The 113898-nt window shown below is 59.1% G+C and carries 111 protein-coding genes (2 of these 111 running past the window's edge); 52 read left to right on the top strand and 59 right to left on the bottom strand.

Annotated features, from left to right (window positions below; genetic code table 11):
* The 4 genes from HBR94_RS18165 to HBR94_RS18150 form a co-directional block, all read left to right on the top strand.
* Window positions 1-863, top strand: partial view of an OprD family porin gene (locus HBR94_RS18165; RefSeq protein ID WP_170045319.1) — the 3' portion only. Its footprint begins 388 nt before the window's first position; the window shows 863 of its 1251 coding nt (coding positions 389-1251); its start codon lies beyond the left edge, outside the window; its stop codon occupies window positions 861-863.
* Between the two features lie 331 nt (window positions 864-1194).
* Window positions 1195-2094, top strand: coding sequence for a polysaccharide deacetylase family protein (locus tag HBR94_RS18160; RefSeq protein ID WP_057958745.1), 900 nt, complete (start codon window positions 1195-1197; stop codon window positions 2092-2094).
* 183 nt (window positions 2095-2277) lie between these two features.
* Window positions 2278-3819, top strand: coding sequence for a M91 family zinc metallopeptidase (locus HBR94_RS18155; RefSeq protein WP_170045318.1), 1542 nt, complete (start codon window positions 2278-2280; stop codon window positions 3817-3819).
* Between the two features lie 37 nt (window positions 3820-3856).
* Entirely contained in the window at window positions 3857-5539 is a 1683-nt protein-coding gene (locus HBR94_RS18150) for a M91 family zinc metallopeptidase (protein WP_170045317.1), read from the top strand.
* A 27-nt stretch (window positions 5540-5566) separates the two neighbouring features.
* On the opposite strand, the gene pcaC is transcribed toward HBR94_RS18150, so the two are convergent.
* From pcaC to pcaR, 11 genes are all read right to left on the bottom strand, one after another.
* A complete protein-coding gene (pcaC, locus tag HBR94_RS18145) occupies window positions 5567-5959 on the bottom strand; it encodes a 4-carboxymuconolactone decarboxylase (protein WP_170045316.1) in 393 nt (130 codons plus the stop codon).
* Between the two features lie 61 nt (window positions 5960-6020).
* On the bottom strand, window positions 6021-6812 hold the full coding sequence (gene pcaD / locus HBR94_RS18140) for a 3-oxoadipate enol-lactonase (protein ID WP_057958741.1): 792 nt from the start codon (window positions 6810-6812) through the stop codon (window positions 6021-6023).
* A gap of 10 nt (window positions 6813-6822) precedes the next feature.
* Window positions 6823-8187: a 3-carboxy-cis,cis-muconate cycloisomerase gene (locus HBR94_RS18135; RefSeq protein ID WP_170045315.1), complete on the bottom strand. Its 1365-nt coding sequence runs from the start codon at window positions 8185-8187 to the stop codon at window positions 6823-6825.
* Between the two features lie 10 nt (window positions 8188-8197).
* On the bottom strand, window positions 8198-9493 hold the full coding sequence (locus tag HBR94_RS18130) for an MFS family transporter (RefSeq protein ID WP_057444387.1): 1296 nt from the start codon (window positions 9491-9493) through the stop codon (window positions 8198-8200).
* 159 nt (window positions 9494-9652) lie between these two features.
* On the bottom strand, window positions 9653-10219 hold the full coding sequence (pcaG, locus tag HBR94_RS18125; RefSeq protein ID WP_057439808.1) for a protocatechuate 3,4-dioxygenase subunit alpha: 567 nt from the start codon (window positions 10217-10219) through the stop codon (window positions 9653-9655).
* Between the two features lies 1 nt (window position 10220).
* Window positions 10221-10925, bottom strand: coding sequence for a protocatechuate 3,4-dioxygenase subunit beta (gene pcaH, locus HBR94_RS18120; RefSeq protein WP_057439810.1), 705 nt, complete (start codon window positions 10923-10925; stop codon window positions 10221-10223).
* 27 nt (window positions 10926-10952) lie between these two features.
* Entirely contained in the window at window positions 10953-12158 is a 1206-nt protein-coding gene (gene pcaF, locus HBR94_RS18115; protein ID WP_170045323.1) for a 3-oxoadipyl-CoA thiolase, read from the bottom strand.
* A complete protein-coding gene (locus tag HBR94_RS18110) occupies window positions 12155-12934 on the bottom strand; it encodes a CoA-transferase subunit beta (RefSeq protein WP_057439814.1) in 780 nt (259 codons plus the stop codon). The genes pcaF and HBR94_RS18110 overlap by 4 nt, the downstream gene beginning before the upstream one ends.
* Window positions 12934-13791, bottom strand: a complete 858-nt coding sequence (locus HBR94_RS18105; protein ID WP_057439815.1) for a CoA transferase subunit A — start codon at window positions 13789-13791, stop codon at window positions 12934-12936. Before HBR94_RS18105 ends, HBR94_RS18110 begins: the two co-directional genes overlap by 1 nt.
* A 297-nt stretch (window positions 13792-14088) precedes the next feature.
* Entirely contained in the window at window positions 14089-15435 is a 1347-nt protein-coding gene (locus tag HBR94_RS18100) for an MFS transporter (protein WP_170045314.1), read from the bottom strand.
* 177 nt (window positions 15436-15612) lie between these two features.
* Window positions 15613-16455 carry a pca regulon transcriptional regulator PcaR gene (gene pcaR, locus HBR94_RS18095; RefSeq protein WP_057439816.1) on the bottom strand — a complete coding sequence of 281 codons (843 nt, stop codon included), beginning with the start codon at window positions 16453-16455 and terminating at the stop codon, window positions 15613-15615.
* 619 nt (window positions 16456-17074) lie between these two features.
* On the opposite strand from pcaR, the gene HBR94_RS18090 reads away from it, so the two are divergent.
* A complete protein-coding gene (locus HBR94_RS18090) occupies window positions 17075-17275 on the top strand; it encodes a hypothetical protein (RefSeq protein WP_029297082.1) in 201 nt (66 codons plus the stop codon).
* Window positions 17276-17605: 330 nt separating this feature from the next.
* Window positions 17606-19081, top strand: a complete 1476-nt coding sequence (locus tag HBR94_RS18085; RefSeq protein ID WP_170045313.1) for an inorganic phosphate transporter — start codon at window positions 17606-17608, stop codon at window positions 19079-19081.
* 145 nt (window positions 19082-19226) lie between these two features.
* On the opposite strand, the gene ccoM is transcribed toward HBR94_RS18085, so the two are convergent.
* The 3 genes from ccoM to HBR94_RS18075 all read right to left on the bottom strand — a co-directional run bounded on the left by ccoM (window position 19227) and on the right by HBR94_RS18075 (window position 20045).
* A complete protein-coding gene (ccoM, locus tag HBR94_RS28910; protein ID WP_029297086.1) occupies window positions 19227-19343 on the bottom strand; it encodes a cytochrome c oxidase subunit CcoM in 117 nt (38 codons plus the stop codon).
* A 143-nt stretch (window positions 19344-19486) separates the two neighbouring features.
* A complete protein-coding gene (locus HBR94_RS18080; RefSeq protein ID WP_128593654.1) occupies window positions 19487-19678 on the bottom strand; it encodes a hypothetical protein in 192 nt (63 codons plus the stop codon).
* A 25-nt stretch (window positions 19679-19703) separates the two neighbouring features.
* Entirely contained in the window at window positions 19704-20045 is a 342-nt protein-coding gene (locus HBR94_RS18075) for a hypothetical protein (RefSeq protein WP_057439820.1), read from the bottom strand.
* Between the two features lie 218 nt (window positions 20046-20263).
* Here HBR94_RS18075 and rapA point away from each other — a divergent pair, with 218 nt between their 5' ends.
* Window positions 20264-23110: an RNA polymerase-associated protein RapA gene (gene rapA, locus HBR94_RS18070; RefSeq protein WP_057439822.1), complete on the top strand. Its 2847-nt coding sequence runs from the start codon at window positions 20264-20266 to the stop codon at window positions 23108-23110.
* A 660-nt stretch (window positions 23111-23770) separates the two neighbouring features.
* Here the strand turns inward: rapA and HBR94_RS18065 are convergent.
* The gene (locus HBR94_RS18065; protein ID WP_170045312.1) at window positions 23771-25117 is read right to left on the bottom strand and encodes an MFS transporter; all 1347 of its coding nucleotides are present in this window, start codon (window positions 25115-25117) and stop codon (window positions 23771-23773) included.
* A gap of 245 nt (window positions 25118-25362) precedes the next feature.
* On the opposite strand from HBR94_RS18065, the gene HBR94_RS18060 reads away from it, so the two are divergent.
* The 3 genes from HBR94_RS18060 (at window position 25363) to HBR94_RS18050 (ending at window position 30488) form a co-directional block, all read left to right on the top strand.
* Window positions 25363-25731, top strand: a complete 369-nt coding sequence (locus HBR94_RS18060; RefSeq protein ID WP_057439824.1) for a YkgJ family cysteine cluster protein — start codon at window positions 25363-25365, stop codon at window positions 25729-25731.
* Between the two features lie 143 nt (window positions 25732-25874).
* On the top strand, window positions 25875-28118 hold the full coding sequence (locus HBR94_RS18055) for a bifunctional diguanylate cyclase/phosphodiesterase (protein ID WP_170045311.1): 2244 nt from the start codon (window positions 25875-25877) through the stop codon (window positions 28116-28118).
* A gap of 189 nt (window positions 28119-28307) precedes the next feature.
* The gene (locus tag HBR94_RS18050) at window positions 28308-30488 is read left to right on the top strand and encodes a hypothetical protein (protein ID WP_057958732.1); all 2181 of its coding nucleotides are present in this window, start codon (window positions 28308-28310) and stop codon (window positions 30486-30488) included.
* Between the two features lie 305 nt (window positions 30489-30793).
* Here HBR94_RS18050 and HBR94_RS18045 read toward each other — a convergent pair whose 3' ends face one another.
* Window positions 30794-31099 carry a DUF2288 domain-containing protein gene (locus HBR94_RS18045; RefSeq protein WP_057958731.1) on the bottom strand — a complete coding sequence of 102 codons (306 nt, stop codon included), beginning with the start codon at window positions 31097-31099 and terminating at the stop codon, window positions 30794-30796.
* Window positions 31100-31439: 340 nt separating this feature from the next.
* Here HBR94_RS18045 and HBR94_RS18040 point away from each other — a divergent pair, with 340 nt between their 5' ends.
* From HBR94_RS18040 to HBR94_RS18000, 9 genes are all read left to right on the top strand, one after another.
* Window positions 31440-32567, top strand: coding sequence for a branched-chain amino acid ABC transporter substrate-binding protein (locus tag HBR94_RS18040; RefSeq protein ID WP_057958730.1), 1128 nt, complete (start codon window positions 31440-31442; stop codon window positions 32565-32567).
* Window positions 32568-32795: 228 nt separating this feature from the next.
* The gene (livH, locus tag HBR94_RS18035) at window positions 32796-33719 is read left to right on the top strand and encodes a high-affinity branched-chain amino acid ABC transporter permease LivH (RefSeq protein WP_057439832.1); all 924 of its coding nucleotides are present in this window, start codon (window positions 32796-32798) and stop codon (window positions 33717-33719) included.
* Window positions 33716-34969: a high-affinity branched-chain amino acid ABC transporter permease LivM gene (locus HBR94_RS18030; RefSeq protein ID WP_029297111.1), complete on the top strand. Its 1254-nt coding sequence runs from the start codon at window positions 33716-33718 to the stop codon at window positions 34967-34969. The genes livH and HBR94_RS18030 overlap by 4 nt, the downstream gene beginning before the upstream one ends.
* Window positions 34966-35733 (top strand): high-affinity branched-chain amino acid ABC transporter ATP-binding protein LivG, encoded by a 768-nt coding sequence (gene livG, locus HBR94_RS18025; RefSeq protein ID WP_038446527.1) that lies wholly within the window; start codon window positions 34966-34968, stop codon window positions 35731-35733. The genes HBR94_RS18030 and livG overlap by 4 nt, the downstream gene beginning before the upstream one ends.
* On the top strand, window positions 35734-36435 hold the full coding sequence (locus tag HBR94_RS18020) for an ABC transporter ATP-binding protein (RefSeq protein ID WP_057439834.1): 702 nt from the start codon (window positions 35734-35736) through the stop codon (window positions 36433-36435).
* 235 nt (window positions 36436-36670) lie between these two features.
* Window positions 36671-36973, top strand: coding sequence for a DUF2282 domain-containing protein (locus tag HBR94_RS18015; protein ID WP_057439836.1), 303 nt, complete (start codon window positions 36671-36673; stop codon window positions 36971-36973).
* 24 nt (window positions 36974-36997) lie between these two features.
* A complete protein-coding gene (locus HBR94_RS18010; RefSeq protein ID WP_057444375.1) occupies window positions 36998-37879 on the top strand; it encodes a DUF692 domain-containing protein in 882 nt (293 codons plus the stop codon).
* Complete coding sequence (locus tag HBR94_RS18005; RefSeq protein ID WP_057439838.1) at window positions 37876-38640, top strand: DUF2063 domain-containing protein; 765 nt, start codon at window positions 37876-37878, stop codon at window positions 38638-38640. Before HBR94_RS18010 ends, HBR94_RS18005 begins: the two co-directional genes overlap by 4 nt.
* Window positions 38637-39122 (top strand): DoxX family protein, encoded by a 486-nt coding sequence (locus HBR94_RS18000; RefSeq protein ID WP_057439839.1) that lies wholly within the window; start codon window positions 38637-38639, stop codon window positions 39120-39122. The genes HBR94_RS18005 and HBR94_RS18000 overlap by 4 nt, the downstream gene beginning before the upstream one ends.
* Here the strand turns inward: HBR94_RS18000 and HBR94_RS17995 are convergent.
* Window positions 39119-40027 (bottom strand): LysR family transcriptional regulator, encoded by a 909-nt coding sequence (locus HBR94_RS17995; protein ID WP_115127550.1) that lies wholly within the window; start codon window positions 40025-40027, stop codon window positions 39119-39121. The genes HBR94_RS18000 and HBR94_RS17995 overlap by 4 nt on opposite strands.
* 104 nt (window positions 40028-40131) lie before the next feature.
* Here HBR94_RS17995 and HBR94_RS17990 point away from each other — a divergent pair, with 104 nt between their 5' ends.
* Entirely contained in the window at window positions 40132-40731 is a 600-nt protein-coding gene (locus HBR94_RS17990; protein ID WP_128593658.1) for a short chain dehydrogenase, read from the top strand.
* On the opposite strand, the gene HBR94_RS17985 is transcribed toward HBR94_RS17990, so the two are convergent.
* Window positions 40732-41088 carry a hypothetical protein gene (locus tag HBR94_RS17985; RefSeq protein ID WP_057439844.1) on the bottom strand — a complete coding sequence of 119 codons (357 nt, stop codon included), beginning with the start codon at window positions 41086-41088 and terminating at the stop codon, window positions 40732-40734. It lies immediately after the preceding gene.
* Window positions 41089-41258: 170 nt separating this feature from the next.
* Between HBR94_RS17985 and HBR94_RS17980 the strand changes: the two genes are divergently transcribed.
* Entirely contained in the window at window positions 41259-41930 is a 672-nt protein-coding gene (locus tag HBR94_RS17980) for a hypothetical protein (protein ID WP_115127548.1), read from the top strand.
* 106 nt (window positions 41931-42036) lie between these two features.
* On the top strand, window positions 42037-43650 hold the full coding sequence (locus tag HBR94_RS17975; RefSeq protein ID WP_057958721.1) for an NAD(P)/FAD-dependent oxidoreductase: 1614 nt from the start codon (window positions 42037-42039) through the stop codon (window positions 43648-43650).
* 67 nt (window positions 43651-43717) lie between these two features.
* On the opposite strand, the gene HBR94_RS17970 is transcribed toward HBR94_RS17975, so the two are convergent.
* Window positions 43718-44812, bottom strand: a complete 1095-nt coding sequence (locus HBR94_RS17970) for a PLP-dependent cysteine synthase family protein (RefSeq protein WP_057439850.1) — start codon at window positions 44810-44812, stop codon at window positions 43718-43720.
* Between the two features lie 216 nt (window positions 44813-45028).
* On the opposite strand from HBR94_RS17970, the gene nhaA reads away from it, so the two are divergent.
* Entirely contained in the window at window positions 45029-46216 is a 1188-nt protein-coding gene (gene nhaA, locus HBR94_RS17965) for a Na+/H+ antiporter NhaA (protein WP_057439852.1), read from the top strand.
* Window positions 46217-46741: 525 nt separating this feature from the next.
* On the opposite strand, the gene HBR94_RS17960 is transcribed toward nhaA, so the two are convergent.
* Complete coding sequence (locus HBR94_RS17960) at window positions 46742-47206, bottom strand: glycine zipper 2TM domain-containing protein (protein WP_029297142.1); 465 nt, start codon at window positions 47204-47206, stop codon at window positions 46742-46744.
* Between the two features lie 157 nt (window positions 47207-47363).
* Here HBR94_RS17960 and HBR94_RS17955 point away from each other — a divergent pair, with 157 nt between their 5' ends.
* A complete protein-coding gene (locus HBR94_RS17955; RefSeq protein WP_057439854.1) occupies window positions 47364-47609 on the top strand; it encodes a hypothetical protein in 246 nt (81 codons plus the stop codon).
* A gap of 69 nt (window positions 47610-47678) precedes the next feature.
* On the opposite strand, the gene pdxH is transcribed toward HBR94_RS17955, so the two are convergent.
* The 5 genes from pdxH to dinG all read right to left on the bottom strand — a co-directional run bounded on the left by pdxH (window position 47679) and on the right by dinG (window position 55200).
* Window positions 47679-48326, bottom strand: a complete 648-nt coding sequence (gene pdxH / locus HBR94_RS17950) for a pyridoxamine 5'-phosphate oxidase (protein ID WP_170045310.1) — start codon at window positions 48324-48326, stop codon at window positions 47679-47681.
* Window positions 48327-48353: 27 nt separating this feature from the next.
* The gene (locus tag HBR94_RS17945; RefSeq protein WP_057958717.1) at window positions 48354-49364 is read right to left on the bottom strand and encodes an OmpA family protein; all 1011 of its coding nucleotides are present in this window, start codon (window positions 49362-49364) and stop codon (window positions 48354-48356) included.
* A 139-nt stretch (window positions 49365-49503) separates the two neighbouring features.
* On the bottom strand, window positions 49504-50649 hold the full coding sequence (locus HBR94_RS17940) for a serine hydrolase domain-containing protein (RefSeq protein ID WP_120734402.1): 1146 nt from the start codon (window positions 50647-50649) through the stop codon (window positions 49504-49506).
* Window positions 50650-50702: 53 nt separating this feature from the next.
* Complete coding sequence (locus HBR94_RS17935; protein ID WP_170045309.1) at window positions 50703-52967, bottom strand: beta-galactosidase; 2265 nt, start codon at window positions 52965-52967, stop codon at window positions 50703-50705.
* 88 nt (window positions 52968-53055) lie between these two features.
* Complete coding sequence (gene dinG, locus HBR94_RS17930) at window positions 53056-55200, bottom strand: ATP-dependent DNA helicase DinG (protein WP_032858113.1); 2145 nt, start codon at window positions 55198-55200, stop codon at window positions 53056-53058.
* Between the two features lie 99 nt (window positions 55201-55299).
* Between dinG and HBR94_RS17925 the strand changes: the two genes are divergently transcribed.
* On the top strand, window positions 55300-55764 hold the full coding sequence (locus HBR94_RS17925) for a CopD family protein (protein WP_057439857.1): 465 nt from the start codon (window positions 55300-55302) through the stop codon (window positions 55762-55764).
* 108 nt (window positions 55765-55872) lie between these two features.
* Here HBR94_RS17925 and HBR94_RS17920 read toward each other — a convergent pair whose 3' ends face one another.
* The 3 genes from HBR94_RS17920 to HBR94_RS17910 all read right to left on the bottom strand — a co-directional run bounded on the left by HBR94_RS17920 (window position 55873) and on the right by HBR94_RS17910 (window position 57790).
* Window positions 55873-56631, bottom strand: coding sequence for a collagen-like protein (locus HBR94_RS17920; RefSeq protein ID WP_170045308.1), 759 nt, complete (start codon window positions 56629-56631; stop codon window positions 55873-55875).
* Complete coding sequence (locus tag HBR94_RS17915) at window positions 56624-56914, bottom strand: DUF1145 domain-containing protein (RefSeq protein ID WP_057439859.1); 291 nt, start codon at window positions 56912-56914, stop codon at window positions 56624-56626. The genes HBR94_RS17920 and HBR94_RS17915 overlap by 8 nt, the downstream gene beginning before the upstream one ends.
* A 180-nt stretch (window positions 56915-57094) precedes the next feature.
* On the bottom strand, window positions 57095-57790 hold the full coding sequence (locus tag HBR94_RS17910) for an OmpA family protein (protein ID WP_057439861.1): 696 nt from the start codon (window positions 57788-57790) through the stop codon (window positions 57095-57097).
* A gap of 191 nt (window positions 57791-57981) precedes the next feature.
* Between HBR94_RS17910 and HBR94_RS17905 the strand changes: the two genes are divergently transcribed.
* The 25 genes from HBR94_RS17905 to HBR94_RS17785 all read left to right on the top strand — a co-directional run bounded on the left by HBR94_RS17905 (window position 57982) and on the right by HBR94_RS17785 (window position 79909).
* Complete coding sequence (locus HBR94_RS17905) at window positions 57982-58479, top strand: DUF6231 family protein (protein WP_057439863.1); 498 nt, start codon at window positions 57982-57984, stop codon at window positions 58477-58479.
* 2 nt (window positions 58480-58481) lie between these two features.
* A complete protein-coding gene (locus HBR94_RS17900; RefSeq protein ID WP_170045307.1) occupies window positions 58482-58955 on the top strand; it encodes a YchJ family protein in 474 nt (157 codons plus the stop codon).
* A gap of 20 nt (window positions 58956-58975) precedes the next feature.
* Window positions 58976-60727, top strand: a complete 1752-nt coding sequence (locus HBR94_RS17895) for a recombinase family protein (protein WP_170045306.1) — start codon at window positions 58976-58978, stop codon at window positions 60725-60727.
* Window positions 60728-61554: 827 nt separating this feature from the next.
* Window positions 61555-61797, top strand: coding sequence for a hypothetical protein (locus tag HBR94_RS17890; protein WP_170045305.1), 243 nt, complete (start codon window positions 61555-61557; stop codon window positions 61795-61797).
* Between the two features lie 120 nt (window positions 61798-61917).
* On the top strand, window positions 61918-62424 hold the full coding sequence (locus HBR94_RS17885) for a hypothetical protein (RefSeq protein WP_170045304.1): 507 nt from the start codon (window positions 61918-61920) through the stop codon (window positions 62422-62424).
* 81 nt (window positions 62425-62505) lie between these two features.
* On the top strand, window positions 62506-62715 hold the full coding sequence (locus HBR94_RS17880) for a hypothetical protein (protein WP_170045303.1): 210 nt from the start codon (window positions 62506-62508) through the stop codon (window positions 62713-62715).
* The gene (locus HBR94_RS17875) at window positions 62715-63158 is read left to right on the top strand and encodes a hypothetical protein (protein ID WP_170045302.1); all 444 of its coding nucleotides are present in this window, start codon (window positions 62715-62717) and stop codon (window positions 63156-63158) included. The genes HBR94_RS17880 and HBR94_RS17875 overlap by 1 nt, the downstream gene beginning before the upstream one ends.
* A gap of 6 nt (window positions 63159-63164) precedes the next feature.
* Window positions 63165-65444 (top strand): hypothetical protein, encoded by a 2280-nt coding sequence (locus tag HBR94_RS17870; protein WP_170045301.1) that lies wholly within the window; start codon window positions 63165-63167, stop codon window positions 65442-65444.
* 56 nt (window positions 65445-65500) lie between these two features.
* On the top strand, window positions 65501-65866 hold the full coding sequence (locus tag HBR94_RS17865) for a hypothetical protein (RefSeq protein WP_170045300.1): 366 nt from the start codon (window positions 65501-65503) through the stop codon (window positions 65864-65866).
* Between the two features lie 9 nt (window positions 65867-65875).
* A complete protein-coding gene (locus tag HBR94_RS17860; RefSeq protein WP_170045299.1) occupies window positions 65876-66088 on the top strand; it encodes a hypothetical protein in 213 nt (70 codons plus the stop codon).
* The gene (locus tag HBR94_RS17855; RefSeq protein ID WP_170045298.1) at window positions 66085-66366 is read left to right on the top strand and encodes a hypothetical protein; all 282 of its coding nucleotides are present in this window, start codon (window positions 66085-66087) and stop codon (window positions 66364-66366) included. Before HBR94_RS17860 ends, HBR94_RS17855 begins: the two co-directional genes overlap by 4 nt.
* Window positions 66367-66470: 104 nt before the next feature.
* Entirely contained in the window at window positions 66471-67112 is a 642-nt protein-coding gene (locus HBR94_RS17850) for an NUMOD4 domain-containing protein (RefSeq protein ID WP_170045297.1), read from the top strand.
* 16 nt (window positions 67113-67128) lie between these two features.
* Window positions 67129-67815, top strand: coding sequence for a hypothetical protein (locus HBR94_RS17845; RefSeq protein WP_170045296.1), 687 nt, complete (start codon window positions 67129-67131; stop codon window positions 67813-67815).
* A 1184-nt stretch (window positions 67816-68999) separates the two neighbouring features.
* Window positions 69000-69704, top strand: a complete 705-nt coding sequence (locus HBR94_RS17840) for a recombinase family protein (RefSeq protein ID WP_170045295.1) — start codon at window positions 69000-69002, stop codon at window positions 69702-69704.
* A 486-nt stretch (window positions 69705-70190) separates the two neighbouring features.
* Window positions 70191-70658: a hypothetical protein gene (locus HBR94_RS17835; protein WP_170045294.1), complete on the top strand. Its 468-nt coding sequence runs from the start codon at window positions 70191-70193 to the stop codon at window positions 70656-70658.
* Between the two features lie 97 nt (window positions 70659-70755).
* Entirely contained in the window at window positions 70756-70980 is a 225-nt protein-coding gene (locus HBR94_RS17830) for a hypothetical protein (RefSeq protein ID WP_060540037.1), read from the top strand.
* Window positions 70981-71350: 370 nt separating this feature from the next.
* On the top strand, window positions 71351-71842 hold the full coding sequence (locus tag HBR94_RS17825) for an LEA type 2 family protein (RefSeq protein ID WP_057439868.1): 492 nt from the start codon (window positions 71351-71353) through the stop codon (window positions 71840-71842).
* Entirely contained in the window at window positions 71839-72039 is a 201-nt protein-coding gene (locus HBR94_RS17820) for an SEC-C metal-binding domain-containing protein (RefSeq protein ID WP_003189235.1), read from the top strand. Before HBR94_RS17825 ends, HBR94_RS17820 begins: the two co-directional genes overlap by 4 nt.
* Window positions 72040-72194: 155 nt before the next feature.
* A complete protein-coding gene (locus HBR94_RS17815; RefSeq protein WP_115127542.1) occupies window positions 72195-72839 on the top strand; it encodes a glutathione S-transferase N-terminal domain-containing protein in 645 nt (214 codons plus the stop codon).
* Window positions 72840-73066: 227 nt separating this feature from the next.
* Window positions 73067-75508: a penicillin acylase family protein gene (locus HBR94_RS17810; RefSeq protein WP_170045293.1), complete on the top strand. Its 2442-nt coding sequence runs from the start codon at window positions 73067-73069 to the stop codon at window positions 75506-75508.
* A 216-nt stretch (window positions 75509-75724) separates the two neighbouring features.
* Window positions 75725-76507 carry a transporter substrate-binding domain-containing protein gene (locus HBR94_RS17805; RefSeq protein WP_057439875.1) on the top strand — a complete coding sequence of 261 codons (783 nt, stop codon included), beginning with the start codon at window positions 75725-75727 and terminating at the stop codon, window positions 76505-76507.
* Between the two features lie 60 nt (window positions 76508-76567).
* On the top strand, window positions 76568-77296 hold the full coding sequence (locus tag HBR94_RS17800) for an ABC transporter permease (RefSeq protein ID WP_170045292.1): 729 nt from the start codon (window positions 76568-76570) through the stop codon (window positions 77294-77296).
* Complete coding sequence (locus tag HBR94_RS17795) at window positions 77293-78003, top strand: ABC transporter permease (protein WP_057958712.1); 711 nt, start codon at window positions 77293-77295, stop codon at window positions 78001-78003. The genes HBR94_RS17800 and HBR94_RS17795 overlap by 4 nt, the downstream gene beginning before the upstream one ends.
* Window positions 78004-78012: 9 nt before the next feature.
* Complete coding sequence (locus HBR94_RS17790) at window positions 78013-79131, top strand: succinylglutamate desuccinylase/aspartoacylase family protein (RefSeq protein WP_170045291.1); 1119 nt, start codon at window positions 78013-78015, stop codon at window positions 79129-79131.
* Window positions 79132-79144: 13 nt separating this feature from the next.
* On the top strand, window positions 79145-79909 hold the full coding sequence (locus tag HBR94_RS17785; RefSeq protein WP_115127539.1) for an ATP-binding cassette domain-containing protein: 765 nt from the start codon (window positions 79145-79147) through the stop codon (window positions 79907-79909).
* Window positions 79910-80095: 186 nt separating this feature from the next.
* Here HBR94_RS17785 and HBR94_RS17780 read toward each other — a convergent pair whose 3' ends face one another.
* Together HBR94_RS17780 and dcd are read right to left on the bottom strand one after the other, a co-directional pair.
* Window positions 80096-80293 (bottom strand): hypothetical protein, encoded by a 198-nt coding sequence (locus tag HBR94_RS17780; RefSeq protein ID WP_029297182.1) that lies wholly within the window; start codon window positions 80291-80293, stop codon window positions 80096-80098.
* A 107-nt stretch (window positions 80294-80400) separates the two neighbouring features.
* Window positions 80401-80967 carry a dCTP deaminase gene (gene dcd / locus HBR94_RS17775; RefSeq protein WP_003219273.1) on the bottom strand — a complete coding sequence of 189 codons (567 nt, stop codon included), beginning with the start codon at window positions 80965-80967 and terminating at the stop codon, window positions 80401-80403.
* Between the two features lie 392 nt (window positions 80968-81359).
* Between dcd and HBR94_RS17770 the strand changes: the two genes are divergently transcribed.
* Window positions 81360-81569 carry a cold-shock protein gene (locus HBR94_RS17770; RefSeq protein ID WP_002554837.1) on the top strand — a complete coding sequence of 70 codons (210 nt, stop codon included), beginning with the start codon at window positions 81360-81362 and terminating at the stop codon, window positions 81567-81569.
* 176 nt (window positions 81570-81745) lie between these two features.
* Here the strand turns inward: HBR94_RS17770 and rpoS are convergent, their stop codons facing one another.
* The 8 genes from rpoS to HBR94_RS17730 all read right to left on the bottom strand — a co-directional run bounded on the left by rpoS (window position 81746) and on the right by HBR94_RS17730 (window position 88864).
* Entirely contained in the window at window positions 81746-82750 is a 1005-nt protein-coding gene (gene rpoS, locus HBR94_RS17765) for an RNA polymerase sigma factor RpoS (RefSeq protein WP_057958709.1), read from the bottom strand.
* Window positions 82751-82855: 105 nt separating this feature from the next.
* Window positions 82856-83689, bottom strand: a complete 834-nt coding sequence (locus tag HBR94_RS17760; RefSeq protein WP_115127538.1) for a peptidoglycan DD-metalloendopeptidase family protein — start codon at window positions 83687-83689, stop codon at window positions 82856-82858.
* 211 nt (window positions 83690-83900) lie between these two features.
* Entirely contained in the window at window positions 83901-84536 is a 636-nt protein-coding gene (locus HBR94_RS17755; RefSeq protein WP_169865481.1) for a protein-L-isoaspartate(D-aspartate) O-methyltransferase, read from the bottom strand.
* 41 nt (window positions 84537-84577) lie between these two features.
* The gene (surE, locus tag HBR94_RS17750; RefSeq protein ID WP_169960716.1) at window positions 84578-85327 is read right to left on the bottom strand and encodes a 5'/3'-nucleotidase SurE; all 750 of its coding nucleotides are present in this window, start codon (window positions 85325-85327) and stop codon (window positions 84578-84580) included.
* A complete protein-coding gene (gene truD / locus HBR94_RS17745; protein WP_115127536.1) occupies window positions 85315-86373 on the bottom strand; it encodes a tRNA pseudouridine(13) synthase TruD in 1059 nt (352 codons plus the stop codon). Before truD ends, surE begins: the two co-directional genes overlap by 13 nt.
* Entirely contained in the window at window positions 86370-86843 is a 474-nt protein-coding gene (ispF, locus tag HBR94_RS17740; protein ID WP_029297241.1) for a 2-C-methyl-D-erythritol 2,4-cyclodiphosphate synthase, read from the bottom strand. The genes truD and ispF overlap by 4 nt, the downstream gene beginning before the upstream one ends.
* A 54-nt stretch (window positions 86844-86897) precedes the next feature.
* On the bottom strand, window positions 86898-87743 hold the full coding sequence (gene fghA / locus HBR94_RS17735) for an S-formylglutathione hydrolase (RefSeq protein ID WP_115127535.1): 846 nt from the start codon (window positions 87741-87743) through the stop codon (window positions 86898-86900).
* Between the two features lie 8 nt (window positions 87744-87751).
* Entirely contained in the window at window positions 87752-88864 is a 1113-nt protein-coding gene (locus tag HBR94_RS17730; protein WP_057439887.1) for an S-(hydroxymethyl)glutathione dehydrogenase/class III alcohol dehydrogenase, read from the bottom strand.
* Window positions 88865-88973: 109 nt separating this feature from the next.
* On the opposite strand from HBR94_RS17730, the gene HBR94_RS17725 reads away from it, so the two are divergent.
* Entirely contained in the window at window positions 88974-89870 is an 897-nt protein-coding gene (locus tag HBR94_RS17725) for a LysR substrate-binding domain-containing protein (protein WP_038446476.1), read from the top strand.
* A gap of 127 nt (window positions 89871-89997) precedes the next feature.
* Here HBR94_RS17725 and ispD read toward each other — a convergent pair whose 3' ends face one another.
* The 21 genes from ispD to pyrH all read right to left on the bottom strand — a co-directional run.
* Complete coding sequence (ispD, locus tag HBR94_RS17720) at window positions 89998-90705, bottom strand: 2-C-methyl-D-erythritol 4-phosphate cytidylyltransferase (RefSeq protein ID WP_057958703.1); 708 nt, start codon at window positions 90703-90705, stop codon at window positions 89998-90000.
* Entirely contained in the window at window positions 90702-90980 is a 279-nt protein-coding gene (gene ftsB / locus HBR94_RS17715; RefSeq protein WP_029297251.1) for a cell division protein FtsB, read from the bottom strand. Before ftsB ends, ispD begins: the two co-directional genes overlap by 4 nt.
* Window positions 90981-91151: 171 nt before the next feature.
* Entirely contained in the window at window positions 91152-92441 is a 1290-nt protein-coding gene (gene eno / locus HBR94_RS17710) for a phosphopyruvate hydratase (RefSeq protein WP_029297253.1), read from the bottom strand.
* Between the two features lie 156 nt (window positions 92442-92597).
* Window positions 92598-93443: a 3-deoxy-8-phosphooctulonate synthase gene (gene kdsA / locus HBR94_RS17705; RefSeq protein WP_057439889.1), complete on the bottom strand. Its 846-nt coding sequence runs from the start codon at window positions 93441-93443 to the stop codon at window positions 92598-92600.
* Between the two features lie 5 nt (window positions 93444-93448).
* On the bottom strand, window positions 93449-95080 hold the full coding sequence (locus tag HBR94_RS17700; protein ID WP_057439891.1) for a CTP synthase: 1632 nt from the start codon (window positions 95078-95080) through the stop codon (window positions 93449-93451).
* Between the two features lie 273 nt (window positions 95081-95353).
* On the bottom strand, window positions 95354-96673 hold the full coding sequence (gene tilS / locus HBR94_RS17695; protein ID WP_170045290.1) for a tRNA lysidine(34) synthetase TilS: 1320 nt from the start codon (window positions 96671-96673) through the stop codon (window positions 95354-95356).
* Window positions 96674-96832: 159 nt separating this feature from the next.
* Window positions 96833-97780, bottom strand: coding sequence for an acetyl-CoA carboxylase carboxyltransferase subunit alpha (locus HBR94_RS17690; RefSeq protein ID WP_029297260.1), 948 nt, complete (start codon window positions 97778-97780; stop codon window positions 96833-96835).
* Between the two features lie 139 nt (window positions 97781-97919).
* Complete coding sequence (gene dnaE, locus HBR94_RS17685) at window positions 97920-101441, bottom strand: DNA polymerase III subunit alpha (RefSeq protein WP_170045289.1); 3522 nt, start codon at window positions 101439-101441, stop codon at window positions 97920-97922.
* Window positions 101442-101518: 77 nt separating this feature from the next.
* Complete coding sequence (gene rnhB / locus HBR94_RS17680) at window positions 101519-102151, bottom strand: ribonuclease HII (RefSeq protein WP_057439893.1); 633 nt, start codon at window positions 102149-102151, stop codon at window positions 101519-101521.
* Window positions 102148-103287 (bottom strand): lipid-A-disaccharide synthase, encoded by a 1140-nt coding sequence (gene lpxB, locus HBR94_RS17675; protein ID WP_170045288.1) that lies wholly within the window; start codon window positions 103285-103287, stop codon window positions 102148-102150. The genes rnhB and lpxB overlap by 4 nt, the downstream gene beginning before the upstream one ends.
* A 2-nt stretch (window positions 103288-103289) precedes the next feature.
* Window positions 103290-104066 carry an acyl-ACP--UDP-N-acetylglucosamine O-acyltransferase gene (lpxA, locus tag HBR94_RS17670; protein WP_032858160.1) on the bottom strand — a complete coding sequence of 259 codons (777 nt, stop codon included), beginning with the start codon at window positions 104064-104066 and terminating at the stop codon, window positions 103290-103292.
* Window positions 104063-104503, bottom strand: coding sequence for a 3-hydroxyacyl-ACP dehydratase FabZ (fabZ, locus tag HBR94_RS17665; RefSeq protein WP_029297270.1), 441 nt, complete (start codon window positions 104501-104503; stop codon window positions 104063-104065). Before fabZ ends, lpxA begins: the two co-directional genes overlap by 4 nt.
* Window positions 104504-104613: 110 nt before the next feature.
* Complete coding sequence (gene lpxD / locus HBR94_RS17660; protein WP_115127530.1) at window positions 104614-105669, bottom strand: UDP-3-O-(3-hydroxymyristoyl)glucosamine N-acyltransferase; 1056 nt, start codon at window positions 105667-105669, stop codon at window positions 104614-104616.
* Between the two features lie 3 nt (window positions 105670-105672).
* A complete protein-coding gene (locus HBR94_RS17655; RefSeq protein WP_003219314.1) occupies window positions 105673-106176 on the bottom strand; it encodes an OmpH family outer membrane protein in 504 nt (167 codons plus the stop codon).
* A gap of 45 nt (window positions 106177-106221) precedes the next feature.
* Window positions 106222-108609 carry an outer membrane protein assembly factor BamA gene (gene bamA / locus HBR94_RS17650; protein WP_057958697.1) on the bottom strand — a complete coding sequence of 796 codons (2388 nt, stop codon included), beginning with the start codon at window positions 108607-108609 and terminating at the stop codon, window positions 106222-106224.
* A 74-nt stretch (window positions 108610-108683) separates the two neighbouring features.
* Window positions 108684-110036, bottom strand: coding sequence for a sigma E protease regulator RseP (rseP, locus tag HBR94_RS17645; protein ID WP_170045287.1), 1353 nt, complete (start codon window positions 110034-110036; stop codon window positions 108684-108686).
* A gap of 35 nt (window positions 110037-110071) precedes the next feature.
* Complete coding sequence (gene ispC, locus HBR94_RS17640) at window positions 110072-111262, bottom strand: 1-deoxy-D-xylulose-5-phosphate reductoisomerase (protein WP_057958695.1); 1191 nt, start codon at window positions 111260-111262, stop codon at window positions 110072-110074.
* Window positions 111259-112065 carry a phosphatidate cytidylyltransferase gene (locus HBR94_RS17635; RefSeq protein WP_057439903.1) on the bottom strand — a complete coding sequence of 269 codons (807 nt, stop codon included), beginning with the start codon at window positions 112063-112065 and terminating at the stop codon, window positions 111259-111261. Before HBR94_RS17635 ends, ispC begins: the two co-directional genes overlap by 4 nt.
* Window positions 112065-112820: a polyprenyl diphosphate synthase gene (uppS, locus tag HBR94_RS17630; RefSeq protein ID WP_057439905.1), complete on the bottom strand. Its 756-nt coding sequence runs from the start codon at window positions 112818-112820 to the stop codon at window positions 112065-112067. Before uppS ends, HBR94_RS17635 begins: the two co-directional genes overlap by 1 nt.
* 17 nt (window positions 112821-112837) lie before the next feature.
* Complete coding sequence (frr, locus tag HBR94_RS17625; RefSeq protein WP_057439907.1) at window positions 112838-113395, bottom strand: ribosome recycling factor; 558 nt, start codon at window positions 113393-113395, stop codon at window positions 112838-112840.
* On the bottom strand, window positions 113392-113898 hold the 3' portion of the coding sequence (pyrH, locus tag HBR94_RS17620) for a UMP kinase (RefSeq protein WP_003172271.1). It continues 237 nt past the right edge of the window; only the last 507 of its 744 coding nucleotides appear in the window; its start codon lies beyond the right edge, outside the window — the gene reads right to left on this strand; the stop codon is at window positions 113392-113394. The genes frr and pyrH overlap by 4 nt, the downstream gene beginning before the upstream one ends.

Raw genomic sequence — 113898 nt, 5'->3', positions numbered from 1 at the left:
CCGAATTGAAAGTCGGCGAGTGGATGCCGGTGCTGCCGATCCTGCGTGCGGACGATGGCCGCTCCCTGCCGCAAACCCTGCGCGGCGGGCAGATCACGTCCAAAGAGATCGCCGGCCTGACCCTGTATGGCGGCCAGTTCCGCGCCAACAGCCCGCGAGACGACAGCAGCATGACGGACATGTCGATGTTCGGTAAAACTGCGTTCACCTCCGATCGCTTCAACTTCCAGGGCGCCGAATATGCGTTCAACGACAAGCGCACCCAGGTCGGCGTGTGGAATGCCCAGCTCAAGGACATCTACCGCCAGCAATACCTCAACCTGACCCACAGCCAGCCCGTGGGCGACTGGACCCTGGGCGCCAACCTCGGCTTCTTCTATGGCCAGGACGACGGCAGCGCCCGTGCCGGCAACCTGGACAACCGGACCTGGTCCGGCCTGTTCTCGGCCAGGTACGGCGGCCACACCTTCTATGTCGGCCTGCAAAAACTCAATGGCAACAGCGCCTGGATGCGGGTCAATGGCACCAGCGGCGGCACCCTGGCCAACGACAGCTTCAATGCCAGCTATGACAACGCCGAAGAACGCTCCTGGCAGCTGCGCCACGACTACAACTTCGCCGCACTCGGCGTACCGGGCCTGACCCTGATGAACCGCTACATCAGCGGCAGCAACGTGCACACCGCCACCGTCAGCGATGGCAAGGAATGGGGGCGGGAAAGCGAAGTGGGCTACACCGTGCAAAGCGGCAGCCTGAAAAGCCTGACCCTGCGCTGGCGCAATTCCAGCATCCGTCGCGACTTCAGCAACAATGAGTTTGATGAGAATCGGTTGATTGTCAGTTATCCCCTTAGCCTGCTGTAGGCTGCCTCGCACTGACTAGGGGTACCAGCACTGGATATCTGCGGTGGCCCCCCCTGGAGCAGGCCGGCGACAAACCTGCGCGAGATACGCCCAACGGCGAACTTCAGGCCGCCGGTCTGCCGACCGCTGCCGCCCCCCCTTCAGTGTCAGTGCTGAAGGGGCCGCTTGCCGCGAGTAGCGCACCGGCCCACCAGCGTTTAGCCTCAATGAAGAGATGGTCGCCCGTTGTAGTTCGTCAGCCAGTTGATCACCCCGGTTATTCTTGCTGTATGGTGCCCGCCTGTTGCGGCCTCTCCTTAGGCGCAATCTGTGTCAGAGCCCGGCCCATACCATGAAATCCTTCGCCATCACCGCCGCCGTGTTCGCTTTGGCACTGAGCCTCAGCGCCTGCATCGGCGCGCCCGTGGCATTGACACCCCAGACCGAACAGCGCCTGCACGCCCAGGCCCCGATCCGTTTCCTGCTGACGTTCGATGACGGCCCCAGCGCCTCGGGCTACGCCAACCCTAGCCGTTTGGTCATCGAGAGCCTGGCCAACAACCCGGTGCAACCGGGAATCAAGGCGATCTTCTTTTTGCAGACCGAGGCCTGGCGCTCTGGCGGCAGCCCGCGCGGGCGCAAGACCATGGAGCGCGAGCACGCCGCCGGCCATATCCTGGCGTTTCACACCGCCACGCGCTGGCATAGCAATCATCGCCTGTTGAACGACGAAGAGCTGACGCAGACCTTGAGCCTGGGCGCCGCGACTATCGCCTCGATCACCGGCGCTGCGCCGAACCTGATACGCCCGCCCTTCTGGAACTACGACAAACGCACCTTCGCCGCCTACCAGCGCCACGGCATGCAGATTTTGCTGACCGACCTGAGCGCCAATGACGGCAAGATCTGGGGCTTCAATGCCAGCCCACGGCGTCGGGCCAACCTGCTGCGGCAGCTGTCGCTGGTGCGCGAACGCATTGCCCTGGGCGAACTGCCGACTGTAGAAGGGGTGATCCCGGTGGTGGTGACCTTTCACGACATCAATCGCTACACCGCACGGCATCTGCAGGAGTACCTGCAGATCCTGATGGACAGCGCCCAGGCCAATGGCCTGAAGACCGCCGCCGAACCGTTCTACACCGACCGCTCGGCACTGGAGCGCGGGGCCCTGGCGCGCACGGTGAAGGATGCCAGCCAAGCCGTGCACTTACCGGGGATGTGGGACTGGGTGTGGGACGCCGCCCCCCAATGATCCAACCCGACCACAGAGCCGTGTTTCGTTAACCGACACCCCAGACGATTTAGCGACGTGTGCAGCGGGCGCGAGCAAATTTCATTACGCCAGGACACAAAGCATCGGCCAGTATGGCGGAACCCTTTTATTCCAATCATCAACCTACAGAGAGCCCCCTATCTCGAATAGAAAGGTTCTCTGATGAACACTATCGCGCCACTGAACCACAGTCTGCCCCTCCCTTCCCTTGAGCCTTCCACACACTCGGCACCCGCCCCCGCCAAGAGGGAGCGCCGTCAAGCGCCCTCCTTGGCGCAGGACACTGGAGAAAGCCCTGCTCCGCCTGCGAGACGCGTTCGCCCATCGCAAGAACAGGAAGCGATACTGGTCGATGACGGTAATCTGATTGCCCGGCATTCAATCCGCACCCGGCAATATGACCTGGATAAACCCACCCTGCTGGACGATAAGCTGACGCTTGAAACAGGTAATACCTCAGACACTATTCATGTCAGTAACCGTACCGACGGACGACTCAATGTAGAGGTCAATGGCAAGTCATACATCTTTGACGCAAGAGACGCGAAGGATGAAGTCCCCACAAAACTCGTGATTAAAAGTAACGGTGGTGACGACAAGATAAAGGTCGATGCCGATGTCATGCTTTACGTAACGATTGAAGCGGGGGATGGCAATGATCACGTAAGGGCGGGAGGTGGTCCAAGCCGCCTGCTGGGAGGCAATGGCAACGACTTTCTCCAGTTGGGCAGCGGTGCAGGCTATGCCGAAGGCAATGAGGGTAGCGACATGATGATAGGCGGCTCCGGTAACGCCATTCTGTACGGCAATAACGGCAACGACTGGATGTATGCGGGGCCTGGGGCAGCCAGCAAAAAAAGCCACATGGACGGCGGCAGCGGCTCAGACACAATGTATGCCGGCAACGGCCACACGATTATGAATGGCGGCCGGGGTGACGATGTGATGCTGGGTCGCGATCGAACCACCTTTTACAGCGGCAAAGGTAACGACACGATCCGCTCCAACAATCGGGACGACCTTATCTACGCAAAACCCAGCGACAGGTTCCTGAACTCTGCGCACGCGAAGTTAAGAGCGGTCATACCCAGTGAAGCCGGTAAAAGAGGGTTTAACGTCCAAGGCACAGCAGAGTTCAAACAACGCGTCGAAGATGACCTGGAGCTTTTACGCAGCTCGCCGGCAGGCCAGAAAATGCTTGCCGAGATGGACGCCGCCGCTGACAGAAATGGAGTACCGGTAACCCTTCAGGATGGCGGAAAAAGAGACAGGACAGATTACGCGTTCAACCAGCAAGAGCCGGATCAGTTGGATCCTGAGGCCCCCGTGAAAGGTTATGTTCACAACGGGGTACAGGGCGCGCCAATCACCGATGGCGTCGTCCGCTACTCCCCTTCCAGTACGTTTGACGCCCCTGTATCAGGCGGTTTTCCGATAACAAATCTCTACCATGAAATGGTGCATGCCTATAACGGCGCCACGGGTTCCTTCCTCCCCGGAACGACCGAGGAGCCGGTCGCGGGTGAACCTCCCGAAGACACACCCAATATTGAACGACAGGCTGTCGGTCTGCCGACCGGTGCCGAGCCGTTCGACTTTGACCATGATCCGCTCACCCCGCCGACCGCCACCAATCCCGCCCCCTTCACGGAAAACTCTTTACGCAAAGAAATGGGACTTAATCTGCGCAATCGCTATACCTGACACTCCTTGTTTTAAAGCAGGCCAATGATACATAACCGTGCGCGACCGCGAAGTTCTACGCGTTCATGTGTGGTCCGAAAAAAACGGTATTGAAGTTCGGCGGAATCCTGTTCAGGCGGCCAACCACTCATCTCCAAACCCCCTATCGCGAGACGATGCAATGTCCATCTCAGCCCCTGCACAGTATCCAAACGTATTCTCCTCATCCGCACTCAGTCCAACACCGGCTGCTAACGCCCTGCAAAACCCCATTTCCATTGAAGTTCCCCTGCTACAAAACTCAAATGCGACTTTCACACCGAAATCAAAACTAACACCAGACCAACACTACGTAGAAAAATATCCAACCTATACAAACTCTGCTCCTTTATATAAGGACGACCTTATCAAAATCACCCATAAAACCACTTGGGAGACGGTCAGCGACAATGAACGCACAAACAGAAGCAACGTCATCAAAATCGAAACAGGTGAAAAGCCCGACGTTATAAAAGTCAATCAACCTTCGAACAATGAAGTCCAGCTGCAAGTCAACGACAGGCATTACACATTAAAAATCAACAATCACGAAAGTTACCCTGAAGAACTGCACATCAAGTCAAAAGGCGGCGATGATCACATTCGGGTTGATCCGCGCGTGACGATCCCCATTACGATCGAGGGCGGTAAAGGTCGAGACCGGATTGAAGCCCTTGGCAGTGGTGATACCCGTGTCTACGGAGGAGCGGGGAACGACAACATCACGCTGGGTAGCGGCAACGGCTACGCCGAAGGGAATGACGGCAATGACACAATGAAGGGCGGATCAGGAATAGCCGTCATGTATGGGAATAACGGCAACGACACTATGTCCTCCGGGACTGGCAGCGAAGGCACATTCAGCTATATGGATGGCGGCAACGGCAACGACACGATGGTCAGCGAAAGCCCGATGAATGTCATGCATGGCGGCCCCGGTGATGATTTGATGACAGGAAAGGCACAGACCGTGTTCTATACAGGGCGTGGTCGGGATCGTGTCAACTCATACAATGCAAACGATACTATCTATGCCAAGAAATATGACCTCGTCACCAGTATCCCCGGCACCCGATATAAAAAAGTCAACATCAGCAATGCGGGTCATAAAGCGTTGAAGATCGAAGGTTCAAGCAAATTCAAACAACAAACCCAGGATGATCTTGAATTCTTCAGAAACTCACCAACGGCACAAAAAATGCTGAGTGAACTGGACCGGGCCGCCGAGCGCAACGGTTCCCCCATAACAATCCGAGAGACTACCGTCCGCCCCAATTATACATTCACCAACAACTTCACCAGAGAACACGACAAACAATTAAAAGAATATGACGACCTCGCAGAATCGCCCCAATTGGGCTTCATACACGGCAACACCAAAGGCTCGGTCGCCACGGGGGCAAAGATACACAACAATCCCGGCCTCATCTTCCGTGAGCCTCCGGTCATCAGCCTCTACCATGAAATGGCCCACGCCTATAACGGCGCCAATGGCACCTTTTTACCCGGCAAAACCGCAGATGAACCGAATCCGGAGCGCCAAGCCGTCGGGGTAGAGACCAATGCCCCCGCCTTTGATTTTGACAACGACCCGTCGACACCCCCGACGACTACCAACCCCAACCCCTTTAATGAAAACGCATTGCGTGAAGAAACGGGTACTGCGCGGCGGGATGCTTACTTTCCGCCTGACGAGGGGTGAGCGGCTCCAGGCGGGGGTAAATCGCCGTCAATCCCGCGACTCGACCCCCAACTCATCCCACACCGACTCGGCCAGGTGAAACGTCGCATTGGCCGCCGGGATCCCACAGTAGATCGCGCTCTGCATCAGTACTTCCTTGATCTCGGCACGGGTCACGCCATTGCTGGCGGCGGCGCGCAGGTGCAGTTTGAGCTCTTCGTTGCGGTTCATACCGATCAGCATGGCAATGGTGATCAGGCTGCGGGTGTGCCGGGGCAAGCCCGGGCGGGTCCAGATATCGCCCCAGGCATGGCGGGTGATCATTTCCTGGAACTCGCTGTTGAACTCGGTCAAGGCATTGAGGCAGCGATCGACATGGGCATCGCCCAGCACTTCACGCCGCACCTTGAGCCCATCGGCGTAACGTTGTTTCTCGTCCACAAAACCTCCTAAAACCAAACAGTAATGACTGTGCCACAACAAGCGCTACTCGCCTGGACCATCAGCCCGCCAACAAGAACGCCAGTACCCGCTCGCTGAACGCAGCCCCGGCCTGTACGTTGGACAAGTGCGCCGCATAAAACTCGGCATACTCGGCGCCCGCGACACGCTCTTGAATAAAGTGCCCGCCGGCCGGCGGTGTGACGGCATCCTCAGTACCGGCAATCACCAGCGTCGGCACCTTGATAGACGCCAGTTGCTCACGCAGATCCGCATCGCGCACCGCGCCACAGTTGGCGGCATAGCCTTGGGGCGATGTGGCCGCGAGCATGTCGGTAATGCGCTTGGCCTGAGCGGGATGAGCCTGGGCAAAATCGGCAGTAAACCAACGCGCAACCGACGCATCACGCAAGCCGACCATTGCCGCCTGGCCCTCGCGCAGGACCATTTCGATCCGCGGGTTCCAGATGTCCGCAGTGCCGATCTTGGCTGCCGTGTTGCACAGCACCAGCTTGAGCAAGCGCTCACCGGCGTTGATGCCCAGCCACTGGCCAATCAACCCGCCCATGGACAAACCGCAGAAATGCGCACGCTGGATATCCAGCGCATCCAGCAACGCCAGCACGTCACGCCCCAGTTGCTCAATGCTGTAGGGGCCCTCGGTGACCAGGGATTTGCCGTGGCCACGGGTGTCCAGGCGCAGCACCCGAAAATGCTCGGTGAAGGCCGGCATCTGGGTATCCCACATATGCAGGTCGGTGCCCAGTGAATTGGACAGCACCAGTACCGGCGCGCCTTCAGGACCTTCCAGTTGGTAATTCAGTTCGCCATCGGCGAGTCGTACAAATCCCACAGCAGCCTCCTCAGGCAGAAAAAGCAAAGTGCTCAGCCACGGCGCGGCTGACCCAGGTCTGTGCCTGGCCCAGGTAATGCGCCGGGTCCAGCAGGCGATCCAATTCCACCGCCGACAGCTCGGCGGTGACTTGCGGCTCATCGGCCAATACCGCGCGCAAATGGCGCTGCTCGGCGACCGCGCGTTTGCAACACTGTTCCAGCAGGTGATGGGCGGTTTCACGGCCCAGGCGCTGGGCCAATGTGCTACTGACGGCCTCGGCCAGCACCAGGCCCTGGGTCATGTCGAGGTTGTGGCCCATGCGTTGTGCATCGACTTCCAGGCCTTCACTCACCAGCAATGCCTGATGCAAGGCACCGGACACCAGGCGGCAGATTTCGGGCAGGGTTTCCCATTCGGCATGCCACAGGCCCAGGCTGCGCTCGTGCTCCTGGGGCATGGCGCTGAACATCGTCGCCACCAGCCCCGGCACCCGCGTAGCAGCGCTGATCAACACCGCCGCGCCAACCGGGTTGCGCTTGTGCGGCATGGTCGAGGAGCCGCCCTTGCCTGGGGCTGACGGCTCGAACACTTCCGCCGCTTCGGTCTGCATCAGCAGGCTGATATCCCGCCCGAGCTTGCCCAGGCTGCCGGCGATCAGGCCCAGCACGCTGGCGAACTCCACCAGACGGTCACGCTGGGTGTGCCAGGGTTGTTCGGGCAGCGTCAGTTGCAACTCCGCTGCCAGGGCTTGCGCCACCGGCATGGCGTGTTCACCCAGTGCAGCCAAGGTGCCGGACGCGCCGCCGAACTGCAGGACCAGCAGGCGCGGCTGCAGCTCCACCAACCGTTGGCGATTGCGCGTCACCGCCCCCAGCCAACCGGCGATTTTCATCCCCAGGGTGACCGGCGTTGCGTGCTGCAACCAGGTACGCCCGGCCAACGGCACGTCGGCATAGCGCTGCGCCTGGGCCGCGAGAACCGCGCCCAGCCGGGCCAGGTCCGTGTCGATCAGTTCCAGCGCCCGCCGCAGTTGCAGCACCAGGCCGGTGTCCATCACATCCTGGCTGGTGGCGCCCAGATGCACATAGCGCTCGGCGCCGGCGTCCTCGCTGGCAATCAGTTTGCCCAGGGCCTTGACCAGCGGGATCGCCGAATTGCCCGCCGTGGCAATCGCCGCGCCGAGGGCATCCACGTCGTACAACGAGGCCAGGCATGCCTGGGCAATCGGCGCGACGGCGGCCTGGGGAATCAACCCGATCCGCGCCTGCGCCCGGGCCAGTGCGGCTTCGACATCCAGCATGCCCTGCAAGCGTCCCTGGTCACAGAACACCTCGGCCATGCTGTCGGCGGTGAAGTAAGCGTCGAACAGTTGGTTGCTCGTGCGCAGTGTCATAAGTCATCCCTTACAGATCGTGGTGCAAGTACTCAGCCTGTTTCGGCAGGCGCAGGCTGAACAGGAACGCAATCGCCATCATGCCGGTCACGTACCAGTAGAAGGTGTTTTCCAGGCCAATGGATTTCAGGCCCAGGGCCACGTATTCCGCCGAACCACCGAAGATCGCGTTGGCCACCGCATAGGCCAGGCCCACACCGAGAGCGCGCACTTGTGGCGGGAACATTTCGGCTTTTACCAGGCCACTGATGGAGGTGTAGAAACTCACAATCGCCAGCGCCAGGGTAATCAATACAAAGGCCAGGAACGGGCTGGTCACGGTTTTCAGGGTCAGCAGGATCGGGACTGTGCACAAGGTCCCGAGCGCGCCGAACCAGAGCATCGAGTTACGGCGGCCGATCTTGTCCGAGAGCATGCCGAACAGCGGCTGCATGCACATATAGAGGAACAGCGCGCCGGTCATGATGTAGCTGGCGGTCTTGGCGTGCATGCCGGCGGTGTTCACCAGGTACTTCTGCATGTAAGTGGTAAAGGTGTAGAAGATCAGCGAGCCGCCGGCGGTGTAGCCGAGCACGGTGATAAACGCGGCCTTATGATCGCGGAACAACGCGGCAATGCTGCCGGCGTCCTTGTTTTCCCGCATTTCCTTGCTGGTGGTTTCTTTCAGGGAGCGGCGCAGCAACAGCGAAATCACCGCCGCCACGGCCCCGATCACAAACGGAATGCGCCAGCCCCAGGCCCGCAGCTCGTCCTCGGTGAGCAGTTGTTGCAGGATCACCACCACCGACACCGCCAGCAGTTGCCCGCCAATCAGGGTCACGTACTGGAACGAGGCGAAGAAGCCGCGCTGGCCCTTGAGCGCGACTTCACTCATGTAGGTCGCCGTGGTGCCGTACTCGCCCCCCACCGACAGGCCCTGGAACAGCCGCGCCATCAGCAGCAGGGCCGGAGCCCAGGCGCCGATGTCTTTGTAGGTCGGTAGAAAGGCGATGACCAGGGAACCGGCGCACATCATCAGCACCGAAATCATCATCGAATTCTTGCGCCCGTGCTTGTCGGCGACCCGGCCAAACAGCCAGCCACCGATGGGGCGCATCAAGAAGCCTGCGGCGAACACGCCAGCGGTGTTGAGCAGCTGCACCGTGGGGTCGTCGGAGGGGAAAAACGCCGGAGCGAAATAGATCGCGCAGAAGGCATAGACGTAGAAGTCGAACCATTCGACCAGGTTGCCGGAAGAGGCCCCGACAATCGCAAAAATCCGTTTGCTGCGTTCTTCTCCGGTGTAGTGACTGGTACTCGTTGTCATGTTGTTTTCACTCGTAGGGAACGGGTTAGAGTCTAGACACACTTTGCAACAACCTCGTTCCGCAAGCAGACCTTTGAATGGCAGCCAAGCCCGCTCCCACAGGTGATCGCATTCCACTGTGAGAGCGGGCTTGCCCGCGACAGCGCCCTGGCAGGCAACTCAATAATCGAAAAACACCGTCTCTTCATCGGTGCCCTGAAGCACCACATTCCACTGATACACCCCCGACGCATCCGCCTTGGCAACCAACGTGCCGCGCCGCTCTGCCGGCACACACGCCAGCAACGGGTCATCGCCATTGGCCGCTTCGCCGTCGAAATAAATCCGCGTCAGCAAGTGCTTCACCAAACCACGGGCAAACACCAACACCACCAAATGCGGCGCCTGGGTCGTACCCTTCAGGCCCGGCACACTACCGGGCTTGATGGTGCTGAAACGGAAACGCCCTTGCGCATCCACCGGCACCCGGCCAAAGCCTGCGAAATTGGGGTCCAGGGCTTTGTCCTGGTCGTCCTCGGGGTGGTCATATTTACCGGCGGCGTTGGCCTGCCAGACTTCCAGCATGGCATCGTTGACCACCTCGCCATTGCCATCCACCACCTGCCCGGTGATGGCCACACGCTCGCCGAGGGTGCCCGCATTCGCCAGGTCTTCGCAGTTCAACCAAGTCAGGCCGATGTGATAGTACGGCCCGACGGTGTGGGACGTGGTTGCGTTGAGGGTCATGTCATTTCTCCATCGGCGTGGCGTCGCGGCCGCGCAGGACGATGTCCCAGCGATAGCCGAGGGCATAGTGCGGCACGGTCTTTTCCAGGTCGAAACGGGCGATCAGGCGTTCCTTGGCCGAGGTGTCCGGCACGCAGTTGTAGATCGGGTCATAGGCCAGCAGCGGGTCGCCGGGGAAGTACATCTGGGTCACCAGGCGCGTCAGCACACTGGGGCCGAACAGCGAGAAGTGGATATGCGCCGGGCGCCAGGCGTTGTGGTGATTGCCCCACGGATAGGCACCGGGCTTGATGGTCTGGAACTGGTACCAGCCATCGGCATCGGTGACGGTGCGACCGGTGCCGGTGAAGTTCGGGTCCAGGGGCGCGTCGTGCTGGTCGCGCTTGTGGTTGTAGCGACCGGCGGCGTTGGCCTGCCAGATCTCCACCAGGATGCCCGGCACAGGCAGGCCGTTTTCATCCAGGACCCGGCCGTGAATGATGATGCGCTCGCCTTGGGGCTCGCCCTCGTGCTGGGCGGTCAGGTCGTTGTCGTGCTCGGCAATGCGTTCGGCGCCGATGGTCGGGCCGGTGATTTCCGACAGTGAATGGGGCAAAAACACCAGCGGCTTGGACGGCGAACGCAGGTTCGTCGACTGGTACGCCGGGTGCAGGTAATCAGGCTGAGTACCCGCTTGCGGGCGCCGGTATCCGGGCTTGTCACTCATGGAGCATTCCTCTTTTTCTTGTAGGTCTCAAACGCGTTCGATGGCCAACGCCAAGCCTTGGCCAACGCCGACACACAGGGTCGCCAGGCCTTTGCTGCCGCCGGTTTTTTCCAGTTGATGCAGGACCGTCAAGACCAGGCGCGCACCGCTCATGCCCAGGGGATGACCCAAGGCAATCGCGCCGCCGTTGGGATTGACCTGGGGTGCGTCGTCCGCCAGGCCCAACTCACGCAGCACCGCCAAACCCTGGCTGGCGAAGGCTTCGTTGAGTTCGATCACATCAAAGTCGCTGACCGCCAGGCCCAGGCGCTCTACCAACTTGCGCACCGCTGGCACCGGGCCGATGCCCATCACCCGGGGTTCGACCCCGGCACTGGCCATGCCCAACACCCGGGCGCGGGCGGTCAGGCCGTGCTTTTTCACCGCGTCCGCGCTGGCCAGAATCAACGCGGCGGCGCCGTCGTTGACCCCGGAAGCGTTGCCGGCGGTGACGGTCTTGTCCGGGCCGTTGACCGGCTTGAGCTTGGTCAGGGCTTCGAGGGTGGTATCGGCACGCGGGTGTTCGTCGTGCTCCACCAGGGTCTCGCCTTTTTTATGGGCGACCCGTACCGGGACGATTTCTTCAGCGAAAAACCCCGCGGCCTGGGCCACGGCTGTGCGTTGCTGGCTACGCAAGGCGAAGGCGTCCTGGTCGGCGCGCGAGACGTTGTAGTCATCTGCCACGTTATCAGCGGTCTGCGGCATGGCATCCACGCCGTACTGGGCCTTCATCAACGGGTTGATAAAGCGCCAGCCGATGGTGGTGTCTTCCAGCTTCATGTTGCGCGAGAACGCGGCGTCTGCCTTGCCCATCACGAACGGTGCACGGGACATCGACTCGACACCACCAGCAATCGCCAGCTCCATTTCGCCACTGGCAATGGCGCGGAACGCGGTGCCGATGGCGTCCATGCCCGAGGCGCACAAGCGGTTGACCGTCACCCCGGGAATGCTCGGCGGCAGGCCGGCCAGCAGCGCGGCCATGCGCGCCACGTTACGGTTGTCTTCGCCGGACTGGTTGGCGCAGCCGAGGAACACTTCGTCGACCGCGCTCCAGTCTACCGACGGGTTGCGCGCCATCAGGGCCTTGATCGGCAGGGCCGCCAGGTCATCGGCGCGCACCGTGGACAGGCCACCGCCGAAACGGCCGATGGGGGTGCGGATCGCATCACAGATAAACACGTCGCGCATCAGGCTTCTCCTGGGGTTTGGCCATGGGCCGCGGCGGTACGGGCTTCAAGATCGCGCAAGGCGTTCAGTTCGACTGGCGTGGGTTCGGCGCTGGTGCTGACCTGCTCGGCAAAGCGGATCGCCCAGCCGGTGGCGGCAATCACTTGCTCGCGGGTCACGCCGGGATGCAAGGCGGTGACCACAAATTCGTGGGTGCCCTCCTCCGGCTCCATGATGCACAGGTCGGTAATAATCCCGACCGGGCCTGCGCCTGGCAGGCCGAGGCGCTTGCGCGAGTCGCCGCCTTCGCCATGGCCGACCGAGGTGATGAAATCCAGCTTGTCGACAAACGAACGGGACGACTGTTTGAGGATGATCAACACGCTCTTGGCGGAGCCGGCAATCTCCGGCGCACCACCGGCACCCGGCAGGCGCACCTTGGGTTGGTGGTAATCACCGACCACCGTGGTGTTGATATTGCCGAAGCGGTCGACCTGGGCTGCGCCGAGAAAACCGACGTCAATGCGCCCGCCTTGCAGCCAGTAGCGAAAAATCTCACCCGTGGGCACAACACTGTCGGCGGTTTCCGCCAACTCGCCGTCGCCAATGGACAGCGGCAGCACCGAGGGCTTGGCGCCAATCGGGCCGGACTCGTAGATCAACACCACGTCCGGCGACGACGTCAGGCGGGCCAGGTTGGCGGCCTTGGACGGCAGACCGATGCCGACGAAGCACACGGCACCGTTCTTCAGGCGGCGCGCGGCGGCGACGGTCATCATTTCATTGGTCGAGTAAGTCATTACTTGGCCTCCTGCGCGGCAGCCAGTTTGGCCTGGAATTGACTGAAGTCAGCGGTGCCATGGATGTATTCATTGATCCATGCGGTAAACGTCCCACGGTCCCGAGCGATCGGATCCCAGGCTTGATAGAAGCGATTGTCACGCTCGGTGTAACCGTGGGCGTAGGAAGGGTGCGCGCCCCCTGGTACATGGCACACGGCGGTCAGGGCCCAGGTCGGCAGCACGCAGGCGTTCATGGGGGCGTTGAGGTCGTCGACGATTTCTTCGACGGTGACGATGCAACGCTTGGCCGCCAATGCCGCCTCTTTCTGCACCCCGAGAATCCCCCACAGCAGCACGTTGCCCTTGCGGTCGGCCTTTTGCGCATGGATCACGGTGATGTCCGGGCGCACCGACGGCACCGCCGCCAGCACTTCGCCGGTGAAGGGGCAGGTCACGGTCTTGATCAGCGGGTTGACCTTGGGCAGGTCAGAACCGGCATACGCCCGCAGCACCGCGAACGGCAGGCCGGAGGCGCCGGCCACGTAGGCGTTGGCCAGGTCCGCATGGCTGTGTTCTTCGATCTCCAACGGTTGCGGCCATTGCTTTTCCACCGCATCCCGCAGGCGATGCAGGGAACCTACGCCCGGGTTGCCGCCCCAGGAAAAAATCAACTTGCGCGCACAGCCGGCACCGATCAGTTGGTCGTAGATCAGGTCGGGCGTCATGCGCACCAGCGTCAGGTCTTTCTTGCCCTGACGGATGATTTCATGACCTGCCGCCGTAGGGATCAGGTGGGTAAAGCCTTCGAGCGCGACGGTATCGCCGTCATTGACGAACTGCTTTACCGCATCAGCCAGCGAAAGGATTTCAGCCATGGGGTTGGGCTCCCGGTGTAGGTCGAAAAAGGCGCTGGAGGCAGCGCCGAAGTGCTTGAAGAGTAAGCCGGGGTCAGGGGTCAAACAATCCGATAATCGACTAACTGTTCGATAATCGAACGGATTGTTGCCTGGCTAACAGTCGTCCAAACACCTCTGCTTTCCATGCGAACAGCGTCCCTGTGGGAGCGGGCTTGCTCGCGAAGGCGGTGTGTCAGTCAACACATTTTTGTCCTGAGCCACCGCCTTCGCGAGCAAGCCCGCTCCCACATTTTTCAACCGTGCCTGCTTTAAGTCTCAGGTGGCGTCGGCGTGGCTAACCAAGCCTTTGATCAGCACCGCAGTAGTGGCCAATGCAGCCGGAATCACCAGTGCCGTCAGCACTTGCTCGAAGTTCCAACCCAGCCCCAACAGCGTGGCTCCCATCCACGCACCGAGGATCGCGCCAAAACGGCCAATCCCCAGCATCCAGGACACCCCGGTCGCCCGGCCCTGGGTCGGGTAAAACCGCGCCGCCAACGAAGGCATGGCCGATTGCGCACCGTTGACGCACATCCCGGCGATCAACACCAGGGTGGCCAGGAGGGTGATATTGCCCAGGCTCTGGCCCACGGCGTAGGCAAAGACCCCAGCCAGCAGGTAGAAAGTGCCGATGACCTTGTGCGGATTGAACCGGTCCATGGCCCAGCCCACGCCCACGGCGCTGAGTACTCCGCCAAACTGGAACAACGCGCCGATAAAAGCCGCCTGCTCCATGCTGGCGCCGCTGTCACGCATCAGGGTCGGCAACCAACTGGTCAGCAGGTACACAATCACCAGACCCATAAAGTAGGTGAGCCACAGCAACAGGGTGCCGGCGCTGTAGCTGCCAGAGAAGATCACCGCGAACACATTGCGCGCCTTGACGGTTTTCTGTTCCGGGACGCTGAAGCTGGAAGCCTGGGCGACGGTGGCCGGATCGATGGGTGACAAGGCCTTGCGCACCTTGTCTGTGCCGCGATTGCGCACCACCAGGTAGCGCGCCGACTCCGGCAGCCACAGCACCAGTACGCCGACCAGGATCAAGGGCAGGATGCCGCCGATCAGCAGCAGGCTGTGCCAGCCGAACATCGGGATCAGCTTGGCCGAGATAAACCCGCCACCGGCCATGCCCAGGTTGAAGCCGCAGAACATGCTGGTCACCAGCAACGACTTGTGGCGCTCCGGGGTGTATTCGGACAGCAACGTCGTGGCGTTCGGCATGCCAGCGCCCAGGCCCAGGCCGGTCAGGAAGCGCAATACCAGCAACTGATCAACGTTGCTGCTGTAGGCCGAGGCCAGGCTGAACGCACCGAACACCAGCACGGCGCCGACCAACACCACCTTGCGTCCGAAACGGTCGGCCAACGGGCCTGAACCCAGGGCGCCAAACACCATGCCAATCAACGCGGCACTCATCACCGGGCCGAGACTGGCACGGTCGATCCCCCAATCCTGGGACAGTGCCGGCGCAATAAAGCCCATGGCCGCAGTATCCAGGCCGTCGAGAAAGACAATCAGGAAGCACAGGATCACCACCCGCCATTGATAGCGGGACAGCGGTTGCGCATTGATAAAGGACTGCACGTCCAGACATGTACCAACAGAAGGCGAAGGCTGATTCATTATTTTTATTTCCACACCGATGGCGGGCGGACGACGGCGAGTCGTCATTATTATTGGGGCGAAACCGAAACCGCAGCGGTAGAAGCTGTCGCGGTCAATCACGCTGCCGCGACATTAATGAGCCAGGGGAAACACCGTCAATTCGTCAAACCGGGATCTGTGCGGTCACCGAACAGCTTAAGCAAACAACTGGGCACTCAGCTCCTGGCTGGCGCAGAGCATGCTCGGCAGGAAACGTTGTTCCAGCTCACTGCGGCTGACCCGCCCGGCATGGGTGCTGACATTCAGCGCAGCCAATACCTGGCCGGACGCGTCATACACCGGCACGGCGATGGAGCGCAGACCCTGCTCCAGTTCCTGGTCGACAATGCACCAGCCCTGTTGCCGCACTTGTTGCAGGCATTCAAGCAAGGCTTGCGGCGTGGTCAGGGTGCGGCTGGTCTTGGTTTGCAGGTCGGCATGATCCAGGTAGTCCTGCAGCGACGCGTCATCCAGGGCTGCCAGGAGGATTCGGCCCATGGAGGTGCAATAAGCTGGCAGCCGGCCACCGACCGAAAGATCCACCGAAATCAGGCGTTGGGTGGTGGCGGATCGGGCGATATAGAGGATGTCGTCGCCCTCCAGGGTCGCCATGTTGCAGGCTTCATGAAGCTGCTCACTCATGCGGTCCAGGTAAGGCTGGGCAGAAACCGCCAGGGGCGTGGACGACAGATAGGCATGGCCCAGGGTCAGGACCTTGGGCAGCAGGGAGTACGTGCGCCCGTCGGTGGTGGCGTAGCCGAGTTTGATCAAGGTATGCAGGCAACGCCTGACGGCAGCGCGGGGGATTTCCGTGCGATGGCTGATCTGGGCGATGGTCAGGTGCCGCTTGCGCTCCTGGAACGCCTGCACCACGGCCAGCCCACGGGCCAGGGAGGTCATGAAATCCGGGTCGCCGGTAAACGCCTGGATGCGCTTGGCCGGTGACGCAACGATCGGCGGCGCCACTGAGGCAAAGGAGTTGCGCAATTGATCGTTCATTTCAGGTCCTTTCTCTTATTTTCAAGCGCCATTACAAGCCGGCAGGCAACGGATGTACAAGGCAAGGGCGCCAACATTGGGCGATTATCGGACGGTCATTCGATAATCGCAATTTGCGCCGCTGGGCGCTGCCAGGTCCCCGCACTGAATTTGTTGCGCTCACTTAACTGACGTCGTCCGGCCTGGCAATGTTGACTTAATTAACGACCGTGCAACTGTCACACACAGAGTATTAGGCAAGTACGGCGTCAAGTTCCCGACATGAGGTGAATAGCAATACAGCTACGCCAAGTTGACGTTTTTTAACTTGTTGACGATAGTCTTATGCAAATGCGCCGCTATAATGCACCCTGTGACAAGGTCGAGTTAGCCTCAAGGGCATGCCTGCCCCCACCAAGCCTCAGCTTTTCCTTGTCCTGGCCTGGGTTGCAGATACCGGGTATTCAGTTCCACAGCCTGCCCATATTTGTGATGTAAAAAGAAAACTGTTGCTACGACAGCTGTTCTTCCCCGGTGCCGTGGCCGCGTGCAATAACTGAAGTGGTTGATCGTGTAATACGCCCATCACTTGCGTCATCGCGCATCACCGGAATCAAACTCAACTCAATTAGGTAACAAAGTGACGAAAGACGAACTGCGCGCGGAACTTGAGCGCCAGGAACAACGTTACAAGGATGTTTACGGCGGGGAAGTCACCACCTACGCCGCCCAACCTGAGCCGGAGCGCAAACCATGGCGCAAACGAGCCAGTCTGCTCGACCAGGCGTTTGCCCAGGAAATCCAAAAGATCGAAAAGGACCTCAAGGCCGAAGAGCCATAAGCCTCTCGGATTGAGCCTTCCTGGCAAGTCATTGCCCTGCCAGCACCCCCTGGCAGGGGCGCACGGGGTTTGCCCAGCAATCGTCAGTTTCGCCGCTCTGACGAAATTTCATACACCTGTTTCAGACCCTTCATCTTAATTGTCGCACCCTGCCACGGCCCCTCTATTCTTTATAAATCAATGAGTTGCCAAACCACCGAAATATCTGGTAGTCGCACCCCTCCTCCAAATTAATTCGTTGAAGAATGTTACCGGCGAGCAGCTAGTGCATAGATTACTGAGGTTTTCTGGCATAATCGCGCCCCCTTACGACCGGGTCATAAAACCTTCATGATCGATTTATTCAGCGGACTGGATGCTTGGGTTCTTGTGAGCCTGTTGCTCGCCCTCGCCTTTGTCCTCGCCTTCGAGTTCATCAATGGCTTTCATGACACCGCTAACGCGGTGGCCACAGTCATCTATACCAAAGCGATGCCGCCGCACCTGGCCGTATTCTTTTCCGGGGTGTTCAACTTCCTCGGCGTGTTGCTCGGCGGGGTGGGCGTTGCCTATGCCATCGTGCACCTGCTGCCGGTGGAGTTGCTGATCAATGTAAACACCGGCCATGGTCTGGCCATGGTGTTTTCATTATTAGCAGCGGCCATCACCTGGAATCTCGGCACCTGGTATTTCGGGATCCCGGCATCCAGCTCCCACACCCTGATCGGTTCGATCCTCGGTGTCGGCCTGGCCAATGCCTTGATCAACGATATTCCGCTGGCAGACGGGGTCAACTGGCAGAAGGCCATTGATATCGGCGCCTCGCTGGTGTTCTCGCCCATGGCCGGCTTCCTGGTCGCAGCCCTGGTGTTGATTGGCCTTAAATGGTGGCGTCCGCTGTCCAAGATGCACAAGACACCGGACCAGCGCCGCAAGCTCGACGACAAGAAACACCCGCCGTTCTGGAACCGCCTGGTACTGGTGATCTCCGCGATGGCCGTGAGTTTCGTGCATGGCTCCAACGACGGTCAGAAAGGTATTGGCCTGATCATGCTGGTGCTGATCGGTATCGTGCCCGCGCAGTTTGTACTCGATCTGGGCAGCACTACTTACCAGATCGAGCGAACCCGCGACGCCACCCTGCACCTCAACCAGTTCTACCAGCGCAACCACGAAACCCTCGGCGAATTCCTTGCCCTGGGCAAAAGTGTCAGAGACGACCTGCCAGGCAAGTTCCGTTGCAACCCGCAACAGACCGAGCCAACCATCAACGCCCTCCTCGGCACATTGAAGGGTGTCTCTGACTACCATTCCTTGACCTCCGACCAGCGCATTGAGGTCCGTCGCTACCTGTTGTGCCTGGACGACACCGCGAAGAAAGTCGGCAAGCTGCCAGGCCTTGATTCCCGCGAGAAGTCGGACCTGGAAAAACTGCGCAAAGACCTGACCGCCACCACCGAATACGCACCGTTCTGGGTAATCCTCGCCGTGGCCCTGGCCCTTGGCCTGGGCACCATGGTGGGCTGGAAGCGCGTGGTACTGACGATTGGCGAGAAGATCGGCAAGCAGGGCATGACCTATGCCCAGGGCATGTCGGCGCAAATCACCACCGCCACCATGATTGGCTTTGCCAATATCTTCGCCCTGCCGGTGTCCACCACCCACGTGCTGTCGTCGGGCGTGGCCGGGACCATGGTCGCGAACAAGAGCGGCCTGCAAGGCGGCACCGTGAAGACCATCCTGATGGCCTGGATCCTGACCCTGCCAGCCACAGTGAGCCTGTCGGCCGGCTTGTTCTGGCTGGCGTCCACGGCGTTGGGCAGTTAACCGACAACGCAATTAAAAAAGGCGTGACCTGCGAGGGTCACGCCTTTTTTTGTGCTTTTGTGGCTAGGGAGCTAAACATCGGGCAAAAAAAAGGGCGACCGAAGTCGCCCAAAATGCCTTGCGTGCTCATGTAACCCGGAAAAACCTATGGTTTTTTACGCTTGTTCGCGTCTTTCCAGATAAAAAATCCAAACCCTACAAAAAACAGCACCATGAGGCCGACAGTCAGCACCCCGGCAAAAACCACATTATCGAAAAACATGACCGGCCTCCTGCTCTTGCCCTGTTGCGATAGGGCTAAGTTAACCAAGAAGTCGGGGGCAGAAATTGACGGGGATCAATGTCGCCCGCAACGGGGCGTAAAGAAGGGAGATAACTGACCTGAATCAATAGATTCAGGGCATTTCAGCGCTTTTTCGGTTTGTTTTTCGACTTTTTCTTCGCCTTGCCCAGCGGCATGGCCTGCTCGAACGCCTGGCGCACGTCATTCAGGCGCTTGTCATTGAGATCGTGGACCCGTTTGGCGCGTTCGGCAGTCAGGTCGATCAGCTTGTCGTCACTCATGGCATGGCTTACGTGGTGGCTGGATTGACTCAATAATGCGTCCTGGCCCGCCCAGGGGTCAAACCTCGACGTCCACCCACAACCCCTGGCGGGGTGCATCCTCGATCAGCGGCGCGACCGGCACGGTGTTATCGGCATTCAGTTCGTCACCAGGAACGGCCAGGTGCTGCTCGGGATCTTCGTCGGCCTCGCGCCGGCGTTTTTGCTGTTCCTGCTGGCGTCGTTGTTCCTCGCGCAGCATCAGGGTCGATTGCTCGGCGTCGCGGTGCTTGAGGTCAATGGTGCTTTCATTGGAACTCGCCTGCGCAGGCACCACCGGCGGGATATCGGGTTTGGGGCGCACGGGGTCGAGTTGTGACGTAACCGGCACAACACTCAAGGGCAAGATCGGTGGCAGCATAATTATTGGTCTCCTGTCAGCAGGCTGTCGGCTGCTGTACCAGCGACTTGAGCCTGGGGCTGCCAACTTGTGACCCAGTCGTCAGTCGCCAGTGCCCTGCCACCCGTCGAATCGCCCTCTTTCACTCCGGCAAGCGGAGTAGTTTTTGTCAGAGTCCTTTGGCTGGGGGCCTTGTTCCGTTAGAATAGTCGGCTTTTTCACGGCGGGAGTCAGGCAGCATGGCGCAGCAGTATCAACCGGGGCAACGCTGGATTAGTGACAGCGAAGCAGAGCTGGGGTTAGGCACCGTTCTGGCACAGGACGGCCGCTTGTTGACCGTGCTCTATCCGGCCACTGGCGACACCCGCCAGTATGCGCTACGGAATGCGCCCCTCACTCGCGTGAGGTTCTCGCCGGGTGACACCATCACCCACTTCGAAGGCTGGAAGATGACCGTGCGCGAGGTCGACGATGTCGACGGCCTGCTGGTCTACCACGGCCTCAATGGGCAGAACGAGCAGGTCACCCTGCCGGAAACCCAACTGTCGAACTTCATCCAGTTCCGCCTCGCCAGCGACCGTCTGTTCGCCGGCCAGATCGACCCGCTGGCCTGGTTCTCCCTGCGCTACCACACCCTGGAACACACCAGCCGCCAGTTGCAGTCCTCCCTCTGGGGCCTGGGCGGCGTGCGTGCGCAGCCGATTGCGCACCAACTGCACATTGCCCGTGAAGTGGCTGACCGAATCGCGCCACGGGTGCTGCTGGCCGACGAAGTGGGCCTGGGCAAGACCATCGAAGCCGGCCTGGTGATCCATCGCCAACTGCTGTCCGGACGCGCCAATCGCGTGCTGATCCTGGTCCCGGAAAACCTCCAGCACCAATGGCTGGTGGAAATGCGCCGGCGTTTCAACCTGCAGGTCGCGCTGTTCGACGAAGAACGTTTTATCGAAAGCGATGCCAGCAACCCGTTCGAAGACACCCAGCTCGCGCTGGTGGCCCTGGAATGGCTGGTGGACGACGAAAAAGCCCAGGACGCGCTGTTTGCCGCCGGCTGGGACTTGATGGTGGTCGACGAAGCCCACCACCTGGTCTGGCACGAAGAAAAGGCCAGCGCTGAATACCAACTGGTCGAGCAACTGGCCGAGACCATTCCCGGCGTGCTGCTGCTGACCGCAACCCCGGAACAACTGGGCCAGGACAGCCACTTCGCCCGTCTGCGCCTGCTGGACCCGAACCGTTTCCATGACGTCAAAGCCTTCCGCGCCGAGAGCGAGAACTATCGCCCGGTCGCCGAAGCCGTCCAGGAGCTGATGGACAAGGGTCGCCTCTCGCCGGCCGCGCACAAGACTATCCAGGGCTTCCTCGGCAACGAAGGCGAAGCGCTGCTGGCTGCCGTCAACGATGGCGACACCGAAGCCAGTGCGCGCCTGGTGCGTGAGCTGCTGGACCGCCACGGCACCGGCCGCGTGCTGTTCCGTAACACCCGCGCCGCCGTACAAGGCTTCCCCGAGCGCAAGTTGCACGCCTACCCGCTGCCGTGCCCGGACGAATACCTGGAACTGCCGCTGGGCGAGCATGCCGAGCTGTACCCGGAAGTCAGCTTCCAGTCGCAACCGGATATAGAAGAAGAAAACCGCTGGTGGCGCTTCGACCCGCGCGTCGAGTGGCTGATCGACCAGCTGAAAATGCTCAAGCGCACCAAAGTCCTGGTGATCTGCGCCCACGCCGAAACCGCCATGGACCTGGAAGACGCCCTGCGCGTGCGTTCCGGCATCCCGGCCACGGTGTTCCACGAGGGCATGAACATCCTCGAACGGGACCGTGCCGCCGCCTACTTCGCGGATGAAGAGTTCGGCGCCCAGGTGCTGATCTGTTCGGAAATCGGCAGTGAAGGCCGCAACTTCCAGTTCGCCCACCATCTGGTGCTGTTCGACCTGCCATCGCACCCGGACTTGCTGGAGCAGCGCATCGGGCGTCTGGACCGGATCGGCCAGAAGCATGTGATCGAGCTGCACGTGCCGTACCTGGAAACCAGCCCGCAAGAGCGGCTGTTCCAGTGGTACCACGAAGCCTTGAATGCCTTCCTTAACACCTGCCCGACCGGCAACGCCTTGCAGCACCAGTTCGGCCCGCGCCTGCTGCCGCTACTGGAAAATGCCGACGACGGCGAATGGCAAGCCCTGATCGACGAAGCCCGCACCGAGCGCGAGCGCCTCGAAGCCGAGCTGCACACCGGCCGCGACCGTTTGCTGGAGCTCAACTCCGGCGGCGCTGGCGAAGGTGATGCGCTGGTCGAGGACATCCTGGAGCAAGACGATCAGTTCACCCTGCCGATCTACATGGAAACCCTGTTCGACGCGTTCGGCATCGACAGCGAAGACCATTCGGAAAACGCGCTGATCCTCAAGCCCAGCGAAAAAATGCTCGACGCCAGCTTCCCCCTCGGCGACGACGAAGGCGTGACCATCACTTACGACCGCAACCAGGCGCTGTCTCGCGAAGACATGCAGTTCATTACCTGGGAGCACCCGATGGTCCAGGGCGGCATGGACCTGGTGCTATCCGGTTCCATGGGCAACACCGCAGTGGCGCTGATCAAGAACAAGGCGCTGAAGCCGGGCACTGTGTTGCTGGAACTGCTCTATGTCAGTGAAGTGGTGGCACCGCGTTCGCTGCAACTGGGTCGCTACCTGCCCCCGGCGGCTCTGCGCTGCCTGCTGGATGCCAATGGTAATGACTTGTCGGGCCGGGTGTCCTTCACCACCCTCAACGACCAGTTGGAAAGCGTGCCACGGGCCAGCGCCAACAAGTTCGTGCAGGCCCAGCGCGATCAGCTGACGCCACGGATCAACGCCGGCGAAGAGAAAATCGCCCCGCGCCACGCCGAACGTGTGGCCGAGGCGCAACGTCGCCTGGCGGCAGACACCGACGAAGAGCTGGCGCGCCTGACCGCCCTGCAAGCCGTCAACCCGACCGTACGCGACAGCGAACTGGTTGCCCTGCGCCAACAGCGCGAGCAAGGCCTGGCCATGCTCGACAAGGCGGCGCTGCGGTTGGAGGCGATTCGGGTGTTGGTCGCCGGTTGATCCGCGCCCTGCCCTGATGAACAAAAAGGCCCGCGCAATGCGGGCCTTTTTTATGGGGGTGTCCTGCCGGTTTACCCCCCAAATCAATATCGGATGACGGCCAGCGTGGTTTAACGGGGCGCCTCAGATCAAGATCAAAAGCAAAGCGAGGCGGCCTGACCTTCGAGGCGTGCGCGTCCTTCTGTGGGAGCTGGCTTGCCTGCGATGGCGGCAGGTCAGCCAATAGATTTATCGACTGATACACCGTCATCGCGGGCAAGCCCGCTCCCACAGGGGAATGCAGCTTCACGCTCTTGCTTTGCTGTTGCTCTGCTTTTGATCTTGATCTCAGGCGCCCCGTTAAACCGCGATGGCCGCAGGCAGGTATTGCGCAGTGGGCACCCCGGCATGGATGCCGGGGTAGCCGCGACACGGCCATGGATGGCCGATCGCGGCGGGCCCACGGAGCAATGCCTGACTGCGGGCATGCCGAGCCTAGGCGAGGCACCGAGTGGTGGGGCAAAAGCGCTTTGGTTACTTTCGCGCTCTTCGAAAGTGACCCGCCGTAAGGGCGGAACCAATAGCCGCCGTGACCGCAGCAACGGATATGTACACAAACCCAATAAACACCAGATAAAAGAGTTATGTAGATACCTATGCTGCGCTGGCGTCACCTCGGTTTCAAGCAGTAGCTACCGCCGCCGGCACCTCAACCCTCCCCAACCCATCCTTCATCCGCTTGGCATCGCGCACAAAACACCGCGAAGCCTGGAACAGAAACAGCATGGTCAGGAACAACGCCACCGGAATCAGGTACATGGCGTCATGCAGCCCCACCGCCTTGAACGCCTCGGTCATTTGCTCGGCACCCGCCGCGTACATTGCCGCATGGGCAAAGTGATCAGACAGCGCGCCCACCACCACCGGTCCCATGCCACCCCCCAGCAGATACAGGCCGGCGAAGAACAGCGCCATGGCCGTGGCGCGCAGGCGCGGCTCCACCACATCCTGGATCGCCGTGTACACGCAGGTGTAGAAGTTATAGGCAAACAACCAGCCCACACTGAACACCGCGACAAACACCCCGATCTCGATGCGCCCCGCATGCAGGGCCCAGGCAGTGCATACGGTGGAGATAATCAGGCTGAAGGCGGCAAACAGTAAGCGGCCGTTGGCAATGCGCTGGTGAATCTTGTCCGCCACCAGGCCGCCCAAGGTCAGGCCGAACAGACCGGTCACGCCGACAATCACCCCGGTCGCCACGGCCGCTTCCTGCAGGGGCATGAGGAAGTAACGTTGCAGCATCGGCACCAGGAACGAGTTGCATGCATAGGTCGCAAAGTTAAAGCACAGCCCCGCCAGCACCAGCCACAGAAAGGTCGGCACCGCGAGCACGCGACGGATCGGCCGGTCGACTTTCTCCTGGGAGACTTGCACGGTTTCGGCGGCGCCGCGCTTGGGCTCCTTGATGTAGAACATGAACACCGCAAGGATCAGCCCCGGGATGGCCGCAATAAAGAACGGCGCACGCCAGCTGTCGAACGCCTTGACCATCGCACCGATGGTGAAGAACGCCAGCAACAGGCCCAGGGGCAGGCCCAGCATGAAAATCCCCATGGCCCGGGCGCGGCGGTGAGCCGGGAACAGGTCGCCGATCAACGAGTTGGCGGCCGGCGCGTAACTGGCTTCACCAATGCCGATGCCCATGCGCACCAGCAGAAAGGTCCAGAAGCTGCCAACCATGCCGTTGACCGCCGTCAGCGCGCTCCAACTCGCCAGGCCCCAGCCCATCAGCTTGCTGCGCGAGCCGGTATCGGCCAGGCGCCCCAGGGGCAAGCCGGCAATCGCATAGACGATGGTGAATGCAGTGCCGATGATGCCGAGCTGGAAGTCACTGAGGTGCCATTCCATGCGGATCGGCTCGATGATGATCGCCGGGATCGTGCGATCAAAGAAGTTGAACAGGTTGGCCAGGAACAGCAGGAACAGAATGCGCCAGGCATTCGCCGCTTGGGTCGAGTTCTGCATGGGTCCGTCTCTTTTATTGTTATAGAGGCTCGATGCCGACGCATCCTGCCCGGAACCTGCAATCTAGTCAGGCGCGGCGCGGTTGTCTGTAATGATTCGTAAAGCTGATAGGGCGTAATTTCATCCAGGACAGCCAGATTTTCCCGCTAAAAAAATAAGCACGCGCCCCCCTTCCCAAGCGCCTTGGCAGGCATAGAATAGCGAGCCTTCCGCAGCTCCCCCTTACCTCTTATTGATGACGTGCCATGTCCGATGCCAGTCCGTGTCTGAATTGCGGTGCCTGTTGTTCACACTTTCGCGTGTCTTTCTTTTGGGGCGAATGCGCCTCATCAGGCGGCACCGTGCCCGATGAACTGGTGGTACAGATCAACCCCAGCCGGGTGGCGATGATCGGCACCGACCAGAAACCGGCACGCTGTTGCAGCCTTGAGGGCGAAGTGGGCAGCGGCACCCGTTGTTCGATCTACGAGCAGCGTTCCAGCGTGTGCCGGGAATTCGAGGCCTCGTGGAGCCAGGGTGAAGTGAACGTCGATTGCGACGCCGCCCGCGCCGCATTCGGCCTGGCGCCGCTGGAGCAACCGCCTTACGAGTTCGAGCTGCCCATCAGTGCTTAGCACCATTGGCTATGGCGAGCATGCCAAAATCAAAGCAATCAAAATGCCATTACCGCTTGCGCTTCCGCTGAGCCTTCTATACTCGATTCCATAGGTCATCGCCACGCGCAGTGACACGAGATGACTCTGCAACGGGACGTGCTATGGAATGGCTGGGTCTGCATTTTTTTACCCCGCTTCCCGAGAGCGGGTATTTATTACTTAATTGCACCCATAACCCCTTCCTGGTGCTACTGGCGTACCTGGTTGCCTGCGCCGCGAGTTTTGGCACCCTGGACATGGCCGAGCGTGTCGGCCACGTTGATAACCTGACGGCAAAACGCCATTGGCGCTGGATCGGCGCCGGTTGCCTGGCCGGCGGGATCTGGTCGACGCACTTCATCAGCATGCTGGCGCTCCAGGCGCCCATCACTATCCATTACGAATGGTTCCTAACGCTGGCTTCATTGGCGATCGCGTTGATCGCTTCGTTGTTCGCCCTGCAAACCCTCAGTCATGCCCGAATGCGTTTTCATCAGTACCTGACGGCGGCCACCTGCATGGGCCTGGGCATCGCCCTGATGCACTACGTGGGCATGGCCGCCATGCGCTCCGAGGCCCAGGTGTATTTTTCCAGCGGGCTGTTCGGGTTGTCGGTGGCCATTGCCATTGGCGCCAGCCTGGCCGCCTTGCTGTTGTCCCGCTACCTGCGCAATGGCAGTGGAATGTTCCACCAACTGCTCAAGTACGCTGCCAGCCTGGTGCTCGGCGCCGGCATTATCAGCATGCACTTCACCGGTATGGCAGCCATGCAATTGCTGCTGCCCACCGGGGCCGTGCCGGCATTGCCCATCGACAACAACCCGACGCAACTGGGCCTGTCGGTGGCCGTCATCACGTTGTTGGTCATCGGCAGCAGCATCAGCGCGGCCCTCGCCGACAAGAAACTGCAGCACAAGGAACGCGACCTGCGTCGGGTCAATGCCCTGCTGACCGAACTGGACCAGGCGCGCGCATCCCTGCAGCAAGTGGCCCACTACGACGCCCTGACCAGCCTGCTCAATCGCCGGGGCTTCAACCAGATCTTCGCCGAAAACCTCGCGCAGAAAGCCCAGGCCGAGGGCATGCTGGCGGTGATCTTCCTCGACATCGACCACTTCAAGCGGATCAACGACAGCCTCGGCCATGATGCCGGCGATGAGCTGCTGACAGTCCTGGCCGGCCATATCAAGAGTTCGATACGCAGTCACAATGATGTAGTGGCGCGCTTTGGCGGCGATGAATTCTGCATCCTGATCAACATCCATCATCGCGACGAAGCGCGGCACATGGCCCAGCGCATCATGCAGAAAATGAAAGAGCCCATCGAGCTGGCTGGCCGGCGCATGGTGATGACCACCAGCATCGGTATCAGCGTGTTTCCTGAGGACGGGACCACCTGCGAGGAACTGCTGAAAACCGCCGACCTGGCGCTGTATCAATCCAAGGATGGCGGGCGCAACAGCTTGAACTTCTTCAGCTCCAACCTGAAAACCCGAGCCTTTCTCGAACTGCAGTTGGAAGAGGAATTGCGCAGTGCATTGCGCAACCAAAAGGAACTGGTCCTGCACTACCAACCGATTCTGGACCTGCACAAAGGCAAGGTCACCCGCCTCGAAGCCCTGGTGCGTTGGCAACACCCGCAACATGGGCTACTGGCGCCCGAACGGTTTATCGGCATCGCCGAAAACAACGGCCTGATCGCCGAGCTGGACAACTGGGTGCTGCGCCAGGCCTGTGCCGACCTGGGTTGGCTGACGGACCAGGGGCACCCGGACCTGGTCATGGCCGTGAATTGTTCGGCCCTGAACCTGGCCCGTGACGAACTGGCAGATGAAATCGAATACGCCTTGCGCAGCAGTGGCATCGCCGCCAGCCGCCTGGAGCTGGAGGTGACCGAAAATGCCTTGATGGGCAACATCAGCAGCACCCTGATCCTGCTGCGGCAAATCCGCGCGCTGGGTGTGGCGCTGTCCATCGACGACTTCGGCACTGGCTACTCCTCCCTCTCCTACCTCAAGCGCCTGCCCCTTAACACGCTGAAGATCGACCGCTCCTTTATCCAGGACATTCCCAAGTCCACCACCGATATGGAGATTGTCCAGGCGATCATCGGCATGGCCCACACCCTGCACCTGCAAGTCATTACCGAAGGCGTGGAAACCCAGCAGCAACTGGAGCTGTTGATCAAACATGGCTGCGATTACGTGCAGGGTTACCTGCTCAGTGCAGCGGTGCCGGCCAGTGAAATCAGTGCCGTGATCACGGCACTTGACCAACGCAACCCGCCGGGCCTGGCGGGCAGCAAGGACACGACCAGCGCCAAGGGTTCATCGACGGGTTCTTCGGTAGTCCGCCCTATTCGCTGAAACGCCAGCATCAGGGCAAATCGCCAGTATTTGATTAAAGAACGCCGACGAACGGCCGATTCATGAGAGTCCAACGTAGCTTTTCCCTAGAAAACCTAGGGTTAAACCCTATCGGGTAAAGTCGCGAACTCTCACTCGGTGATGGCTCTTTGATGTTTTCCGGCCATCCGTCCAGGCACATGGCGCACAATGACTTCTAAAAATAATCCTGTTACCGCGGTATCCGACGTGTTGCTGACAGCGCCTGCGGAAAAACCCTCAGGTTCAAAGTCATTGACCAGTCAACGTGCGCTGGGCACCCAGCAATACCTGTACTTCACCGAAACCAACACCGACCGCATCCTCGACAACCTCGATGGCCTGCGCGACATGGTGTTCCCGCGCCCGCCGCACCTTGACGGTGACAGCGAGCTGCACAGTGAGCAGGAGTTTCCCTCGGTCTGCCTGATCGGCCTGGGGCGCTGTGGTTCCAACATCGCCCTGGATGTGGCGGAACTGGTGTACAACGCCCGCAAGTTTTATCTGAACGAGTTCAGCACCGAAGACAAATCCTACGTTGAAAAGGGCTACAGCCCGGCCCAGTGGATCCGTAACAACTTGCGCCTGGGCGCCAGCAAGGCCAGCAAGCCGGTGTTTCTGGTAGAACCCCTGGTGATGCTCGGCGACCTGGACAAAGACATCGCCGGACGCATCCGTTTCTCGCGCAAGGGCGAGAAAAGCGGCTTTTTGCGCGACTACAGCAAAATGAAAATCATGGACCTGTCGGAAGTGCATGCCGGTGGCGCCGGTAACGCACCGATCCTCGGCCAGTACCTGGCCAAGATCATCCTCAACAAAGACACCCAGCGCTTTTCCAGCCCTGACTGGAAGATGATCCATTCGTACCTGATCGACTCCTGCGGGATCAAGGCCAACCAGTCGCGCCTGTACTTCTCGATCTTCAGCGCCGGCGGCGGCACCGGCTCGGGCATGGCCTCGGAGTTTGGCCTGGCCCAGCAACACTCGTACATGAACAAGACCTTCGACACCAAACCTGCCGACGAGCATGACAGCAAGAGCGGCCATGCCTTTGTGTTCGAGCCGATTTTCACCAGCGGGATCTGCGTGCTGCCGAACATCTCCGATCACCGCAGCGAAATGTCCGAGGCACTGCATATCAACGCCGGTCGGCTGCTGTGCAAGTACCTGTCGGAGGAATGGGATTTCTCGTACAACTTCGACAATGAAGACAGCAGCGAGGCCAGTGTCAAAGGCCGTATCCGCCCGTGGAACGCGATGATGCTGATCTCCAACGACATCATGCGTTACGCCGAAGAAAGCGACGACGGCAACATCCAGAACATTGACGTCAATGCCATGGAAAAACACGCCAACCAATACATCTCACAGCAGATCTTCAACATCCTGACGGCTCAGGCGGTGACGACCGACTATGACCAGAACTATTTCCGCCGCGCCGGCATCGACATCGGTGAAACCATTCGCCTGGACGCCAACGACCTGTTCATGAGCCTGGCCGGGCCGGTGGCAATTGCCTACGCCGAGTCGGTGGTCCCGGAAACCCCGGCGCCGAGCAACGACAAGTTCAAGGTGTTTGAAAAAGAGCCGCAGCGCCTGAACATCGACGATTTGTTCTTCCGCTCCATCGACCTGCCCCACTTCAATAAAGTCACCCAGGCCATCGAAGGCATCAGCCTGTTGCCGATCGAATCCAAACGCTACAAGGCATCCCTGGAGCAGTACAAGAACTCCGGCTATGACGCAGCGGCCCTGCATGACCTGCACTTCTTCAAGAACTGCTCGTCGGTGGTGTCCATCGTCTCCCTGCCCAAGGACTACAAACTGTCCTATATGGACCTGAACCGGCTCAAGACCCACCTCAACAGCCTGTTCCCCAACACCACCCTCAAGCGCTACGCCCTGGTGATCGGTGCTTCGGCCAACCTGTCGTTGACCACCCTGATCGCCAAGAGCCCGTGCCTGTCGGATGACTTCCTGACGTTGATCGTGGCCTTTATCAAGCGCTGCTTTGCCCGCAACCCGTACCGTTTCGACGAGACCCTGGACAACTCGATCCTGGACTTCATCATCCATGAAGACTTCGACGAGGACCGTATCGACGAGTTACTCAACGAATTCGAGAACCCGGCGAAGATCCTCGATACCAACTGGTACGCGATCAAGCCGATGTATGAGAAGAAGTACCGCGAGCTGATCAACGACAAAGAGAAGTTTGTCTCGATCAACGACATTCGCCTGTCGCGCGATTGCGTGAAGAAGGCGATCAAGTACCTGCGTGAGATTTATCGTCACCGAATTGGCAAGACCAAGGTGATCTCGCTGAACAACCATACGGGCAAGACCGCCTAGACCGAGGTGCGCCCATCGCGAGCAAGCCCGCTCCCCCAGTTGACCGAGTTCCACTCTTGGAATGCGGCTGGATGTGGGAGCTGGCTTGCCTGCGATAGCGGTCTAACCGGCAACAAATACCCCTAACCTTGCCACACCAAGAAACAATTCCCCAGGCCATCCGCGGCCCGCAAAACTGTTCCCCTGACGTTTACGTCACCCTCGCCTGTGACCTTTCTTCACGGCCAGTTGCCATCATGGGCAAAGCGGTTACTCCGCTACACACTTTTAATGGCACACAACTCGCACTATTTCGGTGCGCACGTTTAGTTCGATGCCCTTTCCTGGATCAGAATCCACGGTGAAACCACCACCGCCCACAAGCTCGGATCACGCTCCACCAGGTCCAATGCCCGCGTCGCAGACACTTCGCCAAGGCTCCCGGAGGCCAGCCAGGCGGCCACTTTGTCACGGTTGTCCTCGGCCATTCCCTCGGCCGCTTCGATCAAATCCAGGCCAGCGTCGACCCACAATAGGGCACCCTTGGCAAAGAACGGTTCGAGCTCCTTCCAGGAAATTTCCGCGGTTTCGCCGAGCAGCTTGGCATAGAGGGTGCTAGGTTCTTGCGTCATGGGAACTCACCTGAGGAAAAAATCGGCGCAATCATACCGTCGAGGCTTCCCCAGAAAAACCCAGTTGCAATTGAGGCACCGATTGAAAGTGTCAGGAACGCCAAGGATTGCCCGAGACTCTGGCAAGCACCCGCCGCTATTCTGTCTTTTTCTTTCATTTAAGCGACATACCCGGCGTTTGCCCCCAGCAGCCAGCTTTTCAAGCGATCAACCGGCGCTCTACACTGTACCGGTACAGTTGCCAGGCCGCTGCCGGGGGATATCCGAGATATCTGATCCGGTTCTGTAGCCCACAAGGCCGCTAGAACTATAAAAAATACAACAGTAAGAGTGGAGCACTATGAATAAGGCTACTAAGCAGATTTCCAAACTGTTTGCCGCTATGGTCCTGGCTGGGGTTGCCGGCCATTCGTTCGCAGCTGACACCATCAAGATCGGTATTGCCGGCCCTAAAACCGGCCCTGTGACCCAATACGGCGATATGCAGTTCATGGGCGCCAAGCAAGCCATCAAGGACATCAACGCCAAGGGCGGTGTCGATGGCAAAATGCTTGAGGCCAAGGAATACGACGACGCTTGCGACCCTAAACAAGCCGTTGCCGTCGCCAACAAAGTGGTCAACGACGGCGTCAAGTTCGTGGTCGGCCACCTCTGCTCCAGCTCCACTCAACCTGCAACCGACATCTACGAAGACGAAGGCGTGATCATGATCACTCCGGCGGCTACCAGCCCGGAAATCACCTCCCGTGGCTACAAGCTGATCTTCCGTACCATCGGCCTGGACAGCGCCCAGGGCCCAGCGGCCGGCAACTACATCGCCGACCACGTCAAGCCGAAGGTCGTTGCAGTCCTGCACGACAAGCAACAATACGGTGAAGGCATCGCCACCGCCGTTAAGCAGACCCTCGAGAGCAAAGGCACCAAGGTTGCCGTGTTCGAAGGCCTGAACGCCGGCGACAAGGACTTCTCCTCGATTATCCAGAAGCTCAAGCAAGCCAACGTCGACTTCGTCTACTACGGCGGCTACCACCCAGAACTGGGTCTGATCCTGCGCCAATCCCAGGAAAAAGGCCTGAAAGCCAAGTTCATGGGCCCGGAAGGCGTGGGTAACGACTCCATCTCGCAAATCGCCCAGAAAGCCTCCGAAGGCCTGCTGGTCACCCTGCCGAAATCCTTCGACGCCGACCCTGCGAACAAGGCCATCGTCGACGCACTCAAGGCTGACGGCAAAGACCCAAGCGGTCCGTTCGTGTTCCCAGCCTACTCGGCGGTTGAAATCATCGCGGGCGGCATCGCAGCTGCCAAAAGCGAAGACACCACCAAAGTGGCCGAGGCCATCCACGCGGGTACCTTCAAGACCCCGACCGGCGACCTGAGCTTCGATAAGAACGGCGACCTGAAAGACTTCAAGTTCGTGGTCTACGAATGGCACTTCGGTCAACCAAAAACCGAAGTTTCCCCTCAGTAAGCCAGGCGTTACTGGACAACAAGCCCACTGTGCAAGCAGTGGGTTTTGTTTTACGAGGTTTATGGGCCACGCACCCGCGATCCGGGCGCTGGCTCACCTGAAAATCTTAAAACCGTCACCAGCGGTTCGCTGGCAAATGCTTTGTGCAAATGTGCTCACAGAACACAGCACCGAGCAGGAAGATGACTCCACCAGTGAAATGCGTATCGGGTTTTTAGGAGCGCTGTAATGCCTGAGATCTATCATTTTTTCCAACAGCTGGTTAATGGCCTGACCATTGGCAGCACCTATGCCTTGATAGCCATTGGCTACACAATGGTTTACGGCATCATTGGAATGATCAACTTCGCCCACGGCGAGGTGTACATGATTGGCTCCTACGTGGCGTTCATTGCCATTGCCGGGCTGGCCATGATGGGTATCCACTCCCTGCCGCTGTTAATGACTGCCGCGTTCCTTGCGTCAATCGTCGTAACCAGTGCCTACGGCTACAGTATCGAACGTGTTGCATACCGCCCCTTGCGTGGCAGCAACCGCCTGATCCCGTTGATTTCCGCCATCGGCATGTCGATTTTCCTGCAGAACACCGTATTGCTGTCCCAGGACTCCAAGGACAAGTCCATTCCCAACCTGATCCCGGGGAGCTTTTCCTTCGGTCCAGGTGGTGCAGAAGAAGTGCTGATTTCCTACATGCAGGTCCTGGTCTTCGTCGTCACCCTGGTGGCCATGCTGGGCCTGACCCTGTTCATCTCCCGCTCCCGTCTGGGGCGCGCCTGCCGGGCCTGCGCCGAAGACATCAAGATGGCCAACCTGCTGGGTATCAACACCAACAACATCATTGCCCTGACCTTCGTCATCGGCGCCGCACTGGCCGCCGTCGCTGCCGTGTTGCTGAGCATGCAGTATGGCGTGATCAACCCCAACGCCGGCTTCCTGGTGGGGCTCAAAGCCTTCACTGCGGCGGTCCTCGGCGGCATCGGCAGTATTCCGGGCGCGATGCTCGGCGGGCTGGTGCTGGGTGTGGCCGAAGCCTTTGGTGCCGATATCTTCGGCGACCAGTACAAGGACGTGGTGGCATTCGGTCTATTGGTTCTGGTGCTGTTATTCCGGCCGACCGGCATCCTGGGCCGTCCGGAGGTTGAGAAAGTATGAGCAGATATCTTAAATCGGCGTTTTTCAGCGCCTTGCTGGTATGGGCCGTGGCCTTTCCGGTACTCGGGCTCAAGCTGAGCATTGTCGGGATCAACCTTGAAGTACACGGCACCGGGCCAGTCACCCTGACCATCATTGCCCTGTGCTCGGTGCTGATGTTCCTGCGGGTGCTGTTCACCCAGCAGGTCGGTGCGCTGCTCAAGTCCAACCGTGGCCCGCTGGTCTCGCCCAAGGTCAGCCAGTTCCTGACCCTGCCGCGCACCCAGCGCTACATCATCATCGGCCTGATCGTGGCCGCGTTGATCTGGCCATTCTTCGGCTCCCGTGGTGCAGTGGATATCGCCACCCTGATCCTGATCTACGTGCTGCTGGGCCTTGGCCTGAACATCGTGGTGGGCCTCGCGGGCCTGCTCGACCTGGGTTATGTGGGCTTCTACGCCGTGGGTGCCTACACCTACGCGCTGCTCTCGCACTACCTGGGCTGGAGCTTCTGGATCTGCCTGCCACTGGCCGGCATGGCGGCGGCCACCTTCGGCTTCCTGCTGGGCTTCCCGGTGTTGCGCCTGCGCGGTGACTACCTGGCCATCGTGACCCTGGGCTTTGGTGAGATCATCCGCCTGTTCCTGCGTAACCTCACCGATATCACCGGCGGCCCCAACGGCATCAGCAGTATTCCCAAGCCAACGTTCTTCGGCTTGTCGTTTGATCGCTCCGCTGCCGAAGGCATGCAGACCTTCCACGAGTACTTCGGGATTGCCTACAACCCGGTGAGCAAAGTGGTGTTCCTGTACCTGGTCGCCCTGTTGCTGGCCCTGGCCGCGCTGTTCGTGATCAACCGCCTGCTGCGCATGCCGATCGGGCGTGCCTGGGAAGCGCTGCGTGAAGACGAAATCGCCTGCCGCGCGCTGGGCCTGAACCCGACCATCATCAAGCTCTCGGCCTTCACCCTGGGTGCCGCGTTCGCCGGTTTTGCCGGTAGCTTCTTTGCCGCTCGCCAAGGTTTGGTGACACCGGAATCGTTCACCTTCATCGAGTCGGCAATCATCCTCGCCATCGTGGTATTGGGTGGCATGGGCTCGCAGTTGGGCGTGATCCTTGCGGCCATCGTGATGATCCTGCTGCCGGAACTGATGCGTGAATTCAGCGAGTACCGCATGTTGATGTTCGGCGCCATGATGGTGCTGATGATGATCTGGCGCCCTCAAGGCCTGCTGCCCATGCAACGTCCACATATGGAGCTGCGCAAATGAGCCGCGAGATCCTGAAAGTCGAAAACCTGAGCATGCGCTTCGGCGGCTTGCTGGCGGTCAATGGCGTCGCCCTGACTGTCAAAGAGAAACAAGTGGTCGCGTTGATCGGCCCCAACGGCGCCGGCAAGACCACGGTGTTCAACTGCCTGACCGGTTTCTACAAACCGGCCGGTGGCAGCATCCTGCTGGACGGCCAGCCGATCCAGGGCCTGGCCGGTCACGAGATCGCCCGCAAGGGCGTGGTGCGGACCTTCCAGAACGTGCGGTTGTTCAAGGACATGACCGCCGTAGAAAATCTGCTGATCGCCCAACACCGGCACCTGAACACCAATTTCTTCGCGGGCCTGTTCAAGACCCCGGCGTTCCGCAAGAGCGAGCGCGAGGCCATGGAGTACGCCGCGTACTGGCTGGACAAGGTCAACCTGACCGAGTTTGCCAACCGCCCGGCCGGCACCCTGGCCTACGGTCAGCAACGGCGCCTGGAAATCGCCCGCTGCATGATGACCCGCCCGCGGATCCTGATGCTCGACGAACCGGCTGCCGGCCTCAACCCCAAGGAAACCGAAGACCTCAAGGCGTTGATCGGTGTGCTGCGTGAAGAAAACAACGCCACCGTGTTGCTGATCGAACACGACATGAAACTGGTCATGAGCATTTCCGACCATATCGTCGTGATCAACCAGGGCACGCCATTGGCCAACGGGACGCCGGAGCAGATCCGCGACAACCCGGAAGTGATCAAAGCCTATTTGGGGGAAGCGTAAATGCTGCAATTCGAAAACGTTTCCACTTTCTACGGCAAGATCCAGGCCCTGCACGAGGTCAACGTGGAAGTGCGCCAGGGCGAGATCGTCACCCTGATCGGTGCCAACGGTGCCGGCAAATCCACCTTGCTGATGACCTTGTGCGGCTCGCCCCAGGCGCACAGCGGCAGCATCCGCTACATGGGTGAGGAACTGGTGGGCCAGCATTCGGCGGCAATCATGCGCAAGAGCATTGCCGTGGTCCCGGAAGGCCGTCGGGTGTTTGCCCGCCTGACCGTGGAAGAGAACCTGGCCATGGGTGGGTTCTTTACCGACAAGGGCGACTACCAGGAGCAGATGGACAAGGTGCTGCACCTGTTCCCTCGGCTCAAGGAACGCTTCAGCCAGCGCGGCGGCACCATGTCCGGTGGCGAACAGCAGATGCTTGCCATCGGCCGTGCGCTGATGAGCAAGCCCAAGCTGCTCTTGCTGGACGAACCGTCCCTGGGCCTGGCCCCGATCATCATCCAGCAGATCTTCGACATCATCGAGCAACTGCGCAAGGACGGTGTGACGGTGTTCCTGGTGGAACAGAACGCCAACCAGGCACTGAAAATTGCCGACCGCGCCTATGTGTTGGAAAACGGCCGGGTAGTGATGCAGGGCAGCGGCGAACAACTGCTGACCGACCCGAAAGTGCGCGAGGCTTACCTCGGCGGCTAGGGTCTGAATGTGGGAGCGGGCTTGCCCGCGAAGGCGGTGTGTCAGTGCCGGATGGCTTGGCTGACACACTTCTATCGCGAGCAAACCCGCTCCCACATTTGCTTTGTGTGAACCTTAGAATTTGCATTGTTTTAACTTTTCTTCGAACCACCTGTAACGATCCCCTCCCCCCTTTCTCTAGTGGGGTATGCAAGCACAAACGCTTGCTTACCCACCTCACTGCTGGAGAAACACCATGACCACCCGTTCGCTGTCCGCTGCCACCCTCGTCCTCGCCCTGGGGTCGGCCTTGAGCCTGAGCACCCTGACCACTGTCGCCCATGCCGACGATGCGAAGATGGAAAAATGCTTCGGCGTCGCCCTCAAAGGCAAGAATGACTGCGCCGCAGGCCCCGGCACTACCTGTGCGGGCACCTCGAAAACCGACTACCAGGCCAACGCCTGGAACCTGGTCCCTGAAGGCACCTGCGTGAAGATGGAAAGCCAAACCTCGCCGACAGGTTTTGGCCAACTGGAAGCCTTCAAGGCCAAGTCCTGAATCACCCCTGCCTGAGTACTGACGATGACGCTTTCATCCCTGCCTGATGTCGCCCAGGCTCAGGCACCCGGCCTTGCGCGCCGGGCCGGGCTGGGGCTCAAGAGCGAACACTGGCATACAGTGCTCGCCACCCTGCCCGATATTGGTTTTTTTGAAGTCCACGCCGAAAACTACATGGTGGCCGGCGGGCCTTTTCATCACTACCTGGGCTTGATCCGCGAGCAGTATCCGCTGTCGCTGCATGGCGTCGGCCTGTCCATCGGCGGCGAAGGCCCGCTGAGCCAGGCCCACCTGGCGCGCCTGGCGGTACTGATCGAGCGCTATCAACCCCAATCCTTTTCCGAACACCTGGCGTGGTCCAGCCACGGCCCGGTGTTTCTCAACGATCTGCTGCCCCTGGCCTATGACGACGCAACTCTCAAGCGGGTGTGCGAACACGTGGACCAGGTACAAACCACCCTCAAGCGGCCCATGTTGCTGGAGAATCCGTCGACCTACCTGCAGTTCCAACGCTCCACCCTGGATGAAACCGACTTTATCCGCGAGGTCATCCGGCGCACCGGCTGCGGCTTGTTGCTGGACGTGAACAACGTGTATGTGTCCTGCATCAATCATCAGCAGGATCCGTTGGCCTACCTCGATGCGTTGCCTTTGCACGCGGTGGGCGAGATTCATCTGGCAGGCTTTGCCGAAGACAGCGACAGCCTTGGTGATCGCCTGCTGATTGATGATCACGGCGCGCCCATCGACAACGCCGTCTGGCAGTTGTATCAGCAGGCCTTGCAACGTACCGGGCCGGTTGCGACGCTGATCGAGCGCGACAACGATGTACCGGCCTTCAGCGTATTGCACGCCGAAGCCCGGCAAGCCGAGCGCTACTTGCTGGCTGCGGCGGTGCGCCCATGAATGTGCTCGAACAGTTTGCAAAGGCCCTGTTGGCGCCGGGCCAGCCATGCCCGGAGGGTTTGTTCAGCCACAACGGCGCCGATCCCGCCAGCCGTTTTGCGGTGTATCGCAACAACGTCCACAGTTCGTTAATCAGCGCCCTGGCCGACAGTTACCCAGTAACCCGGCAACTGGTGGGCGATGGGTTTTTCCGCGCCATGGCCGGGTTGTATGTCCAGGCCTATCCACCCACCAGCCCGCTGCTCAACGAGTACGGCAGCGACCTCGCCGCCTTTATCCAGGGCTTCGCCCCCGCCGCCAGCGTGCCTTACCTGGCGGACGTCGCGCGACTGGAGCACTTGCGGATCAACGCCTATCACGCCGCCGACACACCCGTCGCCGAGCCCCAGGCCGTCATCGACCAACTGCAACAGTTGCCCAGCCTGGGCAACGTACGCCTGCACCTGCACCCCAGCGTCAGCACCCTGCAGTCGAACTATGCCGTGGTGGCGTTATGGGCCGCGCATCAAACCACCGACACCGTCGCCAGCCTCAACCCCTGGCAGGAGCAAAGCGCGTTGATCCTGCGCAACGGCCTGGAGGTCGAGGTATTCGGCATCGACAGCGGCTGCGTGACGTTTATCAACAGCCTGGCCAACGATTGGCCCCTGGAAATGGCGGTGGCGTACGCCCTCGACGCAGCGAGCGAATTTGACCTGCACCACTGCCTGGGACTGCTGATCAACCACCGCGCCATCACCCATATCAAGGTACAACCATGAACACTGCCGCTACGCGCCTGATTGCACGCGCCACCCAAACCTTCGGGAACATCCCCTACAGCCTGATCGCCCTTATTGCACGCTTTTCCATGGCGGCGGTGTTCTGGAAGTCCGGCCAGACCAAGGTCCAGGGCTTTGCCGTCGACCTGATAGACGGCACCTTCGAACTGGGTGTGCCGCAGTTGGCCAACTCCACCGTGCCGTTGTTTAAAAGTGAATACCACGTACCGTTTGTACCCGCAGAAGTGGCGGCGTACCTGGCTACGTTCGCCGAGCATTTTTTCCCGGTCCTGATTCTGCTGGGTCTGGCCACGCGCTTTTCGGCCCTGGCCTTGTTGGGTATGACCCTGGTGATCCAGTTGTTTGTCTACCCCGACGCCTACCCGACCCACGGCACCTGGATCGCCTTGCTGCTGCTGTTGATGGCCAAGGGGCCAGGACGGGTGTCCATAGATCACTGGATTGCCCGGCGCTGGCGCTAAAGCCGGTCCAGTGCCTCGCCATTGCGTTTGAACCAGCCCACCAGGTAATCGGCCAGTACTTGGGTACGGCGTGGCAACCCACCCTGATAGGGGTGGACCAGGTACATCGGCTGGCTACGAGTCTGATAATCACGCAGGAGCCAACGCAGCCGGCCGTCAGCCAATTCCATCTGCAACAGATAGGAGGGCAGCCGTGCGATGCCGGCACCCACCAACGCAGCCTTTTTCAGCAGGTTGTAGTGGTTGGAGGCAAACGTGCCATCCACCCGGACCCGCAGCAATTCGTGTTGCTGGTGATACAGCCACTCTTCGCGACCACTGTAGTGGCTGTTGAGCAAGCAACGGTGGCCGACCAGCTCCGCCGGTGTCAGCGGTTCCCCGTGTTGCTCCAGATAGGCCGGGCTGGCGCAGGTCATTTCATGCCAGGCCAACAGCGGCCTGGCGACCAGCCTTTCATCGGTGGCCACCGCCGAGCGTACTGCCAGATCAAAACCGTCCCGCGCCAGGTCACGATAATTGTTGTTCAGATCCAGCTCGATCTGTACTTGCGGGTACTGCCGGGAAAACTCCAGCAACAGACCATCGAAGAAGGTTTCACCCAGGGAAACCGGAACGGTCATACGCACCGGCCCTGCCACATCGTCCTTGAGCCGCGCCAATGCCTGACGCGCGCGGTCGACCTGGATTACCAATGCCTGGGCCTGGGGTAACAGCGCCGCGCCGGCGGCAGTGAGGCTTAAACGGCGGGTGGTGCGATGCAGCAACACCACCGAAAACTGCGCCTCCAACTGGCTGATGCGCTTGGACAACTGGCCCTTGCTGCACCCCAGTTGCTGGGCGGCCAGGGTAAAACTGCCGGCTTCGATCAACACCGCAAACGCCGCCAGATCATCCATCTCGCTCATGGATTGTTTCCATTTGAAAACCAAAGGTTGCCTATTAGTGCGCTTATCCGCAGAAAAAACCACTCTAGACTCAAGGCTCACCTGAACCTCTAGAGGAACGACACATGAAAATCCTGTTGATTGGCGCCAGCGGCACGGTGGGCTCAGCGGTCAAGGCCGAACTGTCCCAGCGCCATGAAGTGATCAGCATTGGTCGCACGAGCGGCGACTTTCACGTCGATATCAGCGACAGCGCTTCGATCCGCCGACTGTTTGCACAAACCGGCAAGTTCGACGCCCTGGTGTGCGCCGCCGGCAGCGTCAACTTTGTGCCCCTGGGCGAAATGGACGCCAGCCACTTCGACCTCGGCCTGCAAGACAAACTGATGGGCCAGGTCAACCTGCTGCTGATCGGCCGCGAATTTGCCAACGACGGTGCGTCCTTCACCTTCACCAGCGGCATTCTCAACCGCGACCCGATCCGCACCGGCGCCTCGGCGGCGCTGGTCAATGGCGCCATTGATGCTTTCGTCAAAGCGGCGGCAATTGAACTGCCACGGGGCCTGCGGATCAACTCGGTCAGCCCCAACGTACTGCTGGAGGCCATGGGTAGCTATGCGCCTTATTTCCGGGGCTTCAAGCCGGTGCCTGCGGCAGATGTAGCTTTGGCCTACGCCAAGAGTGTGGAAGGCTTACAGACCGGGCAGACTTACATCGTCGGCTGATCACTTGATCAGCGACGGCATCATCTCCAACAACTGATCGCGGGGGATGGAGAACCTCAGGCTCGGACCGTCGAGCACACCCTGGACCGTCGCCGTATTGAGCTGCCGGCCATTGAGGTACAGGGCCATCTGTTTATGCATGGCCGCCTGGGACAGCGCCTTCGTGCGCTCCTGGGCCTGCGGTGTCAGCGTCACGTCAACCTCGATAAACTCGGGGTGGAGGGCTTGGGCTTTTTTCAGGGTCAAGGTGATATCGGTGAAGTCGGTCTGTGAGGTATAGAACAGCTTGGCCGGCACCTCGGCCCAGGCCAGGGGGGCCACGCAGGCCAGGGCGAAAAGGGCCCATCGAATGTTCATATGAATGCGCCTTTCGAAAAACTTAAACTTGGCATAAGGCTTCCGTAACATCCACGGGAAAAGGCTTAATTCCAGGCTCCGTTAAAATGCTGCAACCTATTCGCCCATCACCGACTTGTGATGCAGCGCCAGCCTGCGTAACGTGGCGGCACTTGTCAGGAGACCCGATAATGCGTGCCGCCCGTATCCTTGCTCTGTTTGCCCTACTGCCCCTGTTCACCGCCTGCCAGGTGTTTGAGCGCGACCCGGCCAAGCCGTCCACGGCGGGCCTGACCCGCATGCAGGGCGAGTTGACCGCCATCGGCGATAAACTGCTGTTCCAGCCCTGCCATGACCAGCGCAACTACGTGGTCAACGATACCGGCGGCACCAGCATCCTCCAGGAAGCGGCGTCCCTGGCCGGCCAGCAAGGGGCCTTGTTTGCCGACTTGCGCGGCAAGTTCTCCGGGGTCGCCAGCGGCACCCAGGGCCAGGTGGAGCTGCAGCAGTTGTACCGCGTCGAACGCTCGACCTCGGCCTGTGACGACCCGGACTTCAAGCGCATGATCCTGCGCGCCAACGGCCACAAACCCGCGTGGGCGCTGAATGTCACCAACAAGGGCATGGTCCTGCAGCGCGAGGGCCAGCCACCGCTGCCGGTACCTTATGTGGAAGAGCAACTGGGCGATGGCCGTTTCAACCTCACCACCGAAGCCAACGGCCAGAAGATCGAACTGTGGGTCGCGCCCCAGCGCTGCATCGACAGCGTCAGCGGCAGCCTGCAGCACATGAGCGCCGAACTTCGGATCAACGGCCAGGTGCAGCGTGGCTGCGCGGCGTTTGGCGGTTCGCGAGACGACTGATTCGGCCCTGCACTGTTTTAGCATGACGGGAAACCGCCGTTGGGGCTTATAATCGCCGGTTTGCAAAACCGCCGGCCCTACCAAACGCCGCATACCGGATCCTGTCATGCTACGAATCACCGAACTCAAGCTGCCCATCGACCATCCCGAAGAAGACCTGCGGCCTGCGATTGTGCAGCGCCTGGGCATCGCCAGTGATGATCTGCTCGATTTCACCCTGTTCAAACGCAGCTACGATGCGCGCAAGAAATCATCGGAGCTGTGCTTCATCTACACCGTCGACCTTGAGGTCAAGGGCGAAGCCGCCCTGCTGCTCAAGTTCGCCGACGACCGCAATATCAACGCCGCACCGGATGTCAGCTACAAGGTAGTCGGCCAGGCGCCGGCCGACCTGAGCGAGCGACCGATTGTGGTCGGTTTCGGTCCTTGCGGGATTTTTGCCGGGCTGTTGCTGGCGCAGATGGGTTTCAAGCCGATCATCCTCGAGCGTGGCCGCGAAGTGCGCCAGCGCACCAAGGACACCTGGGGCCTGTGGCGCAAAAGCGTACTCAACCCCGAGTCCAACGTGCAGTTCGGCGAGGGCGGCGCCGGGACCTTTTCCGACGGCAAGCTCTACAGTCAGATCAAGGATCCGAAGTTCCACGGGCGCAAGGTGCTGCACGAGTTCGTCAAGGCCGGCGCGCCAGACGAAATCCTCTACGTCAGCAAACCGCATATCGGTACCTTCCGCCTGACCGGCGTGGTGGAAAACATGCGCCAGCAGATCATCGCCCTGGGCGGTGAGGTGCGTTTCGAACAGCGGGTCACCGACGTGCTGATCGAGGACGGCCAGTTAAATGGTGTGGTCGTCGATGGTGGCGAGCAGATCCTCTCCAGGCACGTGATCCTCGCCCTCGGCCACAGTGCCCGCGACACCTTCCGCATGCTCCACGGCCGTGGCGTATACATGGAAGCCAAGCCGTTTTCGGTAGGTTTCCGTATCGAACACCCGCAGTCGCTGATCGACGCCGCGCGCCTGGGCAAGTATGCCGGGCACCCAAAACTGGGCGCGGCCGACTACAAGCTGGTGCACCACGCCAAGAACGGCCGTTCGGTGTACAGCTTCTGCATGTGCCCGGGCGGTACGGTGGTGGCGGCCACTTCCGAGCCAAATCGGGTCGTGACCAACGGCATGAGCCAGTACTCGCGTAACGAGCGCAATGCCAACTCCGGGATCGTGGTCGGTATCACCCCGGAAGTGGACTATCCGGGCGGCCCGCTGGCCGGGATCGAGTTACAGGAGCGCCTGGAATCCCACGCGTTCATCCTCGGCGGCAGCAACTACGAAGCACCGGCGCAACTGGTGGGTGATTTCATCGCTGGCAAGCCGTCCACCGCTATTGGTAGCGTGGAACCTTCCTACAAGCCGGGCGTTGCCCTCGGCGACTTGGCCCTGGCCTTGCCAGACTTCGCCATCGAGGCCATCCGCGAAGCGTTGCCGGCCTTTGAGAAGCAGATCAAGGGCTACTCGCTGCATGACGCAGTCCTGACCGGGATCGAAACCCGCACTTCGTCGCCACTGCGGATCACCCGCGACGCGTCGATGCAGAGCTTGAATGTGAAAGGTCTGTTCCCGGCGGGTGAAGGCGCAGGTTATGCCGGCGGGATCCTGTCGGCAGGCGTTGATGGGATTCGGATTGCCGAAGCCGTGGCGCGCAACATCCTCGGGATCGAAGCCTGAGTAAACGCGCTCCATTGTGGGAGCGGGCAAGCCCGCCTCCCACAGTGATCGTCATGCGCCAGGCAGTTTAGATATTGGCGCGCAATACGCTGTCCGGCAACGGCTCGCCACGCTCGACACTGGCGGCAACCGCGTCGATCAACTCTTCCAGCGCATACCCCTGCCCAACCAGCCACGCATCGTCATAGTAGGTCGTGGCATAACGCTCGCCACCGTCACACAGAATCGCCACGATAGACCCCGACTCCCCCGCCGCCTGCATCTGCTGCGCAGCAATCAACGCGCCGATCAGGTTGGTGCCGCTGGATCCCCCGACCCGCCGTCCCAAGCGCTGCGCCAGGTAATGCATGGCGGCCAGCGACAAGGCATCCGGCACCTTGACCATTGCATCAATCACCTTGGGCAGGAACGACGCTTCCACCCGTGGCCGACCAATGCCTTCGATCCGTGAGCCGCAGTCCAGGCGCAAGCTGGCATCACCGCTCTGGTAATAATCGAAGAACACCGAACGCTCGGCGTCGGCACACAACACTCGGGTGCAATGCTGGCGGTAACGCACATAGCGCCCAAGAGTCGCCGTGGTACCGCCGGTACCCGGGCTGGAAATCAGCCAGCTCGGCTCTGGATGCCGCTCGAAGCGCAACTGCTGGAAGATCGACTCGGCAATATTGTTGTTCGCCCGCCAGTCGGTAGCCCGTTCGGCATAGGTGAACTGATCCATGAAGTGCCCACCGCTTTCCTGCGCCAGGCGCTCGGATTCGGCGTAGATCTGCGTGGGGTCCTGCACCAGGTGGCTCTTGCCGCCATAGAAGGCGATCTGGGCAATTTTTTCCTGGGACGTGGTGGCCGGCATCACCGCAATAAACGGCAGGCCCAGCAAGCGCGCGAAGTACGCTTCGGAAATCGCGGTGGAGCCACTGGAGGCCTCGATCACCGGCGCGCCGGGCTTGAGCCAGCCGTTGCACAGCGCATACAGGAACAAGGAGCGGGCCAAGCGGTGCTTAAGGCTACCGGTGGGGTGGCTGGACTCATCCTTGAAATACAATTCGATCCCCGGCAAGCCCGGCAATGCCAGTGGGATCAGGTGGGTGTCGGCGCTGCGCTGGAAGTCCGCTTCAATAATACGAATGGCCTCTCGGGCCCACTGACGGTGGTCGCTCATGCTCAAGTTCCATTAAATTTTCAGGCTTGATCTTAGGGTGTTTCCTACACTGCACACAGATACAGTCATGACTTAATTCGATACAGAATTGCTAGGCTTTGAGCCAATCCCTAGCACCGCACTTTTATATAACAAAAAAGAATATAACTTTTGTTTTAACAACTAACAGTACGGGTTAGGGTACGCCCCTATTGAACCTTGATTGGAGAGCGTCCCTTGCCTCTGCGTAGCACGTTTACCCGTTTCTTCCAGCTCGAAGCGGCCAGCGGTCTGTTACTGATCGCTGCAGCCGCCTTGGCCCTGATCATCAACAACTCGCCGCTGTCGTCGTTCTACAGCAGCTTTCTTGAAGTGCCCGTCGCCGTACAGATCGGCGCCCTGCAAATCGCCAAGCCATCGCTACTGTGGATCAACGACGGCCTGATGGCCCTGTTCTTCCTGCTGATCGGCCTGGAGGTCAAGCGCGAGCTGCTCGATGGCCATTTGTCCAAGCCTTCCCAGGTTGTGCTGCCAGGGGCTGCGGCCATCGGCGGCATGGTGGTGCCGGCGCTGATCTACTGGGCCTTGAACAAGGATAACCCGGCGGCACTCGGCGGCTGGGCCATCCCGATGGCCACCGATATCGCCTTTGCCCTGGGCGTGCTGGCACTGCTGGGCAAGCGTGTACCGGTGTCGCTGAAGCTGTTCCTGATGACCCTGGCGATCATTGATGACCTGGGCGCCATCATCGTCATTGCGATTTTCTACTCCGGCGAACTGTCCAGCGCGTCGCTGGCGGGCGCCGGCGCCTGCCTTGTCGCGTTGATCGCCATGAACCGCCTGGGCGTGGTCAAGCTCGGGCCGTACCTGATCATCGGCTTGATCCTGTGGGTCTGCGTGCTCAAGAGCGGTGTTCACGCCACCCTGGCCGGCGTCACCCTGGCGTTCTGCATTCCGCTGCGCACCAAGAACGCCGAGCCCTCGCCCCTGCTCGGCCTGGAACACGCCCTGCACCCGTGGGTGGCATACGGCATCCTGCCGCTGTTCGCCTTTGCCAACGCTGGCGTGTCGCTGGCCGGGGTCAATCTGGAAAGCTTCACCCACCACGTGCCGATGGGTATCGCGGCAGGTTTGCTGGTGGGCAAGACGGTCGGTGTGTTTGGCCTGACCTGGCTCGCCGTGAAAACCGGGCTGGCCGCCCTACCGACCGGCGCCAATTGGGGCCAGGTCATGGGTGTCGCCATCCTGTGTGGCATCGGCTTCACCATGAGCCTGTTTGTCGGCTCACTGGCGTTCTTGCCGGGCAGTAGCGAATACGCCGGGATGGACCGGATGGGCATTCTCACCGGCTCGATCCTCGCGGCATTGATTGGTTATGCCGTGACGGCGATGGCCAGTCGTAAGCAGGTGACAGTCAACGCTTAACGCGTCATGTGGGGGCAGGCCTGTCTTGCCCCCATGCGCTGTTTCAGCCTCTTCTCCCCTCGCTTACAGCACCTTCCTACCTTCTTTCTCCTGCGCATCCCCTAACGTCGCACACCCGTCTGCAAGAACGGATGTCACGGCCAGGTGGGCAGGATGGCCAACAACAAGGACAGCCCCCTGCTGTCGGGGGCGTGTTCGCCAAATCCTCTCTACGAAAATCCAAAAGAACAAAGAAGATTCGCACCATGAGATATCTGATTGCAGCCTTCGATAAGGTTACTGACCTCCAGGCGTTTGTAGTCGAGCAACATGGCTGGGAGGTCTACAACCTGCCCCCGCTCAACTAACGGCTATAGAAACCTTGGCCGGCAGAGCAATAGATGACTCTGCTCATCACTTCCAACTTACCTGCAACGTTTAACGCACCCGGTCGAAATCAAAAATCACATTAAGAAAATCCTTAGCCGAACCGAAAAAAACCCCGACCAGTCACCCGGTCGGGGTTTTTCTTTTACTGTATGACGCTTAGCGGGTAACGCGGCTGGTCCCATCTACAGTCATGATGCGCACCCGGTCGCCGATGCGGAAGATTTCGTTTTCCTGCACCGCCTGGACGTAGGCGCGCATGCTGCCGTCGTCTTCGCGCACGGTGATTTCCACGCCCTGGGTACGGGTCAGGCCTTCTTCGGTGGCCGAGCCCAGCAGGCCGCCCGCCACGGCGCCGATAACGGCAGTCACGATGCTGCCGCGACCGCCACCGATGGCGCTACCGCCAACACCGCCGATGACCGCGCCTGCTGCGCCGCCGATTGGGGTCTTGGTGCCTTCGATCTTGACCGGACGCAGGGATTCGATGGTACCCATGCGCACGCTTTGCACACGACGGGCTTCGTCACGGGAGTACGAGTCGCCGGTCAGACTGGAGGCGCAGCCACCCAGCAGCAACGACATGGTGGTAAAGCAGGCAACCAGCAGAACAGACTTACGCATAGCATCAACTCCAAAGGACATATCTTTATTAGACTCCGCTGCTTGACGCCTGTCACGGCACGGCCCGGAGAAAATTGCTTTCATTCAGCCCCAGTACAGACAGGCTGTACCGCAAAAACCGACAAACGGTAGCACCTACACCCAGACAAGGAATTTCATGGACTACTTCATCATTGTAGCTACCACCGCCGCCGGCCTGTACTTCCACTGGTGGCTGTACCGGCGGATCAAGCGCTGGGTAGATCGCGACCTGGCGCTGTCCCTGGCTGGAGACGATCAGCGCAAGCGCAACTTTATGCTGCAACAGTTGGACCGCGCCAAGGCAGAGAAGGTCAAGCGTAAGGATTTACCACAATGGCTGCAGGACGCAGCACGGCAATACACACCACAAGCCCCGGAGTAGAGACTTCGGCAGGAACACCTGACTCCAGGCCACAGCGCCCATATGGATTACAGGTGTTTAAAGGCGCACTCAGGGCGCCAGGCGCTCGCGGGTCCAGTCGGTACCCTGGAAGCGATAGTTCAAGCGGTCATGCAAGCGGCTCGCCCGGCCCTGCCAGAACTCGATGCGTTCCGGCAGCAGGCGATAACCCCCCCAGTGCTCCGGGCACGCCGGCTGGGTATCGCTGAAGCGCTGTTCGGTCAGCGTGAGCAAGTCCTGCAATTGCTGGCGATCACGGATCACCTGGCTTTGCGGGGAAGCCCAAGCACCGATGCGGCTGCCCAGGGGTCGCACCTGATAGTAGGCATCCGATTCCTCAGGCGTGACCTTGACCACCCGCCCCTCGATGCGCACCTGGCGCTCCAGGGTCGGCCAGAAGAAGGTCATGGCAGCAAACGGGCGGGCTGCCATTTGCTGACCCTTGGCGCTCTGGTAGTTGGTAAAGAAGGTAAAACCCTGGGCATCCAGGCCCTTGAGCAGCAGGACTCGGCAGTGAGGCCGGCCCTCCTGGTCCACGGTCGCCAGGGTCATCGCGTTGGCCTCCACCGGCGCTTGCTCGGTCTTGACCGCATCGCTGAACCACTGGTGGAACAAGGCAAACGGCTCGTCCGGGGCCTGGGCCTCGCTCAAACCGTCCCGCGTGTAGTCACGGCGCATATCCGCCAATGCCTGGTTCATGGGGCTTTATCCTTCTCGCTCAACTGCTCAGTTTTTCGCCTGGTCGTTTGCCGCTACTTTTTTCGCAGGTGCAGCTGCCTTGGCGGCCACCGGCTTTTTGGCTGCCGGCTTGGCGGCGGCTTTTTTCGCGGCTGGCTTGGCGGCGGTCTTCTTGGCCGGGGTTTTCTTCGCGGCCACGGCTTTCTTGGCCACCGGCGCAGGAGCAACGACGTCCTGTACCGCTACCAGTTCGGGCTTCGGCGGGTTTGGCGAGTTGTACTTGCTCAGCAGTGCCAGCATGGTGGTGCGCTGGGTGAACATGATTTCCATGCGACGGTTCAGAGCGCGGCCCTGGGTGCTGTCGTTGGCGGCGCGGGGCATCAGGTCGCCCATGCCACGCAACATCAGGCGGTCCTGCTTCAGGCCGCTGAGGCTGAAGATCGAAGCGATGGACTGGGCACGCTCCTTGGTCAGGGCCTGGTTCTGCACGGTGTCGATGTGGCCCAGGACCAGCACGGCAGTCTTCGGATCCTTTTCAACGGCCTTGGCGACACGGGTAAACGGACCCAGGGTCACCGGCAACAACATCGCCGGGCGCTTCGGGTTGTACGAACCATCGACCGGGGCAATCACCACCAGTACGTTGTCGCGACGTTCCAGTTGCAGGTTGCTGTCCTTGATCGCGGCGCGCAGGCGTGGCTCGTAGTCATCCAACCAGGCCTGGGTGATTTTCGGGTCTGGCATCGGGATGTTGGTCACATCGACTTTGTTCAGGGGTTTTGGCTTGCTTTCAAACGGCCACCACCATTTGGTGTCGCTTTCAGCCTTGGCCACTACCGGCGCCGCAGCGGGAGCAGGTGTTGCCGCCTTCAGATCGGCCTTGAGATCAGCCTTGGCGTCAGCCGCCTTGGCATCGGCCTTGGCGGTAACGTCCTTGGCCGCCGCCTTGTCGGACCCGAATGACCACCAATGCTCGCCAGACGCATCATTTTGTGGGTTTTGTGCACAGCCAGTAATAGTGAGGCAAAGCGCCAGAGCCAAGGACTTGTTCGATAACATGAGATATCCACAAAATGAGAAAACACAGGGGTCTGAATGACCCGTTAAACGGACGCTTCACGAAGTTTAAAGTAACAATACTTTTCCAGCGTCTTTTGTAGGTGCCTTTTTAACAAAAAAACGCCAGACAGCAAGCTATTTACAGACAACCGGCCAATATTCTTACCAACTTTTGTGCGCGCGGGTCCATAAGTACATACGGCCCCAGTGTATTGGTCACAAAACCAAATGCTACATCATGTTCCGGATCGGCAAAGCCCACGGAACCACCGGCCCCAGGATGCCCAAATGCACGTGGGCCAAGGCCGAACGTTGCGTTGGGCACGTCTGGCTGGTCCAACATGCAACCCAGGCCAAAGCGGGTTTGCGTCAATAAGGTTTTATCCGGCCCAACACTGTGCTCGCGGGTCAGTTGTTCAAGCATATCGGCTTCCAACAAACTTCCGTCCAACAAACCACTATAAAACCCGGCCAAACTGCGCGCATTGCCATGACCATTTGCCGCGGGCTGCTGCATGCGGCGCCATTCAGGCTTGTTAGTGCTGGTTAGTATAGAAGGCGGATTGGTAAACGCCCGGGTAGTCATTGCTTCGGGCTCACGCAGGGTGACCTGTAACAACCGTTGGGCTGCCGCATCCCCCATATTGCCTTTGCTCCGGGCAATGTGGGCGACACGATAAAATTCCTCGTCCGCCAACCCGACATGGAAGTCCAGGCCCAGTGGCCGGGCAACCCGCGCCACAATCGACTCCCCCGGCCCACGCCCATCGGCGCGGCGCAGCAGTTCACCGACCAGCCAGCCATAAGTGATGGCCGCGTAGCCATGGCCTTCGCCGGGTGTCCACCAGGGGGTTTCGGCGGCCAGGGCGGTAGTCATCAAGGGCCAGTCGTACAGGGCCTCGGCAGGCAATATGTCACGCAACGCGGGCAGCCCGGCCTTATGGCAAAGCAGTTGGCGCAGGGTGATGTTGTGTTTACCTGCCGCAGCGAACTCCGGCCAGTAGTTGGCAACCGGGGCGTCCAACTGCAATTTGCCCTCGGCTACCAGTTGCAGCGCGGTGACGGCGGTGAAGGTCTTGGTGCAGGAGAACAGGTTGGCGATGGTGTCGCTGTGCCAGGCCTCGGCACCGTCCTTGTCGGCAGTGCCGGCCCACAGATCAAGGACGGTTTGCCCGCCAATCTGTACACACAGCGCCGCACCACGCTCCTGAGGGTCGTCAAACAGCGCGGCGAAGGCTTCGCGCACTGCTTCGAATTGAAGCTCGTAATGACCCTGAATCTGCACCTGCATCCCCCTCGGAAAAGTCCTGCGTTAAATGGCGCTCATTGTTCCAGCCATTACTGGCTTTGGGAACCCGTGGCAGCCTGGGCGACCTTGGCTTTTTCAGCTTTGCGGCCCAATTGCTGGATCGCCGCCAGGTTGCTTTTACGCACACTGTCGACAAAACCCTGGAAGGGCACATCGGTGATCCCCACCAGGCCAAAATGGCCATTTTCACCGTCCAGCAATCGCCCGGTCACCGGCTGATCGAGGTACTGGAACCAGTGCACGCCAACAATCGACGGCTCGGCCATGGCCTGCTTGAGGAACGTCGCGTAGGCCGGGCCACGCGCCTCCTCCCTGGCCAAGGGCGTCAGGCCACCCCAGAACGGGCCACGGTCGGTCGAGCCGAAGTTGAACTCGCTGATCAATACCGGCTTGTCCAGCCCGCGCAGGGCGGCGAAGTCATAACCGTCCTGGGGCTTGAGGGTGTACATATTGAAGCTCAGTACATCACAGTACTGGGCGCAGGACGCCACGGCTTCCGGGGTGCTGACCGCATAGCGGCCACCCAGCAGCAGCTGGTTGGGCGCATGCCATTTCAGCGCATCGGAGATGGTCTTGAAGTAGGCGTCGGCGAAGGTCTTCTGGAAGTACTGGAAATCAGCTTCGATTTCCGGGTGCTCGGGGTTGGGAACAGGCGGCTCGAAGCCTGGATCTTCCATCAACTCCCAGCCCGCCAATTGAATACCCCAGGCTTTGGACAGGCCATCTTCGTTACGGTATTTATCGCGCAGTTGCTTGAGGAACGCACGCTTGGCCGGCACATCGGTGGTCATGCGCAGGGTGCCGTAGGCCAGGGCATAGCGGGATTTCGCATCGTTGCCAGGACCGGCCCAAGCCAGTTCGTTATCGGCAAAGAAGCCTATCAACCAGGGGTCGTCGCGATGGTCACGGGTGGCAATCGCGACCGCCCGCTCGGTGGCCATGGCAAAGCGCGGGTCGAAGGGATCGGGCATGCCGCCCCACCAGTCGATACCGGTGCTGATACTGGTGTAGTCGCCAATGATCGACAGCGGCAAGGTGTAAGGCACGCGATCCGCGCCAACCAGTTGCAGGGCGCTCCAGTTGCCGACGGTGTTGAAACCCCAGGCCTGCAGGCGGTCCAGGGTGTGGCTAACCCAGCGCGCCTGGTCAAACCCCTGGGCTGTGCAGGGCTGGGCCTGGGCTGCCGGGTCGCACGCCTGGCCATAGGTGCGTTGCAGGTTGGCGCCGTAGAAGTCATACCAGCGCCCCACATTGAAGCCACGCCCTACATCCGCGCCATTGCCGCCACGGTTGTCGCCACTGCCGTAATACTTGTCGAAGGGCTCACCCGCCTTGGGCAACGCGCCAAACATCCATTCGCGGCCGGCGACATAGGTCTGGCTGTTGTCCGGGGTCACCGTGTTGACGCCCAGGGAGTAGAACGGATGCCCCAGTGGTGTCACCAGGTACCAGCGCCCATCACGCTTTTCGGTACGGAAGAAGCCGCTGGCGTCAAAGGCCGGGCCCTTGGTCCAGCCGCCAAACTTGTCCAGGCCCGCCTTGTCACGCTCCGCAAGCCAGCCCTTGAGCTGTTGCTGCTCCTTGGCGGCCGCGACTTTCAACTGCTCGTCGCTGCTGACCTTTTCCGGCCAGCGCGCGCGGTTGGACTGCCCGTAGGCATCCACCAACTCACTGTAGGCAGCCTTGAGCACCGGCTCGCTGTCCTGCACGCCAAAGCGCTCCAGCAGGATACTTTGCGGCGCAGCCGGCTGGATCATCGACAGCGTGACCGAGACCACCTGGCTGCGGTCGAGCTCGCCAGCGCTGCCGGCCAGCATCACGCGCTGACCGTCCACGGTGATCGGCATCGGCGGCCCGGCTTTCATACCCTGGCTCAAGGGCGAATTGGCTTGCAGTGGCACCAGCAGCGTTTGCGCAGGTCCCGCCGGCAAATCAATCCGGCTGACCAGGGTCTTGCCGTCACTGCTCTGCACCTTGACGTACAAGGTCAGCGCCCAGTCCATCGCACTCTGGATACGCAGGCTCATGGCACTCGATTGCGACCAGTCCCACACGCCACTCTGCGGGCTGAGCACCAGGCTCGGTTCCGCCGCCGGGTTGAAGGTGATGCGGCGCAACACCTCGCCTTCCGGGGTCTGTTCGGCGTTGTATTGCGGCAGGCTGGCGTCCTGGGTCGCCACCTTGACCACATCGGCCGGCCGGACAAAGTTGAACAGCGTCTGTTGCCCGGCCGGCGCGGCCAGCAATGGCGCAGCGAACAACAAGGCAAAAAGAGCAGGCAGCGTGCGGATCATACGAACAAGGTTCTCCCAATTGGCCGGTGAATGGCCTGATGACATACATGAGATAGACCACGAAGTGGGCGAATTCGCCCACTGCGGCTTAAGAAATTTCGCGCCGGAAAGGCGGCAAGGCATTCAGGATCGCCTTGCCATAGCGCTGAGTGACCAGACGGCGGTCGAGCAAGGTGATGGTGCCCCGGTCTTCTTCGGTACGCAGCAAGCGACCACAGGCCTGGACCAGCTTCAACGAGGCATCCGGTACCGAGATCTCCATGAACGGATTACCGCCCCGGGCTTCGATCCACTCGGCCAGCGCAGCCTCGACCGGATCATCCGGCACCGAGAACGGGATCTTGGCGATCACCACGTGCTCGCAGTAGGCACCGGGCAGGTCGACACCTTCGGCAAAGCTCGCCAGGCCGAACAGCACGCTGGAGTCCCCGCCATCAACCCGCGCCTTGTGCTTGTTCAGGGTTTCCTGTTTCGACAGGTTGCCCTGGATAAACACCTGTTTGCGCCAGTCGCGGTCGAGGCCGTCGAACACGTCCTGCATCTGTTTACGCGACGAGAACAGCACCAGGGTGCCCTTGGAGCCTTCCACCAGCGACGGCAGGTCACGAATGATTGCCGCGGTGTGGGCCGGCGCATCCCGTGGGTCGGCCTTGAGGTCCGGCACCCGCAGCACGCCAGCGTCGGCGTGATGGAACGGGCTGGGGACCACGGCAGTGACGGCTTTTTTCGGCAGGCCGGCGCGCATGCGGAAGCGGTCGAAGGTGCCCAGGGCCGTCAGGGTGGCCGAGGTCACCAGGGCGCCGTAGGCCACATTCCACAGGTTGCGCCGGAGCATTTCTGCGGCAAGGATCGGGCTGGCGTTGACCTCGATATCGAACAGCGCACCGCTCTCCGACAGCGTCAGCCAGCGGGCCATGGGTGGATTGTCTTCCGGGTCTTCAACGGTGAAGGCCGTCCACAATTCCCAGTTGCCCTGGGCACGGGACAACAGGCTGCCAAACAACGGATACCACTCTTCGGCCTGGTTGCTGGCGATACCAATATTGACCTCGCCGTCCATGCCTTCCTTGAGCAGGTCGGTGAGGCGGGTGAACAGGTCGGTCAGGCGTGAGAAGCCCTTCTTCAACTCCACACCCATCTCGCGCATATGCTCGGGGATCAGCCCGCCGACAAAGCGATGGCGTGGCCGCTCGCGACCTTCAACGTCTTCGCCGGGCTTGAAGTCCGCCACCTGTTCGCAGGCGCTGAACATGAACTGTTGCTGGGTCTTGATCTCCCGCGCCAACTCCGGCACCTGTTCGATCAACTTGCCCAGGTCGCCCGGCAGCGGATGCTGGGCCAGCAGCTTGGTGAGGTTCTTGGCGGTGGTTTCCAGCCAGTCAGCGGTGGAACGCAGGCGTGTGTAGTGGGCAAAGTGGCCGATGGCCTTGTCGGGCAGGTGATGGCCTTCGTCGAACACGTAGAGGGTGTCGCGCGGGTCGGGCAGCACGGCGCCGCCGCCCAGGGCCAGGTCAGCCAGGACCATGTCGTGGTTGGTGACAATCACGTCGACCTTGCCCATGCCTTCGCGGGCCTTGTAGAAGGCGCACTGGCCGAAGTTGGGGCAGTGCCTGTTGGTGCACTGGCTATGATCGGTAGTCAGGCGCGCCCAGTCGGCATCTTCAAGGGCGTTGGGCCAGCTGTCGCGGTCGCCGTCCCACTTATTGCCGGCCAGCTTCTCGATCATGCTGGTAAACAGCTTCTGGCTGGCCTCATCGACTTCGATCTTGAAGCCTTCTTCTTCGAACAGCGAGGCCGTGGCGGTTTGCGCGTGGCCTTCCTGCAACAGCACATCCAGCTTGGACAGGCACATATAGCGGCCACGGCCCTTGGCCAGGGCGAAGGTGAAGCTCAGGCCGCTGTTGCGCATCAGGTCCGGCAGGTCTTTGTAGACGATCTGCTCTTGCAGGGCCACGGTGGCGGTGGCAATCACCAGGCGCTTGCCGGCGGCCTTGGCAGTGGGAATCGCCGCCAGGCTGTAGGCCACAGTCTTGCCGGTACCGGTGCCGGCCTCGACGGCCACGACCGCAGGGTCGCCACTGCGCCGGCCTTCGTCGTCGGTGTCGATATCCCCGAGGACCTTGGCCACTTCGGCGATCATCAGGCGCTGGCCGTAGCGCGGTTTCAAGCTCTTGGCTTCGAGAAAACGCGAGTAGGCGCCCTGGATCGTGGTTTTGAGTTCAGTGCTGATCATGGATAGTCGGGCGCAAAAAACGCTGGATAAATTTTCAGTGGTTCGGATCGGCCGCTATCATACCCCGCTAATTAATCCCGCGCAGAACGGAGTACCTCAATGACCGTGTTCAGCCTTGCCTACACCCTGCATGTATTGGCCGCCCTGGTATGGGTCGGCGGTATGTTTTTCGCCTGGATGATCCTGCGCCCGGCTGCAATGGCGGCGCTCGACGGCCCTCCACGGCTGAAATTGTGGATGAATGTGTTTCAGCGTTTTTTCGTGTGGGTCTGGGTCGCGGTGCTGATCTTGCCGATCAGTGGCGTCGGCCTATTGCAACTGCGCTTCAACGGGTTTGAAACCGCGCCGCGTTATGTGCAAGTGATGATGGGCTTGTATGTGGTAATGACCGCGCTGTTTATCCGCATCCAGGCGTTACAACTGCCTGAACTGCGCACGGCTGTGGCGGCCGAGGACTGGGCGACGGGCGCGCAGGTGCTGGGAAGAATCCGAAAGCTGGTAGGGATCAATCTGATTGTCGGGTTGGTGGTGGTGGGCGTGGCTTCGGCTCGGCCGATGTTCTGAGGTTGTTCCTCAGTGCCTCATCGCGGGCAAGCCCGCTCACACACTTTGATTTGTGAATACCCAAAAATGTGGGAGCGGGCTTGCCCGCGATGGACCAGTGCCGATAGCTCAAAGCCGCTGGATGGTCACCGTACCGGCAGGCCCCGACGGCCCCGCCTGGCCTTCCAGACCCGGCCGGCCTTTCTCGCCGCCGTCGGCGCGGTACACCAGGCAACCCTTGGACGCCCCGCCCTTGCCCGGCTTGCCGGCCACACCCGGTAAACCACCCGCACCACCCTCGACCCAGACCTTGATCTGCTCACTCGGATAATCCCGCGGCAACTCGATGCGCACCGCCGCCCCCGCAGCCCCCGGCAGCCCGTCGCCACCGTTGTCGCCATTGGCGCCACGTCCGGCCGAACCCCAGGTGCAACCAGGGTCTTCGCCATTGGCACCATCCAGGCCGCTGTAACCCTGGGCACCGGTGCCACCACGGGCATCGACGGACAGTTCTTCTGCAATCAACCCATTGATCCGCAGGGTCAGGTCACGCCCCGGCCGGGCCGGTTTTTCATGGGTGCCGGGCGCGCCACGGGAGGTGATTTGGCTGCCATGCTCCAACTGCGCGTGCCGCACCTGCAACTGCAGGGCCGAGGCGCTGGGCACGATGGCAATCCGCGCTTCGCGGCCCAGGTGCAATTCGTCGACAGTAACCTGGGTGATATTGGCCGGAATCAACAAGGTGCCATAGTCCGCCACTTCCAGGCGCTCCAACTGCAGCACGCTGGTGCTGTTGGGCAAGCGCATCAGCGAGTGGGTCTCGACACTGACGCTTTCGGCAAGGGCAATGGGGCTGACCAGCAGGGCCAGGAGAAAAACCTTACGCATGATTGGCATCCTTGTTGTCTTGGTTAGCCGTAGGCGCAGGCAGGCTCTTTATATGGAACATCCCCAGCAACAGGATCAGCAGGCGGTCACGCCAGGGGTGAGCACGATGTTTGACGCTGGCGTTGAATAACACCAACTCCAGAAGATGGACCAGCAACAACAGGCTGCCGACCAGGTTGACCAACAGATGAAATGGATTAGTCAGCGGTTTGAACAGGTTGACCAGCACAACCGTCCAGAACAGCATCGCCAGCAACTTCCCCAATCCTAGCAACAGCTTCATGCCCTACGCCCCCTTGCACATTATTCTTTGGGCGCACAGTAACGAGTTCTACAGGCGATTTGCCAGTGAAGGATTAAAAAACTTGAGAAGGCTGCGACTTGGCGGCCAGATCGCCGAGATTCGTCGGATACAGCTGTAAGAAATGCCCCTGGCACCACCCAGGGGCATATCAGAAATGTCTTAGCGGTTGATTTGAATTTCCACGCGACGGTTCTGGGCGCGGCCGTCGGCGGTTTTGTTGTCGGCCACCGGATGGCTCTCACCGGCCCCCGTCACCGACACAAAGTTACTGCGGGGCACGCCGGAGCTGACCAGGTACTCGGTCACCGAACGGGCGCGTTTTTCCGAAAGTTTCTGGTTGTAGGCATCTTTACCGACGCTGTCGGTGTGCCCGCTGACCCGCAACTGCGCACTCGGCGCTTCCTGTTTCAGGCGTGTGGCAACCGTGTCGAGCTTGGTTTTGTCGGCGGCCGTCAGCCGGGCCGAATCGAACTCGAAGTGCACATCACGAATCACGATGGTCTCTTCCTGGACCACGACCACTTCCTCGACGACGACCGCCTCAGGTACCGGCGGGCAGCCGTTGGCATCCACCTGCACGCCCTTCGGGGTGCCCGGGCACTTGTCGCGACTGTCCGGGACGCCATCCGCGTCTTCGTCACCGTCGCCATGCACCCAGCAATAGGCGCCGGCCATGCCGCCAATCAACAATGCGCCACCGCCAGCCCATGAAGAGCTTTCGGTAGCGCCCAGCGCGGCCCCGGTTACGCCGCCGAGGGCGGCACAGGTGGGCCAGTCGTTTTTTTGCAAGCCTGCGCAACCTGTCAATACTCCGGTTAGCAGAACCAAGGGTAGAGCTGTCCGCATGATGCTCATTTGATTTCTCCTGAGGGGATCGGCCGCAAGCCGATGGGTGGAGTAAAGACCGCTCTTTTCATCTGCGCCAGCCGGCCATACCCCCGTATTCATTGGTCGAGGCCGCTTTTTCCGGTCGACAGGCGAGCGCCCGCTCTAGGCCCGCACGCTCAAGCAGGCTAGTCTTGAAGGTTCTGATGTGAGGATCTTCGATGACCGCCGGCAATTCTTCCCGTACTCCGCAGCAAGCACTCGCTGCCCTGCTTGATCGCCAAGCCCCCAAACGCCTGCTGGTGTTGGGCGCCGGCCACTTCCCGGCGCTGGAGGCATTCCAGCAGGCGCACCCTGACACCGTGGTCTGCGTCGCCGGGCCTGGACCATTGCCACCTGAGGTGGCCGCCCAGCGATTTGACCTGGCCCTGGTGGTCGATTGCCTGGAGCACCTGTCAAAACGTGCAGGTCTGGAGCTGCTGGGCGGCGTGCGCAACCTCAATGCCAGCCGCATCGCCGTTCTCGCCGACCTTGCCGCCTGCGGCTGGAAGGACACCGACTTTTTCTCCCTGGCCCTGCAGACCAATGAGCAGTTTTGCCGCGACAATCAGGTACTGACGCTGTTTACCTACGATCTGCTTGAATACAAACAAGTGCCGGACTGGCTGAATGCCCGGTTCTGGGCCAACCCGGAAAATTTCGGAAAGTATTGGTGGTAACCATGAGTACATCCATTTGCCCTTGCGGCAGCGGCAACCTGCTGGATGCCTGTTGCGGCCACTACCACACTGGCCACCCCGCGCCGTGCGCCACCGCGTTGATGCGCTCACGCTACAGCGCCTATGTGCTGGGGCTGGTGGATTATCTGGTGGCCACTACGCTACCGGCACAACAGAACGGCCTCGACCGTGATGCCATCGGGGCCTGGAGCGCGCAAAGCACCTGGCTCGGCCTGGAAGTGGAAAGCTCCGAGGTGTTTGGTGGGCAGCCGGAACATGCCTTTGTCACTTTTACCGCACGCTGGCATGACAGCACCGGCGAACACAGCCACCGCGAACAGTCGTCTTTCGTACAGAACGATGGGCGTTGGTACTTTATTGATCCTACGGTGGAGGTGAAGGCCGGGCGTAATGATGCCTGCCTGTGCGGCAGTGGGCAGAAGTTCAAGAAGTGTTGTTACAATTACCTACCATAGAGTTTCGGGTAGATCGCGTCATGGGTAAGGTCTTCAGCTACATCCGCTTCAGCAGCGAGCGACAGTCAGCAGGCGACAGTTACGCAAGGCAGGTGAAAGCTGCGAAGAAGTTTTGCGATGAGTACGAGCTTGAGTTGGCCGATCCTCGTGAATACCTATTCTTTGATGCAGGCCGTTCGGCATTCAAGGGTAAGCACCTCGACGATACTGGCGAGCTGGCTAGATTCCTGAGCTTCGTTGAAGACGGGACAATCCCACCGGGCAGCTATTTGGTAGTGGAATCTCTAGACCGTCTTTCACGTGAAAAGGTGAGGGACGCCCTGCCTCGCTTCCTTGATCTTCTGGCGAAAGGGATCAACGTTTACACCAGCACTGACCGCCGCCTGTACACCAAGGACTACAACGAGATTGATCTAATCATCTCGATTATCTCGATGTCACGTGCCCATGAAGAATCAGCACTGAAAGGCGGTCGGGTATCTTCAGCGTGGCGCAATAAACAGAAGGAAGCCCGCGAGACTGGCAAGCCCCTGGGGAAGCTTCGCCCGCTCTGGTTAGACGTAACGCCAGATGGTTACGTGCTGAATCCTGCCAACGTCGCCGTAGTACGCCGCATCTTCGACCTTTCCACCAAGGGCCACGGCTCACGCATCATTGCAGCAACATTGAATCAAGAAGGTGTTGCCTCGTTCAGTGCTGGCAGGAAGAACTTCAGCGGCCTTTGGGGTTTCAGCACCGTGCGTCACATCCTCGGTAGTCGCGCAGTTTTGGGCGAGTATCAGCCTCACATCTTCATAGACGGCAAGAGAACTCCAGACGGTGAGCCGATTAAGGGCTACTTCCCTGCCGTGCTGACTGAGGATGAGTTCTACCTAGCCCATGCAGCTAGATCGTCCCGCAAAACCCACACCATCACCAAGACCACCACCAACTTCAACGTACTAGCTGGCATTCTGTACTGCTACAAATGCGGAGCGCTCATCCACCTCCAAGGGCAGCGTGGCCGGAAGTATTACAAATGTTCCAAGACTACCAAGGGCATGTGTGACGCAGGGATCATCAGCGCCCCACGCACTGAAGCAGTGTTCAAAGAGATTTTAACAAAGGTCGATAGCCTGTCGTTGGTGCAAGACAGCTCAGGCAGTTTGCAAAAATCACTTCAGATTCTTGAAGGCAGGATTGCAGAACTCAAGAGCAAACAGTTGGAAGCAGAAGCTTCGCACGCTGAGTTTCCGTCTCGTATCACTGCAAGACTCCTTCACGAGCTGGAAGCCAACATTGGAACGCTAGAAGCTGAACGCACAACCCTGACCGAGCAACTGACAGCGGACAAGGTGATGAGCAAGGAGAATTTCTTTGAGAAACTGGACCTAGTGTCTTTCGAAGGTCGTGTAGCTGCCAACAACCTCATCAAGAGATTGGGCCTTCACATCTTCGCAAGCAAGCACGGCAGGACGGATGAGACGTATTGGGTGAGCAAGAGCAACGCCGTCCCCACCCCGTTCAGTGAAGACGCGGTAAACCTCCTGTTCTACCTGATGCACAAGGGCAGCAACATCCGTTTTGAAGCAATGTATGACGAGTATGTTGACCTTCAGGTGATCCAAGGCGAGCTGACAGAGGTAGGAGCGATTCTTGCGAAAACTGAATCTTGGGACGAGTTGCCACTTGAACTGCTCGCAGAATTGAAAGCGCGTGATGATCAGCGGAAACCCTACTCATTCATCCAATCGGATTTCCTCAACAAACCACCCCTCGTACGTGTTTTCTGACCAAATCGTACGAGTGCCTACTTCTCAACCAGTACAACTTCCATAGCCCAGCCCTATTGAGCCTTAAATATAAATTATTTTAAATTAGTTGACTATTTAGCAACTTTAGGGATTGACAGATCACCATCCCATGGTACAATAACCCAAGAGCACAAGATAAACTTCTCTGCTCTTCTAATTCTCCAGATTGGGACTTCGCTCCTAATCTTCGCCGGTTATCATTTTCCGGCCCCCCTTAAAGATTTCCATTGCGTTTCCTCGACGCAACAGCTAACTCTCTCTCTTGGGTTTGAGGGAGTTCATATTCTTTGTTGGTGAATGGCGATACCAACAACCTAATCTCCTACTGCCTGCCTACAGGTGCGACCAATCTAGTACGGGTTGGGCCGCAATAGGCAACTTATTGTTGTGAAAATCGTGGGAAGACGAGAAAGAATCGGGCCATAAAATGGCCCATTTTTTCGTCTCGCATAAAGAAAACACCACTACCAAAACTAACAATTCAATAATTATGGAGGCCAGCCCATGCGACCTGTTACCCGAAACTGTGAGTGTTGCGGCACTCCATTCATTGCACTAACCGCGAAAGGACGCTCTTGCTCAAGACGTTGCCAGCGCGCTCTCACAAGAAAGAAAAAGAAGGAGGCAACGACCAATGCCAATGAAGACTGAAATTTGCAACTACTGCCTTCGCAGCTATACAGCCCGAACTTGCAGAAGTAAGTATTGCTGTGAATCGTGTAGGAAAGCAGCCGCAAGACTGCGACAACGCCAGCAAGACAACCCAGCAACACAACCACCACAACACTACTAAAAGGAAACTTCCCATGATTCATATAGAAAACCTCACAATCAATATCAACTTCCAAACCCCCACCCCCATCGTCATTGGTAAGAGCAGCGAACAACAGTCGGCAGAGTACAGAGAGCGCATTCAGCTTGAAGAAGACACAAAAGCCGGTGCTATCAACCGAATGGTTTACCGCCAGCGTTTATCAGACTGGGCACGTAGTCGTTTTGGTGATGATGTTGCAAATACGATCTTAGGTGGAGGTTATGCAAAATGCTGATGATTCCAGCCTATGTAACATTCGCCCTGTGCCTCGCAAGCGCAATGCTTGCCTCTGGAATTACGGGTCACATTCTTCTTTCCAAACCAACAACCCACACAAACCAATAGGAGATACAAAATGACAAGTTTCAATCAAGACTACCTAAACAATTTAAAGAGCAATGCTGAATACGCTTACAAGGTTGGTTCTGCAATGGAATCCACTCTAGGTCAAGATAGCTTTGCAACTATCAGCTTCGTAGCTGAGGCTCTTGGGTCCGCACTAGATCGCTTCCAAGATATGGTGCTTTTAGGCTGGAGAAAGAACGTAGACCATGAGCCTACACTTTATCCTAACAGTGCAGGCCTCCTTTTTCATATGACGAAACCCGTCGATCAGCAAGCAGCCGAACTCAAAGTAATTATGGAAAATCTAGAGTCAAACTATAAAGCTGATTGTGCTACCACTGATAGAGCAGCAGCCGAAGCGGAAGAGGCTCGCATCCTTGCAGAAGTTACCGCCACCGTGGATGCTGAGATCGAACAAGAACGTCAGGTTCGTATTGAAGCGGCTAAAGCTGAGCGTATGACTCGCATCATTGAAAAAACTCCAGCTAAACCAGTAACCAAGAGAGCCATCAAGTAACAGCCTCTTGGGGGCGCTATGCCCCCCCAACAACTTCCCACAACCCAGTACACACCACCTACTTACTAAGGAGCCACAACCGTGCAAGAAATTCATCTCAAGCAACAACAATCCCAATTACTCGCTTTCATTTTTGCCCTCTGCTCTAACAACCCAAACGAGAGACTTGTCGGTGAACTCGGAGCCTTTGAACTCATGAAGGAGCTTGATGAGTATACGCTCAACCTAGCAGTTGATTTTTATTCAGCCCTCAGAATTAAAACTGAAGCGTACACACAAGGAGTCCATTAATGGCAACATTCCGAAGTCAAGCACCACGCCACTTGGCCGCTCTCTTTGAAACTGGAAAACAGTTTAGCGTCTATATGGCTGGCCCAGGCGTTAACGTATTGAAGTTCACCCGCTTCCTTCCACGCTTTCTAAAGCAACGAATGGGCATCCGTCCTAAGTACCACATCTTTTGGTTTGCCACATCACAGGGTCTGGCAGTTGCTATCTCTTCCACAATGGCAGTACGCCGCCTCATTGATGAATTCTACAAGGAAGCGGTAAAACTCAAGTATCTTGAAGGGGCACACCAACTGTACTTGGGTGGCAACAAGACAAAACTAACCACGACGCTCGCAGCCTTGATGTACGAATACCAATCTCAGAAAGGTATTCGTACATTGGGCGGTAGCGTAGTGAGCCCTACAGCACATCAGGCAGCATCTCGAATGCTAGCAGCAAGGTAATCCACAATGAGTATCAAAGAGGAAATCGCACGGCTGACGGGCAGGCTAGTATTTGAAGTTAATAGCGCCCCACTACAACGCTTCCAAGCCTTGATGAATCGCAGCACACAAACCATGGCAAAGTTTGGGGAGGAATACAACAAGCTTGCTGCCGCGATGAACAAAACTTTGAAGTTAAAGGTGGACACAACTTCTCTCGACAGGGCCAAAGGCAAACTCAACAACGCCTTGAATCGAGAGCTACGCAGTGAAGTTGCTTTGGCCAACCAGAAACGGTTGACGTTCGCGGCTGAACTATCTCAGCAGAAATTGAGTTACACCGGCACGAAAGAACAACAACGTCTTGTATCCAGCCTTGTGCGAAGCCAGCAACAAGGTGCTGTAGTTGCCGCCAAAGCCCATGCACAGCAGTTGAAGACCAACGGCACCACAAAGCAACAGCTCGCCTCACAGGACGCCCTGAAAGCATCCCTGATCAAGCAGGCAAGACTTGAGGCAATTGTTGCCAAAACTCGTGCAACCACACTTAAAGCTGATGCCAATCATTTGATGGCAATGAGTAAGACCCAACGTATTCAGGAGCAGATCAACCGAGCAGCAGGCCAAGCCCATAGAGCTAACATCAGGCACAACGCTCAGATGGCAAGCATGAAACAAGCGGCAGCGGCAAAAGCAGCGACCCAAGCCCAGAAAGATCAGAGATTCCAGTGGGCACAGCAACGCCAGCAACATTGGCAGGCTAATAAAAAATCCCCAAGCAACTCAGCGGGGCTTGGCCTTGGCGGTATGGGTGGCCTACTCGCTCTTGGTGGTATCGGTGCAGCTATTGCTGGCCTGACTCGTGCTGTCGGCTTGATTGGTGAGCGTGTACAAGCTCGCCAAGATGCCACCAGCGAAGCGGAGCAGTACAACAATCTGTTTTCTCAGATGGGGAAAGGGAATCAGCAGAACGTCGACAAACTGCGCAAAGGTTACGAGAAAATCTCCATGGATAATGGAGCGGTTGTCTCTCTCGATGACGCCAAAATGTTCCGTACATACGCCATCTCAGAAATGCAGCGGGGCAAGAACGCAGATCAGGTGCTGAAGCAGTATGAAGTGCAGCAGCAGGCATATCGTATCGCTGGCCTAACGCCTGAAGAGGCGAAGCGTTCCAACATCCAGCAACAGCAGATTCGTGGCAAAGGATACGGCGATACCGAAGACCTCAACACGCTGACGGAAGCCAACCCACTGCTACGCCCGTACATCCTGAAAGCCTGGGGCGAAGCCAACAAGTTCAAAGACATGAGCGACCCCAAGAAGCTGGAAGCGGCGTTCATGAAGGCTCTGCCCAAACGCGGCCTCACTCGCGATGTGCTAGATCGCAGTCAACAGATGTTGGTAGCCGACAACCAACCCGCACTGACCAAGCAGCAGCAGAGCATTCAGGCAAACCAGAACCGGAACGACTCTCAAGCTTATCTGACGGCCAACAACCTCAACAGTCAGGCTGAACTTGTGACAGCGGTTAACGACAACATCAAAGCTCACAAGGAGCTGGCTGAAGCCATGCAACCAGTGAAAGCCGCGATGCGTGACTTCGATACAGCACTCACCAAGCTGACGGCTGGGGCTATTCGTGAGTTCCTAGGCAAGAACGCTGACGGCTCCGAGAAGACCTCAGAGCAACGTGTCCAGCAACTTGGTACGGCTGGCGGTGCTGACGGAATTATCACCCTCCCCAACGAAAACGCCACTCCACGCACCGAGCAACAGAACCTAGACGCACAAGCGGCTGACCCAATCAACAAACTGTGGAATTGGCTAGGCGTTGGTAAGGATGCAAAAGTGGCAGCGGATGAAAATCGGGCTCGCTGGGCTCCAGTGCAAGCCAGTGCAAAGGGTGATATCTGGGATAACGAGTTAGGAATGGCTCAGGCCACTATGCCGGGATTCTTGCCACAACTTGAATTCAATCCGACAGTACTTGCAGAGCGTCTTGCCTCACTTCAAAACCACCAAGCAGCAGCAACGCCCGGTGCATCTGGACGCTGGGGAAGTGGTGGCGCTACAGGAAGCTGGGATACACCAACTACCAACCTCGCCCCTGTCGTCAATATTGAAGGCGATAAAATCAATATTGAACTTCACGGATCAGCCTCAGAAGAGGATCGGGCCAAGGCCATGGCAGAACTTGAAAAGGTTCTAGACAAGAGGGATGAAAAGCTACCCGCACTTGTGGACAGGGCTATCGGAAATATCATCTTTAACGCACGCGCCACATCTGCCGAAGTACGCAAGTAAGAATTAAGGGGCCACACAGAAGCCCCTTACTTACTCAACCCAAAGGAGACAACCATATGGCCGATATGAAACTCGGAATGGGTTGGCTCGGAACCATCTTCTTCTTTATCGTACTCTGCCTGGGAATCACCATATTCAATACTTCATTGATATTCAGCGGAGATACCCAGACATTGAAGGAATCTACAAACTACACGGACAGTAGAATGGCGGAACAGAAAGTATACGTAGACCAACGCACACTAGACCTCCGTGAAGAATACTTAGGTATTGCTCGCCAGCAAGCAACATCCAATCGCTACCTGATTCTCTTAACTTGTACAACCAAGAAGACCATGAGCGAATGCAAGAAAGAACAAGAAGAACTCGACCAACTCCAACTTGAAAGCCAACAACCACGCACTATTCAACCTAACCAATAGGAGAAATAAATGGCAAAACCAATTCTGTCGCTAAAGAAAAGAACCCCAGAGATAATCGAACCCGAAGAACTCCCAACCAACCCCCTCATCACGACAACTGAAATCAATGTATGGGATTACACACAGGAACAAGACTTCTCAGAAGACTACAATCCACCTCAACGAAAACGCCGTAAAGATAAGCATGTTGAGCAATATCGAAAAGAAGCAAAATGGCAATGAGAGAATACAATACATATGATATATACGGACTCCTGCAAGGCCTTCTAGAGGCTCTAGGCAAGCATGCCAACGCTATCCCCCTGCAAGTGCGTGCAGAGCTCGCAAGGAGCTTTGTAGAGGCTCTTCCAGAAGACCCAGCAGACGTACACTTTGAAGATGTGCGTATTAAAGCACCAACACAACGCGAACAATTTAAACAACTGGCAGCCCAGCGAAAACCAACTGCACCAACTGCACCACCGAAACTCTCTCCGCTTGGCGAGCTCATCGCACACTAACACTCTCTCCCGGCAATACTATCTGACTCTTCCCCCCACACAATACAAAGTCCGTGGTACGTCTCCGTATTGCCTTCTACCTCCCACAGAAGGAAACCACAACAATGAAATCTTGTTTTAACAACCCCATTACAGAAACCGAATCTTTCCACCCAGCGGATGTGTACTTCACACTAGAGCACATCAAGTGTACCGCTGATGAAAAATGGAGAATCATCCCCGACTTCAGCAGATATCAAGCTTCTACATCTGGACGCATCCGAGATGCTTACACCATGAAACTCATCAAGCAAAACTTCAACCCCGACCAACAGTATTACCGAGTAACTCTTACAGGTGATGATGGAAAGCGTGGAAACCAGTTCGTTCATCGCCTAGTTGCAAAAGCCTTCTCCTGGGCTCGCCCGCTAAGAAAGGGCGATGGCTGGGTTATCGACCATATCAATCACAACGGTGAAGACAACAGACCTTGCAACCTCCGTGCAATCTCTGCCGTAGCCAACGCTAACAATAAACGCGATCAAATCCGGCATTGGTACGACGACCTGTTACTTACAATCCCACTAATCTTCGCAAGACGGTATGGCGTTAGAACTTCCCTAAAAGGGAAGACCCTTCCCGCATACGCCAGAGTAATCAACGCAATCAAGAAATTCCCAGACCATCCAATCGAGCATGCATTCATTGTATCTGAATGCTCTGTCGGCATGCCCCACCTCACACATCCTGAATATCTGATCGCATAGCCATAGGAGTCAACTTATGAATAAAACTTACCAAACCATCAAAGTCGAAACTGATTTCACAACCGGCGAACTTACCGAAGTCACTCGCACTTACTCAAGCACACCATTCACTGCATCAGGCGACAGTTACCAGAAACTAGCGACAGCACAGGAGCCCGTACAACCGCACTGGAGCTCAGAGCACACGAAAGACGCCCTACGCCTCCGGGGAGTCGCTAACGACGCTCATATCGAAGCTCAGGAGCTGCCAACAAGTGATGTGGTTGCTCTGCCTGTGAAGCGCGTCACCCGCCCCAAGAAAGTAACGATCAACAACATCGCCAAGCACGTCATGTTGGCAGACGCACAAGAAGAGTCGAGCAATGATCGCCCCGAACAAAACTGGGTTGAAGATTACGTCATGGGAGCGTGCTACACCGTCGCCGGTGCCAACAAGGGCAAGCTCAACGTGAACCCTACCCACGTCTTCGCAGCGGTCAAGATGGATGTGATCAGTACGGAGTCTGTACGCGCTGCATTCAGGAACTCCAAGGGCGAGCCACTCGGGAAGACTCAAGTAGCACTTATCGGCCAGTGTGCAAGGTTCGCCCTTACTGGGATGCAGATGCACCTTGATCGAAACCCTGCCCTGTACGACGCCTTACAGACCGAAGTGGACTTCATCACGGCATACTACGAGCCAAATCAGGCAGTTGCAGCATAAAGCTGTAACCTCCTGAGATCGCGTACAGGCCACGACAAGATAAAACCCACACCAAGCCATACCCTCAGCACCTAAATCGCCTCCCTAGAGCCTACAGATGGCTTCCCACCCATGTCACACTTCACAGAAGAATAGAACTCAACGGAATATCGAAGATGTGGTCTAGGATGAAAATATTCTTCCAAAGCATGGTTGACAAATCAAGATTCCTGAGTATTTTAAAAAGCTCTTAATGGGTAAATACAAAAGATTCTTATTAAGATCAAAACCTTTTGATCTTGATCTTAAAGGCAGAAGCTCTTGATCCTATAAAATCAAAAGCTTGTTATTGAAGATCAAGATCAAAAGCTCTTGTGGGTGATTTCCAAATCCACAAATCCACAAACCCAATGTATTTAAGATATCAGAGATATTCCGGGACTATATAGAGACGGCAACGTCTCGGTAGTATCACAGTCGGCGTAGCCGATGGTTGAGCACGGCCAAGGCGACAGCCTGATGGTATTACTCTTGAGATTTTGTCTTCGTTAGAAAAGTAATAAAAATTACTGATAAACGTAGTGAACATTTTCTAATCTAGCACCTACCATCAAGCTTGCTTGATAATGCTATACCCACTGAACGTAGTTCAACGCTTAGCACGATGATGCAGAGCATCAGAAGCTTCATTTTAGATATTATAGAATACTTTTAATAATTCTATTATTACTAACTAAAAGTTGATCAACTTAAAGAGGTAACAGCTTACAGCTCACGCTGTAGTGTGCTAACGCCTGACTTCAGTCAGATGGGTGCTCAGCCGTGTCGGTGACGACACAGGTATATAACCTACTCAGACGCTAACAACCTGATTACAACCTGATCCCATACAAGACAAACCCTTTCTCCATGGTAGTTTCCATGATGGAAATGCGCACCATCTATGAAGTGAATCCCCGTATTCATTGGGCTTGAATGTCTTTGTGCTAAACCTGATGCGTTCACGCACACCAATAATCGTTTTTGTGCAAAATCGCATTTAATTGCATGCCCACTTGAAGCTACACCCTGAAACTCTTGATTCGTGCAACCACTTCTTCAATAAAGTGACGAAAAGCGTACTCAACGAAATCTTAACGATTCGTAGACGAACGTCAGCAATATGTTATGATCACCCCATCACGAGCGATGACAGAGGGCGAACGATGAAACAGGTAGTGGCGTATGCACGGGTCAGTACAGACGATCAGTCACTTTCTGTTGCTGGTCAGTTTGCTGCTATCAAGATCGCCGCTGAGGCCAACGGATGGGAGATTGTTGCCGAGTTCACCGATCAAGGTGTATCAGGCAGCATCGACCCCCTAGAGCGTCCACAGTGCAAACTTGCCTTAGCCATGGCGAAAGGGTTGGGTTGCCCAATCATCGTTCACCGTCTCGACCGTCTTGGCCGTGACCACGCGCACTTCATCACCCTGCAAAAGAAATTCAAGTTCATCGAAGCCGAAGACGTACATGGCAGCGGTCTGGTGCGAAATATCAAATCTCTGCTAGCTGAAGAAGAACTGATGAAGATTCGCCAACGTACCAAGGATGGCCTTGCAGAGCTGAAGAAGGGCGCGGCCAACGGCGATATTGAAGCTCAAGCCAAGATTGCACGCCGTGATGCCGGTCGTGCAAAGGCATGGGCCATTGGTAACGGTGCTGCTGTGCAGACTAAGGCAATCAACGCCAACAACCGTGCAAAGTCATTGGAATCTGAGCTGAAAGCTTGTTTGTACGATGGTCAACCAACATTCGCCGCCATCGCCAAATGCCTGAATGCCAAAGGCCTCACCACTGAACGGGGAAGCGTATTCCAACCCATGACAGTGAAGCGCCTGATGGAGCGATTGAACCTGTCTCTTGTATGATCCCAAGCCCATTCAGGAGGCTGCACATCGCTCGTGGTAGCGCGTTCACACCTACAGCAGTACGTCGCCTAATGCTTGCTTTCAACGTCTCTTTCTGAGGCCGTGAGAGCTTCCAGCGGCCTAGGGTTATTTTGGTTTTCCGCAGCTTTCTATTTGAGCCAGTCGTGCAGTGTTAAGCACCTACCGTGCTCAACTTATTTTCCCCTGTCCTGTATCAGAACTCTTCGGAGCGAGTCACTTATTTTTGGCGGCGGATTTGGGAAATCGTATAGGAGTGCTTAGGCCGCTCCGGCGCCGGAGTTTGGTTTTGCGTGGAAAGAGTCAGAGCTTATTTTTCTGGCCGGAAACTCTGAATCGTTGGCGAAGCGCTACCCAAGATTTTACGGGCACTGGAAACTCGGCATGGAACGAGCCCACCCGGCATCTGGACAGTCATCACATCACACTGACACCATAAGACCCCCCTCACCCTTCAAGGATTGAATCTTGTCAGCCAAAAGAACTATCGGAATCGTGCTCGCGGTCGGCCTCGCCTACATTGTTATTAAAGGTGTGATCAATGCACCAACCAAACCTACAAGCTCGACCGGGGGCACCTACGCAGCTTCTGCTACCGTCACCGAGTACCCTGAAAGCACAGCAACTTACAATCAAGTGAACGCGGAAATAGGATGCAAAAGCACCTACAGCGATCAGAAGAAAGACGACATATTCAATGCGAAGTACAAAAATCACTGGATGACTTGGAAGGGAGAAGTCGTCTTGCTGGAATCTGAAGAGGCTTCCTTGAACGTGGATGGCGTAGGGACTCAAGACCTAAAGGTCGACTTCGCAGACAAGCAGGCCGGGTATGACCTCTCAAAAGGAAGCCAGCTCAAGGTGCGCTTCCTGATGAAAAGGGCTGGCGGGTGCTTCCTTCCTTTCAGCGGTCAAGATGCGACCGTGGTTCGATAGCCGCTCTTGATTATCAGAGTAATTCTACCCAAGCGTTTACCACCCAACTTGATAGTGGCAGAGTGACCACTTCTCAACCACGCAAGGAGCAAAGGTAATGAAAGACATCGTTATCACCGTAGTGAATTTCTTCGCTTGGATTGGAATCATCGTTGCAACGGTCGTGGGTTACTTCGCAATGAAAGGTAACTATGAGTACATCGGTGCACTGATTGGCTTCGCCGTTGGATGCCTAGGCTCTGGAGTGTGGTTTGTGCTATCTGCAATCCACCAGAATATCCAAACCATCCGAGATATAGCCGTCAAGCAGTCTCAAGCCTGAACAATACGGCGGCTAAAAAATCAGCCGCCAATTCCTCAGCCAGCACCGCCCTATCGCTCCACCACTCGCCAACATTCCAGCCAGTGCAATTGCCCCAATCCATGCCTTCATGATGATTCTCGTGGTGTGTAGTGGCACGATGTTATCGGGCTCCGGGGCTTGATGCCAGTTAGCCTAACGCCCACCTGCATTTATGCCAGCTATGATGTGATCGAAGGCACCGAAACAACTTGGTAGGTATTTGTAGCAGTAATTGAAGAAGTGCTGTTCCAGTTACCTGTAAAAACCAAGGACACCGCGCTAAACCACACAACCCTCGTCATCGTTGACGACCATCGCCGGCAAGCCGGCTCCTACAAGGGATTGCGTCATGGTCAGCCGATTACGAACCTACAGCTGTTTAATGGTATTGACCGTTGGCCTCTCGGGCTGTGCGTCCTGGTTCGCCGATGACACGCCGCCGCCACAGATCCACCTGGTCAAGGTCGAGTTGGTGCGGGCCAAGCTGCTGGAGCAGAAATTCAAGCTGCACTTTCGCGTGGATAACCGTGACGACTCGGACCTCACCGTGCGCGGCCTGATCTATAAGATCAGCCTGGCTGACGTGGAGCTGACCGAGGGCGAATCCAACGAGTGGCTGACCATACCGCCCCATGGCCGGGGATTTTTCAAGGTCACGGTGCGCACCAACCTGTGGCCACAGGTGCGGGAGATCGCCGACCTGCTGAAAAATCCGCACCGCCCCATCCCCTATCGCCTGGAAGGTGAGTTGAAAACCGGATTATTCATCGGTAACGACGTGCACGTGATGCGCAATGGCGAGATAATCCCCGGCGATTTTATTCCGGAGCGACACCAATGACTCAGCAACCCCATGTCCATGGTCCTGACTGCAACCACGATCACGATCACCACGATCACGACCATGGTCATGTCCACGGCCCGAACTGCGGCCATGCCCACCAGGAACCGGTGCGCAACGCCCTGAAGGACGTTGGCCGCAACGATCCATGCCCATGCGGCAGCGAGAAGAAGTTCAAGAAGTGCCACGGCGCCTGATACGCGTCCCGCAGGAGCCGGCAAGCCGGCTCCTACAGTTCTATCGTTAGACGCAAATATTTCATTGAATTTTCGGTAGCTGAGCACTACCTATACCTACAGGCACATCAGCGGGCGTCCTGCCCGTTCAAGCATCACCAATCCTGGAGAGCTTCATGATCGACCTGTATTACTGGACCACCCCCAACGGTCACAAGATTTCGTTGTTCCTGGAAGAAGCCGGCCTGCCCTACGAGGTGCACCCGATCAACATCGGCCAGGGCGACCAGTTCAAGCCAGACTTCCTGAAGATCGCTCCCAACAACCGCATTCCTGCCATTGTCGACCAGCACCCGAGCGACGGTGGCGCGCCGATTTCGCTGTTCGAATCCGGAGCCATCCTGCTGTACCTCGCGGAAAAAACCGGCCAGTTCCTGCCCAAGGACCTGCGCGGTCGCCAGGAAGTGCTGCAATGGTTGTTCTGGCAAATGGGTGGCCTGGGGCCGATGGCCGGGCAGAATCACCATTTCAGCCAGTTCGCCCCGGAAAAAATCCCCTACGCGATCAAACGCTACGTCGATGAAACCGCGCGCCTCTATGGCGTGCTCGACCGGCGCCTGGCGGACCGCAGCTTCGTTGCCGGCGAGACCTACAGCATTGCCGATATGGCGATCTACCCGTGGATCGTGTCCCACAAATGGCAGAGCCAGCGCCTGGAAGACTTCCCCCACCTGCATCGCTGGTTCAACCTGATCAAAGAACGCCCGGCGACAGTGCGGGCCTATGACCTGGTGCAGAAGGTCAACCCGCCGAAACCCTGATGCACGCTCCCCCTGTGGGAGCTGTCGAGCCCCGGCGAGGCTGCGATGCAGGCGCTGGGGCTGCCAGATACAGCGCGATGTTCCTATCGCAGCCTGGCTAAAGCTCGACAGCTCGCACATCTGCTCAATCAAATCCTGAAAATTAGCATCGCCTCCCGCTTGCGTCGGTTCGCCGCGCTCACTAACGTAGCGCCTTTACTGACGCTACCCCCCGCAGGAGCTTTGCCATGGCCTCGCCAGCCCTCTCACGTTTTCTTCCCCGGTTCGGCGTTGCCGCGGCAGTGGCCAGTGCCTTGGGCCTGGCCGGTTGCCAGTCACTGAACAGCCAGGACACCCTGCCCCCCGTTTCCGGCGTGCAGCCGCTCAAGGGCCTGGCGCAGAATGTTTCCGTACGGCGTAACAGCCAGGGCATGCCGCTGATTGAAAGCAGTACCTTCCACGACGCGCTGTTCACCCTCGGTTATGTGCACGCCAGCGACCGGATCAACCAGATGGTTACCCTGCGCCTGTTGGCTCAGGGCCGACTGGCGGAGATGTCCGGTCCGGACGTGCTGGATGTCGACCGCTTCATGCGCGCCGTCAACCTGAAGAAAAGCGCCAGCGAGCTGTACAACGCCTCGTCGCCGCGCCTCAAGCGCTTCTTTGAAGTGTATGCCCGCGGGGTCAACGCCTACCTGTTCCGCTACCGCGACAAACTGCCGACCGACCTGGCCCAGACTGGCTACAAGCCCGAGTACTGGAAGCCGGAGGACTCGGCGCTGTTGTTTTGCCTGCTGAATTTCAGTGAGTCGGCCAACCTGCAGGAAGAGTTGTCCGCCCTGGTACTGGCGCAAAAAGTCGGCGCCGACAAACTCGCCTGGCTGACCCCAAGCTACCCGGACGAACCGCTGCCTGTGGCGGAGTCCGACAAGCTCAAGGGCGTCAATCTCGGGCAGATTCCCGGCCTTGCCACGCTCAACAGCATCAACGAACACCTGGGCAGCCTTAACACCCTTGGGGTTTCCACCTCCAGCAACTGGGCCATCGCCCCGCAACGCAGCCGCAGTGGTCGCAGCCTGTTGGCCAACGACCTATCGACGCCTATGCAGGCGCCGTCCCTGTGGAATTTCGTACAAATCCGCGCGCCGAAATACCAGGCGGTCGGGGTGTCGATTGCCGGGATTCCGACCTTGCTGTCCGGTTTCAACGGCAAGGTGGCCTGGAGCATGAGCCAGGTGTCCGGCGATACCCAGGACCTGTTCCTGGAGAAGGTCAAACGCCAGGGCAGCGCGCTGTACTACGAGCACAACGGCAAATGGCTGCCGACAATCGTGCGTAACGAAACCTTCTTCGCCAAGGGCCAGCGGCCGATTCGCGAGGCGGTGTACGAAACCCGCCACGGACCGTTGCTCAACAGCGCCCAGTCGCTGACCAGCGGTTACGGCCTGGCCCTGCAAACCGCCAGTTTCAAGGACGACAAGAGCCTGGATGCGTTTTTCGACCTGTCCCGGGCGCAGAATGTGGAAAAAGCCTCGGACGCCAGCCGCGAGATTCGGGCCATCGCCCTGAACATGGTATTTGCCGACGCCAGCAATATCGGCTGGCAGGTCACCGGGCGTTTCCCCAACCGCCGCGAAGGTGAAGGCCTGCTGCCCTCGCCGGGCTGGGACGGGCGCTTTGACTGGGATGGCTACGCCGATGCGATGCTGCACCCCTATGACCAGGACCCGCCACAGGGCTGGGTCGGCACGGCCAACCAGCGTACGGTGCCCCACGGCTACGGCATGCAACTGTCCAACTCCTGGGCCGCGCCGGAGCGCAGCGAACGCCTGGCGCAACTGGCCGGCAACGGCAAGCACGACAGCCGCAGCGTGATCGCCATGCAGTACGACCAGACCACGCTGTTCGCCGCCAAACTCAAAAGCATGTTCCAGGCGCCAGGCATGGCCCAGCCACTGAAGCAGGCGATTGATGCCCTGCCTGCCGCAGAGCGGGCCAAGGCCCAGCAGGCCCTGGGCCGCCTGATGGCGTTCGACGGGCGGCTGGCAGCCACCTCGGCAGACGCCGCGATCTACCAACTGTTCCTGCAGGAAAGCGCCAGGCAGATTTTCCTCGACGAGCTGGGCCCGGAATCCAGCGCCACCTGGAAAGCCTTTGTCAGCAACGCCAACCTGTCCTACGCGGCCCAGGCCGACCATCTGCTGGGGCGTGAAGACAGCCCGTTCTGGGACGACCTGCGCACCCCAGGCAAAGAAGACAAGCCGGCGATTCTCGCCCGCAGCCTGGCTGCTGCAATCACCGCCGGCGACAGCCAGTTGGGCGCAGATCACAAGGCCTGGCAATGGGGAAAACTGCACAGCTACACCTGGAAAAACACCGGCGGGCAGACGATTCGCGGCCCATTGGCAGCCGGCGGCGATCACAGTACGTTGAACGCAGCGCCCTACAGTTGGGGGCAGGATTTCGCCACCAGCCAAGTCCAGGCCCTGCGCATGATTGTCGATTTCGGCCAGGTGGAACCAATGATGGGTCAAGGCGGGATCGGCCAATCCGGCAACCCTGCCAGCCCGAACTATGCCAATGGCATTGATCCGTGGCTCAAGGCGCAATACCTGAGCTTCCCGATGCAGCCACAGAACTTTGAAAAGGTGTATGGCAAGACTCGTCTGACCCTGGTTCCGGGAAAGTAATCCCACGTAGGCGACCCACCCGCACTGCAATGGTGCTGAAGATTTCTAGCGCCCGATATCGGGCGCTTCCTACGTTACCCTTCGTGTAATCCCGCCAATTAAAAAGACTGTTCAGAACTATGGTGCAGAAATTGCTACTTGCGATTCGTCTGACACCGTTCAGTAACAGTCCTAATCGCGCCACAAGCGCTTATCTTGGTTCCCAGGGATTACCTAATGAAAAAAGCATTGCTGACCCTTTCTGCACTCGCACTGTGCATGGCCGCCGGTACCGCCTTGGCCAAGGAATACAAAGAATTGCGTTTTGGTGTGGACCCTTCCTACGCGCCCTTTGAATCCAAGGCCGCCGACGGCAGCCTGGTGGGCTTCGATATCGACCTGGGCAATGCCATTTGTGCGGAGCTGAAGGTCACGTGCAAGTGGGTGGAAAGTGACTTTGACGGCATGATCCCGGGCCTGAAAGCCAAGAAGTTCGACGGTGTGATTTCGTCCATGACCGTGACCCCGGCCCGCGAGAAGGTCATCGACTTCTCCAGCGAGCTGTTTTCCGGGCCGACCTCCTATGTATTCAAGAAAGGCTCGGGCCTGAGCGAAGACATGGCCTCTCTCAAGGGCAAGACCGTCGGCTATGAACAAGGCACCATTCAGGAAGCCTACGCCAAGGCTGTGCTGGACAAGGCCGGAGTGAAAACCCAGGCCTACCAGAACCAGGACCAGGTCTATGCCGACCTGACCTCGGGCCGCCTGGATGCGTCGATCCAGGACATGCTGCAGGCCGAACTGGGCTTTCTGAAATCGCCACAAGGGGCGGACTATGAAGTCAGCAAGCCCGTAGACAGCGAAATGCTGCCCTCCAAAACGGCTGTCGGCATCGCAAAAGGTAACAAAGAGCTCAAAGCCCTCCTGGATAAAGGTATCAAAGCGTTACACGATGATGGCACCTACGCCACCATCCAGAAAAAACACTTCGGCGATCTGAACCTGTACAGCGGCAAATAACGCTGCGGCGCCCGCCGCTCCAAGGGGTGGGCGCACTACCGATTGCCAAAGGCGTACCCCATGTTTGAAGACCTGTTGCAGACCCTCGGGCTTGGCGCGTTCAGCTTGAAAGGGTTTGGCCCGCTGTTGCTGCAAGGCACCTGGATGACCATCAAACTGTCGGTGCTGTCCCTGGCCGTCAGCGTGCTGCTGGGGCTGATCGCCGCCAGCGCCAAGTTGTCGAGCCTGGCGCTGTTGCGCATTCCCGCGCAGCTGTACACCACCTTGATTCGCGGCGTGCCGGACCTGGTGCTGATGCTGTTGATTTTCTACAGCCTGCAAACCTGGCTGACCAGCTTCACCGACTACATGGAATGGGAATACATCGAGATCAACCCGTTCGGCGCCGGGGTGATTACCCTGGGCTTTATCTACGGTGCGTATTTCACCGAGACTTTTCGCGGCGCGATCCTCGCCGTGCCCCGCGGCCAGCTCGAGGCCGCCACGGCCTATGGCCTCAAGCGCGGGCAGCGCTTTCGCTACGTGACCTTCCCGCAAATGATGCGCTTCGCCTTGCCGGGCATTGGCAATAACTGGATGGTGATGCTCAAGGCCACGGCACTGGTGTCGATCATCGGCCTGGCCGACGTGGTCAAGGCTGCCCAGGATGCCGGCAAAAGTACCTACCAACTGTTCTTTTTCCTGGTAGTGGCGGCCTTGATCTACCTGGCCATTACCAGCGCATCAAACTTCGTCCTGCGCAGGCTGGAAGCCCGTTACGCCGCCGGCTCACGGGAGGCAGTGCGATGATCGAACTGTTGCAGGAGTACTGGCGGCCTTTCCTCTACAGCGATGGCAACCATATGAGCGGCCTGGCCATGACGATGTGGCTGCTCACGGCCTCTATCTGCATGGGTTTCGTGGTGTCGATCCCGTTGTCCATTGCCCGCGTCTCGCCCAAGCGCTGGGTCCGTTGGCCGGTGCAGTTCTACACCTACCTGTTTCGCGGCACACCGCTCTATATCCAGCTGCTGATCTGCTACACCGGTATCTACAGCCTCGCTGCGGTTCGCGCACAACCATTGCTGGATGCGTTTTTTCGCGACGCGATGAACTGCACCCTTCTGGCCTTTGCCCTCAACACCTGCGCCTACACCACGGAAATCTTCGCCGGAGCCATCCGCAGCATGGCCCATGGTGAGGTCGAAGCGGCGAAAGCCTATGGCCTGAGCGGCTGGAAACTCTACGCCTACGTGATCATGCCGTCGGCCCTGCGCCGTTCATTGCCGTACTACAGCAATGAAGTGATCCTGATGCTGCACTCGACGACGGTAGCCTTTACCGCGACGATCCCGGACATCCTCAAAGTCGCCCGGGACGCCAACTCGGCCACCTTCCTGACTTTCCAATCGTTTGGTATCGCTGCGCTGATCTACCTGACCGTGACCTTTGCCCTGGTCGGTCTGTTTCGTCTGGCGGAGCGGCGCTGGCTGGCCTTTCTCGGGCCGAGCCATTAAGGAGCCCCTATGCGGCAACAGATTCATCCCCTCCTCGCCCCCGTGCCAGGCACGGCACGGCAGATTCACAGTTTTCACTTCGGGCCAGAGCAGGCCGAAGGCAAAATCTACATCCAATCCTCGCTGCACGCCGACGAACTGCCCGGCATGCTGGTGGCCTGGCACTTGAAGGTACGCCTGGCGGAACTGGCTGCAGCCGGCCGCCTGCGCAGCGAAATCGTGCTGGTGCCGGTGGCCAATCCAGTGGGCCTGGAGCAAGTGCTGATGGACATTCCCCTGGGCCGCTACGAGTTGGAGAGCGGGCAGAATTTCAATCGGCTGTTTGTCGACCTCAGTGACGAGGTCGGCAATCAGGTCGAGGGCCGGCTGGGGGATGATCCAAGGCGCAACGTCGCGCTGATCCGCGACAGCCTGCGCCAGGCCCTCGACCGCCATGTACCGGCCACGCAGCTGCAATCCCAGCGCCTGGTGCTGCAACGCCTGGCCTGTGATGCCGATATGGTGCTGGACCTGCATTGCGACTTCGAAGCCGTCGCCCACCTTTACACCACCCCCGAGGCCTGGCCGCAGGTCGAGCCGCTGGCCCGTTACATCGGCGCCGAAGCCTGCCTGCTGGCCACCGATTCCGGGGGGCAATCCTTCGATGAGTGTTTCACCCTGCTCTGGTGGCAATTGCAGCAACGTTTTGGCGAGCGCTTCGAGATTCCCCAGGGCAGTTTTTCCGTGACCCTGGAGTTGCGCGGCCAGGGCGATGTCAATCACGGCCTGGCCAGTCTCGATTGCCAGGCGATCATCGACTATCTGATCCGATTTGGCGCCATCAGCGGCGAACCTGCACTCCTTCCCGACTTGCCCTACCCCGCCACGCCGCTGGCTGCCGTCGAACCGGTGGCAACCCCGCTAGGTGGCTTGCTGGTGTTCCACGCGCTGCCAGGGGAATACCTGGAGGCCGGGCAGTTGGTCGCCGAGGTCATTGACCCCATTCACGACCGCGTCACCCCCGTTCACTGCCGCCATGCCGGCCTGATGTACGCCCGCTCGCTGCGGCGCATGGTCACGGCCGGCATGGTGATTGCCCATGTCGCCGGCCTTACGCCCTATCGCAGCGGCTATTTACTATCGCCTTGAGGATGCACGCCCCATGTACAAACTGACCGTTGAAGGCCTGCATAAAAGCTATGGCGACCATGAAGTGCTCAAAGGTGTTTCGCTAAAGGCCAAAAGCGGTGATGTGATCAGCCTGATCGGCGCCAGCGGCTCGGGGAAAAGTACCTTCCTGCGTTGCATCAACTTTCTTGAACAACCCAACGACGGCGCCATTAGCCTGGATGGCCAGCCGATCCGCATGGTCAGCGACCGCCACGGCATGCGCGTGGCCGACGAAGCCGAGCTACAGCGCCTGCGCACCCGCCTGGCGATGGTGTTCCAGCACTTCAACCTGTGGAGCCATATGAGCGTGCTGGAAAACATCAGCATGGCCCCCCGCCGGGTCCTGGGCTGCAGCAAAAAGGACGCCGAGGACCGTGCCCGGCGTTATCTGGACAAGGTAGGGCTGCCGGCACGGGTGGCCGAGCAGTATCCGGCGTTCCTCTCGGGGGGCCAGCAACAGCGAGTGGCGATCGCACGCGCCCTGGCGATGGAGCCGGAGGTGATGCTGTTCGACGAGCCGACATCGGCCCTCGACCCGGAACTGGTGGGCGAAGTGCTGAAGGTGATCCAGGGCCTGGCTGAAGAGGGGCGGACCATGATCATGGTGACCCACGAGATGAGTTTTGCACGCAAGGTTTCCAGCCAGGTGCTGTTTTTGCACCACGGACTGGTGGAGGAGGAAGGCACGCCGGAAGACGTGCTGGGCAACCCGAAAAGCGAGCGTTTGCGGCAGTTTCTAAGTGGCAATCTGAAGTAAGAGGCCAAGACAAGAGGCCTTACTGTGGCGAGCGGGCTTGCCCGCGTCGGGCTGCGTAGCAGCCCCTATAACGTTGCCGCCTGTCTTCAGATACACCGCGGCGCCAGGTTTCAGGGCTGCTGCGCAGCCCGACGCGGGCAAGCCCGCTCGCCACCACAAAAGCTACCAGCGGTTTGTGGAGGCCTGTCAGGCCACTGGCGCGGGTGGTGGCTCATCCGGCAGGGTCGGCACACCAGGCTCGGTGGGTTGTTCCGGGGTATCGGGGTCAGGCTGGCCAGGGATGCCGCCGGCGGCGGGGTCGGCCATCAGGGACCAGGCCAGAACACCAATCTGGTTGGGTTCAAGCCGGGCAAGTTCGGCGCTGATTCGCGGGTCGATCTTCATAGGGTACTCCTCAAGCGTGGCTCGGCGCGCTGTGCACGCGCCGAGGCAGTACTCCCAATAGAGTGCCTGCCCGCTGACAAATTCCCTTGCTCTGTAAGACGTTTCGATCAGGTGCGTGGCAGGGTGACGCCGCGCTGGCCCTGGTACTTGCCGCCACGGTCTTTATAGGACACTTCGCACTCTTCGTCGGATTCGAAGAACAGCATCTGTGCGACGCCTTCATTGGCGTAGATCTTGGCCGGCAAGGTGGTGGTGTTGGAGAACTCCAGGGTCACGTGGCCTTCCCATTCCGGCTCAAGCGGAGTCACGTTGACGATAATGCCGCAGCGCGCGTAGGTGCTCTTGCCCAGGCAGATGGTCAGCACATTGCGCGGAATACGGAAGAACTCGACAGTGCGCGCCAGGGCAAAGGAGTTTGGCGGGATGATGCACACGTCGCTCTTCACATCGACGAAACTCTTTTCATCGAAATTTTTCGGATCGACGGTGGCCGAGTTGATGTTGGTGAACACCTTGAACTCATCGGCGCAACGCACGTCGTAGCCGTAGCTGGAAACCCCGAACGAAATCAGGCGCTCGGCGCCCTCTCCGCGCATCTGGCGCTCGACGAAGGGTTCGATCATGCCGTGCTCTTGCGCCATGCGGCGAATCCACTTGTCCGATTTGATGCTCATGGCGGGTGTCCTGAATAGCGAGGTGGAAAATTCTGTTGGGCATCTTACCGGGGCTGGCCTCGCGGTTCAAAGGACGCAGGGGTTTTTCTTGATTAAGTTGCGCCCGATCACTGTCAGCCGTATGGGGCGGGCCCTACCCCTGAATTAAAGGGCCGCAGGCCTGTAAAAGGCACCGCCAGTCACGAAAATAGAGAAACCTTCGGAAATACCATTGGCACGTTCCGGAAAAAGGGTTAAGGTGGCGCCACTGTGCTGCTTGTGTCACTGAGAATCTCTACACGATATGTTGAATTTCGATCCAACCATCTCCAAGAATTTTTCCTGCTCTTTGCACTCAGTCTCGGCCAGGGCTTTTCCTGAGTCGCAGTTAACTTTGTCCAAGGAGATACACCATGTCTAATCGCCAAACTGGTACCGTTAAGTGGTTCAACGATGAAAAAGGCTTCGGCTTCATCACTCCACAATCCGGTGACGACCTGTTCGTTCACTTCAAAGCTATCCAATCCGACGGCTTCAAAAGCCTGAAAGAAGGCCAACAGGTTTCTTTCATCGCTACCCGCGGTCAGAAAGGCATGCAAGCTGAAGAAGTTCAAGTTATCTAACTTGTACTGACTTAGTCGAAAGAACCCCGCCCTTAAAAGCGGGGTTTTTTTATGCCTGGGATTTGATGCTGCCCTTGCGGCAAGGGTCGCCATCGTCGGCAAGCCGGGCTCCCACAACGCAAAACGCCCGGTGCACTCCCATGCACCGGGCGTTCTCATAGCTACCTTACAAGCCGTTACTGAAACAACGACTCACTCGACAAGCCATTCTTCTCCAAGATCTCCCGCAAGCGCTTGAGACCCTCAACCTGGATCTGCCGTACCCGCTCGCGGGTCAAGCCGATCTCCAGGCCAACATCCTCCAGGGTACTGCTCTCATGGCCACGCAGACCGAAGCGGCGAATCACCACCTCGCGCTGCTTGTCCGTCAGTTCTGAAAGCCATTGGTCGATGCTCTGCGACAAGTCATCGTCCTGCAACAGCTCACACGGATCCGTTGGTCGGTCATCCGTCAGGGTGTCCAGCAGGGTTTTATCCGAATCCGGACCCAGCGAGACATCGACCGAAGACACACGCTCATTAAGACCCAGCATGCGCTTGACCTCTCCCACCGGTTTTTCCAGCAGGTTGGCGATCTCTTCAGGCGATGGTTCATGATCCAGCTTTTGAGTGAGCTCACGTGCTGCCCGCAGGTACACGTTAAGCTCCTTGACGACATGAATCGGCAACCGGATGGTCCGGGTCTGATTCATGATTGCCCGTTCGATGGTCTGGCGAATCCACCACGTAGCGTAGGTCGAGAAGCGAAAACCCCGTTCGGGGTCAAACTTCTCCACTGCCCGGATCAGGCCGAGGTTGCCCTCTTCGATCAAGTCCAACAGGGACAGCCCACGATTGACATAGCGTCGGGCGATTTTCACCACCAGTCGCAGGTTACTTTCAATCATGCGCTTGCGCCCAGCAGGATCGCCCTTTTGCGACAGTCGCGCAAAATGGACTTCTTCTTCGGGAGTGAGCAAGGGGGAAAAGCCGATTTCATTGAGATACAACTGGGTCGCATCGAGCGCCCGGGTGTAATCAATGTACTTATGCTGTTTTAACGCTGTGGAGTTTTTGGACTTGGTACGAACTGAAGGTACAGCGGGTCCCTCATTCGACATCGAATCCGTACCGATGCCGGTCTCCATAAGGAGAACCTCATCGTCGATGTCAAACTCCGGCGCTTCTTTACTGAGAGCCATTGTTATAGTCCTTTGGTGAGTTCGACCTCAAGCTCAAGCGACGCCTTTATCCTTGGCAACGCTGGAGCCTGTTCCTTCTACGTGAGGGAACAGGCTGACAACACATCAACGCCGGGGTAGGAATTGCAGTGGATCTACAGGCTTACCTTGGCGGCGAATCTCAAAGTGCAGTTTCACCCGGTCTGTACCAGTCGACCCCATTTCGGCAATTGTCTGTCCGACTTTGACCTGCTGCCCCTCCCGAACCAACAACCTGCGGTTATGACCGTAGGCACTGACGTAGGTATCGCTGTGTTTGATGATGACCAATTCGCCGTAACCCCGTAGACCACTCCCGGCGTATACAACAGTCCCATCAGACGCAGCTAAAACAGGCTGTCCCAAATCCCCGGCGATATCAATGCCTTTATTCAAACTACCGTTTGAAGAGAATTTTCCAATAAGAATGCCATTCGAGGGCCATCCCCAACCCTTCGGCGCAGGCCCCGCAGGTGGCAACGGCGCGGCTGCCGGCTTGCTCGCAGCCGCCGGCGCAGCGGTGCCTGCAGGCCGGGTGAAGACCGTCGTCTTGCTGGAAGAAGAAGCCGAGGAACCGGATTTTGTCACAACTGCCGTGGGTGCCGAACCCGTGCGCCCATCGAAGCGTATCGTTTGCCCCGGATGAATCGTATAGGGCACTGGGATGTTGTTCCGCGCGGCCAGCGCCTTGTAATCCCAACCATAACGGAAGGCGATCGAGAACATGGTATCGCCCTTGCGCACCACGTACTGCCCGGTGGTCACCGTAGGCCGCTGCGGTGCCGCGCTATTGCGGTCGACGACCCGCGCCCCGCCGCCTGTGTTGGAACAGGCAGCCAACAAGGAACTCAAGACAAGGCCAATCACCAGTCGCTGAAAGCTCGTTTTACTCATACGCTGCGCAATGACTGTGAGACTCACCCGCCGCTCCCTTTGTGGTGGCTGAAACATGAACGCCTGTATCAGGCTTGAAATATGTAGCAAGTATAACTGGCTGCCGGACGTTAACCGGCAACAAGGTAGAAACGAAAAATTCATCTCGTTGAGTAACTACCCAACTTGATGTTGACTCAATGAACCCCGCTGTAAGACACATACCCGACAATAGAATTCAGTACGCCGTCATAAATGATCAGGCCAGCGGCCCATTAAGTAACGGCACAAAACGCACTGCCCCCAGGACATGCCGCGAAAAACCCTCTTCTTCACGCACAATCAACATCAGTTGCTGTACTTCGCCCGACCCGACCGGAATCACCAGGCGCCCGCCCGGGGCCAACTGGTCGAGAAGCGCCTGAGGCACATCCGTGGCCACGGCCGTCACGATGATGCCGTTATAGGGCGCCAATGCCGGCCAGCCCTCCCAGCCGTCCCCCCAGCGAAACACCACATTGCGCAGGTTCAATTCCACCAGGCGCTCCTTGGCCCGGTCCTGCAGGACCTTGATCCGCTCGACGGAAAACACCCGCTCCACCAGCTGCGAGAGCACGGCGGTCTGGTAGCCGGAGCCGGTGCCGATTTCCAGCACTTTGTCCAGCGGACCCGCCGCCAGCAGCAGCTCGCTCATGCGCGCCACCATGTAGGGCTGGGAGATGGTCTGGTTATGGCCAATGGGCAGCGCGGTGTCTTCATAGGCGCGATGGGCCAGGGCCTCATCGACAAACAGATGACGCGGGGTACGACGGATGACTTCCAACACCTGGGCGTTGGACAGCCCCTCTTCGTAGAGCCGCTGGATCAATCGCTCACGGGTGCGCTGGGAGGTCATGCCGATGCCACGGCGCAACAGGTCGTCCTGTTCACGAGCCATCAGCGCAGCCCCTCCAGCCAGGGATCGAGACCACCGAAGGCATCATTGAAGGTGCGATCAAGTTGTAACGGGGTAATCGAAACATAACCTTGCATCACCGCATGAAAGTCCGTGCCCGGCCCGCCATCCTCGGCGTCGCCCGCTGCAGCAATCCAGTAGCCTTCCCTGCCACGGGGATCGACCACTTTCAGCGGTGCCGCGGCGCGGGCACGATGGCCCAGGCGGGTCAACTGGATACCGCGAATATGGTCCAGGGGCAGATTGGGGATATTGACGTTGAGCACTGTACGTGGCGGCAGCACCAGAGTGTCGTGGGCCTCCACCAGTTTGCGCGCGAAGTACGCGGCGGTCGCCAGGTTATCCACCTGCCGCGACGCCAACGAAAAGGCAAATGCCGTGCGCCCCAGGAAACGCCCTTCAAGGGCCGCCGCCACGGTGCCGGAGTACAACACGTCATCGCCCAGGTTGGCGCCCAGGTTGATCCCGGAAACCACTAAATCCGGCTCATCGGCCAGCAAACTGTTGATCGCCAGGTGCACGCAATCGGTCGGCGTGCCATTTACGCTGATAAAGCCGTTGGCCAACGTTTGCGGGTGCAAAGGACGGTCGAGCGTCAGCGAACTGCTGGCGCCGCTTTTGTCCTGGTCCGGGGCAACCACCACGCATTCGGCGTAATCGGCCAGCGCAGCATGAAGCGCGGCAAGGCCGGGTGCGGTGACCCCGTCGTCGTTAGATATCAGAATACGCATGGGCTGTCCGTCTGCCCCACCGGCACCAGATCAACAAGCTCGCGCACCAAAACAGTGGCGAAGCATCCGGCCGGCAGGACGAATTCCAATTGCAGAATGTCAGTCTCGGGATAATGCCACGTCAACCCGCCAATGGGCAGTCGCAGAATGCGTCGCTCCTGACTCATGCCGGCTTTGGCCAGCCAATCGCACAGGTCTGCTTCGCTCGCTGCGACGGTTTGCTCCAGCGCATGGGTGGCGCCGCTGGCGGGCGATTCGCCTTCTCCCCACTGCGGGCCGGTGGGATGCAGGTCGAGGATGGCCAGGCGCGGGTCGCTGCACTCCGCCTCCCCGGCCGGGAAAAAGCTGCGGCTGTCGGTGAACGCCAGCAAGTCACCGACCTGGGCGCGCTGCCATGAACCATCGGCGACCCGCGCCGCCAGCACTTTATTGAACACAAAGCTGCGCGCGGTCGACAGCAGGCGCGAACGCACATTGCGCTGCTCCGGCAAGGCCTTGCGGGCCGCCCAGTCGCGGGCATCGACGACGTTGCCGCCGTTATGGCCAAACCGCTGGGCGCCGAAATAGTTGGGGATACCGTGCTGGGCGATCAGTTGCAGGCGCGCATCGATCGCGGCGTGGTCACCGACCAGTTGGGTCAGGCGCAGGGTAAAACCGTTGGCCGCATGGGCGCCACGCTGCAACTTGCGCTTGTGGCGGGCGGTCTTGAGGATCTTCAGGGTGTCGTTTTCCGCCGCGCTCAGGTCTGGATCGGCCTTGCCGGGCAGTTGCACGCTGAACCACTGGCGGGTCAGCGCCTGGCGATCCTTGAGGCCGGCATAGCTGACCGTGCGCAAGGGCACGCCGGCAGCCTTGGCAATGCGCCGCGCGGCCTCTTCGGTGTTCAGGCCACGCTTTTCCACCCACAGCCACAGGTGCTCGCCTTCGCCGGTCAGCGGGATATCCAGCACCTCGTCCACCTGGAAGTCCTCAGCCGTCGCCTTGAGTACCGCGCTGCCCAGTGCTTCACCATAGGCCCGTGGCCCCAACAGTTGCAGGTCGTTCATGCGCGCAGCAACAAGGCGACGGAGTGCACGGCGATGCCCTCTTCTCGACCGGTAAACCCGAGTTTTTCGGTGGTGGTGGCTTTCACGTTGACTTGATCCAGTTCTATTTGCAGATCGGCGGCAATCACTGCGCGCATCGACTCGATATGCGGGGCCATTTTGGGCGCCTGGGCGACGATGGTGTTATCGACATTGCCGACCTTCCAGCCCTTGGCATGGATCAGGCCGACCACATGCCGCAGCAGCACGCGACTGTCCGCGCCCTTGAAGGTGGGATCGGTGTCCGGAAAGTGTTTACCGATATCCCCCAACGCCGCCGCGCCGAGCAAGGCATCGCTCAAGGCATGCAGCACAACGTCGCCGTCGGAATGAGCCAGCAACCCATGGTGGTGCGCAATGCGCACGCCGCCCAGGGTGATGAAGTCGCCTTCGGCGAAACGGTGCACATCATAGCCGTGGCCAATACGCATAAAAAAACGCCCCGAGTTAATTCAGGGCGTGATTCTACCTACTTTTGCCGGACATTAACCGAGCAAAGCACGTCCATGATGACGCAAGTGGTCCTCGATGAAGCTGGCGATAAAGAAGTAGCTGTGGTCATAACCCGGCTGCAGGCGCAGCTCCAGTGGATGGCCGGCGGCCTTGGCGGCTTGTTGCAAGGCCTCGGGCTTGAGCTGGGTGGCGAGGAAGTCGTCGCGATCGCCCTGGTCCACCAGCAACGGCAGTTTTTCCGAGGCTTCGCTGATCAGCACGCAGGCATCCCATTCGCGCCACTTCGAACGCTCTTCCCCCAAGTAGCGGGAAAAAGCCTTCTGCCCCCAAGGGCAATCCATCGGATTGTTGATCGGCGAGAACGCCGACACCGACTGGTAGCGCCCAGGATTGCGCAAAGCACACACCAGCGCACCGTGGCCGCCCATGGAGTGCCCGCTGATGCCACGCTTGTCGGAAGCCGGGAAATGCGCTTCAACCAACGCCGGCAATTCCTGCACTACATAGTCATGCATCCGATAGTGCTTGCTCCACGGCTCTTGCGTGGCATTCAAGTAAAACCCGGCACCCAGGCCAAAGTCCCAGGCATTGTCAGGGTCGCCCGGTACACCCGGCCCACGGGGGCTGGTGTCCGGCGCGACGATGATCATTCCCAGTTCGGCCGCCATACGTTGCGCGCCGGCCTTTTGCATGAAGTTCTCATCGGTGCAGGTCAGCCCCGACAGCCAGTACAGCACCGGCAACTTGCCGCCCTGCTCCGCCTGGGGTGGCAGGTAGACGGCGAAGGTCATGTCGCAGTCCAGCACATCGGAATGATGTTTGTAACGCTTATGCCAGCCGCCGAAGCTCTTCTGGCATGACAGGTTTTGCAGACTCATGGCCGACCTCAGAAATGGATGACGGTACGAATGCTCTTGCCTTCATGCATCAGGTCGAACGCCTTATTGATATCTTCCAGGCCCATGGTGTGGGTGATGAAGGTATCCAACGGGATTTCACCGCTCTGGGCCATTTCCACGTAGCTTGGCAACTCGCTGCGGCCACGCACGCCACCGAAAGCCGAACCGCGCCAGACGCGACCGGTCACCAGCTGGAAGGGACGGGTGGAAATTTCCTGGCCGGCCCCGGCGACACCGATGATCACCGACTCGCCCCAACCTTTGTGGCAGCACTCCAGGGCCGCGCGCATCAGTTGGACATTGCCGATGCACTCGAAGGAAAAGTCCACGCCGCCGTCGGTCAAATCGACGATAACGTCCTGGATCGGCCGGTCGTAGTCTTTCGGGTTGATGCAGTCGGTGGCGCCCAGCTGCTTGGCGATTTCAAACTTGGCCGGGTTGATGTCGATGGCGATGATACGGCCGGCCTTGGCCTTCACTGCACCGATCACAGCCGACAAGCCAATCCCGCCGAGGCCGAAGATGGCCACGGTATCGCCGGGCTTGACCTTGGCGGTGTTGATCACCGCACCGATACCGGTGGTGACGCCGCAGCCCAGCAGGCAGACTTTTTCCAGCGGAGCTTCTTTAGGAATCTTGGCCACGGAGATTTCCGGCAACACGGTGTATTCGGAAAAGGTCGAAGTACCCATGTAGTGGAAAATCGGCTGGCCCTTGTAGGAGAAGCGCGTAGTGCCGTCCGGCATCAGGCCTTTGCCCTGGGTTGCGCGGATGGCCTGGCACAGGTTGGTCTTGCCCGACAGGCAGAACTTGCACTTGCCGCATTCCGGGGTGTACAGCGGGATCACGTGGTCACCCACGGCTACCGAGGTCACACCCTCGCCAATCGCTTCGACTACCGCACCGCCTTCATGGCCGAGGATCGACGGGAAAATACCCTCCGGATCGGCGCCCGACAGGGTGTAGGCATCGGTATGACAAACCCCGGAGGCAACCACGCGCAGCAGGACTTCACCAGCCTTGGGCATGGCGACATCCACTTCCACGATCTCCAGTGGTTTCTTGGCTTCAAAGGCGACAGCGGCGCGTGACTTGATCATCCGGGTTTCTCCTGGGTCTTAAAAAGTAAGACGGGCAGTGTAAAACATGGCTCATTGATTAATAATCCAGGCAAAAGCAAAACATTATTGCTGTACTGGGATAATCACCATGCTTGAAAACCGCTGGGAAGGCATTGATGAGTTCGTCGCCGTGGCCGAGTGCAGCCAATTTACCGCTGCCGCCGAACGCCTGGGCGTGTCCTCGTCCCATATCAGCCGCCAGGTGGCACGCCTGGAAGAACGCCTGCAAACCCGCCTGCTCTATCGCAGCACCCGGCGCGTCACGCTGACCGAGGCCGGGCAGACCTTTCTGCAACATTGCCAACGCCTGCAAGACGGACGCGAAGAAGCCTTGCGCGCAGTGGGCGACCTGACCAGTGAACCCAAGGGTATGTTGCGCATGACCTGCGCCGTGGCTTATGGCGAACGTTTTATCGTGCCGTTGGTAACACGCTTCATGGGGCTTTATCCGCAATTGCGGGTGGATATTGAACTGAGCAACCGCCCCCTCGACCTGGTGCATGAAGGCCTGGACCTGGCGATTCGCCTGGGCCGCCTGCAGGATTCACGAATGGTCGCCAGCCGCCTGGCGCCGAGACGCATGTATCTCTGCGCCTCGCCGTCCTACCTGGAGCGGTACGGGCGCCCCCATAGCTTGTCGGAACTGAGCCGGCATAACTGCCTGATCGGCAGTTCGGATATTTGGCAACTGGCGCAGGACGGACGCGAATTTTCCCAGCGCGTGCAGGGAAACTGGCGCTGCAACAGTGGGCAAGCGGTGCTGGATGCGGCGTTGCAAGGGGTGGGGTTGTGCCAGTTGCCGGACTATTACGTGCTGGAGCACTTGCACAGCGGCGCGCTGGTTTCACTGCTTGAAGCCCATCAACCGCCGAATACGGCAGTGTGGGCGCTGTATCCGCAACAGCGGCATTTATCGCCAAAGGTGCGCAAGTTGGTGGAGTTCTTGAAGGAGGGGTTGGCTGGGCGGCCGGAGTATGGCGGGTGATCTGGGGTGTCAGGCCTGGCCTCATCGCAGGCAAGCCAGCTCCTACACCTGACCGCATTTCTACATGAATACGCGGTCAGGTGTGGGAGCTGGCTTGCCTGCGATGAAGTCACCTCGGTCCAGCAGCCTACCGGCGATTAGCCCACCGCAACCTAAGCCACTCCAGATCCTCCGGCCGCGTCACCTTGATATTGTCCGCACGCCCTTCCACCAAACGTGGCGCCTGGCCAGACCACTCCATGGCCGAGGCTTCATCGGTGATGAGCGCATCAGCCACCAGGCTATCGGCCAACGCGCGGTGCAAGGCGCCGAGGCGGAACATTTGCGGGGTGTAGGCTTGCCAGATCAGGCTACGGTCAATGGTTTCCACCACCCGCCCCCGCTTGTCGACACGCTTGAGGGTGTCGCGGGCCGGTACGGCGAGCAAGCCACCCACCGGGTCGTCCGCCAACTGCGCCAATAACGTGTCGAGGTCTTCGCGGCTCAGGTTCGGCCGCGCAGCATCGTGCACCAGCACCCAGTCGTCATCGCCGGCGCCCAGGGCATTGAGTTGCAACAGTGCATTGAGCACCGAGCCTGAGCGCTCTGCCCCGCCGTCCGCACGTTGGATACGCGGGTCGGCAGCACACGCCAGGTTGGGCCAGTAAGGATCATCGACCGCCAGACTGACCACCAGCCCCTTGAGGCTCGGATGGTCGAGAAAACAGCCAAGGCTGTGTTCGAGAATAGTGCGCCCGCCCAACTGCAAATACTGCTTGGGACGGTCCGCGGCCATACGGGCACCGACGCCCGCGGCAGGAATCACGGCCCAGAAGGCCGGCAAACAGGCGCTCATTGGGCCAACTGGTAGAGGGTTTCGCCCTCCTTGACCATGCCCAATTCATGACGAGCCCGCTCTTCAACGGTCTCCATGCCTTTTTTCAACTCAAGCACTTCGGCATCGAGCACACGGTTGCGCTCCAGCAACACCTCGTTCTCGGCGTGCTGCGCGGCAATTTGCTGGGTCAGGTCGGTCACCTGCGCCAGACTGCCATTGCCCACCCAAAGGCGGTACTGCAGGCCAGCCAGCAGCAAGAGCAGGACGAGGAACAACCAATTGGGACTGCGCATCGAATATCGGGTATCCAGTGAAAAAAGACAGCCATGCAAAACTTTTGAAGCAACTGATAGCACGAAGCCTGGAAGACCCAGGCTTGTGCTTGATAGGCATCAGATTAGTGCGCAAATTCACTCTACAGCGAGTTTTCCGACACAATCCTTTGTCTTTTTACCATCAACTACTCAGCCGCGAAACTCGCCACGACCGTTGTATTTGGCTTTTCCGCCCAGTTGCTCTTCGATACGCAGCAATTGGTTGTACTTGGAAACGCGGTCGGAACGGCACAGGGAACCGGTTTTGATCTGGCCCGCCGAGGTGCCCACAGCCAGGTCGGCAATGGTCGAATCTTCGGTTTCGCCGGAGCGGTGGGAGATCACGGCGGTGTAGCCCGCAGCCTTGGCCATCTGGATGGCTTCCAGGGTTTCGGTCAGGGTGCCGATCTGGTTGAACTTGATCAGGATCGAGTTGGCGATCTTCTTGTCGATGCCTTCTTTCAGGATCTTGGTGTTGGTCACGAACAGGTCGTCACCGACCAGTTGGATCTTCTCGCCGATCTTGTCGGTAAGAATTTTCCAACCGTCCCAGTCAGACTCGTCCAGGCCGTCTTCGATCGAGATGATCGGGTAGCGCTGGGTCAGGCCCTTCAGGTATTCCGCGAAACCTTCGGAGTTGAACACCTGGCCTTCGCCGGACAGGTTGTACTTGCCATCTTCGTAGAACTCGCTGGCCGCGCAGTCCAGGGCCAGGGTCACGTCGGTGCCCAGCTTGTAGCCAGCGTTGGCCACGGCTTCGGAGATCACTTTCAGTGCATCTTCGTTGGACGCCAGGTTCGGTGCAAAACCACCTTCGTCACCCACTGCTGTGCTCAGGCCACGGGCCTTCAGTACCGCTTTGAGGTGATGGAAAATCTCGGTACCCATGCGCAGGCCTTCGGAGAAGGTCTTGGCGCCCACTGGCTGCACCATGAATTCCTGGATATCGACGTTGTTGTCTGCGTGCTCGCCACCGTTGATGATGTTCATCATTGGGACTGGCATCGAGTACACGCCCGGAGTACCGTTCAGATTGGCAATGTGCGCGTACAGCGGCAGGTCCTGGTCCTGGGCGGCAGCCTTGGCAGCTGCCAGGGATACAGCGAGGATCGCATTGGCGCCGAGGCTGCCTTTGTTTTCAGTGCCGTCGAGCTTGATCATCGCGTGATCGAGGGCTTTCTGGTCCAGCGGGTCCTTGCCCAGCAACAGGTCGCGGATCGGACCGTTGATGTTGGCTACTGCCTTGAGGACACCCTTGCCCAGGTAACGGCTCTTGTCGCCATCACGCAGTTCCAGCGCTTCGCGCGAACCGGTGGAAGCACCGGACGGCGCGCAGGCGCTGCCGATGATGCCGTTATCGAGAAGCACGTCGGCTTCGACGGTGGGGTTGCCACGGGAGTCGAGAACTTCACGACCTTTGATGTCGACGATTTTTGCCATTGTTGTAAACACTCCAAAGTTGACGAAAACGACGCAGCTGAAGGAAATCTTTTGACCGACCGCAAGGGTGGAACAACGGGGCAGGCTTGCAGACGACAAGACTCAGGCCAGGGGGCCTGAGCATAAAGCGCGGAAAGTTTACCGGAGAAACGCGGGTTACGCGGTCTCTACCGTCGGAAAACTCTTGACCAGTTCGTCCAATTGCTTGAGTTGGGCCAGGAATGGCTCCAGCTTGTCCAGGCGCAGAGCGCAAGGACCGTCGCACTTGGCATTGTCCGGATCCGGGTGGGCTTCCAGGAACAGGCCAGCCAGGGACTGGCTGATACCGGCCTTGGCCAGATCCAGTACCTGGGCACGTCGGCCACCGGCGGAATCGGCGCGACCACCAGGCATTTGCAGCGCATGGGTCACGTCGAAGAACACCGGGTATTCGAACTGTTTCATGATGCCGAAACCGAGCATGTCCACCACGAGGTTGTTGTAGCCGAAGCTCGAACCACGCTCGCAGAGGATCAACTGGTCATTACCCGCTTCCACGCACTTGTTCAGGATGTGTTTCATCTCCTGGGGCGCGAGGAACTGGGCTTTCTTGATATTGATCACAGCGCCGGTCTTGGCCATCGCGACGACCAGGTCGGTCTGGCGCGACAGGAAGGCCGGCAACTGGATGATGTCGCATACCTCGGCGACCACACCAGCCTGTTCAGGCTCGTGGACGTCGGTGATGATCGGCACGCCGAAGGCTTGCTTGATGTCCTGGAAGATCCGCATGCCTTCTTCAAGGCCCGGGCCGCGATAGGAGGTCACGGACGAACGGTTAGCCTTGTCGAAGCTGGCCTTGAATACATAAGGGATACCCAATTTCTCGGTAACCTTTACGTACTCTTCACAGACCTGCATCGCCATGTCGCGGCTTTCCAGCACGTTCATGCCGCCAAACAGCACCATGGGCTTGTCGTTGGCAATTTCGATGTCGCCTACGCGAATGATCTTCTGGGCCATCAGGTTTACGCCTTCTTCTGATGTTGCGTCAGTGCTGCTTTAACGAAACCGCTGAACAACGGGTGACCGTCGCGCGGCGTCGAAGTGAACTCAGGGTGGAACTGGCAAGCGACGAACCATGGATGATCCGGGGCTTCGACCACTTCAACCAGCTTGCCATCACCGGAGCGACCGGAGATTTTCAGGCCAGCCGCTTTGATCTGCGGCAGCAGGTTGTTGTTCACTTCGTAACGGTGACGGTGACGCTCGACGATCACGTCCTTGCCGTAGCAGTCGTGCACCAGCGAGCCGGACTCCAGCAGGCAATCCTGTGCGCCAAGGCGCATGGTGCCGCCCAGGTCGGAGCTTTCGGTACGGGTTTCGACAGCGCCGGTGGCATCTTCCCACTCGGTGATCAGGCCCACGACCGGGTGGCCGCTGGTGTGATCGAACTCGGTGGAGTTGGCGTCTTTCCAGCCCAGCACGTTACGAGCGAACTCGATAACGGCCACTTGCATGCCCAGGCAGATACCCAGGTAAGGCACCTTGTTCTCACGAGCGTACTGCACGGCAGTGATCTTGCCTTCCACGCCACGCAGGCCGAAACCGCCTGGCACGAGGATCGCATCCACACCTTCGAGCAGCGCGGTGCCCTGGTTTTCGATGTCTTCGGAGTCGATGTAGCGCAGGTTGACCTTGGTACGGTTGCTGATGCCCGCGTGGCTCATCGCTTCGATCAGCGACTTGTACGCGTCCAGCAGCTCCATGTACTTGCCAACCATGGCGATGGTGACTTCGTGCTCAGGGTTGAGCTTGGCGTCAACCACCGCTTCCCACTCGGACAGGTCCGCGCCATTGCACTGCAGGCCGAAACGCTCGACCACAAAATCATCCAGGCCCTGGGAATGCAGGATGCCTGGGATCTTGTAGATGGTATCGGCGTCTTCCAGGGCAATCACCGCACGTTCTTCAACGTTGGTGAACTGGGCGATCTTGCGACGCGAGGAAATGTCGATCGGGTGATCGGAGCGGCATACCAGCACGTCCGGCTGCAGGCCGATGGAACGCAGTTCCTTGACCGAGTGCTGGGTAGGCTTGGTTTTGGTTTCGCCAGCGGTGGCGATGTACGGCACCAGGGTCAGGTGCATCAGCATCGCGCGCTTGGCGCCGACTTCGAAACGCAACTGGCGGATGGCTTCGAGGAACGGTTGGGATTCGATGTCACCCACGGTGCCACCGATCTCGACCATCGCCACGTCGGCATCGCCTGCACCCTTGATGATGCGGCGCTTGATTTCGTCGGTGATGTGCGGGATCACCTGGATGGTTGCACCCAGGTAGTCACCACGGCGCTCCTTGCGCAGCACGTGCTCGTAGACACGGCCGGTGGTGAAGTTGTTGTTCTGGGTCATGGTCGTGCGGATGAACCGCTCGTAGTGGCCCAGGTCCAGGTCGGTCTCGGCGCCGTCGTGGGTGACGAACACTTCACCGTGCTGGAACGGGCTCATGGTGCCCGGGTCGACGTTGATGTACGGGTCCAGCTTGAGCATGGTGACCTTAAGTCCCCGCGCCTCCAGGATGGCCGCCAACGAAGCGGAGGCAATGCCTTTCCCCAATGAAGAAACAACACCGCCCGTGACGAATATGTAGCGCGTCATGAAAAACCCTAGAAGTCTGCGTTAAAGCGGTCGGAGCCGCCGGGGAAAGCGAAGGAAGGCCGAAGCCCCCGATCACCTGCATTAATCACAGTGCACCTTTCAAAAAAACCGCCGCGTTGTGACAGACCAGCAATGGAACACCGGTACGTTGATCGCTACACATTTTTTGGAATCGCCCAGCAAAGACTGCTTGGTAATCGGCAACAACTGTGTTTCAGGAGAATCCACAGAAGTTGTATCAAGAAGGGAGCGTAGTCTACCGGAAAGGCGCTATCAGCTCAAACCTTGATCGCAGGTTGGTGGCGCCCAATGTAATTGCCAGTCATCCCCCTGCCCTGTCGAGGCCCCTGCCAGGTTGGCCACGGCCATCAGACGGCTACCCTGGTACAGCAGCGGCAATCTGCCACGGATAAAGCCCGGTACAGCCGTTTCGTTGAGCAGACGCTTGAGGTCGCGCCGGCCACGGCCGGGCACGTCCATGACTTCACCGCCCTGGCGGTAGCGGATGCTCAAAGGGCCTTCAGGGGCATGCCCGCTGAAATACAACTGCCCGTTGCCAGGTAACTGTAGTGGGTTTTGCGGGTGCGACCAGCTCAAAGGGCTGTCGGAAAACTCTGACCAATTGGTAGGTATCCACCAGATACGATCGTTGCAACGCTGCAATTGGCCGTCAGCCAAACGCCACACCGGCTGCGCGTCCTCCTTGGCATCGCGCAAGGCGCTCCAGCCAACCCAATGTTCGCTGTCGGGCATCGCCGTCAACGGCGCCAGCCAATAGCGCAGGACGTTGCGCTGCCGAGCGTCGGAAAGATCGCGCAGTGGCGCAAGTGCCAACGATGGCAGCGCCAGCCAGGGAAATGCCGACGGCAGTTGAGCGGCCTGCATATCCAGTTGCGCCAACTCATCGAGCAGCCCCTGGGCCTGCGCCAGATGCCCGGCAGTACGGGCCAGGCTATTCACGGCCTGGGGCCAGCGCGCCGTAAGTACGGGAAACACATGATGGCGCAGGTAATTCCGGGAAAAGCGTGGGTCGCCGTTGGAGGGATCTTCGATCCAGCTCAACTGCTGCTCGCGGGCGTAAGTTTCCAGTTCGGCTCGCGACACCTCCAGCAGCGGCCGCATCAGGTGCCCCCCACCCAAAGATCGCTGGGCGGGCATGCCGGTGAGGCCCCGCACTCCCGCGCCCCGCAGCAGGCGAAACAGCAAGGTCTCGGCCTGATCGTCACGGTGCTGGCCAGTGAGTAGCAACTCACCTGGGCCGATTGCCTCGGCGAACGCCTGGTAGCGCGCGTCACGGGCCGCACGCTCCAGGCTTGCACCCGATTGCACCTGCACACGCATGACCCGCAGCGGCACACCGGCGGCATCACAGACCGCCTGGCAATGGGCTGGCCACGCGTCGGCCGCAGCCTGGAGGCCGTGGTGAACATGGATAGCCTGCAGTGGCGGCAAGGGTTGGGTTTTTGCCAGGTCGGCAAGGAGGTGCAGCAGAACCGTGGAGTCGAGTCCGCCGGAGTAGGCGATCTGCCAGGCCGGGGCGTCGCGCCAGGGGGTCAGGGTTTGCAGGAGTTTGGCGGTTAGAGTTGATTTCATCGCACGTTACCGCCGCAAAACTGGAATACGTTAGCCAAGCAAACACAACGCCAATGTGGGAGCGGGCTTGCCCGCGACAGCGGTGTACCAGTCAACCCATCTGGCACTGACACATTGCTATCGCGGGCAAGCCCGCTCCCACAGGGGTAATGCAGTGGCTTAGAGACCGTAGCTCATCAGGCGCTCGTAACGACGGGCCAGCAGCGCCTCGTTGTCGAATTTCTTGAGCATGTCCAACTGCGCGCAGAGTTCGGCGCGGATGGTGGCCGATGCGGCCGCCGGGTCGCGGTGAGCGCCGCCCAGGGGTTCGGCAATCACTTTGTCGACGATACCCAGGCCTTTCAGGCGATCAGCGGTGATCCCCATGGCTTCGGCAGCATCCGGGGCCTTTTCTGCGGTTTTCCACAGGATCGAGGCGCAACCTTCCGGCGAGATCACCGCATAGGTGGAGTATTGCAGCATGTTCAGTTGGTCGCAGACGCCAATGGCCAGCGCACCACCGGAACCGCCTTCACCGATCACGGTAGCGATGATCGGGGTTTTCAGACGCGCCATCACGCGCAGGTTCCAGGCAATCGCTTCGCTCTGGTTGCGCTCTTCAGCATCGATGCCTGGGTAGGCGCCAGGGGTGTCGATAAAAGTCAGGATCGGCATTTTGAAACGTTCAGCCATTTCCATCAGGCGGCAGGCCTTGCGATAGCCTTCCGGACGCGGCATGCCGAAGTTGCGACGCACTTTCTCGCGCACTTCACGGCCTTTCTGGTGACCGATCACCATCACCGGCTGGTCATCCAGGCGGGCAATGCCGCCGACAATCGCCGCATCATCGGAGAAGTGGCGGTCGCCATGCAGCTCGTCGAATTCGGTGAAGATGTGGTCGATGTAGTCCAGGGTGTACGGACGGCGCGGGTGGCGGGCCAGGCGCGCGATCTGCCAGCTGGTCAGCTTGCCGAAGATGTCTTCGGTGAGCGTCTTGCTCTTGTCTTGCAGGCGGGAGATTTCATCGCCGATATTCAGCGAATTGTCATTGCCGACCAGGCGCAGCTCTTCGATCTTGGCTTGCAGGTCAGCGATCGGCTGTTCGAAATCAAGAAAATTCGGGTTCATAAGCGTCCGTCTTGGGTCGACGGCCAGGGAGTGCCTGGCCAGCCGGTTGTCTATTCGCGCCCTACCTTAAGGGAGAGGCGCGTCAAGGTCGAGATTAAATGTCGAGTCGAGGTCAGGGGTACAAGGGCAGCCCTGACCGTCAACGGTATTGAAGGAAGACGTTGTCACGCCCGAACTGGTCACGCAATGCTTGAATCAAGCCATCAGCCGGGTCAATTCGCCACGTCTCGCCAAACTGCAACATCGCCTTGGCATCGCTGCCGGTGTACTCCATGGTCACCGGGCACGCACCACGGTGACGTTTGAGCAGATCCCCCAGCCAGCGTAGCTGATCGCCCTTGAGCGCTTCGGTTTTCACCTTCAGGCGTAGGCTTTCGGCCAGGTTGGTGCGGGCATCTTCCATGCTCATTACGCGTTTGATCCGCAGGCGCAGGCCGCCGGAGAAGTCATCGTTGCTGACCTCGCCCTCCACCACCACCATCGCGTCGGTCTGCAACAGCGACTGCGCAGAATGGAACGCATCGGCAAACAGCGACGCTTCGATACGCCCGGAGCGGTCGTCGAGGGTGATGAAACCCATCTTGTCGCCCTTTTTGTTCTTCATCACCCGCAGGGCAATGATCATCCCGGCGACGGTCTGGGTATCACGCGCCGGTTTCAGGTCGATGATGCGCTGGCGGGCAAAACGCCGGATTTCGCCTTCATATTCGTCAATCGGGTGGCCGGTGAGGTACAGGCCCAGAGTGTCTTTTTCACCCTTGAGGCGTTCCTTGAGGGTCAGCTCCTTGGCCTTGCGGTGGTTAGCGTACACATCGGCATCTTCTTCGACGAACAACCCGCCAAACAGGTCGGCATGCCCACTGTCATGGGTGCGGGCGGTTTGTTCGGCGGCCTTGATCGCCTCTTCCATGGCGGCCAGCAGTACCGCACGGTTACGGTCGATATTGGCCTGGTAGGCCTTCGGCTCGTCATGGAAGTACGGACCAAGACGGTCAAGTGCGCCGCTGCGGATCAGGCCATCGAGGGTACGTTTGTTGATGCGCTTGAGGTCGACCCGGGCGCAGAAGTCGAACAGGTCCTTGAACGGACCGTCCTGGCGCGCCTCGGTAATCGCCTCAACCGGGCCTTCGCCCACGCCCTTGATCGCGCCCAGGCCATAGATGATGCGACCTTCGTCGTTCACCGTGAACTTGAACTCCGAGGCGTTCACGTCCGGCGCGTCGAGGCGCAGCTTCATGGTCCGCACTTCTTCGATCAAGGTCACGACCTTGTCGGTGTTGTGCATATCCGCCGACAGCACCGCCGCCATGAACGGCGCCGGGTAGTGGGCCTTCAGCCAGGCAGTCTGGTACGACACCAGGCCGTAGGCGGCGGAGTGGGATTTGTTAAAGCCATAACCGGCGAATTTTTCCACCAGGTCAAAGATGTTACCGGCCAGGTCAGCGTCGATATTGTTGGTGGCGCAACCCTCAATGAAGCCGCCGCGCTGCTTGGCCATTTCCTCGGGTTTTTTCTTACCCATGGCCCGGCGCAGCATGTCCGCACCGCCAAGGGTGTAGCCGGCCATGACCTGGGCGATCTGCATCACCTGTTCCTGATACAGGATGATGCCATAGGTCGGTGCCAGTACCGGCTTGAGGCCTTCGTACTGGTAGTCGGAGTGCGGGTAAGCCAGTTCGGCGCGCCCGTGCTTCCGGTTGATAAAGTCGTCCACCATGCCCGATTGCAGCGGGCCCGGACGGAACAGGGCCACCAGTGCGATCAAGTCTTCCAGGCAGTCGGGCTTGAGCTTTTTGATCAGCTCTTTCATGCCGCGGGATTCAAGCTGGAACACCGCAGTGGTTTCGGCTTTTTGCAGCAGCGCGTAGGTAGGTTTGTCGTCCAGTGGGATAAAAGCGATATCCAGCGGCGCTTCATCCACCTTGGCGCGTTCACGGTTGATGGTCTTGAGCGCCCAGTCGATGATCGTCAGGGTACGCAGGCCGAGGAAGTCGAACTTCACCAGGCCGGCCGCCTCCACGTCATCCTTGTCGAACTGGGTTACCAGGCCATCGCCTTCTTCGTCGCAATAGATCGGCGAAAAGTCTGTCAGCTTGGTCGGCGCGATTACCACGCCACCGGCGTGCTTACCAACGTTACGCACCACGCCTTCGAGCTTGCGCGCCATGTCCCAGATTTCGGCGGCTTCTTCATCGACCTTGATGAAGTCGCGCAGGATTTCTTCCTGCTCGTAGGCCTTTTCCAGGGTCATGCCGACTTCAAAGGGGATCATCTTCGACAGACGATCCGCCAGGCCGTAGGACTTGCCCTGCACCCGCGCCACGTCACGAATTACCGCCTTGGCCGCCATGGAACCAAAGGTGATGATCTGGCTTACAGCGTTACGGCCATATTTCTCGGCCACATATTCGATGACACGGTCGCGACCATCCATGCAGAAGTCGACGTCGAAGTCGGGCATCGATACCCGTTCCGGGTTCAGGAACCGTTCGAACAGCAGGTCATATTCCAGCGGGTCGAGGTCGGTGATCTTCTGCACATAAGCCACCAGAGAGCCGGCACCCGACCCCCGGCCAGGGCCCACCGGTACGCCGTTGCTTTTGGCCCACTGGATAAAGTCCATTACGATCAGGAAGTAACCCGGGAACCCCATCTGGATAATGATATCCAGCTCGAAGTTCAGCCGGTCGACATACACCTGGCGCTTGGCCTCGTAGTCTTCGGTGGTGTCCTTGGGCAGCAGGACGGAAAGACGCTCTTCCAGACCATCGAACGACACCTTGCGGAAATACTCGTCGATGGTCATGCCATCGGGAATCGGGAAGTTGGGCAAAAAGTGTTTGCCCAGCTTCACTTCGATATTGCAGCGCTTGGCAATTTCGACGGAGTTTTCCAGGGCCTCGGGCAAGTCGCTGAACAGCTCAGCCATTTCCTCGGCGCTTTTGAGGTACTGCTCTTCGCTGTAGTTCTTCGAGCGACGCGGATCGTCCAGCGCCCGGCCTTCGCCGATACACACGCGGGTTTCGTGGGCCTCGAAGTCTTCCTTCTTGATAAAACGCACATCGTTGGTGGCGACCAGCGGCGCACCCAGCTTTTCGGCCAGGGCCACGGCAGCGTGCAGGTGCTCTTCGTCGTTGGGGCGATTGGTGCGCTGAACTTCCAGGTAGAAGCGGTCAGGGAACACCGCCATCCACTCCCGGGCGAGCACTTCTGCCTCCTGGGGATTGCCGCCCAGCAAGGCGAGGCCGACCTCCCCTTCCTTGGCAGCCGACAGCATAATCAGCCCTTCGCTGGCCTCGGCCACCCATTCGCGCTCGATGATGATCGAGCCGTTGCGCTGGCCGTCGATAAAACCGCGGGAAATCAGTTCAGTCAGGTTGCGATAACCCACGCCGTTCATCGCCAACAGGCTGATGCGACTCAAGGCGTTATCGGGGTCTTTGTTGGACAGCCACAAGTCGGCGCCGCAGATCGGCTTGATGCCGGCGCCCATGGCGCTCTTGTAGAACTTGACCAGGGAGCACATGTTGTTCTGGTCGGTCACCGCCACGGCCGGCATATTCATGCCCACCAGGGTTTTGACCAGCGGTTTGATCCGTACCAGGCCGTCGACCAGGGAGTATTCAGTGTGCAGGCGCAGGTGAACGAATGAAGCCGGCATAGTGATCCTGTCTAGATACGTGTGAAAACAACAAGGCCCGGATTGTACCGGGCCTTGAGTAAAACATCAGCCTGCGCCTAAAGCTCGACCAGGCTTTCGCGCACCTCATAAGCCTGGCGTACCGGGGCAAACGAGCGGCGGTGGATCGGCGTCGGGCCCAATCGAGCCAGGGCTTCCAGATGAACGGGCGTCGGGTAGCCTTTATGGCCGCCTATGCCGTAGCCCGGATAGATCAATTCGAACGCCGCCATCTCACGGTCACGACTGACCTTGGCCAGGATGGAGGCGGCGGCAATTGCCGGCACCTTACTATCACCCTTGACCACCGCCTCGGCCGGCATCGCCAGCTTCGGGCAGCGATTGCCGTCGATCATCGCCAGCTTGGGGGTAATGTGTAGGCCCTCGACGGCGCGCTGCATGGCCAGCATCGTGGCATGCAGGATGTTCAGTTCGTCGATTTCTTCGACTTCGGCCCGGGCGATATGCCAGCTGAGGGCTTTTTCGCAAATTTCATCAAAAAGCTTTTCACGACGGGCTTCGGTGAGCTTCTTCGAGTCGTTGAGACCGAGGATCGGACGATTCGGATCAAGAATCACCGCCGCCGTGACCACCGCGCCGCACAACGGGCCGCGCCCTACTTCATCGACACCGGCGACCAGTTCGTGGGTTTGGGCGACCAGGCTGAAATCCAGGCCCATTTGCGTCTTCATAGGGTTTCCTGCTGGAGGCCGATCAAGGTCAATACGGCGTCTGCGGCCTGGTTCGACGCGTCACGGCGCAAGGTACGGTGAATTTCGTCAAAGCCGCGGGTCTGCTCTTCGCCACCGTCGATCAACGGCAGAATGTTCTGGGCCAAGGCCTCGGGGGTAGCAGCGTCCTGCAGCAACTCCGGCACCAACAACCGCTGGGCCAGCAGGTTGGGCAAGGAGATGTACGGGCTTTTGACCATGCGCTTGAGAATCCAGTAGGTCAGCGGCGCCAGGCGATAGGCCACAACCATCGGCCGCTTGTAGAGCAAAGCCTCCAGCGTGGCGGTACCGGAGGCGATCAACACCGCATCACAGGCCGCCAGGGCCAGGTGCGAACCACCGTCGAGCAGGGTCAACGGCAGGTCACGTCCTACCAGCAAGGCCTCGATCTGTGCACGCCGTTGCGGGCTCGCACACGGCAGTACAAACCGCACCCCGGGCTTCAAGGCCAGCAGACGCTCGGCCGCATCGAAAAACAGTGCGCCCAGGCGCCCGACTTCACCACCACGGCTACCGGGCATCAACGCCACCAGCGGCCCGTCGGGCAGGCCCAACTCGGCGCGGGCGGCGGCGCGATCAGCCTGCAGCGGGATGGTATCGGCAAGAGTGTGGCCGACAAACCTGACCGGCACGCCCTTCTCTTCGTAGAACCGCGCCTCGAAAGGCAGCAGGGTCAGCATCAGGTCGCAGCCTTCGCGGATCTTCAGCACACGCTTCTGCCGCCACGCCCATACGGACGGGCTGACGTAATGCACGGTCTTGATCCCGGCCTGACGCAGTTTGAGTTCGATATTGAGGGTGAAGTCCGGTGCGTCGATACCGATAAAGACGTCCGGTTTTTCTGCGATCAGGGTCTGGATCAGCTGTTTGCGCCGAGCCAGCAGCTCGCGCAGGCGCCCCAGCACTTCCACCAGCCCCATGACCGACAAACGCTCCATGGGAAAGTAGGAAGTCAGGCCTTCGGCCTGCATCAGCGGGCCGCCGACCCCAATGAATTCAACGGCTGGATGCTGCGCCTTGATGGCGCGCATCAGGCCAGCGCCGAGGATATCGCCGGAAGCTTCTCCGGCCACCAATGCAATACGCAGCGTGGCCATGATCAGCGGGTGATGCCGCGAGTCGATGCCTGGATCGAATCGCGGAAGATGGCAACTTCTGGAAACAGCGCCGCCGGCTCGGCCAGCTCGGCCAGCGCCTGGTCAACCGTCAGCCCCTGGCGATACACAACTTTATAAGCGCGGCGCAGGGCGTGGATGGCATCTTCGCTGAAACCACGTCGGCGCATGCCTTCGAAGTTCATGCTGCGGGCTTCGGCAGGGTTGCCAAAAACCGTGACGAACGCCGGTACATCCTTGCCAATAGCGGTACCCATGCCGGAAAAGCTATGGGCACCAATATGACAGTACTGATGCACCAGGGTGAAACCGGAAAGAATCGCCCAGTCGTCAACGTGCACATGGCCGGCCAGCGCAGTGTTATTGACGAGGATGCAGTGGTTGCCGATCACACTGTCGTGACCGATATGGGCGTAGGCCATCACCAGATTGTGATCACCCAGGGTCGTTTCCGCCCGATCCTGCACTGTGCCACGATGAATGGTCACGCCTTCACGAATGATGTTGTGATCACCGATTACCAGGCGGGTTTCCTCACCCTTGTACTTCATGTCCGGCGTATCTTCGCCTACCGAGGAGAACTGGTAGATGCGGTTGTGTTTGCCAATGCGGGTCGGACCCTTGAGGATCACGTGCGGCCCGATGACAGTCCCCTCGCCGATTTCCACACCTGCGCCGATGATCGACCAGGGGCCGACCTCAACGTCGGCGGCCAGCACGGCCGTCGGATCGATGATTGCGCGAGGGTCAATCAAACTCATAGTTTGCGTTCCGCACAGATGATTTCGGCGGAACACACAGGCTTGCCGTCAACGGAGGCCTGGCATTCGAATTTCCAGATCTGGCGCTTGCAGCTCACGAACTTGGCTTCCAGGATCAACTGGTCACCTGGGGTGACCGGGTTGCGGAAGCGCAGCTTGTCGGAGCCCACGAAATAGTAAAGCGTGCCATCGGCAGGCTTGAGGTCGAGCATTTTAAAACCGAGGATACCAGCGGCCTGGGCCATTGCCTCAATGATCAACACGCCCGGCATGATCGGATGCGCGGGAAAGTGACCGTTGAAGAATGGTTCGTTGATGCTGACATTCTTGTAGGCACGAATGCGCTTTTCCTCAACATTCAGTTCCACTACACGGTCCACCAGCAGGAACGGGTAACGGTGAGGCAGGTATTCGCGAATCTCGTTGATGTCCATCATTTCGGGGGGAAGCCTGTAATAAAGATTGGGAGCGCGCGGACTAAGGCACGCCCCTCTAGCAAATCAAGAAGGCAGTCTAGCTGCTGTGCACACTTGATATGGAAATGGTATCAGCCATCTGATGAAACATTACTGCCAGGGGTCACGTCCCCAACACGCTTTTCCAGATGTTTCAGGCGCCGCGCCATGTCGTCGAGCTGCCTTAAACGGGCCGCGCTCTTGCGCCACTCGGCCGCGGGTTGCATCGCTGTACCGGAAGAGTAGGCCCCTGGCTCGGTAATCGAGTGGGTCACCATGGTCATGCCAGTAATGAATACGTTGTCGCAGATTTCAATATGGCCCACCAAGCCGACACCGCCGGCCAGCATGCAATGCTTGCCGATCTTGGTGCTGCCAGAGATGCCGACACACGCGGCCATGGCCGTGTGATCGCCAATCTGTACGTTGTGGGCGATCTGGATCTGGTTGTCCAGCTTCACACCATTGCCAATCACGGTATCGGCCAGGGCCCCGCGATCGACGGCAGTGTTGACGCCAATCTCCACATCATCACCGATCAGCACACCGCCGACCTGGGCGATCTTCTGCCAGATGCCCTTCTCGTTGGCGAAGCCAAAGCCTTCGCCGCCGATCACGGCACCCGACTGAATCACCACTCGCTGCCCGATACGCACATCGTGGTACAGGGTCACGCGCGGCGCGAGCCAGCCACCTGCACCGATTTCACTGCGGGCACCGATAAAGCAATGGGCTCCGACAGTCACACCGGCGCCAATGCGCGCACCACTCTCGATCACCACAAAAGCCCCGATGCTCGCCGCAGGATCTACCTGAGCATCATCGGCGATGACAGCAGAAGGATGGATACCAGGAGCCGCTTTGGGTTTCGGATCGAACAGGTGCGACACCCGCGCGTAAGCCGCGTAAGGGTCAGCCACCACCAGCGCATCCCCGGCAAACGTCTCGGCGTCAGCGGCCTTCAGCAATACAGCTGCAGCCTGGCTGTCGCCCAGGTATTTACGGTATTGGGGATTTGCGAGGAAGCTCAACTGAGCTGGGCCAGCCTCCTGCAAGGTGGCTAGCCCAGTGATTTCCTTCTCCGGGGAGCCACGCAAGGTAGCCCCCAGGAACTCGGCCAATTGACCGAGTTTGATAGTCGCGGTCATGGCTTACTTCAGCTGGTTCATGCGCTCGATCACCTGGCGGGTGATGTCGTATTGAGGCTTGACGTCAATCACGGCGCCACGCTCGAAGACCAGGTCAAAGGCACCTTTCTTGATGACTTCTTCCACGGCGCTGTCGAGTTTTGGCTTCAGTTGCTTGAGCATTTCACGGTCAGCAACAGCCTTGGCTTCGTTCAGCTCCTTGGACTGGAACTGATAGTCACGGGCCTTTTGCTTGAACTCAAGCTCCAGACGCTCGCGCTCGCCTTGCTGCATTTTATCGCCACCGGCGACCAGACGATCCTGGATGCCCTTGGCGCTGCTTTCCAGGGTCTTGAGCTTGGTCAGTTGCGGACCAAATTTCTTCTCGGCATCCACGGCGTACTTCTTGGCCGCATCGGATTCCAGCAGAGCCATCTGATAGTTCAGGACGGCGATTTTCATTTCGGCAAACGCCGGGGTCGCTACCAGCACAGTTGCCAGAAGAACCAATTGAGTCAACTTACGCACGATGCACTCCTACAGAATCCGTTGTCGTTATCTTGGGTCGGACGCTTAGAACGTCTGGCCGAGGGAAAATTGGAAAATCTGGGTTTCAGCGTTATCCGGTTTCTTGACTGGCATCGCCAAGGCGAAGCTCAGCGGACCCAGGGCAGTAATCCAGGTCACACCCACACCCACGGAACTGGCCAGATTGCTCAAGCTGACGTCGTTGCACTGGGTGTTGGACTTCAAGCCGCTTGGGTTACGGATCTGCTCGCACTTGGAGTCGAATACGTTACCCACATCCCAGAAGACCGAGGTCCGCAGGGAACGCTGGTCCTTGACGAACGGCAGCGGGAACAGAATTTCAGCACCACCTTGAATCAGCACGTTACCACCGAATGGCAGCGGATCATTGTCCGAGTCACGCACGGTGCCGACGTTACCGGTTTCGGCAACACCACGGCTTGGCGTACCACGTGGACCCAGGGTGCTGTCCTTGAAGCCACGTACCGAGTTGAAACCACCGGCGTAGTAGTTCTCGTAGAACGGCAGGCCATCGGTCGAACCGTAGCCATCACCATAGCCCAATTCCGTGTGCAGGCGCATGGTGTAGTTATCGCTCAACGGCGTGAACAACTGGCCACGGTAGTCGAGTTTGAAGAACGACAGGTCGCTACCTGGGGTGGTGGCTTCCAGGGTCAGGCTCTGGGAATGACCACGGGTCGCCAGCACGCCTTTGTTCAGGGTGGACTCGGACCAACCGGCCGAGGCCTTGAAGTTGAGGAACTTGTCACCTTCACGACGGGTGAAGTCGAAGATCTCGTCCACGGTGTAGACACCGGTCTTGATCTCATCCTGCTGCGCGGTCAGGCCGAAGGTCAGACGCGAAGTCTCACTGATCGGGTAGCCCACGTTGACACCGGCACCCAGGCTGTCGATCGCATAGCTTGCAACGTCGACGTCGAGGTCTTTGTAGTCGGTGGTGCGGTAGAAAGCGTTGTAGCCCAGGCTCACACCATCAGCAGTCCAGTAGGGGTCCACATAACCGAAGTTGTAGCGGCTCTGGTATTCACTGCGGGTCAGGCCGATGGAAACCTTGTTACCAGTACCCAGGAAGTTGTTCTGGGTGATCGAGCCACCAAGGATCAGGCCGGCACTCTGTGCAAAACCGACACTGGCGGTGATCGAGCCGGAGGCTTGTTCTTCCACGGCGTAGTTCACGTCGACCTGGTCATCCACACCCGGTACGGCTGGGGTTTCGACGTTGACTTCCTTGAAGAAGCCCAGGCGCTCAAGACGGGTCTTGGACTGGTCGATCAGGTAGGTCGAAGCCCAGCCACCTTCCATCTGACGCATTTCACGACGCAGCACTTCGTCCTCGGACTTGGTGTTGCCACGGAAGTTGATGCGGTTGACGTAGGCACGCTTGCCTGGATCGACGACAAAGGTGATGTCCACAGTGTGGTCATCATCGTGCGGGGTCGGCACGCCGTTGACGTTGGCGAAGGTATAGCCTTCGTTACCCAGGCGACGGGTGATCAGCTCGGAAGTCGTGGTCATCAGCTTGCGCGAGAACACCTGGTCCTTCTGGACCAGCAGCAGGGACTTGACCTGGTCTTCAGGCACTTTCAGGTCGCCGCTGAGCTTCACGTCACGAACGCGGTACTTCTCGCCTTCGTTGACGTTGACGGTGATGTACACGTGTTTCTTGTCCGGGGTGATGGACACCTGGGTCGAAGCGATATCCATGTTGATATAGCCACGGTCCAGGTAGTAGGAACGCAGGCGCTCCAGGTCACCGGAGAGTTTTTCACGGGCGTACTTGTCGTCGTTCTTGAAGAACGACAGCCAGTTAGTGGTCTTGAGTTCGAATAGGTCGATCAGGTCGTCGTCGGCGAACTTGGTGTTACCCACCACGTTGATGTGCTGGATCGCCGCCACAGTGCCTTCGTTGATGTTGACCTTCAGGCCGACACGGTTGCGCGGCTGCGGCACCACTTCGGTTTCCACGGAAGCGGAGTAACGGCCCTGGGCAACGTATTGACGTTGCAGCTCGTTACGCACGCCTTCGAGGGTGGCACGCTGGAAGATCTCGCCTTCGGCCAGGCCGGACTGTTTGAGACCCTTCATCAAGTCTTCAGTGGAGATCGCCTTGTTGCCTTCGATCTCGATACTGGCGACAGAAGGCCGCTCGACGACAGTGATGACCAGGACGTTGCCTTCACGACCCAGTTGGATATCTTGAAAGAAGCCGGTTTTGAACAGCGCACGAGTGGATTCCACCAGGCGACGGTCGTCAGCCTGTTCCCCAACGTTCAACGGCAAGGCGCCAAAGACGCTACCCGCGGAAACCCGCTGGAGGCCGTTGACGCGAATATCGGAGATGGTGAAGGACTCGGCGTGAACTTCGGCGATCATCAATACGGTGAGAACCGCAGTTAGCAGCAGACGTTTCATGAAGTCCTTTCTTATTCCAACTGGCAATAAACAAACTGCCGCAAAATGCGGCAGATTCGCAATTCAGCGAAGCGTTACAGACGTCCCAGATCGTTGACCAAGGCTAACAACATCACCCCGACCACCAAACTGATACCGATCTGTATCCCCCAACCCTGCACCCGATCCGACAAGGGGCGACCACGCACCCACTCGACGAGATAAAACAACAGATGCCCCCCATCCAATACTGGAATGGGCAACAAATTCAGAACTCCTAGGCTAATACTCAGATAAGCCAGGAAATTCAGGAAATCAGCAACGCCCGACTGGGCAGAAGCGCCCGCCACTTTAGCAATGGTTATCGGTCCACTCAAGTTTTTTACCGAGAGCTCGCCGAACAACATTTTCTTCAGCGAATCGAGGGTCAGCACACTCATGGTCCAAGTGCGTCTTGCACCTTCGCCAATTGCAGCCAACGGCCCGAAGCTGACCTCCCGCACCATCGATGGCGGCCATTCGACACCTTTGACCCCGGCACCCAGGTATCCGCCGGCTGCCTTGGCCTCTCCACGCACCGCGAGGGTAACAGGGACGTCGATTTGAGCACCGTCGCGCTCAACTTTCAGCACAATTTTCGTATCAGGACGTACACGAACCAGATCGACCACTTGCTGCCAGTCACCTAGCACCTGACCATCCAGGGCCAGCAAACGATCACCGGTCTTCAGGCCGGCCGCCTGGGCCGGCCCCTTCGGATCGAGCTCAGCCAACACCGGCGGCAGTGCCGGGCGCCATGGCCGAATGCCGAGGGACTTGATCGGATCAGGCTCATCAGCGCCCTTGAGCCACTTGTCCAGGACCAGCTCGCGCGGTGTCTCGGCCGTGGAGTCCTGCTCGCGCACTACCAGTTGTACGGTGCCGCTCTCACCCAGGCGGCGAACCAACTGCAGATTGACCGCCCCCCAGCCTGTAGTAGGCTCGCCATCAATAGCAACAATTTCCTGCCCGGCGCTCAAACCGGCCTTGGCGGCGATGCTGCCCGCCTCCACCGCACCGATGACCGGCCGCACTTGCTGGCTGCCCAGCATTGCCAGGCCCCAGAAGAACACCATGGCCAGCAGGAAGTTGGCGATCGGGCCGGCAGCCACGATAGCGATCCGCTGACGAACGGTCTTGCGATTGAAAGATTGATCCAACTGATCAGCCGGCACTTCGCCTTCGCGCTCGTCGAGCATCTTGACGTAGCCGCCCAGGGGAATGGCAGCAATCACGAATTCGGTGCCCTTGCGGTCGTGCCAGCGCAGCAGCGGCATGCCAAAACCCACGGAAAAGCGCAGGACTTTGACGCCACAACGGCGCGCCACCCAGAAATGACCGAATTCGTGGAAAGTGACCAGCACACCCAGAGCAACCAGGGTGCCGATAATCATGTAGAGCGCACTCATCTAATCTCTCCGCATTCCAATCCAGCGCCTGCCGACTAACCTGCGTGGCGTTTCAACCATTGCTCGGCCAAGACCCGGGCCTTGGCATCCGCCTCGAACACGGCGCCCAAATCATTCACGGCAACCACCGGCTCAAGGCTCAAAATTTCCTCGATGATACTCGCGATCTGTGGAAAGCGGATGCGCCGATCAAGAAACGCAGCAACCGCGACCTCATTCGCCGCATTGAGCATCGCCGGAGCGCTGTTGCCCGCCTCTGCCGCCTCACGTGCCAGGCGCAGGCAAGGGAAGCGCTGATCATCCGGTGCTTCGAAATCCAGGCGGGCAATAGCAAACAGGTCCAGGGGCGCCACACCCGAGTCAATCCGCTCTGGCCATGCCAGGGCATTGGCAATCGGCGTGCGCATGTCCGGGTTGCCCAACTGGGCCAGCACCGAGCCATCCACGTAGTCGACCAGGGAATGAATCACGCTTTGCGGATGAATCACCACTTCGACCTGATCGGCGCGAGCATCAAACAACCAGCAGGCTTCGATCAGTTCCAGGCCCTTGTTCATCATGCTGGCCGAATCCACCGAGATCTTGCGCCCCATCGACCAATTGGGATGAGCGCAAGCCTGATCGGGAGAGACGTGCTCCAGCTCGGCCAGCGGCGTCTGACGGAACGGGCCGCCAGAGGCTGTCAGCAGGATACGCCGTACGCCGACCTGACTCAGGCCGCGGGCAAAATCGCCCGGCATGCACTGAAAAATCGCGTTGTGTTCGCTGTCCAGCGGTAACAGTACCGCTGCGCTCTTGCGCACGGCCTGCATAAACAGCGCGCCGGACATGACCAGCGCTTCTTTATTGGCCAACAGGATCTTTTTGCCAGCATCCACCGCTGCGAGGGTTGGACGCAAACCCGCGGCGCCGACAATAGCAGCGACCACGGTATCCACTTCAGAGGCAGCGGATACCTGGCACAAACCCTCCTCACCGACCAACACCTGGGTCGACAGACCCGCAGCCCGCAGATCGTCCTGCAAACCACGGGCAGCGGTCCCATCCGGCACCACTGCGAACTGCGGCCGATGCCGCACGCACAGCGCCAACAGCTCGCTCAAGCGACTGAAGCCGGTCAGGGCAAATACCTGGTAGCGCTCAGGGTGACGGGCAATCACATCCAGCGTGCTCAATCCGACCGAGCCGGTTGCCCCCAGCACGGTTACCTGCTGCAGGCGGCTCACGAAGCGGCCATCCACAACAATACGGCAAACACCGGGATCGCCGCCGTCAGGCTGTCGATGCGGTCCAGCACACCGCCATGGCCCGGCAGCAGGTTACTGCTGTCCTTGATGCCAGCCTGGCGCTTGAACATGCTTTCGGTGAGGTCGCCGACCACCGAGATCAGTACGACCACCGCCGCGCCCATCAGGGCCAGGAGGATTTGTTTGCCCCCCCAATCACGCATAACGCCAACAACCAGGGTAATCAACAACGTCAGGGCCAGCCCGCCGTATACCCCTTCCCAGCTCTTGCCGGGGCTGACCGCCGGGGCCAGCTTGCGCTTGCCAAAGGCACGGCCGGAGAAGTACGCACCGATATCCGCGCCCCAGACCAGGACCATCACCGCCATGATCAACCAGTTGCCCAGGGCCATATGCTTGATATAGACCAGGCCCTGCCAGGCCGGCAGCAGGATCAGCAGGCCGATCACCAGCTTGCAGGCGACGCTGGACCACTTGCTGCTGGTCCGCGGGTAGGTCAATACGAGGAATGTCGCCAACGCCCACCACAGCACCGCCGCCCCGAGCACCCAGGGTGCGACATCCGGCAGGATGTACATCAGGAACAGCAACAACGCGACAACGGCGGCGTACACCACCCGCGGCAGTTGTTCGGCAAACCCTGCCAGGCGCGCCCATTCCCAGGCGCCCAGGGTCACGACCAGACCAATGAACAGCGCAAAGCCTGCGCCTTCGAGCAGGAAAAACCCGCACAGGGCGATCGGCAGCAGGATCAGTGCTGTGATGATTCGTTGTTTAAGCATTAAACCCGGGCTCCAGCTTCGATCTGCTCGCTCGTTTTACCGAAGCGACGCTGACGGGAAGCGAAATCGGCCAGCGCATTACGCATGGCATCGTGTTTGAAGTCCGGCCAGAACAGGTCGGAGAAGTACAGCTCGGTATAGGCCAACTGCCACAACAGGAAGTTGCTGATGCGGTGCTCGCCACCGGTACGGATGCACAGGTCCGGCAACGGCAGGTCGCCGGTCACCAGACAGGTTTGCAACAACTCGGGCGTGATGTCTTCCGGCCGCAGATGACCGGCCTGCACTTCACGCGCCAGGCGCTGGGCGGCCTGAGCAATGTCCCACTGCCCACCATAGTTGGCGGCGATTTGCAGGACGAAGCGGTTGCTGCCAGCAGTGATAGCCTCTGCCTCACGCATGGCCGTCTGCAGTTCCGGATGGAACCGCGAGCGATCGCCGATGATACGCAGGCTGATGTTGTTGTCGTTCAGGCGCTTGGCCTCACGACGCAAGGCCTTGAAGAACAGGTCCATCAAGGCGCTGACCTCTTCGGCCGGGCGCTGCCAGTTTTCACTGGAGAAGGCAAACAAGGTCAACACCTCGACCTTGGCCTCGGCACACACCTCGATCACGGCCCGTACCGCATCGACACCCGCTTTATGCCCGGCGACACCCGGCATAAAGCGTTTTTTCGCCCAGCGATTATTCCCATCCATGATGATCGCGACATGGCGCGGCACCACAGAGGGCACAGTCTGCTTGGTCTTTTCCATGAAGGCGTCCTGACCCCTTATACGGCCATCAGGTCCTTTTCTTTCTCTTCCGTGGCCTTGGTGATCAGGGCCTCGGATTCCTTGGTCAACTTATCGATATCGGCGATTGCACGACGTTCTTCGTCTTCGCTGATTTCTTTGTCCTTGACCAGCTTCTTCAGGTCACCCAAGGCATCGCGACGGATGTTGCGCACGGCAACACGAGCATCTTCAGCTGCGCTGCGCGCCTGCTTGGTGAAGCCCTTGCGGGTTTCTTCGGTCAGGGCCGGCATGGAGATCAGCAGCAACTCACCCAGGTTGGTCGGGTTGAGGTTCAGGCCAGCGCTCTGGATAGCCTTGTCGACGGCAGCGAGCATGTTGCGCTCGAAGGCCACGACCTGCAGGGTGCGCGAGTCTTTTACGGTCACGTTGGCCACGCCGCTCAGCGGGGTGTCGGAGCCGTAGTAAGGCACCATCACGCTGCCCAGGATGCTTGGGTGGGCCTTGCCGGTACGAATCTGGCCAAACGCGTGGTTCAGAGACTCCAGGGATTTTTGCATACGCGCTTGGGCGTCTTTCTTGATTTCATTGATCATTGTTGGCCTTCCTCGATCAGAGTCCCTTCTGCGCCGCCGTGTACGATATTCAGCAGGGCGCCGGGCTTGTTCATGTTAAATACGCGCAGCGGCATCTTATGGTCGCGGCACAGGCAGATTGCCGTCAGGTCCATCACACCCAGCTTGCGATCCAGCACTTCATCATAAGTCAGATGATCGAACTTCTCGGCATGCGGGTCTTTGAATGGATCGGCAGTGTAGACACCATCGACCTTGGTGGCCTTGAGCACTACGTCGGCATCAATTTCGATGGCACGCAGGCAGGCAGCCGAGTCGGTGGTGAAGAACGGGTTGCCGGTACCGGCGGCAAAAATCACCACCTCTTTGGCATTCAGGTGGCGCATGGCTTTGCGGCGATCATAATGATCGGTCACACCCACCATGGAAATGGCCGACATCACGATGGCCGAGATGTTGGCACGCTCCAGAGCGTCGCGCATGGCCAGGGCGTTCATCACAGTGGCCAGCATGCCCATGTGGTC

The sequence above is a fragment of the Pseudomonas sp. WS 5412 genome (assembly GCF_012985615.1).
Classification (GTDB): domain Bacteria; phylum Pseudomonadota; class Gammaproteobacteria; order Pseudomonadales; family Pseudomonadaceae; genus Aquipseudomonas; species Aquipseudomonas shahriarae.
This window is presented reverse-complemented; position numbering and strand designations above follow the sequence as displayed.

Excerpts from the sequence above, each read along its gene's own strand:
- lpxA (WP_032858160.1), bottom strand. The coding sequence starts at position 104,066 with ATGAGTTTGATTGACCCTCGCGCAATCATCGATCCGACGGCCGTGCTG.
- ccoM (WP_029297086.1), bottom strand. The coding sequence starts at position 19,343 with ATGTTTTTCGATAATGTGGTTTTTGCCGGGGTGCTGACTGTCGGCCTC.
- HBR94_RS17800 (WP_170045292.1), top strand. The coding sequence starts at position 76,568 with ATGTTTGAAGACCTGTTGCAGACCCTCGGGCTTGGCGCGTTCAGCTTG.
- HBR94_RS17995 (WP_115127550.1), bottom strand. The coding sequence starts at position 40,027 with ATGAGCGAGATGGATGATCTGGCGGCGTTTGCGGTGTTGATCGAAGCC.
- frr (WP_057439907.1), bottom strand. The coding sequence starts at position 113,395 with ATGATCAATGAAATCAAGAAAGACGCCCAAGCGCGTATGCAAAAATCC.
- pcaR (WP_057439816.1), bottom strand. The coding sequence starts at position 16,455 with ATGAACGATCAATTGCGCAACTCCTTTGCCTCAGTGGCGCCGCCGATC.
- HBR94_RS17860 (WP_170045299.1), top strand. The coding sequence starts at position 65,876 with ATGGCAAAACCAATTCTGTCGCTAAAGAAAAGAACCCCAGAGATAATC.
- HBR94_RS18000 (WP_057439839.1), top strand. The coding sequence starts at position 38,637 with ATGAACACTGCCGCTACGCGCCTGATTGCACGCGCCACCCAAACCTTC.
- pcaH (WP_057439810.1), bottom strand. The coding sequence starts at position 10,925 with ATGAGTGACAAGCCCGGATACCGGCGCCCGCAAGCGGGTACTCAGCCT.
- HBR94_RS18105 (WP_057439815.1), bottom strand. The coding sequence starts at position 13,791 with ATGGCTGAAATCCTTTCGCTGGCTGATGCGGTAAAGCAGTTCGTCAAT.
- HBR94_RS17840 (WP_170045295.1), top strand. The coding sequence starts at position 69,000 with ATGAAACAGGTAGTGGCGTATGCACGGGTCAGTACAGACGATCAGTCA.
- HBR94_RS17855 (WP_170045298.1), top strand. The coding sequence starts at position 66,085 with ATGAGAGAATACAATACATATGATATATACGGACTCCTGCAAGGCCTT.
- HBR94_RS18055 (WP_170045311.1), top strand. The coding sequence starts at position 25,875 with ATGGAATGGCTGGGTCTGCATTTTTTTACCCCGCTTCCCGAGAGCGGG.
- HBR94_RS18015 (WP_057439836.1), top strand. The coding sequence starts at position 36,671 with ATGACCACCCGTTCGCTGTCCGCTGCCACCCTCGTCCTCGCCCTGGGG.
- HBR94_RS17810 (WP_170045293.1), top strand. The coding sequence starts at position 73,067 with ATGGCCTCGCCAGCCCTCTCACGTTTTCTTCCCCGGTTCGGCGTTGCC.
- ftsB (WP_029297251.1), bottom strand. The coding sequence starts at position 90,980 with ATGCGCAGTCCCAATTGGTTGTTCCTCGTCCTGCTCTTGCTGCTGGCT.
- HBR94_RS17780 (WP_029297182.1), bottom strand. The coding sequence starts at position 80,293 with ATGAAGATCGACCCGCGAATCAGCGCCGAACTTGCCCGGCTTGAACCC.
- HBR94_RS18075 (WP_057439820.1), bottom strand. The coding sequence starts at position 20,045 with ATGCTGCCACCGATCTTGCCCTTGAGTGTTGTGCCGGTTACGTCACAA.
- HBR94_RS17700 (WP_057439891.1), bottom strand. The coding sequence starts at position 95,080 with ATGACGCGCTACATATTCGTCACGGGCGGTGTTGTTTCTTCATTGGGG.
- HBR94_RS17820 (WP_003189235.1), top strand. The coding sequence starts at position 71,839 with ATGACTCAGCAACCCCATGTCCATGGTCCTGACTGCAACCACGATCAC.
- HBR94_RS18060 (WP_057439824.1), top strand. The coding sequence starts at position 25,363 with ATGTCCGATGCCAGTCCGTGTCTGAATTGCGGTGCCTGTTGTTCACAC.
- HBR94_RS18100 (WP_170045314.1), bottom strand. The coding sequence starts at position 15,435 with ATGAATCAGCCTTCGCCTTCTGTTGGTACATGTCTGGACGTGCAGTCC.
- HBR94_RS17920 (WP_170045308.1), bottom strand. The coding sequence starts at position 56,631 with ATGCGTAAGGTTTTTCTCCTGGCCCTGCTGGTCAGCCCCATTGCCCTT.
- HBR94_RS18030 (WP_029297111.1), top strand. The coding sequence starts at position 33,716 with ATGAGCAGATATCTTAAATCGGCGTTTTTCAGCGCCTTGCTGGTATGG.
- HBR94_RS17870 (WP_170045301.1), top strand. The coding sequence starts at position 63,165 with ATGAGTATCAAAGAGGAAATCGCACGGCTGACGGGCAGGCTAGTATTT.
- HBR94_RS17770 (WP_002554837.1), top strand. The coding sequence starts at position 81,360 with ATGTCTAATCGCCAAACTGGTACCGTTAAGTGGTTCAACGATGAAAAA.
- HBR94_RS17795 (WP_057958712.1), top strand. The coding sequence starts at position 77,293 with ATGATCGAACTGTTGCAGGAGTACTGGCGGCCTTTCCTCTACAGCGAT.
- HBR94_RS18135 (WP_170045315.1), bottom strand. The coding sequence starts at position 8,187 with ATGACACTGCGCACGAGCAACCAACTGTTCGACGCTTACTTCACCGCC.
- ispD (WP_057958703.1), bottom strand. The coding sequence starts at position 90,705 with ATGAGCGCCTGTTTGCCGGCCTTCTGGGCCGTGATTCCTGCCGCGGGC.
- HBR94_RS18110 (WP_057439814.1), bottom strand. The coding sequence starts at position 12,934 with ATGACTTACTCGACCAATGAAATGATGACCGTCGCCGCCGCGCGCCGC.
- HBR94_RS17805 (WP_057439875.1), top strand. The coding sequence starts at position 75,725 with ATGAAAAAAGCATTGCTGACCCTTTCTGCACTCGCACTGTGCATGGCC.
- HBR94_RS17890 (WP_170045305.1), top strand. The coding sequence starts at position 61,555 with ATGATTCATATAGAAAACCTCACAATCAATATCAACTTCCAAACCCCC.
- livG (WP_038446527.1), top strand. The coding sequence starts at position 34,966 with ATGAGCCGCGAGATCCTGAAAGTCGAAAACCTGAGCATGCGCTTCGGC.
- HBR94_RS17955 (WP_057439854.1), top strand. The coding sequence starts at position 47,364 with ATGGACTACTTCATCATTGTAGCTACCACCGCCGCCGGCCTGTACTTC.
- HBR94_RS17755 (WP_169865481.1), bottom strand. The coding sequence starts at position 84,536 with ATGACCTCCCAGCGCACCCGTGAGCGATTGATCCAGCGGCTCTACGAA.
- HBR94_RS18045 (WP_057958731.1), bottom strand. The coding sequence starts at position 31,099 with ATGACGCAAGAACCTAGCACCCTCTATGCCAAGCTGCTCGGCGAAACC.
- tilS (WP_170045290.1), bottom strand. The coding sequence starts at position 96,673 with ATGAAATCAACTCTAACCGCCAAACTCCTGCAAACCCTGACCCCCTGG.
- livH (WP_057439832.1), top strand. The coding sequence starts at position 32,796 with ATGCCTGAGATCTATCATTTTTTCCAACAGCTGGTTAATGGCCTGACC.
- HBR94_RS18050 (WP_057958732.1), top strand. The coding sequence starts at position 28,308 with ATGACTTCTAAAAATAATCCTGTTACCGCGGTATCCGACGTGTTGCTG.
- dinG (WP_032858113.1), bottom strand. The coding sequence starts at position 55,200 with ATGATCAGCACTGAACTCAAAACCACGATCCAGGGCGCCTACTCGCGT.
- HBR94_RS17845 (WP_170045296.1), top strand. The coding sequence starts at position 67,129 with ATGAATAAAACTTACCAAACCATCAAAGTCGAAACTGATTTCACAACC.
- HBR94_RS17980 (WP_115127548.1), top strand. The coding sequence starts at position 41,259 with ATGCGTGCCGCCCGTATCCTTGCTCTGTTTGCCCTACTGCCCCTGTTC.
- HBR94_RS17785 (WP_115127539.1), top strand. The coding sequence starts at position 79,145 with ATGTACAAACTGACCGTTGAAGGCCTGCATAAAAGCTATGGCGACCAT.
- HBR94_RS17985 (WP_057439844.1), bottom strand. The coding sequence starts at position 41,088 with ATGAACATTCGATGGGCCCTTTTCGCCCTGGCCTGCGTGGCCCCCCTG.
- eno (WP_029297253.1), bottom strand. The coding sequence starts at position 92,441 with ATGGCAAAAATCGTCGACATCAAAGGTCGTGAAGTTCTCGACTCCCGT.
- HBR94_RS17815 (WP_115127542.1), top strand. The coding sequence starts at position 72,195 with ATGATCGACCTGTATTACTGGACCACCCCCAACGGTCACAAGATTTCG.
- HBR94_RS17635 (WP_057439903.1), bottom strand. The coding sequence starts at position 112,065 with ATGCTTAAACAACGAATCATCACAGCACTGATCCTGCTGCCGATCGCC.
- bamA (WP_057958697.1), bottom strand. The coding sequence starts at position 108,609 with ATGAAACGTCTGCTGCTAACTGCGGTTCTCACCGTATTGATGATCGCC.
- dcd (WP_003219273.1), bottom strand. The coding sequence starts at position 80,967 with ATGAGCATCAAATCGGACAAGTGGATTCGCCGCATGGCGCAAGAGCAC.
- rapA (WP_057439822.1), top strand. The coding sequence starts at position 20,264 with ATGGCGCAGCAGTATCAACCGGGGCAACGCTGGATTAGTGACAGCGAA.
- HBR94_RS18085 (WP_170045313.1), top strand. The coding sequence starts at position 17,606 with ATGATCGATTTATTCAGCGGACTGGATGCTTGGGTTCTTGTGAGCCTG.
- HBR94_RS18005 (WP_057439838.1), top strand. The coding sequence starts at position 37,876 with ATGAATGTGCTCGAACAGTTTGCAAAGGCCCTGTTGGCGCCGGGCCAG.
- dnaE (WP_170045289.1), bottom strand. The coding sequence starts at position 101,441 with ATGCCGGCTTCATTCGTTCACCTGCGCCTGCACACTGAATACTCCCTG.
- HBR94_RS17895 (WP_170045306.1), top strand. The coding sequence starts at position 58,976 with ATGGGTAAGGTCTTCAGCTACATCCGCTTCAGCAGCGAGCGACAGTCA.
- fghA (WP_115127535.1), bottom strand. The coding sequence starts at position 87,743 with ATGAGTCTGCAAAACCTGTCATGCCAGAAGAGCTTCGGCGGCTGGCAT.
- HBR94_RS17830 (WP_060540037.1), top strand. The coding sequence starts at position 70,756 with ATGAAAGACATCGTTATCACCGTAGTGAATTTCTTCGCTTGGATTGGA.
- rseP (WP_170045287.1), bottom strand. The coding sequence starts at position 110,036 with ATGAGTGCGCTCTACATGATTATCGGCACCCTGGTTGCTCTGGGTGTG.
- HBR94_RS17825 (WP_057439868.1), top strand. The coding sequence starts at position 71,351 with ATGGTCAGCCGATTACGAACCTACAGCTGTTTAATGGTATTGACCGTT.
- kdsA (WP_057439889.1), bottom strand. The coding sequence starts at position 93,443 with ATGGCCCAGAAGATCATTCGCGTAGGCGACATCGAAATTGCCAACGAC.
- HBR94_RS17885 (WP_170045304.1), top strand. The coding sequence starts at position 61,918 with ATGACAAGTTTCAATCAAGACTACCTAAACAATTTAAAGAGCAATGCT.
- rpoS (WP_057958709.1), bottom strand. The coding sequence starts at position 82,750 with ATGGCTCTCAGTAAAGAAGCGCCGGAGTTTGACATCGACGATGAGGTT.
- HBR94_RS18020 (WP_057439834.1), top strand. The coding sequence starts at position 35,734 with ATGCTGCAATTCGAAAACGTTTCCACTTTCTACGGCAAGATCCAGGCC.
- pdxH (WP_170045310.1), bottom strand. The coding sequence starts at position 48,326 with ATGAACCAGGCATTGGCGGATATGCGCCGTGACTACACGCGGGACGGT.
- lpxB (WP_170045288.1), bottom strand. The coding sequence starts at position 103,287 with ATGGCCACGCTGCGTATTGCATTGGTGGCCGGAGAAGCTTCCGGCGAT.
- HBR94_RS17790 (WP_170045291.1), top strand. The coding sequence starts at position 78,013 with ATGCGGCAACAGATTCATCCCCTCCTCGCCCCCGTGCCAGGCACGGCA.
- HBR94_RS18065 (WP_170045312.1), bottom strand. The coding sequence starts at position 25,117 with ATGCAGAACTCGACCCAAGCGGCGAATGCCTGGCGCATTCTGTTCCTG.
- HBR94_RS17915 (WP_057439859.1), bottom strand. The coding sequence starts at position 56,914 with ATGAAGCTGTTGCTAGGATTGGGGAAGTTGCTGGCGATGCTGTTCTGG.
- HBR94_RS17850 (WP_170045297.1), top strand. The coding sequence starts at position 66,471 with ATGAAATCTTGTTTTAACAACCCCATTACAGAAACCGAATCTTTCCAC.
- HBR94_RS18155 (WP_170045318.1), top strand. The coding sequence starts at position 2,278 with ATGAACACTATCGCGCCACTGAACCACAGTCTGCCCCTCCCTTCCCTT.
- HBR94_RS17730 (WP_057439887.1), bottom strand. The coding sequence starts at position 88,864 with ATGATCAAGTCACGCGCCGCTGTCGCCTTTGAAGCCAAGAAACCACTG.
- surE (WP_169960716.1), bottom strand. The coding sequence starts at position 85,327 with ATGCGTATTCTGATATCTAACGACGACGGGGTCACCGCACCCGGCCTT.
- truD (WP_115127536.1), bottom strand. The coding sequence starts at position 86,373 with ATGAACGACCTGCAACTGTTGGGGCCACGGGCCTATGGTGAAGCACTG.
- HBR94_RS18010 (WP_057444375.1), top strand. The coding sequence starts at position 36,998 with ATGACGCTTTCATCCCTGCCTGATGTCGCCCAGGCTCAGGCACCCGGC.
- HBR94_RS17960 (WP_029297142.1), bottom strand. The coding sequence starts at position 47,206 with ATGCGTAAGTCTGTTCTGCTGGTTGCCTGCTTTACCACCATGTCGTTG.
- HBR94_RS18160 (WP_057958745.1), top strand. The coding sequence starts at position 1,195 with ATGAAATCCTTCGCCATCACCGCCGCCGTGTTCGCTTTGGCACTGAGC.
- lpxD (WP_115127530.1), bottom strand. The coding sequence starts at position 105,669 with ATGACCGCGACTATCAAACTCGGTCAATTGGCCGAGTTCCTGGGGGCT.
- HBR94_RS17910 (WP_057439861.1), bottom strand. The coding sequence starts at position 57,790 with ATGAGCATCATGCGGACAGCTCTACCCTTGGTTCTGCTAACCGGAGTA.
- fabZ (WP_029297270.1), bottom strand. The coding sequence starts at position 104,503 with ATGATGGACATCAACGAGATTCGCGAATACCTGCCTCACCGTTACCCG.
- HBR94_RS17945 (WP_057958717.1), bottom strand. The coding sequence starts at position 49,364 with ATGTTATCGAACAAGTCCTTGGCTCTGGCGCTTTGCCTCACTATTACT.
- uppS (WP_057439905.1), bottom strand. The coding sequence starts at position 112,820 with ATGGAAAAGACCAAGCAGACTGTGCCCTCTGTGGTGCCGCGCCATGTC.
- ispF (WP_029297241.1), bottom strand. The coding sequence starts at position 86,843 with ATGCGTATTGGCCACGGCTATGATGTGCACCGTTTCGCCGAAGGCGAC.
- HBR94_RS17875 (WP_170045302.1), top strand. The coding sequence starts at position 62,715 with ATGGCAACATTCCGAAGTCAAGCACCACGCCACTTGGCCGCTCTCTTT.
- HBR94_RS17905 (WP_057439863.1), top strand. The coding sequence starts at position 57,982 with ATGACCGCCGGCAATTCTTCCCGTACTCCGCAGCAAGCACTCGCTGCC.
- HBR94_RS18130 (WP_057444387.1), bottom strand. The coding sequence starts at position 9,493 with ATGACAACGAGTACCAGTCACTACACCGGAGAAGAACGCAGCAAACGG.
- HBR94_RS17975 (WP_057958721.1), top strand. The coding sequence starts at position 42,037 with ATGCTACGAATCACCGAACTCAAGCTGCCCATCGACCATCCCGAAGAA.
- HBR94_RS17925 (WP_057439857.1), top strand. The coding sequence starts at position 55,300 with ATGACCGTGTTCAGCCTTGCCTACACCCTGCATGTATTGGCCGCCCTG.
- pcaG (WP_057439808.1), bottom strand. The coding sequence starts at position 10,219 with ATGACCCTCAACGCAACCACGTCCCACACCGTCGGGCCGTACTATCAC.
- HBR94_RS17690 (WP_029297260.1), bottom strand. The coding sequence starts at position 97,780 with ATGAACCCGAATTTTCTTGATTTCGAACAGCCGATCGCTGACCTGCAA.
- HBR94_RS17725 (WP_038446476.1), top strand. The coding sequence starts at position 88,974 with ATGCTTGAAAACCGCTGGGAAGGCATTGATGAGTTCGTCGCCGTGGCC.
- HBR94_RS17935 (WP_170045309.1), bottom strand. The coding sequence starts at position 52,967 with ATGATCCGCACGCTGCCTGCTCTTTTTGCCTTGTTGTTCGCTGCGCCA.
- HBR94_RS17900 (WP_170045307.1), top strand. The coding sequence starts at position 58,482 with ATGAGTACATCCATTTGCCCTTGCGGCAGCGGCAACCTGCTGGATGCC.
- HBR94_RS18040 (WP_057958730.1), top strand. The coding sequence starts at position 31,440 with ATGAATAAGGCTACTAAGCAGATTTCCAAACTGTTTGCCGCTATGGTC.
- HBR94_RS17865 (WP_170045300.1), top strand. The coding sequence starts at position 65,501 with ATGGCCGATATGAAACTCGGAATGGGTTGGCTCGGAACCATCTTCTTC.
- HBR94_RS17970 (WP_057439850.1), bottom strand. The coding sequence starts at position 44,812 with ATGAGCGACCACCGTCAGTGGGCCCGAGAGGCCATTCGTATTATTGAA.
- HBR94_RS17990 (WP_128593658.1), top strand. The coding sequence starts at position 40,132 with ATGAAAATCCTGTTGATTGGCGCCAGCGGCACGGTGGGCTCAGCGGTC.
- rnhB (WP_057439893.1), bottom strand. The coding sequence starts at position 102,151 with ATGAAGACGCAAATGGGCCTGGATTTCAGCCTGGTCGCCCAAACCCAC.